The 115343-nt window shown below is 43.9% G+C and carries 84 protein-coding genes (1 of these 84 only partly in view); 30 read left to right on the top strand and 54 right to left on the bottom strand.

Features of this window, described 5'->3' with window-relative positions:
- Positions 1 to 668: the 5' end (the start) of a PVC-type heme-binding CxxCH protein gene (locus tag AC23P2_RS06450; RefSeq protein WP_487772427.1), read on the bottom strand. The gene continues 2242 nt to the left of window position 1, outside the view; 668 of the gene's 2910 nt are visible here — the first part of the coding sequence; it begins with the start codon at positions 666 to 668; its stop codon lies off the left edge, out of view.
- Between the two features lie 231 nt (positions 669 to 899).
- Between AC23P2_RS06450 and AC23P2_RS06455 the strand changes: the two genes are divergently transcribed.
- The 7 genes from AC23P2_RS06455 to AC23P2_RS06485 all read left to right on the top strand — a co-directional run bounded on the left by AC23P2_RS06455 (position 900) and on the right by AC23P2_RS06485 (position 6923).
- A complete protein-coding gene (locus tag AC23P2_RS06455) occupies positions 900 to 1397 on the top strand; it encodes a peptide deformylase (RefSeq protein WP_487772428.1) in 498 nt (165 codons plus the stop codon).
- Positions 1398 to 1496: 99 nt separating this feature from the next.
- The gene (gene parS, locus AC23P2_RS06460; protein WP_487772429.1) at positions 1497 to 1919 is read left to right on the top strand and encodes a type II RES/Xre toxin-antitoxin system antitoxin; all 423 of its coding nucleotides are present in this window, start codon (positions 1497 to 1499) and stop codon (positions 1917 to 1919) included.
- Between the two features lie 2 nt (positions 1920 to 1921).
- The gene (locus tag AC23P2_RS06465; protein WP_487772430.1) at positions 1922 to 2374 is read left to right on the top strand and encodes an RES family NAD+ phosphorylase; all 453 of its coding nucleotides are present in this window, start codon (positions 1922 to 1924) and stop codon (positions 2372 to 2374) included.
- 25 nt (positions 2375 to 2399) lie between these two features.
- Entirely contained in the window at positions 2400 to 3611 is a 1212-nt protein-coding gene (locus AC23P2_RS06470; protein WP_487772431.1) for a M20/M25/M40 family metallo-hydrolase, read from the top strand.
- Between the two features lie 156 nt (positions 3612 to 3767).
- The gene (locus tag AC23P2_RS06475) at positions 3768 to 6098 is read left to right on the top strand and encodes an efflux RND transporter permease subunit (RefSeq protein ID WP_487772432.1); all 2331 of its coding nucleotides are present in this window, start codon (positions 3768 to 3770) and stop codon (positions 6096 to 6098) included.
- A gap of 85 nt (positions 6099 to 6183) precedes the next feature.
- Entirely contained in the window at positions 6184 to 6600 is a 417-nt protein-coding gene (locus tag AC23P2_RS06480; RefSeq protein WP_487772433.1) for a XisH family protein, read from the top strand.
- On the top strand, positions 6585 to 6923 hold the full coding sequence (locus AC23P2_RS06485; RefSeq protein ID WP_487772434.1) for an element excision factor XisI family protein: 339 nt from the start codon (positions 6585 to 6587) through the stop codon (positions 6921 to 6923). The genes AC23P2_RS06480 and AC23P2_RS06485 overlap by 16 nt, the downstream gene beginning before the upstream one ends.
- A 51-nt stretch (positions 6924 to 6974) precedes the next feature.
- Here the strand turns inward: AC23P2_RS06485 and AC23P2_RS06490 are convergent, their stop codons facing one another.
- On the bottom strand, positions 6975 to 8333 hold the full coding sequence (locus AC23P2_RS06490) for a M24 family metallopeptidase (RefSeq protein WP_487772435.1): 1359 nt from the start codon (positions 8331 to 8333) through the stop codon (positions 6975 to 6977).
- Positions 8334 to 8441: 108 nt separating this feature from the next.
- On the opposite strand from AC23P2_RS06490, the gene AC23P2_RS06495 reads away from it, so the two are divergent.
- Entirely contained in the window at positions 8442 to 8996 is a 555-nt protein-coding gene (locus AC23P2_RS06495) for a GNAT family N-acetyltransferase (RefSeq protein WP_487772436.1), read from the top strand.
- Here AC23P2_RS06495 and AC23P2_RS06500 read toward each other — a convergent pair.
- Positions 8993 to 9910 (bottom strand): sugar phosphate isomerase/epimerase family protein, encoded by a 918-nt coding sequence (locus AC23P2_RS06500; protein ID WP_487772437.1) that lies wholly within the window; start codon positions 9908 to 9910, stop codon positions 8993 to 8995. The two genes, AC23P2_RS06495 and AC23P2_RS06500, sit on opposite strands and share 4 nt — an antisense overlap.
- A gap of 193 nt (positions 9911 to 10103) precedes the next feature.
- Between AC23P2_RS06500 and AC23P2_RS06505 the strand changes: the two genes are divergently transcribed.
- Positions 10104 to 12926: a TonB-dependent receptor gene (locus AC23P2_RS06505; protein ID WP_487772438.1), complete on the top strand. Its 2823-nt coding sequence runs from the start codon at positions 10104 to 10106 to the stop codon at positions 12924 to 12926.
- 85 nt (positions 12927 to 13011) lie between these two features.
- Complete coding sequence (locus AC23P2_RS06510) at positions 13012 to 13908, top strand: SDR family oxidoreductase (protein WP_487772439.1); 897 nt, start codon at positions 13012 to 13014, stop codon at positions 13906 to 13908.
- Between the two features lie 173 nt (positions 13909 to 14081).
- On the opposite strand, the gene AC23P2_RS06515 is transcribed toward AC23P2_RS06510, so the two are convergent.
- The 5 genes from AC23P2_RS06515 to AC23P2_RS06535 are packed head-to-tail and all read right to left on the bottom strand — an operon-like array spanning position 14082 to position 20587.
- The gene (locus AC23P2_RS06515) at positions 14082 to 15533 is read right to left on the bottom strand and encodes an MBOAT family O-acyltransferase (RefSeq protein ID WP_487772440.1); all 1452 of its coding nucleotides are present in this window, start codon (positions 15531 to 15533) and stop codon (positions 14082 to 14084) included.
- Between the two features lie 23 nt (positions 15534 to 15556).
- Positions 15557 to 16525, bottom strand: a complete 969-nt coding sequence (locus AC23P2_RS06520; protein ID WP_487772441.1) for a glycosyltransferase family 2 protein — start codon at positions 16523 to 16525, stop codon at positions 15557 to 15559.
- A complete protein-coding gene (locus AC23P2_RS06525) occupies positions 16507 to 18150 on the bottom strand; it encodes a hypothetical protein (protein ID WP_487772442.1) in 1644 nt (547 codons plus the stop codon). Before AC23P2_RS06525 ends, AC23P2_RS06520 begins: the two co-directional genes overlap by 19 nt.
- Positions 18150 to 19571, bottom strand: coding sequence for a DUF6056 family protein (locus AC23P2_RS06530; RefSeq protein WP_487772443.1), 1422 nt, complete (start codon positions 19569 to 19571; stop codon positions 18150 to 18152). Before AC23P2_RS06530 ends, AC23P2_RS06525 begins: the two co-directional genes overlap by 1 nt.
- A gap of 35 nt (positions 19572 to 19606) precedes the next feature.
- Positions 19607 to 20587 carry a glycosyltransferase family 2 protein gene (locus tag AC23P2_RS06535; protein ID WP_487772444.1) on the bottom strand — a complete coding sequence of 327 codons (981 nt, stop codon included), beginning with the start codon at positions 20585 to 20587 and terminating at the stop codon, positions 19607 to 19609.
- A 350-nt stretch (positions 20588 to 20937) separates the two neighbouring features.
- Here AC23P2_RS06535 and AC23P2_RS06540 point away from each other — a divergent pair, with 350 nt between their 5' ends.
- Entirely contained in the window at positions 20938 to 21882 is a 945-nt protein-coding gene (locus AC23P2_RS06540; protein ID WP_487772445.1) for a 3-oxoacyl-ACP synthase III family protein, read from the top strand.
- A gap of 126 nt (positions 21883 to 22008) precedes the next feature.
- Here AC23P2_RS06540 and AC23P2_RS06545 read toward each other — a convergent pair whose 3' ends face one another.
- From AC23P2_RS06545 to AC23P2_RS06570, 6 genes are all read right to left on the bottom strand, one after another.
- Positions 22009 to 22869 carry a 3-keto-disaccharide hydrolase gene (locus AC23P2_RS06545; RefSeq protein WP_487772446.1) on the bottom strand — a complete coding sequence of 287 codons (861 nt, stop codon included), beginning with the start codon at positions 22867 to 22869 and terminating at the stop codon, positions 22009 to 22011.
- A gap of 24 nt (positions 22870 to 22893) precedes the next feature.
- The gene (locus AC23P2_RS06550; protein ID WP_487772447.1) at positions 22894 to 25539 is read right to left on the bottom strand and encodes a DUF7133 domain-containing protein; all 2646 of its coding nucleotides are present in this window, start codon (positions 25537 to 25539) and stop codon (positions 22894 to 22896) included.
- Between the two features lie 163 nt (positions 25540 to 25702).
- Complete coding sequence (locus AC23P2_RS06555; protein WP_487772448.1) at positions 25703 to 28540, bottom strand: hypothetical protein; 2838 nt, start codon at positions 28538 to 28540, stop codon at positions 25703 to 25705.
- Between the two features lie 300 nt (positions 28541 to 28840).
- Complete coding sequence (locus AC23P2_RS06560) at positions 28841 to 29029, bottom strand: hypothetical protein (RefSeq protein WP_487772449.1); 189 nt, start codon at positions 29027 to 29029, stop codon at positions 28841 to 28843.
- Positions 29007 to 29912, bottom strand: coding sequence for an alpha/beta fold hydrolase (locus tag AC23P2_RS06565; protein ID WP_487772450.1), 906 nt, complete (start codon positions 29910 to 29912; stop codon positions 29007 to 29009). Before AC23P2_RS06565 ends, AC23P2_RS06560 begins: the two co-directional genes overlap by 23 nt.
- Before the next feature lie 21 nt (positions 29913 to 29933).
- The gene (locus AC23P2_RS06570; RefSeq protein ID WP_028523170.1) at positions 29934 to 30497 is read right to left on the bottom strand and encodes a DinB family protein; all 564 of its coding nucleotides are present in this window, start codon (positions 30495 to 30497) and stop codon (positions 29934 to 29936) included.
- 164 nt (positions 30498 to 30661) lie between these two features.
- Between AC23P2_RS06570 and mltG the strand changes: the two genes are divergently transcribed.
- Both mltG and AC23P2_RS06580 read left to right on the top strand, forming a co-directional pair.
- Entirely contained in the window at positions 30662 to 31705 is a 1044-nt protein-coding gene (gene mltG / locus AC23P2_RS06575; RefSeq protein WP_487772451.1) for an endolytic transglycosylase MltG, read from the top strand.
- A 9-nt stretch (positions 31706 to 31714) separates the two neighbouring features.
- Positions 31715 to 32131: an acyl-CoA thioesterase gene (locus tag AC23P2_RS06580; RefSeq protein WP_487772452.1), complete on the top strand. Its 417-nt coding sequence runs from the start codon at positions 31715 to 31717 to the stop codon at positions 32129 to 32131.
- A 54-nt stretch (positions 32132 to 32185) separates the two neighbouring features.
- On the opposite strand, the gene AC23P2_RS06585 is transcribed toward AC23P2_RS06580, so the two are convergent.
- Entirely contained in the window at positions 32186 to 33058 is an 873-nt protein-coding gene (locus tag AC23P2_RS06585; protein ID WP_487772453.1) for an aldose 1-epimerase family protein, read from the bottom strand.
- 204 nt (positions 33059 to 33262) lie between these two features.
- Between AC23P2_RS06585 and AC23P2_RS06590 the strand changes: the two genes are divergently transcribed.
- Positions 33263 to 34657, top strand: coding sequence for a glycosyltransferase (locus tag AC23P2_RS06590; protein ID WP_487772454.1), 1395 nt, complete (start codon positions 33263 to 33265; stop codon positions 34655 to 34657).
- Positions 34658 to 34777 (top strand): T9SS type A sorting domain-containing protein, encoded by a 120-nt coding sequence (locus AC23P2_RS06595; protein WP_487772690.1) that lies wholly within the window; start codon positions 34658 to 34660, stop codon positions 34775 to 34777.
- 90 nt (positions 34778 to 34867) lie between these two features.
- Here AC23P2_RS06595 and AC23P2_RS06600 read toward each other — a convergent pair whose 3' ends face one another.
- The 7 genes from AC23P2_RS06600 to AC23P2_RS06630 form a co-directional block, all read right to left on the bottom strand.
- Positions 34868 to 37465, bottom strand: a complete 2598-nt coding sequence (locus AC23P2_RS06600; RefSeq protein WP_487772455.1) for a transglycosylase domain-containing protein — start codon at positions 37463 to 37465, stop codon at positions 34868 to 34870.
- 79 nt (positions 37466 to 37544) lie between these two features.
- Positions 37545 to 38420: a transglutaminase family protein gene (locus AC23P2_RS06605; RefSeq protein WP_487772456.1), complete on the bottom strand. Its 876-nt coding sequence runs from the start codon at positions 38418 to 38420 to the stop codon at positions 37545 to 37547.
- Positions 38410 to 40977 carry a circularly permuted type 2 ATP-grasp protein gene (locus AC23P2_RS06610; protein WP_487772457.1) on the bottom strand — a complete coding sequence of 856 codons (2568 nt, stop codon included), beginning with the start codon at positions 40975 to 40977 and terminating at the stop codon, positions 38410 to 38412. The genes AC23P2_RS06605 and AC23P2_RS06610 overlap by 11 nt, the downstream gene beginning before the upstream one ends.
- 29 nt (positions 40978 to 41006) lie before the next feature.
- A complete protein-coding gene (locus tag AC23P2_RS06615; protein WP_487772458.1) occupies positions 41007 to 44408 on the bottom strand; it encodes a transglutaminase family protein in 3402 nt (1133 codons plus the stop codon).
- Between the two features lie 159 nt (positions 44409 to 44567).
- The gene (locus AC23P2_RS06620; protein WP_487772459.1) at positions 44568 to 45305 is read right to left on the bottom strand and encodes a LytR/AlgR family response regulator transcription factor; all 738 of its coding nucleotides are present in this window, start codon (positions 45303 to 45305) and stop codon (positions 44568 to 44570) included.
- 84 nt (positions 45306 to 45389) lie between these two features.
- Positions 45390 to 46418, bottom strand: coding sequence for a sensor histidine kinase (locus tag AC23P2_RS06625; protein ID WP_487772460.1), 1029 nt, complete (start codon positions 46416 to 46418; stop codon positions 45390 to 45392).
- A gap of 11 nt (positions 46419 to 46429) precedes the next feature.
- Positions 46430 to 46558 carry a hypothetical protein gene (locus AC23P2_RS06630; RefSeq protein ID WP_487772461.1) on the bottom strand — a complete coding sequence of 43 codons (129 nt, stop codon included), beginning with the start codon at positions 46556 to 46558 and terminating at the stop codon, positions 46430 to 46432.
- A 112-nt stretch (positions 46559 to 46670) separates the two neighbouring features.
- On the opposite strand from AC23P2_RS06630, the gene AC23P2_RS06635 reads away from it, so the two are divergent.
- From AC23P2_RS06635 to AC23P2_RS06645, 3 genes are all read left to right on the top strand, one after another.
- On the top strand, positions 46671 to 49115 hold the full coding sequence (locus AC23P2_RS06635) for a TonB-dependent receptor (protein WP_487772462.1): 2445 nt from the start codon (positions 46671 to 46673) through the stop codon (positions 49113 to 49115).
- Between the two features lie 101 nt (positions 49116 to 49216).
- Complete coding sequence (locus AC23P2_RS06640) at positions 49217 to 50494, top strand: nucleoside hydrolase-like domain-containing protein (RefSeq protein ID WP_487772463.1); 1278 nt, start codon at positions 49217 to 49219, stop codon at positions 50492 to 50494.
- Positions 50495 to 50561: 67 nt separating this feature from the next.
- Positions 50562 to 52058 (top strand): DUF1593 domain-containing protein, encoded by a 1497-nt coding sequence (locus tag AC23P2_RS06645; protein WP_487772464.1) that lies wholly within the window; start codon positions 50562 to 50564, stop codon positions 52056 to 52058.
- A 160-nt stretch (positions 52059 to 52218) separates the two neighbouring features.
- Here AC23P2_RS06645 and fahA read toward each other — a convergent pair whose 3' ends face one another.
- From fahA to AC23P2_RS06720, 15 genes are all read right to left on the bottom strand, one after another.
- A complete protein-coding gene (gene fahA / locus AC23P2_RS06650; RefSeq protein WP_487772465.1) occupies positions 52219 to 53412 on the bottom strand; it encodes a fumarylacetoacetase in 1194 nt (397 codons plus the stop codon).
- Between the two features lie 79 nt (positions 53413 to 53491).
- A complete protein-coding gene (locus AC23P2_RS06655) occupies positions 53492 to 54652 on the bottom strand; it encodes a homogentisate 1,2-dioxygenase (protein ID WP_487772466.1) in 1161 nt (386 codons plus the stop codon).
- A gap of 1 nt (position 54653) precedes the next feature.
- Complete coding sequence (locus tag AC23P2_RS06660) at positions 54654 to 55094, bottom strand: MarR family winged helix-turn-helix transcriptional regulator (RefSeq protein WP_487772467.1); 441 nt, start codon at positions 55092 to 55094, stop codon at positions 54654 to 54656.
- 114 nt (positions 55095 to 55208) lie between these two features.
- A complete protein-coding gene (locus AC23P2_RS06665; RefSeq protein WP_487772468.1) occupies positions 55209 to 56786 on the bottom strand; it encodes a hypothetical protein in 1578 nt (525 codons plus the stop codon).
- A gap of 45 nt (positions 56787 to 56831) precedes the next feature.
- Positions 56832 to 57296, bottom strand: coding sequence for an IS200/IS605 family transposase (gene tnpA, locus AC23P2_RS06670; protein WP_487772469.1), 465 nt, complete (start codon positions 57294 to 57296; stop codon positions 56832 to 56834).
- A gap of 464 nt (positions 57297 to 57760) precedes the next feature.
- Positions 57761 to 60151: a heparinase II/III domain-containing protein gene (locus AC23P2_RS06675; protein ID WP_487772470.1), complete on the bottom strand. Its 2391-nt coding sequence runs from the start codon at positions 60149 to 60151 to the stop codon at positions 57761 to 57763.
- Between the two features lie 12 nt (positions 60152 to 60163).
- Positions 60164 to 61237, bottom strand: a complete 1074-nt coding sequence (locus tag AC23P2_RS06680; protein WP_487772471.1) for a serine hydrolase domain-containing protein — start codon at positions 61235 to 61237, stop codon at positions 60164 to 60166.
- On the bottom strand, positions 61234 to 62124 hold the full coding sequence (locus AC23P2_RS06685) for an ROK family protein (protein WP_487772472.1): 891 nt from the start codon (positions 62122 to 62124) through the stop codon (positions 61234 to 61236). Before AC23P2_RS06685 ends, AC23P2_RS06680 begins: the two co-directional genes overlap by 4 nt.
- A 10-nt stretch (positions 62125 to 62134) precedes the next feature.
- Entirely contained in the window at positions 62135 to 64069 is a 1935-nt protein-coding gene (locus tag AC23P2_RS06690; RefSeq protein ID WP_487772473.1) for a glycoside hydrolase family 97 protein, read from the bottom strand.
- A 69-nt stretch (positions 64070 to 64138) separates the two neighbouring features.
- Positions 64139 to 65161: a LacI family DNA-binding transcriptional regulator gene (locus AC23P2_RS06695; protein WP_487772474.1), complete on the bottom strand. Its 1023-nt coding sequence runs from the start codon at positions 65159 to 65161 to the stop codon at positions 64139 to 64141.
- An 85-nt stretch (positions 65162 to 65246) separates the two neighbouring features.
- Positions 65247 to 66422, bottom strand: coding sequence for a glycoside hydrolase family 88 protein (locus AC23P2_RS06700; protein WP_487772475.1), 1176 nt, complete (start codon positions 66420 to 66422; stop codon positions 65247 to 65249).
- An 82-nt stretch (positions 66423 to 66504) separates the two neighbouring features.
- Complete coding sequence (locus AC23P2_RS06705; protein ID WP_487772476.1) at positions 66505 to 68226, bottom strand: RagB/SusD family nutrient uptake outer membrane protein; 1722 nt, start codon at positions 68224 to 68226, stop codon at positions 66505 to 66507.
- A 21-nt stretch (positions 68227 to 68247) separates the two neighbouring features.
- A complete protein-coding gene (locus tag AC23P2_RS06710; protein WP_487772477.1) occupies positions 68248 to 71805 on the bottom strand; it encodes a TonB-dependent receptor in 3558 nt (1185 codons plus the stop codon).
- A 276-nt stretch (positions 71806 to 72081) separates the two neighbouring features.
- Positions 72082 to 73188, bottom strand: coding sequence for a FecR family protein (locus AC23P2_RS06715; RefSeq protein WP_487772478.1), 1107 nt, complete (start codon positions 73186 to 73188; stop codon positions 72082 to 72084).
- A gap of 164 nt (positions 73189 to 73352) precedes the next feature.
- On the bottom strand, positions 73353 to 73961 hold the full coding sequence (locus AC23P2_RS06720) for an RNA polymerase sigma factor (protein ID WP_487772479.1): 609 nt from the start codon (positions 73959 to 73961) through the stop codon (positions 73353 to 73355).
- A 150-nt stretch (positions 73962 to 74111) separates the two neighbouring features.
- Between AC23P2_RS06720 and AC23P2_RS06725 the strand changes: the two genes are divergently transcribed.
- The 4 genes from AC23P2_RS06725 to AC23P2_RS06740 all read left to right on the top strand — a co-directional run bounded on the left by AC23P2_RS06725 (position 74112) and on the right by AC23P2_RS06740 (position 78724).
- Positions 74112 to 74846, top strand: a complete 735-nt coding sequence (locus AC23P2_RS06725; RefSeq protein ID WP_487772480.1) for a hypothetical protein — start codon at positions 74112 to 74114, stop codon at positions 74844 to 74846.
- Between the two features lie 66 nt (positions 74847 to 74912).
- On the top strand, positions 74913 to 75419 hold the full coding sequence (locus AC23P2_RS06730) for a DUF2911 domain-containing protein (RefSeq protein ID WP_487772481.1): 507 nt from the start codon (positions 74913 to 74915) through the stop codon (positions 75417 to 75419).
- 234 nt (positions 75420 to 75653) lie between these two features.
- Positions 75654 to 76589: a sugar phosphate isomerase/epimerase family protein gene (locus tag AC23P2_RS06735; RefSeq protein ID WP_487772482.1), complete on the top strand. Its 936-nt coding sequence runs from the start codon at positions 75654 to 75656 to the stop codon at positions 76587 to 76589.
- A 77-nt stretch (positions 76590 to 76666) separates the two neighbouring features.
- On the top strand, positions 76667 to 78724 hold the full coding sequence (locus AC23P2_RS06740; RefSeq protein WP_487772483.1) for a BatA domain-containing protein: 2058 nt from the start codon (positions 76667 to 76669) through the stop codon (positions 78722 to 78724).
- 386 nt (positions 78725 to 79110) lie between these two features.
- Here AC23P2_RS06740 and purL read toward each other — a convergent pair whose 3' ends face one another.
- Entirely contained in the window at positions 79111 to 81360 is a 2250-nt protein-coding gene (purL, locus tag AC23P2_RS06745) for a phosphoribosylformylglycinamidine synthase subunit PurL (RefSeq protein ID WP_487772484.1), read from the bottom strand.
- A gap of 522 nt (positions 81361 to 81882) precedes the next feature.
- Here purL and gltB point away from each other — a divergent pair.
- Together gltB and AC23P2_RS06755 are read left to right on the top strand one after the other, a co-directional pair.
- Positions 81883 to 86460, top strand: coding sequence for a glutamate synthase large subunit (gltB, locus tag AC23P2_RS06750; protein WP_487772485.1), 4578 nt, complete (start codon positions 81883 to 81885; stop codon positions 86458 to 86460).
- A 139-nt stretch (positions 86461 to 86599) separates the two neighbouring features.
- Positions 86600 to 88135, top strand: coding sequence for a glutamate synthase subunit beta (locus AC23P2_RS06755; protein ID WP_487772486.1), 1536 nt, complete (start codon positions 86600 to 86602; stop codon positions 88133 to 88135).
- 123 nt (positions 88136 to 88258) lie between these two features.
- Here AC23P2_RS06755 and AC23P2_RS06760 read toward each other — a convergent pair whose 3' ends face one another.
- The 3 genes from AC23P2_RS06760 to AC23P2_RS06770 are packed head-to-tail and all read right to left on the bottom strand — an operon-like array spanning position 88259 to position 93801.
- The gene (locus AC23P2_RS06760; RefSeq protein ID WP_487772487.1) at positions 88259 to 89041 is read right to left on the bottom strand and encodes a DUF4397 domain-containing protein; all 783 of its coding nucleotides are present in this window, start codon (positions 89039 to 89041) and stop codon (positions 88259 to 88261) included.
- A gap of 43 nt (positions 89042 to 89084) precedes the next feature.
- Positions 89085 to 90641, bottom strand: coding sequence for a SusD/RagB family nutrient-binding outer membrane lipoprotein (locus AC23P2_RS06765; RefSeq protein WP_487772488.1), 1557 nt, complete (start codon positions 90639 to 90641; stop codon positions 89085 to 89087).
- 34 nt (positions 90642 to 90675) lie between these two features.
- Positions 90676 to 93801 carry a SusC/RagA family TonB-linked outer membrane protein gene (locus tag AC23P2_RS06770; protein ID WP_487772489.1) on the bottom strand — a complete coding sequence of 1042 codons (3126 nt, stop codon included), beginning with the start codon at positions 93799 to 93801 and terminating at the stop codon, positions 90676 to 90678.
- Positions 93802 to 94037: 236 nt separating this feature from the next.
- Here AC23P2_RS06770 and aroB point away from each other — a divergent pair, with 236 nt between their 5' ends.
- A complete protein-coding gene (aroB, locus tag AC23P2_RS06775; protein WP_487772490.1) occupies positions 94038 to 95066 on the top strand; it encodes a 3-dehydroquinate synthase in 1029 nt (342 codons plus the stop codon).
- 101 nt (positions 95067 to 95167) lie between these two features.
- Positions 95168 to 95740 carry a DUF4136 domain-containing protein gene (locus tag AC23P2_RS06780; RefSeq protein ID WP_028522846.1) on the top strand — a complete coding sequence of 191 codons (573 nt, stop codon included), beginning with the start codon at positions 95168 to 95170 and terminating at the stop codon, positions 95738 to 95740.
- 72 nt (positions 95741 to 95812) lie between these two features.
- On the opposite strand, the gene AC23P2_RS06785 is transcribed toward AC23P2_RS06780, so the two are convergent.
- The 5 genes from AC23P2_RS06785 to eno all read right to left on the bottom strand — a co-directional run bounded on the left by AC23P2_RS06785 (position 95813) and on the right by eno (position 100255).
- Entirely contained in the window at positions 95813 to 96376 is a 564-nt protein-coding gene (locus tag AC23P2_RS06785) for a hypothetical protein (protein ID WP_487772491.1), read from the bottom strand.
- 37 nt (positions 96377 to 96413) lie between these two features.
- On the bottom strand, positions 96414 to 97952 hold the full coding sequence (gpmI, locus tag AC23P2_RS06790) for a 2,3-bisphosphoglycerate-independent phosphoglycerate mutase (RefSeq protein WP_487772492.1): 1539 nt from the start codon (positions 97950 to 97952) through the stop codon (positions 96414 to 96416).
- Positions 97953 to 97967: 15 nt separating this feature from the next.
- Positions 97968 to 98462, bottom strand: a complete 495-nt coding sequence (locus AC23P2_RS06795) for a low molecular weight protein-tyrosine-phosphatase (protein ID WP_487772493.1) — start codon at positions 98460 to 98462, stop codon at positions 97968 to 97970.
- A gap of 74 nt (positions 98463 to 98536) precedes the next feature.
- Positions 98537 to 98851 carry an FtsB family cell division protein gene (locus AC23P2_RS06800; protein WP_487772494.1) on the bottom strand — a complete coding sequence of 105 codons (315 nt, stop codon included), beginning with the start codon at positions 98849 to 98851 and terminating at the stop codon, positions 98537 to 98539.
- A 126-nt stretch (positions 98852 to 98977) separates the two neighbouring features.
- Positions 98978 to 100255: a phosphopyruvate hydratase gene (gene eno, locus AC23P2_RS06805; protein ID WP_028522851.1), complete on the bottom strand. Its 1278-nt coding sequence runs from the start codon at positions 100253 to 100255 to the stop codon at positions 98978 to 98980.
- Between the two features lie 311 nt (positions 100256 to 100566).
- Here eno and AC23P2_RS06810 point away from each other — a divergent pair, with 311 nt between their 5' ends.
- Positions 100567 to 101247 (top strand): hypothetical protein, encoded by a 681-nt coding sequence (locus AC23P2_RS06810; protein ID WP_487772495.1) that lies wholly within the window; start codon positions 100567 to 100569, stop codon positions 101245 to 101247.
- A gap of 47 nt (positions 101248 to 101294) precedes the next feature.
- On the opposite strand, the gene AC23P2_RS06815 is transcribed toward AC23P2_RS06810, so the two are convergent.
- The 6 genes from AC23P2_RS06815 to AC23P2_RS06840 all read right to left on the bottom strand — a co-directional run bounded on the left by AC23P2_RS06815 (position 101295) and on the right by AC23P2_RS06840 (position 107309).
- The gene (locus AC23P2_RS06815; RefSeq protein WP_487772496.1) at positions 101295 to 102452 is read right to left on the bottom strand and encodes a pyridoxal phosphate-dependent aminotransferase; all 1158 of its coding nucleotides are present in this window, start codon (positions 102450 to 102452) and stop codon (positions 101295 to 101297) included.
- A gap of 47 nt (positions 102453 to 102499) precedes the next feature.
- Entirely contained in the window at positions 102500 to 103654 is a 1155-nt protein-coding gene (locus tag AC23P2_RS06820) for a site-2 protease family protein (RefSeq protein ID WP_487772497.1), read from the bottom strand.
- Positions 103655 to 104281 carry an HAD family hydrolase gene (locus tag AC23P2_RS06825; protein ID WP_487772498.1) on the bottom strand — a complete coding sequence of 209 codons (627 nt, stop codon included), beginning with the start codon at positions 104279 to 104281 and terminating at the stop codon, positions 103655 to 103657.
- On the bottom strand, positions 104278 to 105231 hold the full coding sequence (locus AC23P2_RS06830; RefSeq protein WP_487772499.1) for an acetyl-CoA carboxylase carboxyltransferase subunit alpha: 954 nt from the start codon (positions 105229 to 105231) through the stop codon (positions 104278 to 104280). Before AC23P2_RS06830 ends, AC23P2_RS06825 begins: the two co-directional genes overlap by 4 nt.
- 12 nt (positions 105232 to 105243) lie before the next feature.
- Positions 105244 to 106686: an MBL fold metallo-hydrolase RNA specificity domain-containing protein gene (locus AC23P2_RS06835; protein ID WP_487772500.1), complete on the bottom strand. Its 1443-nt coding sequence runs from the start codon at positions 106684 to 106686 to the stop codon at positions 105244 to 105246.
- A gap of 146 nt (positions 106687 to 106832) precedes the next feature.
- Complete coding sequence (locus AC23P2_RS06840) at positions 106833 to 107309, bottom strand: Lrp/AsnC ligand binding domain-containing protein (RefSeq protein WP_028522858.1); 477 nt, start codon at positions 107307 to 107309, stop codon at positions 106833 to 106835.
- Between the two features lie 616 nt (positions 107310 to 107925).
- Here AC23P2_RS06840 and AC23P2_RS06845 point away from each other — a divergent pair.
- Complete coding sequence (locus AC23P2_RS06845) at positions 107926 to 109173, top strand: DUF819 family protein (RefSeq protein ID WP_487772501.1); 1248 nt, start codon at positions 107926 to 107928, stop codon at positions 109171 to 109173.
- Positions 109174 to 109194: 21 nt separating this feature from the next.
- Here AC23P2_RS06845 and AC23P2_RS06850 read toward each other — a convergent pair whose 3' ends face one another.
- Both AC23P2_RS06850 and AC23P2_RS06855 read right to left on the bottom strand, forming a co-directional pair.
- Positions 109195 to 111720, bottom strand: coding sequence for a DUF5686 and carboxypeptidase-like regulatory domain-containing protein (locus AC23P2_RS06850; RefSeq protein WP_487772502.1), 2526 nt, complete (start codon positions 111718 to 111720; stop codon positions 109195 to 109197).
- 216 nt (positions 111721 to 111936) lie between these two features.
- Positions 111937 to 112374 (bottom strand): DUF2452 domain-containing protein, encoded by a 438-nt coding sequence (locus tag AC23P2_RS06855; protein ID WP_472486609.1) that lies wholly within the window; start codon positions 112372 to 112374, stop codon positions 111937 to 111939.
- Positions 112375 to 112706: 332 nt separating this feature from the next.
- Here AC23P2_RS06855 and porW point away from each other — a divergent pair, with 332 nt between their 5' ends.
- Together porW and rpsO are read left to right on the top strand one after the other, a co-directional pair.
- Complete coding sequence (gene porW / locus AC23P2_RS06860; protein ID WP_487772503.1) at positions 112707 to 114935, top strand: type IX secretion system periplasmic lipoprotein PorW/SprE; 2229 nt, start codon at positions 112707 to 112709, stop codon at positions 114933 to 114935.
- 81 nt (positions 114936 to 115016) lie between these two features.
- Positions 115017 to 115286 carry a 30S ribosomal protein S15 gene (rpsO, locus tag AC23P2_RS06865; RefSeq protein WP_028522864.1) on the top strand — a complete coding sequence of 90 codons (270 nt, stop codon included), beginning with the start codon at positions 115017 to 115019 and terminating at the stop codon, positions 115284 to 115286.
- Positions 115287 to 115343: the final 57 nt, after the last annotated feature.

The following is a 115343-nucleotide window of genomic DNA, read 5'->3' on the forward strand; positions in this document are numbered from 1 at the left end:
TGATTTTCTTTGTTGTAGGGAGTGCCACCCGTATAAATACTGCCCGAACGCAGTGCCCAGCCACTTTTGTCTTTGACATTGTGTGGCCCTGCGTTACCTGTATTAAAATGCCATTTTCCGTCGGGCCCTGCCGTGAGTGAATGCAGCGAATGGTCGTGGTCGAGGCCACCAAAACCAGTCAAGAAAATCTCTTTTTTGTCGGGAACATCGTCTCCGTTTTCGTCGGTATAAATGATGATATTGGGGGCGCAGCTTACCACGATTTTGTTGCCAATGACCCCAATACCCAAGGGAGCAACCAAATCTTTGTCTTGGACAAACACCTTGGATTTATCAGCTTTGCCGTCTCCGTCGGTGTCCTCCAAAATCATCACTCGGTCGCCTTCGTTGAAGGTGAGCTTTTGGTCAGGTTTATTGTTAAAATTGCGGTAGTTGACGGCCTCGGTAATCCAAACCCTCCCTTTGGCGTCGATGTCCATGTTGGTGGGGTTGTAAAACATCGGCGCTTCGGCCCAAAGGGTAGCCTCAAGGTCGTCAGGAACATAGACACGGTTGGAATCGGCGGCACCTTCCGCTCGGTATTCGTTTTGGAGTGTATCCGTTCCTGTGAAGGAAAAAACCGAAACAAAACCCAGTAATAGTATGAGTTTTATTGCTGTATTTTGCATTTTGGCGAGGAGTTTGGCTTGAGTAAAAGGAATTCAAATCATATAAATCATAAAGCGAAAAGTGGCGTTAAGATACTTGTAACTTATTATAAAGAGTGGCACCGTGTTGTGCTGCCAGATTCTCAAATCTGGCAGAAGAGGTTTCTCAAAACCAACGGCACACATGTGAGAAACCGACTACACATAAAGGATTTAATTTACGTTTAACTGTGCTGAGATAAGAAGTAACAAATGAAAACATTAGCCGACTTAATCTTACTGGGAGACCCACGTTTGTATCAGGTGTGCGAGCCAGTCATAAAAGAAGACCAAGAACAGCTTTTGGGCTGGATTGCCGACCTCCATAATGTAATGCAAGAAGTGCGCACAAAGTACGGCTTTGGGAGGGCCATTGCTGCGCCGCAGTTGGGAATTATGAAACGGTTGATTTACATGAACATTGACCGCCCTGTGGTGTTTATTAATCCAGAACTGGTCAATTTGAGCGAAGAAACGTTTGAATTGTGGGACGACTGCATGAGCTTTCCCAACTTGTTGGTAAAAGTCGAGCGGCATAAGTCGTTGATTATTAAATATATGGATGAAAATTGGCAGCCGCAAGAATGGTCAATGGAAGATGCGCTTTCTGAACTTTTACAACACGAATACGACCACCTCGACGGTATTTTGTGTACCATGCGGGCCATTGATGCGCAGTCGTTTCGCTGGCGGCCTACGCCTTCAAAGTAGTTAATGGTTAAAAAAGTTGAGTGAAAAATAAATAAAAATTCTCTTTGGAGAACATTCGTGCGAAATTTGTCGTTAAATTTACGTCAAACGTCGTATGTTATGGTCGGGCTTAAATATTTTGGACAACATCAAATCACTGCGAAACCGTTGCAAACGGCAATGGACTTAATTTCGTTGAGTCGGCAAGGAATTTCAAAAAAAGCGTTGTTGGCTTTGGCGCAAAACCTTTCGTTTTCCCAACGAGAAATAGCTGATATTGTGCATCTTTCAGAGCGGACGTTACAGAGGTATCCCGATGAGAAACGCCTAGGGAAAGAAGCTACTGCTTATGCACTTCAGTTAGCTGCTTTGTACCAGTGGGGAGAGGAAGTATTTGGAGAGTTGGCTCGTTTTGTCGGCTGGATGAATTACCCCAATCCTGTTTTAAGTGGTAAAAAACCCACGGAATTACTGGATACACCTTTTGGCTTTCAATGGATTCACGACGAACTTACCCGTATTGCTCACGGCGTATTAGCTTAAAAATGGAGGTATTTCGATTGAGTAAAGCGCAGTATGCCAATGATTTGAGCGGAACGGGTGCGAAACTGGCAGGGGGACGGTGGAATAAAAAAGGTAGCGCAGTTGTATATACGAGTGGTAGCCGAGCCTTGGCAACTTTGGAGGTGTTGGTGCATATTCCTGCATTTTATGTGCCTTCAGAATATATCCTAAGTATCATTTGGATTCCTGATGGCGAAATAAAATCCCTCGACCAGAAACTCTTACCTGAGGATTGGTCGTCACTGACTCCGCCGATGGTTCTCCAAGAGTTGACCAACGAGTGGCTTCAAAGACAATCGTCGCTTGGGTTAAAAGTTCCATCGGCTATTGTTAAAGATGAATATAATTTTTTACTAAATCCACTCCATCCCAAGATGGAAAAAATAAAAGTGGTATCTCAAGAGCCTTACCGATTTGATCCTCGATTGCTTTAAACTATTTACTCATCACATTCTTCTAATGAAAAAAATACTATTAGTAGCTTGCTTGGCAGCGGGTTCATTGTACGCCCAAAAATCAGACATTTCTGCCAAAAACGTCCAAAAACATATTTCGTACTTGGCATCTGACGAACTGAAAGGCCGTGGAACGGGCACGAAAGAAGAAAAAATGTCGGCGGATTATATTGCGAAGTATTTCAAAGAAATTGGGCTTCAACCCAAAGGAACCAATGGATACGAACAGCCTTTTAAGGCGAATCTTGATACAGTACACGTATTAGACGCCCGCAATGTGGTTGGTTTTTTGGATAACGGCGCCGACCGTACCATTGTCATCGGTGCGCACTATGACCACCTTGGCGAAGGCTATCAGCGTGGCTCATTGATTCCCGACAGTAAAGGGAAAATCCACAATGGTGCCGACGACAACGCGTCGGGCGTGGCGGGGGTATTGGAATTAGCGCGCCACTTTGCCAAAAACAAAGTCAAAGAAAAACACAATTTTCTTTTTATTTGTTTCTCGGCAGAAGAACTGGGTTTATTAGGCTCAAAATACTACGCCAACAACCCTACCATCGACTTATCAACGGTCAATATGATGCTTAATTTTGACATGATTGGCCGTTTTGACGCCAACAAAGCAATTACTGTTGGTGGGTGGGGAACAAGCCCTACATGGGGACAAGTGATTCCACCCGTGTTGGAACGCGATAAAATGGCATTTAAAATTGATTCCGCAGGCGCGGGCGCTTCCGACCACACGTCATTTTATGTAAAGAAAATCCCCGTTTTATTCTTCTTTACGGGGGTTCATGGCGACTACCACAAGCCAAGCGATGACATTGAATTGATTAACTTTGAAGGAGAAGCCAAAATTCTCAATTCCGTAGTTGGGATTGTGAACGCCGTTGATAAACTTCCCAATCGCCTAGAATACCGCGAAACGGCCATGCCAATGGCCCGCAACATGAGTTTCAAAGTAACGATGGGGTTATTGCTTGATTATTCCTTCAATGGGCCAGGTATCAAGGTGGACGGAGTCTCTAAAAACCGTCCAGGAGAAGTGGCAGGTATCAAAGGAGGCGATTTGATTTTACGTTTAGATAAATATACCCTCAACACCATTTACGATTACATGGGAGCGTTGGGCAAATTTGAAAAAGGCCAAACCGTAGAAGCAGAAGTACAAAGAGGCGCGGACAAGTTGTTGCTGCCTGTTACTTTTAAGTAAAAAATAAGCTTGTAAATGCGAAATGCCTCGATGAAAATCGGGGCATTTTTATTTTCTACTTAGCTTCAATAAGGACAATAAACTTTACTTTTTTAGGCTGAATCACGGGAAGGCTGAGTATCTTTGCGACTTTCGTATAACAAAGCACCATTGCGTATGTGGAATAACATTGCTCAAAATATCATCAAATATCGGTTCATTTGGCTAGCTGTCATCCTGGTTTCAACGGTTTTTATGGGGTATGAAGGAAGTAAAATCGAGCTTTCGTACAAGTTTGCACGTATCCTTCCGTCCGACGACCCTACCGAAAAAGAATACCAGTATTTTCGGCAGCTTTTTGGGGAAGATGGTGCCATCATGGTCATTGGTTGGCAAGATGATAATCTGTTTGAGCTCAACAAATTCCGCGATTGGGAAGCGCTTGCGCAAAAAATTAAATCAACCGATGGTATAAAAAATGTACTCTCGCTGGGTAGTGTCTATAAGGTGGTTCGGAATGACAGCGCCAGCCGCTTTGACATCCTACCCGCCATGAAACAGCTTCCAACGACCCAAGCGGAGGCCGATACGCTAAAAAAACAAATTCAAAACCTGCCTTTTTATGACGGTTTGGTCTGGAATTCAAAAACCAATTCTACGCTTATTTTAGTCACCTTCAACGAAGCTTCGCTAAACTCAAAGCGCCGCTTGTCGATTGTGGAGGATGTCGCGAAGTTTTCAAACGAATTTGCCGTTAAGCACAATACCGAACTTCATTTTTCAGGAATGCCCTTCATCCGAACGACGATGATGAAGAAGATTTCGAGCGAGATGACGCTATTTATGATTTTGGCCGTGGTGGTGACAGCCTTTATTCTGTGGGTTTTCTTTCGTTCTTTCCGCCTTACCCTTCTTTCCATTGTAGTTGTGCTCATTGGGGTGGTATTTTCGATTGGCACTTTGCAGCTCTTTGAGTATAAAATTACCGCCCTCACGGGGTTGATTCCGCCGTTGTTGATTGTGATTGGTGTGCCGAACTGTATTTTCTTAATCAATAAATACCAACAAGAACTCAAGGCGCACGGCAATAAAGACGAGGCCATTGTTGAAATGGTGAAGCAAATAGGCTTGTCGATCTTGCTGGCCAATGTGACGACGGCGATTGGCTTTGGGGTATTTTATTTTACCAATAGTGCTTTGTTGGTGGAGTTTGGGGTGGTGGCGGCCATTTGTGTGATGGTCACGTATGTGCTTTGTTTGGTGTTGTTGCCCATCACATTGCACTACATGGATATTCCAAAAGCGCGTCATTTACGTCATTTGGATGGAAAATGGGCAGCTGGAATTCTCTCAAAAGTAGATTATTTGGTACACAACAAACGCCGCGCTATTTACCTTGTAATGGTGGCTATGATTTTGATTTCTGCCTATGGAATGACCAAAATCAAGGCGATTGGGTATGTGGTGGATGACTTACCCAAAAACGATAAAATCTACGTGGATTTGCGCTTTTTTGAGAAAAATTTCAACGGAGTTTTGCCTTTTGAAGTAATGATTGATACCAAACAACCCAACGGTGTCTTTGGAAATCAAGCCCGAACATTGTACAAAATTAAAGCACTCCAAAATGCGCTGGCTGATTACCCAGAGTTTTCAAAACCTGTTTCGGCTGTAGAAGCATCGCGCTTTTTGTACCAAGCCTACCGCGGAGGTGATGCCAAGTATTACGTACTTCCTGGGGCGATGGAGTTGTCGAAATTGTCAGATTTTGTGCAAGGACAAGGCCAAAATGGAGCAGGAGCGAAGCAGTTGAATACGTTTTTGAACAAAGACCGCAGCATTACGCGGGTGAGTTTTCAGATGGCCGATGTGGGTTCAGAACGCATCAAAGAGTTACTGAAAGAAATTCGTCCGAAAGTTGATTCTATTTTTAGCCCCAAAGACTACAACGTAAGCCTAACGGGTCATAGTTTGGTGTTTTTGAAAAGCAACGATTACTTGTTGGGCAATTTATACGAAAGCTTGCTTATTGCGATTGTCCTGATTGCTTTGGTTGGGATGATTCTCTTCCGTTCAGTGCCCATTATTTTGTTGTCAAAACTACCTTGTTTGATTCCCTTGGCTTTGACAGCGGGTATTATGGGCTTTTTTGACATTTACTTTAAGCCTACCACGATTCTGATTTTTAGTATCACCTTTGGGATTGCCTCCGACGGTACGGTGTATTTCTTGACGCGTTATCGCCAGGAAATTTACAAAAATGGTCATCCCCCAACGGTAGCAATTACCAAAGCGATTTTTGGAACGGGCTTGAGCATGATTTATACGGCGGCGATTTTGTTCTGTGGATTTGCCATTTTTGCTGCATCAAGTTTTGGCGGAACGGCAGCGATGGGGGTCATGGTTTCTATCACGCTTTTGGTAGCGATGTGTACCAACTTGATTCTGTTGCCAGCCTTGTTACTTTCGATAACCAATCGGATGAAGAAAGGGGAAAAACCTTCGTAATCGGCCAGAGGCCTGCGAATAGTCGCTCACTTCCTGAGAGTGGTGACTGTTCTGAAAAGCTGGCAAAATATAAAAATAGATTCAGATGAGAAAAGATGTTTTTCATTCTCATGTGCGATTCGCATTAGAAAAAGAAGGTTGGATTATTACTGCTGATCCTCTTGATTTAACAATTGGTGAAGTTGAGCTCTTTGCCGATTTAGGAGCTGAGAGGTTGATTGCTGCGACCCGAAATAATGAAAAAATTGCGGTTGAAATAAAATCGTTTATTGGACAGTCGCCTGTTACAGAATTTCACAAAGCGATAGGTCAATATGATAACTATATGTTTTCGTTGGAAGAAATTGACCCTGATAGAAAAATGTGGTTAGCTATTCCAGAAATTGCATGGAATGATTTTTTTCAGAGACCTTTTATTAAGAAAGTTATAGCAGCAAAGAAGCTGAATTGTCTTATATTTAACCATGAAACTCAAACGATTCAACAATGGATAAGACATTAACTTACCAAAAAATTATTCTTGACATACTGAAAGAATATGCTTCAGTAGAAAAAGTGTTAACTCCTGAGGTAAAATCACAAGTAGTAATTGATACAGTGAATCACCATTATCAATTACTTTCCGTAGGTTGGCATCGACAACAGTTTGTGTACGTTACTGCATTTCATTTTGATATTATTGATGGGAAAATATGGATTCAAAAAAATAATACGGACGTACTAATTGCCGACGAACTCATGGAACGAGGCGTACCTTCAACGGATATCGTACTCGGATTTATTGCTCCTACTGTTAGGCAATACTCGGGGTTTGCTGTGGCCTGAGCAAGTCAAATAAAAGCAAAGAGGCTGCCAGATCTGGCAGCCTCTTTGCTTTTATTTGACATTCGCTACTTTTCTGGGAATGGTAAACATTTCCTTTTGCCGACCGTCCAAATAACGAAACCCGTTGGCATCAAAATAGCCGTCTTCTTCCAACATAATCCGAATGGTCTTTTTCCATTCAGGAATTTCAACGGCCGCATTTAACTCAATGGAATAGGCGGTATTTTGGAACAATGGATAATCGCCCGTGCCAGGTACGCCCTGCTGCTGGTCCCACATCCCAATCGTAGGCCCTGCGGCGTGGCCGTGGACGCCAATTGGGTGAGAATAAATACTGCCTGTAATACCTTCTTTTTTAGCTTGTTCGAGCGATTCCAATAACATTTTGTTTCCCGTTGTTCCTACCTTAAAGCGGTCAGTGAGAATATCTTGCAGACGGTTACCTTGCGTAAAAGCCTTTTTCAAGAACTCAGGAATATCTGTTTCTCCTGGGCGTAGGACATACGCGTGTTGTTGTTGGTCGGTGTTTAAGCGTAAATACGTAATGCCAAAATCGCAGTGTAGCAAGTCGCCTGGCATGATGACCTGTTTGGAAGGGCGTTTTGAAAACGTGCGTAAATGGTCAAAGCTTTCAGGGTCAAGGCGTTGAATGTCCACCGTCGGATGGAACCACGTTTCAAGCCCCAAATCTGTTACTTTTTGACGCATCCACCAAACCACATCGTCGGTGGTGGTGATGCCAGGGTGAATAACTTTTTCCGAAAAAGCTTCTTCGATAATTTGGTGTGAAATACGGCAAATAATTGGATAAATGGCCGCTTCTTTTTCGCTACGCGTTTCGAGCCAAGCTACGGCGAGGCGGTCGGCTGAAACAATTTTTGCTTTTTGTTTTTCGGCCAAAGCTGCCATAAATTCCTTGTGTTCGGTGTAGGTTAGCCCATCAGAATGACCATAGTCTTTGGAGAAATTTAAGGCAATTTTCTTGGGATTTCGGTCATCAATTACCTTCGCAAGTGCCAGCCATTGGTTCGGCTGCACGTTGATATCCCACTCGCCTTTGAGCAAATTACCAACGTCGTAGCGGGCAATGGCCAGTTTTTCCAACGGTTTGTCCCCGCCTGCATCGTAAAAAACCATGATTGTACGGCGGCGCGCTGAAAGCCAAGTGCTCGGAAGCATCGTCTTCATGACGGGGTCTTCGTTGTACTCTCGCGAAATAATAATCCACATGTCAATTCCCTCACGCCGCATCAACTGTGGCAATAGGTTGTTGAAGCGGTCTTCTAAAATTTCATCCACAACGCGGGCTCGTTCGCGCTCGGGCAGGATGGGGGTTTGGGAAAAAGATAAAAAAGTAACTAAGCAGAATGCAATGGACAAAAAATGCCGAAGTAAAGGTTGTTTTAGCATAAGTGTTTAGGTTGGATGAATGTGTTGACAAAGATACGGGGAATGTTTGGGTTGCTGAAAGCCTGTTGTTACTTTTACGGCCATTCTACTTTTTAACCCGTTAGCGACATGTCGGTGATTTTTACTTCTGCCCAAAACGACGAAGATTTGCGTAAGGTGTTGGAGCTTCAACGCCAAAATTTATACAAAAACACCCCGTCAGAGTACCAACAAGACCAAGGTTTTACGACGGTCGAACATTCGTTTGAATCCATTAAAAAAATGAACGATGCCTTACCCCAAATCATCGCCAAAGACGGAGATTTGTTGGTAGGGTACGCGTTAGTAATGCCCCGTACCTTTGGGCAGTTGATTCCTGAACTTGTACCAATGTTTGATATTATTTCAGGCTTAGACTTTGAAGGAAAACCGTTGAGCGAACAACGTTATTACGTAATGGGTCAAATTTGCGTGGCGCAATCGCACCGTGGGCAGGGGATTTTTGATGGCTTATATGCGGAGCACAAGCGCCAGCTTTCGGGCGAGTTTGACTTATGTGTGACCGAAATTGCGGTACGAAATACGCGCTCGACGCGGGCGCACGAGCGCGTGGGTTTTCGTACCATTCATACCCACGAAGACCACATCGACTTGTGGAACATCGTCGCGTGGGATTGGCGTTAGCCTTTCATGGCTTCGCGAAGCATGGCCACGCTTTTGCGAACACCCGATTCGGCGGGTTCTTTGCCTTCAAACTCAAGGGCCACGTAGCCTTTGTAGTTGGCTTGGCGAAGGATATTAAAAATACGCTTGTAGTCTAAGTCGAGCGAGTACCACTCGCCGCCTCCGTAGTAGGTTTTGGCTTGTACAAAATTGGCGACGGGGGCTACTTTTTCGAGTTTGGTGTAAGGGTCTTCCAAAAAATTGCCTGTATCCATCAACACCCCCAACCAAGGTGAATCAATCGCTTTCCGAATGCGTAACAATCCTTCTGGAGTAGAGGTAAGTCCCCAGTGGTTTTCGAGTGCCAACATCACCCCGCATTCGGCGGCTTTGGCGAGGCATTTTTCGATGCTATCAATGCACCATTTGAAGCCGTCGTCTTCGGTGTAGCCTGGCAAAATGGGTTCTACGCCCCGCTTGGCCATGAGTTCATCAAACGATTTGATGGTATTCCAACGGCCCGAATTAAGGCGAATCGACGGAATACCCATTTTATAGGCCAATTCGATGCAGTGCAAGGTATGGTCGATGTTTTTCTGGCGCTCGGCGGCATCGGGCGACACAAAACTTTGGTGAATCGACAAACAAATCAAGTCCACGCCGTTGACGAAAGCATGGCGTTTGAGTTTTTGGAGATAGGCATTGTCCTCGCTGTCCATTTGGCGGTGCAAAATATCCACTCCTTCAATTTCGAGGCGAGCGGCTTCGTCAATCACCGTTTCGATGGGTACTTTGGGCGTTTTGAAATGCCAGTAGGAATAAGATGCAAGCCCTAGTTTGTAGGGAGCAACGGCCGCTGGGGCTGGCGTAGGAGTGGGGAGCGACAAGGCAGCCCCGCTCAGGGCAGTTTGTTGAAAAAAGTCGCGACGATTCATGAGAGGGAAAAGGGTGATGTTAAGATTTAGGTTACAAGTAAAGCCAATATTTCTTAAAGCCCAAAAACAGCAAAATCTTTATCGGTAAATAGTCGCCTTATCGTCGGTGTTCTTGGGCGTTTCATCGCTTTTCATACTTCTGTGACTAAACTTTCTGCTATTTCAACTATCCAATTGTGAAATAACATACACCATGACAAAAATACGTTACATTTTTGCCCTTATTTTTCTGTGTTCAGCTAGTTTGGCGGTAGCCCAAACGATTGAAGTAAAAGGCCGCCTGATCGATGCTAACGACAAATCTGCCCTCATTGGCGCCAATGTACTCTTGATCAATACCGCCGATTCAACCTCACGGTTTGGGGTTGTCGCCGATACTTCTGGGCGGTTTTCTATCAAAAATGTTCCCTCGGCGAGTTATCGCATGGTGGCTTCGTATATTGGTTATATCTCGTATGATCAGCGCCTTAATTTTCGTCGGACTAGCCCCGATTTGGGAGAAATTGCCCTTAAACCTGATGCTCAGTTGTTGAAAGACGTCATTGTGAAAGGGGTAGCCGAGCGCGTGGAGCAAAAAGGCGATACGACCGTTTACAACGCCAGCGCATTTAAAGTAAACAAAGACGCCAACGCGCAGGATTTGTTGGAAAAAATGCCCAACATCACCATTGAAAACGGGCAGGTAAAAGCCCAAGGCGAAAACGTACAAAAAGTAACCGTGGACGGGCGTGAGTTTTTTGGGGATGATGCGACGCTGGCCCTAAAAAACCTGCCTGCTGAGGTTATTGACAAAATTCAAGTCTTCGACCGCCTCAGTGACCAAGCGCAGTTTACGGGTTTTGACGACGGACAAACTACCAAAACCATCAACATCGTTACGCGCTCCGACCGTAATAATGGTCAATTTGGAAAAGCCTACGCAGGTTACGGTACCGACAACCGCTACATGATTGGCGGAAGTACCAACTATTTTAAGAAAGATACCCGCATTTCGCTCATCGGGATGTCTAATAATATCAACCAACAAAACTTTGGAACAGAAGACTTGTTGGGCGTATTAGGTGGCTCAGGTGGGGGAGGCCAAGGGGGCGGTGGAAACCGTGGCGGCGGCGGAAATCGTGGTGGCGGTGGTGGTGGAAATTTTGGCGGGGGAAATGCCTCAGATAATTTTTTGGCAGGACAGCAAAGCGGTATTACAACGACCAATGCAATTGGGTTGAACTATTCTGATAACTGGGGGAAAAAATGGAAAGTGACGGGCAGTTACTTTTTTAACAATGCTAAAAATACCAACACAACGGATTTGGCACGTACGTTTTTTACAACCCAAGGTGCAGGCCAACTGTATGATGAGAATTATTATTCGTCAAATAATAACTTTAACCACCGCGTAAATGCCCGTTTGGAATATACCATCAATAACAAAAACTCCGTCATCATTACGCCGCGTTTTAGTATTCAAGACAATACAGCTTTTAGTAGTTTATTGGGTGCAAATAGCCTAAATGGAAAGGCGCTAAACCAAACGCAAACCAATCGCCAAAACCAAAATGATGGGAATAACTGGGGAAATACGATTCTGTGGCGTCACCGTTTTGGCAAAATTGGCCGTACGATTTCAGTTGGATTAACCACTTCATCGAATGCCCGCGTGGGAGAGTCTTCATTGAAATCAACCAATCAATATTTTGGGCGTATGACGGCTGATTCCTTGCAAATTACCGACCAACAAACCGAAAGCAGAGGAAATGGCTACACGGTTTCGAGTAATATTTCTTTGACCGAAAATGTAGGTCGGGGTGGGCAATTACAACTCAATTACGTGCCATCGTACACCAAAAATTATTCAGAAAGAAATACTTATAATTTTAACCAAGCAACGAGCGAATACAGCTCGCCTGATTTGCGCCTTTCCAATGAGTTTGACAATACCTACATTACCAACCGCTTTGGCGGTAGTTATCGTTTGCGCATCAAAAAAACGATGGTAACGGCCGAATTGAACTACCAAAATGCCCAACTCGTTGGAAAACAGACGTATCCGACAGAATTTGAGGTAAACCGTTCGTTCAATAACTTCTTACCATCGGCCATGTTGATGTACCGTGGAAGCGATGGCCAAAGTTTGCGAATCAATTACCGTACTTCCACCAATGCGCCTTCTATTAGCCAATTACAAAATGTGGTGGATAACTCCAATCCATTGTTGCTCAAAACGGGGAATCCTGACTTGAAGCAAGAGTATAACCATAATATGTCGGTTAGGTACGGGATTACAAAGGCAAAAACCGCCCGCAGTTTCTTTATCAATTTTAACGGGTCGTTTACCCAAAACAACATTAGCAATACTACCTTCATCGCCACCAGAGATACGGTAGTGGCAGGCTTTACTTTACGGACTGGTTCTCAATTTACCCAGCCCGTCAACGTCAACGGAAACTGGAATGTTCGCTCATTTATTACGTACGGTATGCCACTTACGTCGCTGAAAAGTAATTTGAATTTCAACATCGGAACGGGTTATACCCGCACCATTGGCTTGATTAACCTAGCAGAAAATATTGCAAATACACAATCTATCACGGGTGGTTTGGTCTTGAGTAGTAATATCAGCGAGCAGCTTGATTTTACTTTTTCGGTGAATGGAAACTATAATACGGTAAAAAACTCCCTCCAGCCCGCACTTGACGGAACGTATTATTATCAAAATAGTAACTTCAAAATCAACTGGGCGACCAAAAGTGGTTTCTTCGTCAATACGAATATCAACAATACTTTCTATACGGGACTTGGGCAGGATTTTAACCTGAATTTTACCCTTTGGAACGCCGCCGTAGGTTATAAATTCTTGAAGAATAAGGCAGGAGAGTTGAAAGTAAGTTCGTTTGATGTCTTGCGCCAAAACAATAGTGTAAGCCGTAACATTACCTCTACTTACATTGAGGATGTTAGGACGCGGGTTTTGCAGCGTTATTACATGATGACATTCACCTATACCTTGAGAAATTTCAGGTAATTAACCATTGTTTTTTAACCTCATTTTAATGCCAAACCACAAACTTAATGTTTGTGGTTTGGCATGAGGTACTATCTTTGCGCGTATGAAAACAATTCTTGTGACAGGTTCTAACGGTTTGTTGGGACAAAAATTAGTAGAACTTCTTACTCAACAGTCTGATAAAAAGGTGATTGCTACGGCACGCGGCGAAAACCGTCTTCCTTTTAAAGAAGGATATGACTATTTTTCAATGGACATTACCAAGCCCGAAGAAGTCGCATCTGTCATCGAAAAAACGATGCCAGATGTAATTGTTCACGGAGCGGCGATGACCAATGTGGATCAGTGTGAATTTGAAAAGGAAACGTGTTGGGCACAAAACGTAAAAGCCGTTGAATACATGGTGGAAGCGTGCCGTAAGCACGATATATTTCTTTGTCACGTATCGACAGACTTCATTTTTGACGGTGCCGCAGGCCCATATACCGAAGAAGGCGAAGCAAATCCGTTGAGTTTTTACGGGTGGAGCAAATATGCTGCTGAAAAGGTGGTTCAGCATTCGGGCATTCGGTGGGCTATCGCTCGGACGGTGCTGGTCTATGGCATTGCGTTTGATATGTCTCGTTCCAATATCATTCTTTGGGTAAAAAAATCGTTGGAGGAAGGAAAGAATATCAAAGTAGTAACCGACCAATGGCGCACGCCTACTTTAGCCGAAGACTTGGCCATGGGTTGTTTTTTAATTGCCGATAAAGAAGCCGAAGGAGTATTTAATATTTCAGGTAAAGATTTACTAACTCCTTACGAAATGGCGATAATGACTGCCGATTATTTTGGGTTAGATAAAGGCTTGATTGCCGAAGCTGATTCTTCTAATTTTACCCAACCTGCCAAGCGACCAGCGCGTACGGGCTTTGTTTTGGATAAGTCAAATGAAATTTTGGGATATAATCCACATAGTTTTAAAGAAGGTATTGCAATTTTAGCATCTCAGTTGTAAATTGCCTTCGCTAACGTAGTTTCTTTGTTTCTTGGAGTTTATATATCCAGCCTGTGGGTTTCGACCCACAGGTTTTTTTGTGCCGTGCCTGCGGTTTCTCAACTGTGCCTTCGGTTTCTCAAAACCGAAGTTTTGCGATTCAGGTTTCTCAAAACCTGAACCACGGAAGTTTCCTAAAACTGAAAATAAATAAACTGATTGGAGTCGAAAACGCCAAAGAAGTAGGTTAAGACAGATACTGTCACAAAGACTGTCCAGAAAACAACGTTTTTGCGGGTCGGGATGTGTAAAACATAGTGTTCTTTAATGAGTAAAAGAAGAATAAGCCCTACCGAAAACCACATTTCAACGTTGTTGAGCGCTGCTTGAAGGGGCTCATGGAAAGAAAGTTGCGTCATTTTTTTCAGAATAATAAAAGAATGGCGAACCTCTTCTCCAACGGTGAGTTTGGGGTTGTCGCCCACGGCAAAAAATACCCAGGTCAGCATCACAAGTACAAATGTGATGGCGGTTTGGAGGTAAAGATACCAAGTTGCTTTGGGCAGTGTGATGTTCCAGCGTTTTAAGTATTTGTCGCGAATAGAGGCGGCAACCAAATAACTTCCGTGTAATCCTCCCCAAATGATAAAATTCCAACTAGCACCGTGCCAGAGCCCACTTGCTAGAAAAACGATGAATCGGTTGAGGTAAGCCCTGCCTTCACCCACTCGATTCCCGCCGAGAGGAATGTATAAGTAGTCTCGAAACCAAGTCGATAGCGAAATATGCCATCGTCCCCAAAACTCGGCAATGGACTTTGAAAAATAAGGAGTGCGGAAGTTTTCCATGAGGTTGAAACCCATGACCTGGGCCGCTCCCAAAGCAATGTCAGAGTAACCCGAAAAATCGCAATAGATTCGGAAGGTATAAAAGAACGTCGCGACCAACAACGTAAGGCCATTGTGGTGCTGTGGGTCTAGGTAAGCTGGGCCTGCCATCAAGGCGAGGCGGTCGGCAATAACGGCCTTTTTGAACAAACCAAAAGCCATTCGTGTCAGTCCTGCTTTGATGTTTTCCCAATCGTAAGCATGATTTTCGTGAAATTGATGCAAGACGTTTTGCGGGCGTTCGATGGGGCCAGCAACCAGTTGTGGGTAAAACATCACATACAGCGCGTAAATCCCAAAATGCCGTTCTGCTTGCTGATTTCCACGATATACTTCGATGGTATAGCTCATGGCCTGAAACGTATGAAACGACAAGCCAATGGGTAAAATAAGGTCGGGGTTTAGGTGTTTTAGGATGGGCAAACTCCATTCCAAGCCTACTTTCCACGAGACGGCGTTGAAACTTTCGGCAAAAAAATCGAAATATTTAAAAACGGCTAAAATTCCGACGTTGGTAAAAATACTGATGACCAAAAGCCACTTGCGTTTGGCCCCTTCGGCGGAGGCAATCCAAATTCCTGCAAAGTAGTCGATAACAATGGTAGCAAACAGAATTAAGATGTATATCGGTTTGAAAACCAAATAAAAATAACAACTCGCAAGCAGCAACAACAGCCAACGCAGGTTCCAGCGCAGGCTGTAATAAGCAAGCGTGATGACGATAAAAAAAAGCAGAAATTGGACCGAATTGAAAAGCATGGCTTGATTAAAACCGAAAAATGTTACACCGACTCTTTTAATTTTCCATCAACAATCGTTTCTTTCACAATAAAGAGCGGGCGACCTTTGGATTGGAAGAAAATACGCAGTACGTATTCGCCAATGATTCCTAAGGCCATGAGCTGAACGCCACTGAATAAAATGATGACAAACAAAAGAGCGGTAAAGCCTTCGATGACATCGGCATAGAAGAGTTTTTTAGCAAGCACAATGATAAAATAGACCAGTGCTATACCAATAGAAATACCCCCTGCCCGTGTCATAAACGATATAGGGAATTCGCTGAAGTTGAAAATACCATTATAAGCCAAACGGAAAAGTTGTTTAAAAGTATATTTCGATTCGCCTGCTACCCGTTCGCTTCGCTCGTATTCGTATCCAGTTTGTTTAAAACCAATCCAAGACCGCATTCCGCGTAGGAAACGACTTTCTTCGGGCATTTGGTTTAACACATCTGCCACGCGCCGACTTATCATGGCAAAATCGCCACTGTCGAGGGGAATATCCACGTACGAGATTGATTTCAACAAACGGTAAAACAAAAAATAACCAGTTCGTTTGATGATATTTTCTTTGCGCTTGCGACGAACGGCATACACCACGTCATATCCTTCCTGCATTTTTTGGTAAAAATCAGGTAAAAGTTCAGGTGGGTCTTGTAAGTCGCCATCGATAATAAACAGGGCTTCTGTCCCCCTGGCCGCCGCCAAACCTGCTGTAAGGGCAAGCTGGTGCCCGTGGTTTCGAGACAAAAACACACAATGAAAGCGACCGTCGGTCAATGCAAGTTGGCGCATTTGAAGCGCAGTATTGTCGCGACTGCCATCATCGACCAACACCACCTCAATCCGGAGCGTGAGGCTGTCCATGAGTTTGGTGAGGCGCTCTACCAAGTGAGGAAACGATTCCGACTCGTTGTAGAGCGGAGCTACGATGGATAATTGGGGTGTATTCATGCCTTTTTCTTCCATTCAAGGGGTTGATAGTGAGTTGATTGTGGCTTGTCGTCTCTGACAAGGACAAACTGCATTTGGTACGTTCCAGGCTCAACAGTCGCATAAGGAATGAGCAGAGTAGTACCTGTTGCGTAGCGTTTGAGCCAATTACGGCCTGTATAAAGTGTAGGTTCAAGTTTAAATAAATACTGCCGACGGTCGGATCGTAAAGAAACGTACAGCGCTCCGTCAATTTCAGGGGTAAAAGAGTAGGTTTCTTCCCGAATCAACAAGCCATCTGCTTGATATTCAAGCTGTGGCTTAATCGGGAAACTCGTCGGTGTTTGGAGTGATTGGATGACGGGGGCAAGGGTAGTAGGGTAGTGGTATATTCCCCGTTGAACGTTAAATTTCATCAATGAATCAATGTATTGAGCAGCAGGTGTATTAGGCATGAATCCTAAGCCAAAACCGTTGTGCTCTTGGTTGAATGCCCCAGCTAATAGCGTTTTACGGCGTTCGTTGATGGTAGGCCAATAATGCAGCAAACTTAACCCCCAAATGCCAATTCCTACCGCTAAAGCTATCTTGAAGTGAGTTTTCTTGGTTTGTTGGCGGTTCAAGACAAGGTAAAACCCGTAAATAACCATTAAAAACAGCGCAGGATAGATTTTGTAATTGCTGACAATCATTACAAAATACCCAAATCGAGGCCGTAGAAAAGCAATAATACTGGCATTGGCCAACAAATAGGTACTAACTCCCAACAAAAACAACAGTGCCTCTTGGTGGGCTAAAGTACGTTCTCTGTACAGTTTCCACACTTTTACTAATGTAACTGCGAGTACTGCTATCATGCCCATCCCGCCTATCGTTGGCAAGACAGACCGTTGAAGTGTACTGCGGTCGGGGAAGAAATCGAATAAACCTCCAATAAAAGTAAAAAAGCCAAAAAAAGTCTGGTGAGGGTGCTGTAGAAAATAGCCAAAACTTGACTCGTTGTTCAAGGTTTGCATTCCTCTAAAATACAAGAAAACGGCAGCCACGCCTGCTACTAACCACGTTAGGAGCAGTTTATAACGGCCTTGAAGAAACAAAATAACGACACCCGCTGGCCACACAAAAATCCCGTTGCTCATGGCAAAATTGGCACAAAACCCCGTCAATACTGCCCAACTAAACTGTTGTTTGCTCAATAGATAACAGGTGAGACTCACAAAGAAAATGACGGGCAAATGTTGGAGCGCTGTGATGGCCCACAGGCTAGTCATGTGGTATTGCAACTGAAACAAAAAGAAAAGTAGAGGAATAAGGTACTCCCAATCAATTTTTTGTTGTCGAAAAACTGTAATAAAAATAGTCAACGTTCCTAGCGTAAAACCAAATCCTAACCAGTGCAGAAAGATAAAGTTTAGTTGGCCAAAAAGCCAATAATAAATCAGCGCGCCTAGCTTCCCAAAAATCATTCGGTGCTCATTATTTGGCTGAAAAATGAGCTGTAGTTGAGTTGATATGTCGTTGCTATTTACCCAACTACGTAAAAAATCAGGAAATGGGTCGAAGTCGTCGAACCAAGGTACATTGACGGAAAACTGGGCCAGTGTAACCACAAATAAGCCAATGGGTAAGGCAGCAAGAAGACCAAAAAGAACTTTACGCATCAGGGAGTGGCTTTAAGTACAACTGCTTTTTTACCAAAATATCCTCCCATGCACTTGCTCCACCAGTGTTTGGGGTCGGGATTGGCGTCGTCCAAATAAATAGATTGGGGTTTGGATTGCAGGGGGGAAACATAAACAGTATCACCTGGCGTGCTTTCAATATAAGCGTAGCGTGCTTTTAATTCTTGATCATAAGCAGCAGCTCGTCCTCGTAGCCAGTCGCCATATACCATTCGTAAGTTGCTACTAAAGAGGGTGCTTACTAAAATAAGTAGTGCTAGCACTGCTTTGATGGACGGCGGTAGGTACCAATGTTGCGCGCCTAAAATTTGGTTGTTATAGAGCCAATACAATACAACTGAAAGAGAATAGAACCAGCCTAACAAAAAATAAAAATAAACAGAGTTGATGACGCGAGGGGCAGGTTCAATTCCAATACCGTAGTAAGAAGGAAAAATTTGTACAAACAAAATGCCCAAATAAGCAAGTAAGACAATCCAAATAGGCACCCTGAAATAGGGAATAGCAGTTGTATATTTGTCAAAAAGGCGAGGTAAAACCGCAATCCAAAGAATTGAAAACACCAAAAGAGGAGTTCTGAAAATCCAGTCGATGCTAAGTTGTGCCAATTTTTTTAACGATTGAAGTGACGAAAGGGTAAAGTTTCGTCCTTCAGGGTTGCCATTCATACGGAGGACGTTGCCAGGGGAGGTAAAGAAAATGTAGCACGAAAACACGGCGACGATGACCATAAAAAACGCCATATTGTCCCATTTACGACGAATAACAAGCTGATAACCAAACCAACCTGCCACTAGCAACACCATAATCGTAAGGTTGGTTTCGCTACAACCAATGACTGCGAACACCAAGAATCCAGCAAAAATGGCAGTGAGTTTTTGGCGCATTGCGTTGGGCTGTTGGTACATACGTATCATCACCGTCAGCCAATACAACGTAAGGATGTTAGGAACGGTATAAGTGACAAAAGCCGCCATCCAGTAAAAAGCCTCCACAATGCTCATAATTTTGAGGATAAAGAGCAGCATAATTCCGCCTGTCACACCCAAAATTCCCCAACGACTCCATTTCGAAAACAACTCTTTGCACAGCGCGTATAAACTACCCGTAAGCCCCAAAACGAGCAAAAAAGAAAGTAATTTAAAACCTCCTGCCCATTTGACCACCAACGGATTCGAGTGGTTGAGCAATATGCCAAAGTATCTGCCCGTCCAACCTGTGTAATAAAAGTTCATGGCTTCAAAATAACCATATTTAAAGACCGTATCTATGTAGCAATAATCATCGACGGGAGAGGGGTGATTATAAAAAGACAACGCCAATAAGGGGACGATTGCCAGAGCAAGTAGCCCAACATTGAAGAGGTCTTGAAAAAGAGGTTGTTGTAGTTTTTTTAGCATTGAATGCTGCTGTTTTATGACGATAGCGAACGAATTTACTGAGTCGCGTCAGTTGTTACTTTCTCAATGATGTATCTAGGTCTTCCTTTTACTTCTTCGTAAATTTTACCCACGTACTCCCCAATCAATCCAAGGGCAATCATGTTGGCTCCGCTAAAAAAAGTCATGGGAAGCACAATCGAAGTCCAACCCGCTACAGTACTTCCAAAAAGGTACGAGACGCCAATGTAAACCCCAATGCCCATGGCAATTAGGAAATTAAATACACCAAAATATAGTACCAATCGCATGGGAAAAGTGCTGAATGAGGTGACACCATTCCACGCAAAGAGGAGCATTTTTTTGAGCGGGTACTTGGTTTCACCTGCTTCTCGCTCAAAACGTTTGTAAAAAACCTTCTCGGAACGGAAGCCGATGAGTGGAATAATACCCCGTAAGAACAAGTTGACTTCCTTAAAGTGGGAAAATTCTTCTAAAATACGACGATCCATGAGGCGAAAATCGGCGTGGTTGAATACCACTGGCACGCCCATCCAACGCATCACTTTATAGAACCCTTCGGCGGTGGTACGCTTAAACCATGTATCAGAACTGCGGTCGTCGCGCACGCCATAAACCACCATAGCTCCATCGTGGTGCTGGTCGAGCATCTGACCAATGGCCTCTACATCATCTTGCAAGTCGGCATCAATCGTAACAAAGCAATCGAACTCCTGAATGTGGTGCATCAAACCAGCTAAAATAGCACTTTGATGGCCAAAATTTCGGGAAAGTTTAATCCCAATGGCGTGATTATCTGTCTTACAAATGTCGTCGATTAGTTGCCAAGTACGGTCACGACTTCCATCGTTGACATAGCAAATTTTACTTTCAGGGGCAATTTTACCTTCTTGAACCAACCGAGTACGGTACTGCTGAAGCGTACGATGTGTCTTAGCAAGAATTTCTTCTTCGTTATAGCAGGGTACTACGAGTAATAATTTGGTTTGAGGCATTTGAGATGAATCAACAGTCATTGGAATTTGGCAAAAATACGGCACTTTCCATAACCGAGCGTCATTTAGGGCAGAGATTTTATTTTTCGGGGGAAAAAAAGTTGTTTTTGGGCAGGTTGAAAGGCTTGTTATATGACAGCTCTTTGCCCCAGTTTTTCGGAATTATCAATGAACTATCGAACTTTTCTGTGGTTTTTGGGTTGAATGTATTGGCCGAAGTTTATTTAAAAGTAAGTAAGTATTGAATCTCCAAAAGAAAATTGTTAGGATTTATTAACGACTTTCTTGTAAGATTTTAATATTTTGTACCACGTTTTCTACGAAATGTTTAACTTTCGGCCATAAATAGTTAGGTATAAACCAACCCTTGTATGTTTCTTCACCAAGTGGCTCACTACTTGCCAGAACAAGTAGTTGATAACGAACATTTTACTAAACTCAATGGGCTGTCTGATGAGTGGATAGTGCAGCGTACGGGCATTCAGCTCCGACGCAAGGCAGCCTCGGCCGAAAACTCCCACAGCATGGGGGTGGAGGCTGTAAAGTCATTATTGGATAAAATTCAAATTGATATATCAGAAATTGATTTAATCGTCGGCGCTACATATACTGCTTATGATACCATTGTTACACTTGGCCATTCCGTGCAACATTTTATCGAAGTAGCGGATATTCCTGTCGTAACGATTTCCTCGGCTTGTTCTTCATTGTTGAATGCTGTGGAAGTTGTGGAGGGGTATTTTGCCATGAATAAGGCGTCAAAAGCGTTGGTAATTACTTCAGAACACAACACTGGCTACTATAACGAAACGGATACCGTATCGGGACACTTGTGGGGCGATGGCGCAGCGGCCATGCTTCTCACAAAAGAACGCATAAGCGAGGGGGATATGGAAGTACTGTCACTGGTAACGGGTGGGGCTGCCACAAGTGGCAAAGCTACCGAAGCCGTGGTGTTGCGCCCCAACGAACGTGGGGTGATTATGCCGTTTGGACGGGATGTATTTATTAATGCTTGTACGTACATGCCCAAGGCAAGCTTGACCGTACTAGAAAAATGCGGCTTGACCATCAATGACGTTTCGTATGTGCTACCTCACCAAGCCAATTTACGGATTAGTCTCAACGTAATGAATACGCTTGGCTTGCCTGAAGAAAAACTAATCTCGAACATTCAATACCTCGGAAATACGGGCTGCGCAGGTTGTGCCATTGGATTGTCGGAGCATTGGCCTCGTTTCCAGTCAGGCGATCACATCGTGGTGACGGTCTTTGGGGGTGGTTATTCGTACGGAGCTATGCTATTGCGGAAATAAAACCCTCTTTGAAGTGTCGAATGGAGAGTGCAGAATGCCGAATCCTTGTTGGATTGAGTTGTGAGCAACTCGATGTACGGCTAGGTTTATTTGACATTCTGCACTCGGTACTCGACACTTCAAAAATTATTTTTTCTTCTTACCATACTGGCAAGTCGAATTGTCTTCTTTGACGTAGTACGACTTGAAATTGAGCGCTTTAGGGTCCATGCAGCCTTTTAAGTTCAACAATTCAACTTTTCTAAATTCAACGGGGTGACTTTCACTTTGGAGCGAGATAGAGCCATGGTCGAGAAGTTTTCCGTTAACAAACAGATTAGGGTCGTGTCCGCTCACGCTGCCGCCTCCCCACTGAGGCTTATTGTATTCCAACACTTTTTCACCGTTGGCAAAATGCTGAATGAGCGAATCGCCGAGCACTAATACTTCAGCCCTCACCCATTGGTCACCGTTGTAGGTTTGTGACGTAGAATTGATGCAGTGTTGGGTAATTAATTTCCCGTTCATCACTACGTTGGTTCCAGGAGTACACAAGTTACAGGTAGTGCGTTTTTTTTCGTCACCGCCAAGCAATTGAACTTCGATAGACGCAGGGAAGTCTTGGTCTTTTCCCATGGATGAGGCCGTTTGGCCGTGTACCATGATGCCGCTGTTGCGCCACGCCCAGCCTTCACCTTTGGGGGCTTGCTCACCTACAAAACGATACTCAACCGCAATGCGGTAGTAAGAAAAATCGCCTTTGTAGAAAATATGACCGTATTTGCGTTTAAAATCATCGTATTGGTCATAGCGAACGACCATTTTCCCATCTTCAACCCGAAACGTTTGGCCAAAGTTGTCGTTGAGGTCGTTCCCACGGATTTTAATGTCCCAACCATCAAGATTTTTACCGTTGAAAAGTTGTTGCCATTCTTGTTTATCGGCCTTTTTTTGTCCAAAAACAGACGTAATACAAAGGCTTAAAAAGACAATTACTGCGTATCTCATATCAAAAATAGTTTGGAAGGTAAGTTACTTTTGTTGTGACAAAAAGGTTAACAATGAGGCAAATTCCTCGTAAGAGAGGGCATTGACCAAACCCGAAGGCATCATTGAGGTTTCCATTTCTTTGCGACTAACGATGTCAGCCGTTTTAATGGTATAAACTTGTCCAGCAATGTCTCTCAAAACGACACGAGCCGACGATTCTTCGGTGATAAAACCTGAGTAAATTTTGTTGCGTTTAGCTGTGATAGTCACCGATGCAAAACCTTGAGAAATTGAGGCATTTGGCTTTAAGATTGACTCTGCAATTTGCTCACGGTTCATAATCGAACCAATTTGCCCCATAAATGGCCCTTTCATAGGCTCGCTTTTTGATAAACTGTGGCAAGCGATACAACCTTGCTGCGTAAACAGCGTTTTGCCTAGAGCAGCATCTCCCTGTATTTTGGCCATGGCAAGCATCACGTCCTCAATCGAGGCTTCACCTACTTGCCCTTTTTTATTACGGATTTTGTCCAAATCAATCTTTACCTCTTCCTTAACTGCGGCGACTTCTTCTACCCCAAAATCTGGGATTTCCATGCGATGACGGCTGTTGAGATCCACAAAGAAGGGTTTGTCGTTTAGCTTTTTCGATTCTTCAATCAAGAAATCTTTGATATTTGTCGAGGCTTCCCACGTAATGCCTTTATAATAAGGGCCGTGCGTGTCGGGGCGGGTACTCCACCACCACGAACCGTCGTAATCGGCTTCTTTTTTGTACAAACGCGAAAGCGTAACAATGATTTGCTTTTTAAGGGCAGCGTCGTTTGATTTTTGGTAGGCATTGATTAGTCCAGAAACTGCTTTTGGGTCGTGCATGTAGCGAAGTGCCCAAAGTGCAAGGGTTGAGTTTTCTGTGCCAATGGCCTGCACACAAGCATCGACGGCGTTGAGAGCAATCAATGAACGTACTGCCACGTGTGGTAAAATAATCGCCGAATTAGGTGTTGCATGAGGCCCTTCGGTTCCCATTGCTGGCGGAGCAAAACTCGCTGGAACTGGTGTTTTGAGAAGTGCTTGTGCCGCATCAGCCTTTCCAAGACGACCAAGTCCGACAGTAGCTGCCAAACGCACGCGAGGAGAACTGTCACTTAATGCTTGGATAAATGTACCAGTTGAAACGTTGGAATTGTAAATTTTACGGTCGGCCAAAGCCCGAAGCGCATACTCACGCATGGCTGCATCTGAAGTCAATTTGACTAAATTTTCATTGGCATTTACACCAGCGGCTTGCGCATAAGTGTACATTGCTGCGATTCGTGCTACCAATGGAAGTTTGGCATTGGTCACAAGTGCCCACACAGGCTTAACAATTTTGTCGGCTGGGCGGGTGAGAAGCTCTTGCTGAGCAGCCAAGCGAGCGACACCGCTTCCTGATTTAAGTAAATCAACCAATTTTGAAATAGAAAGCTCTTGCGGGTTTTTGAACGATTTATACGTCCACTGTTTCGGAGTAGCTCTTACGACAAATCCTTTTTTGGGGTTGCCAGAATAACCCGCACCGTCCCAAGCTGAAAGGTAAGCACGGCCTGAAGCGTCCACGTCCACGTCAGTGATTTGGGCTAATTTTACAAAACCTTCTTCTTTTTGAGTAAAACTTGGTCCATCGGCTGTCACGCGGTGAATGTACAACTGGCTGCGTCCCCAATCGGCCATCATGGGTACTTGGTTGTATTGGGCAGGCCAAGTGTCGTCGTCCATAAACAAAGCACCCGTTCCAGAGCCTCCGCCTACGTCGATAAGTGCAGGGATGATTTCGTCGGTAAAGTGTTTGAATAAAACAGGGTAGCCATATTCGCCAGATTGGATTTGGTTGCTGAACCGAACGTTCCAGCCGCCGCCATCGTTGGTATTTCCACGGGCAAAAATATTCATGTAAGGGTCAATCGCCACATCGTAAATGTTACGAAGTCCGTGGGTATAAACTTCCATTTCGGTGCCGTCAGGACGAACGCGGACTATTCCGCCGCCGAGCATGGTCATTTTTTTGCCACTTCGGTCGGTGGCGTTGTGGAAACCAAAATCGCCCACGGCAATGTATATCCAACCATCTATCCCCATTCGAATACCGTTGGTGGCGTGGTCGGTACCACGGCTTTGCAAAAATTTAGGGGAACAGATGTTCTGAATCAACGGTTTTGATGGGCCATCGGCAACTCCATCGTTATTTTTGTCTTCAAAAACCACTAAATCCATGCCCGAGGCGATACCCGTCTCTTTGGAAAAGGTAGTATAAAGGACATATACTTTATCCCCCATCGAAATGATACCACGGGGGTTGTCAACTACGGCGTAAACGGTATGGGAATCTACTTTGCCGTCGTTGTTGGAGTCAACCAATCGAACGATGCGACCGTTGCCAGGTTTTTTACCCAATGAACCAATCATGTCCACGCCTACATAGACTTCGCCCGTAGGTGCCACGGCCAAACAAGCTGGGCTAGGGGTGAGATCGGCTCCTGCAAAGTGACTAATGGCTAGTTCGGCAGGCCAACTACTGGCATTGGGAAGCGAATCAGCAGGATTGACGGTAATGTTTGTTAAACTTTTGGAGTTTGTGTTCCAAAAAGAGGAGATGTTAAAAAGGAAAAGTAGAAAGACGGATAACGTCGCGAAGTAAATCTTGGACATTGTGGGTGTAAATTGAGTAGATTGGAAATGGATAAAATACAAAAAGGCGCAATTTACGCCTTTTTTACTTTAACTGTGCCTGAGGTTTTGAGAAAGCTCAGGCACAGTGTGGGGTAGTTTCTAAAAACCACCCGCGTCGGGAAATATTTGGTATTCAAACAAATTACAAGCCCGTTGAAACGAATATACCAAAATGGAAAGATTGGTTCGGGTTGATGGGGTCTTTGTCTAGTAAAAACGAATTTCTAAGCCCAATGCTGAGGGGTAAAATATTCAAAAAAGTATTGTCAAAAATAAGTTCAGCTCCTGCCGAACGATAGGTCGTTTTGGTTTTTGCTGTAAGTCGTTCGGTCATGGCGTAATCGTAAAAAATATTGGCCCTTACTCGCTTAAAATACGTAATCCCAAACAAACCCGCGTCGGGGTAAAAAAGTGGTAAGCCATAATTGGCCGAAAGACTCGTAACTTGGTCATTGGCAGGGGCATTGTACCCGCGTGGATAGACAAAGGTATCGGAGAATTGGTAAGAATTGCTCAAGAGTTCTTTCTGGAAAGCGCCTCTGACTTGAATGGCGTGATTTTTTCCAATGCCAGGAAGATATACGGTACTTGCCGCAACTGTTTTGGCATTGTCATCTCCGTTTAAGGTTGAAATACTGGCCAATTGGAGGGCAAAACCTAGCCTTGGCCCGACGTTTTGATAAGCCCTCCGACGAACGGTGCTGAAGTTTAGCCCTAAATTACTACTCAAAAACGAGTTGTCGGGTTTGCTAACTACGTTGTCAATGGTGAAATTGGTCAGATTTCGTTGTGTAACAATAACATAGGGCATCAGCGACGTAGAGAAATTGCCCTTGAGCCAACGCAGAGGAATGGCCACTTGGGCTGAAAGATCAAACTCATTAAACTGCTGATTGACTACTTGATTGTTTTGCAAAACGGCAGTGCTGCGTTGTCCATAAGTTGTCATCAGCGTAAGGTCTGGGTAGAAACGCGCAATCTTTAGCAGGGCGTTAAACGAGCTACTTCCTTCTTCGTTTAGGTTAACACTTCCCTCCAAATTCAATGAAACATCGTTGAGAAAATTGTTCATTTGCAGACCTATCGACGGAGTGCTTGGCGATGGAACGATGTTCCAACTGTGTAATTTTAAGCCTTTGAATAAACCTCGGTAAGATTTTACGGCGTACTCTTGGGTAGGTAAATTTTCAAAAATCGAACCTCCTTCTTCTGGGAAATTAGAGGCTTTAAAAATGGGCAATTCAAAAGGTTCTTTCACCAAAAAATCAGCGGAGTTGTTGGCCTCAAGTGGTTGTTTTGAAATGACATAGCCCATGTTGGAAAACTCCGTAAAATAGAGCGTTTTTCCATCTTTGCTCACTTCTGGCTCGAAAGCGGCGACGGGAACGGAGGTTACTTTTGAGATTTTTTTGCTCCCTGCTAAATCAGTACAATAGATGTTGTCGATGGTTGAAAAAGACGCATTGAAATAGACTTTATCGTTGGAAATTACTGGCGATTCAATCGTATGGTGCGTCCAAGGTGTTAACATTGTAATACCTTTTTCGGTGACGTTAATTTTGGAAAGTGCCAGTTGGCTTTGGTGTTTGGCAATGCTAACCAGTGCGTCCCCATTTTCGGCCCATGCCAGCCGAGAAAAGAAGTAATTGTCGGGGCTAGTAATGATTTCTAGCACGTTTCCAGAAACAGCATCTAACACGTGAATTTCGTTTTTCAGCATTGGAGAGACGTACACCGCCGCGATTTTACGGCCATCGGGCGAGGCGATAGGAGAGAAGTAACGGGTTTTGTGCGTGAGTTGTCTTTTTTGTTGGGTCTGTAAATCAAATAAATAGATGTTTGTAAAGTCCTGATAGCCACGGCGAGGGTTACGAGATAGTTCAGCCCATGCGACGATGTTGCCGTTCAGGCTTATGAACTCGTCGTTGCTGTAACCAATAGTAGTAAGTACTTTTTCTTTGCCGTTTTCGAGCTGGACAAGTTGGTCGGTTTGTTTGTAACTGCTTTTGCGAGCAATGAGAATGTCATTTTTCCAAGCCCTCGGATAACGGTAGTCAGTCACTGTTCGCTTGGTTTTTTGGGTAACGGCTTGCGTCGGAATCAACGTGGTAGCATCAAGACGTTCTTGCCACGCTTGTTTATTTTCTTTCCAAGACAGTTTGTACAAATTGGTAGAATTATAGCCAAGGTTACGTTTGAGCGCTCTCGAAAATGGATACACAATTCCTTTGTAGCGAGCCGCTTCGGCTTGGATTTTGGCTGTGATGTCGTTTCCTTTCAATTGACGAGCTTGGGTAAGCATCAGATAGCCAAGTCGATAGTGGTCAGGCACGAGGCTGCGATAAGAGCCATTTCGATTTTTTTGGTACGAATAATTGACCCCGACGTTTGCCAAGGCACGTTGTTCTAAAGTAAAAAAACTGGCTCTTCCTCGTCCACCTTTACTGAGGGCAGTCTCAGCAATAACGGCATCTCCTTCGCTATACCAATTAGGAATACTTAGGTTGCTCAGGAGAGCCCACAGCCCTTGGCCTTGCAAAATCGAACCAAGTTTGGTGATTCCACGCCTCGAATTGAGCGTTTGAAGTACGTGACGGTATTCGTGGACTGACAAGCCATCCAGCCAATTTTGGCTACCTAAAAGAAGATTGGATGCGGGAGGGGTGCAAAAAAACTCAGACCGAAAGGGCGCTAGGGCTACATATCCGTTGGGATTGACAGTTTGGGTTTGTAAAACGATGTTTATCCTTCCTTTTTTATCACCGATGGAACGACGGTTGTTGAGGTCAATAAAATTCACTACGTTGGCTACTCGCTGAGCTTGCGGTTCGATGCCTTTGGGAAAAATAATGTTGGCCGAGGGCGACGAAATGACTTGCCACTGCTGACCTGGGATGTGCCCGCCAAATTGGTCTTGGGCCTGAATATAAAACCCTACGGCAGACAACAGAAGTGTAAAATAGAATTGTTTACAATTCATAAAGATAAAATTTGACATTAAAAGAGCATAAAACTTATTTTAATCCTTGACGATTTGCAGTTTGGTAAGTCACAGACTGGTATAATAGTATATTGAAGCTAGTAATTTAGATCATTGGGCGGATAAAATCACCTATTTACGAATCCTAGAAAGGTGCTAGGTCTTTATTTGGGCGTTTCCTATTGGTAAGACATATACCAATAGAAAATCATGGCTAAGAATTAGGGAATGAAAGGAAAGTAAAAGCTGTAATGAAATGGCGGATTCTTTTATCGTAATTATAGCTTTGAAGACTAGCTATTAGTCATCTTTTTCAAGTTCTTTGAGCTGAATCGTGTATAAAACGGTACTTGCCCCAAAGCAAATCACCATCAAGATACGCGGAAAGTTCCATTCGATAAAAAAGCCTGCCAGAATGCTGACAAGAGTGGCAAAACCCATACCAATGGCTGCGATTTTAGACCATCTACGGCGTTTGTCTAATTCCATTTTTTAAGAAGTGAAGAAGTGTTGAAGTAAAAATGGTAGATTTCTCAAGGTTGGATAAATGCCCTGAATTTTTAATGACAAAGGTAGAAGAATTTGGAATACGCTCGGCCATCACTTTCGCCATCCGATGAAAGGTTTCCTCCTCTTTACTTCCTGTCAAAATAAGGGTTTGCGCTTGAATAATTGGAAGTAATTCAAGGGTATGAGGGGGGCCAAAGTAAGGGTTGATTCGGGGATTGATGAGGTGATCTCCGTGGTAGTCGGCGGTCATTTCACTCAGTCGAATGACCGCGCGGTCTTCGGCCGCGTACAAACGTGTGAAAGGTGAGCGAAGCCAAAATTCTTGCTGCTCGTCGTGCCAACCTTGCTGCGAAATAATGCCAACGGCTTTGTGAAGCGACGCCGATAATTCGGGCGTATATTCCTCAAAACCATCAAGCTCGGTGTTGGCAGCAACGATTTTAAGGGCACGTTGAGGATAACGAGCCGCAAAATGAAGCGCAATGTTAGCGCCCATTCCCGCCCCAACAAGGTGCGTTTGTGTTATACCCAATGAGTCTAGTAATGCCTTGAGGTCGTCGGTGGGGTCGTGGGGGTCGCGTGCGCGGGCTGATTGTCCAAACCCACGCACGTCGTATCGAATAACTCGGTATCGTTTATTTAATTTTGACCATTGGCTATCCCATTGTCGGTTGTCGAGGGCAAATCCATGAATCAAGACCACTGTTTCGCCTTTACCCGCCGCTTCGTAATACAGCCGAGTGTCATTGACTACCAATCTACCCGAGATGGTTTTAGATTGGGCAAAGGCAATGACGCTGCTACCCAGCAGCCAACACAGCAAAGCCAACAAAGAATGTCGTGAATGATGGGTTGGATACATAATCGGCTAAAGCATATCGACTTAGTACATGTCATTGAAGTCTGTAATACCACCTGAGCGGTAATAATCGTCTTCGTCGTTACGGCTTTGTTTGCCCAAACCTTTGTAAGTAAGTGCTTTTTTGAGAATCGAGATTTGGCCTGCGTGGTACAAATCATGCTGTAAAATTCCGTGAAGCATGGTATAATAATCGTACTCCCGTCCTGGTACGATTTCCTCTAAAAATTCGTCGTCTTCCCGCTTTTCAAGCTCCGCAATAAGCTCTTCTTGGCTCAAACTAAGTTCCATTTGGAGTGCTTCCCATTCAAATTCATCAAACATCGGGAACGTCTTCCAGTCGCGTGATTTTGTTACTTCATACTCACCGTCACCTTGTAACCGTTTGATGACAAAGATGCGCCAGGTGGTCATGTGGTAAAGAAGTTCGGCGATACAATGGGTATTCGGCATGATTTTTTCGGCAGCCATTTCCCACGATACATCGCTCAATACTTCTACTACCGATGGCCCATGCCATGCTCCTTCACTTTCGTAGATTAGATTAAATTGGTCAATAATGCGTAATAACTCTTCTTTTGCGTCCATTGTGATGTTATAAGACAATCTTTGTTAAACTCCAAAGGTACTCAATTCTTGTTTTGTTCGGTAAACTTGCGACTGTTTTCGTAGAAAAACCAAAGTGAACGTGTACTTTTGCACCGTAGATTCTATTGGCAGCCTCGTTCATTTGTTCAAATTGACTTATTATCATGTCTCGTAATTTTCAAATTGGCTTGTTTGTTACCGTTACGGTAATCATCACATCATTCTCCTTTTATTTTTGGCAATTGGCCAAAACTCCTAACTTTCAACAAGGGAAAGACAAAGATTTTGCCCTGTTGATACCTGCGGGGGCTACTTACGAAACGGTGCTTGACTCGCTCAAAAAAAACGACGTAGTTAATGACCAGATGTCGTTTCGTTTTTTGGCTAAATTGCTCAAATTACCCGAAAAAGTAAAACCAGGACGGTACGTTCTAACCCGTAAAATGGGAAACCTAGAAGCCATCCAAAAACTTCGCAATGGCAGCCAAGATGCTGTTCGTTTGACTTTCAATAATATTCGACTCAAAGACGACTTAGTGAAGCGAATTGGGGCAAAATTTGCCTTTGGTGCAGATACTTTAGGCCGATTGTTGAACGACCCTCAGGTATGCCAAAAGTACGGTTTTGATACCACAAACATTGTAAGTATGTTTTTGCCTAATACTTATGAAATATTTTGGACAACCAAAGTGGATAAGTTTTTGGGACGTATGCACGATGAGTATAACAAGTTTTGGACGCCCGAACGAATCGCCAAAGCCAAGGCGTTGGGGTATTCCAAAGCAGAGGTATCGGTAATGGCTTCGATTGTGGACGCCGAAACCAACCGAACTGACGAAATGCCGCGCATTGCGGGGGTGTATCTCAATCGTATCAAACAAAGTATGCCATTACAAGCCGACCCAACGGTGATTTTTGCATGGCGTGATTTTAGCATTAAGCGTGTAACGAGTAAATATTCGGCACTCAATTCCCCCTACAATACGTACCGTGTTTTGGGGTTGCCTCCAGGGCCAATCAACATCCCAAGTACGGACGCTATCAACGCCGTTTTGAACGCCGAACAGCACGACTATTTGTATTTCTGCGTAAAAATTGACCCAGAAGGAAAATTGCTAGGCTATCACGACTTTGCGGTTACGTACGAAGATCACCTCAAAAATGCAAAAATATACCAAGAGGCGCTTAATAAATTAAACATTAAATAACCGCTGCCCATGTTTGTCTATGAGTACAAAGGTGTCCGTGTTCGCTACGCCGATACCGACCAAATGGGATACGTGTATTACGGTAACTATGGCCGTTTTTATGAGATTGGGCGGGTAGAAGCCTTACGTAGTTTGGGTATGTCATACCGCGATATGGAGGACAGTGGCATAATGATGCCTGTTTATGACAATTACGCTCGTTATCTTCAACCTGCGCGGTACGATGACGAACTTAGCATCAAAGTGACCATTCCAGAGTTACCGATGGCACGGATTGTCTTTGAGTACGAAATTCGGAACCAAAAAGGCACATTGTTGAACACGGGAAAAACGACACTTTTGTTTTTAAACCGAACAACCAACCGCCCAACGCGCGCTCCCAAAGAAATGATTGAGCGACTGCAAGGGTTTTACGAACCTAAATAGCATTACAAAAAGCGCAAGCCTCCGAATTGTTTCAACTCGGAGGCTTGCGCTTTTCTAGTCTTTTTCAGCAATGGAAACCGACCAAGTACGTTCAAACGTCTGGTTGCTTTCTAGGCAAATGATTCCTTCTTTTTGCGTTAATTCTTGCGTAGAATCGACACTGTCAGCAATTCCGCACCAAGGCTCAATGCAGACAAAGTCGGCGTCTTTGGCTGCCCAAATGCCCACGTAAGGAAAACCACTGAAGCCAAACGTAAGTGAATTTTTACCTTTTACTGAGCTTAAAGTAACAGCAGTAGCGTTGAGGTGTTTAAATACCAGTGCATCTTCGTAGAAAAGCGATTTGGTTAAAGCCAAGCTATTTGTTGTCGAAACCAACGTAGGTTGAGTTTCAATAAGTCCGTCAGGGGACAAAGGCCAACGCCATAACTCTTCTTCAGTATTAAAATTTAACGTATAGTCATTGTACGTTTTTTCGTTGCCAAAAGGTACACAAAAAGCAGGGTGGCCTCCCACTGAAAACCACAATTGATTTACGGCAGGATTATGGACTTGATACGTAACGTTTAATTGATTTTGCACAATTTCATAGATAAGCCTCAATTCAAATTCAAACGGATAATTGGCCAAAGTACTTTCATCTTGAGTAAGTAAAAAAGTAGCTTTCGTATCAGTTTGTTCTTCGACTAAAAAGACTTTGTCTCTGGCAAATCCATGTCTAGGTAGTTGATAGTCAATTTTCTGGTAACGGTAGGTGTTGTCCTTTAAGCTTCCAACAATAGGGAATAAAACAGGCGAATGCTTGGCCCAAATTGCTTGTGCATTCCAGAGATAGTTTGATTGAGAGGGTAAATGAAACAGTTGTTGAAGTTCTGCCCCTTTTGGGTGAATCTGAACCTGGAGGTGGGTATTTCTAAGTTGTATCATTGCGTAGTTGAAGGTTTGTACAGATAAAATAATGAGGCTTAAAGTGAGTGAATTGTGAACCAGTTTGCAAAAATTGACAATAAGGCATAGAAAAACTGGGTTTGCTAGAAATAAAACTCAAAAAAGTTGGCAAAGAACAGTAAAATACTTAATTTCAATCCCTTACTCATGCTATAAGAACTCTATTTTAACTCTAGCCTTTTGATGGATCCACGTGCGCAATTTCATTTGTCGTTACTAGGTGATAAAACCGCCTTCCTAAAAATAGGCAAAAGTACACGCATTCTTCTATTGTCGTTGGTAGTTGTTGTTATCGTAACGGGCGTAATCTTCTCGCAAACACTGGGAATGTTTTTTTTTGGTTTAGGTTTTCTCAATTACATCTTGCTGTTAAGTTTTAGGGTTAGTAACAACTTTTATCGCCGAACAAAAAAAAGGATAACAGCCTCGATGGGAGTGGAAGAATGGCCGAAGTTTTCGATTCTAGTACCCTTGAAAAATGAAGACGAAGTAATCCATGCGACCCTGCAAGCCATTGAAAATTTAGATTATCCCAGCGATCGAAAAGAGGTATTGATTGTTGTGGAAGATACCGATGTGGTTACTCAACGTAGCCTAGCTCAAATTGATTTGCCATTTTCGTTTCGGATTATTCACATACCTGAGCTTCCTCCTTTTACCAAAGGGCGGGCGTTGTTGTACGCACTTAGGGAGGCTACGGGTACGTACCTGACGGTGTATGACGCTGAAAGTAGGCCCGAGCCCAGTCAATTGAAAGTGGCTGCAACCGCTCTTTTACAGGCAAAGAAAGAAACATGTTTTCAGTCGAAGATTAGTATTTCAAACGCAGGAACAAACTGGCTCACCCGAAACTTTGCGGGGGAATATTATGAGTGGTACGAACGGCACTTGAGCGAATTATCGGCGCAAGGTTTACCCTTTGGACTCGGAGGGAACTCGTTTTTTGTCTCCAAAAAAGCCCTTGAGGAGGCAGGTGCATGGGATCCTTTCAATGTGACCGAAGATGCCGACCTGAGTGTGCGACTATCAGAGAACGGAGTTAGACTACAAATCCTCGATTCTGTTACAACCGAAACCTGTCCAGATACTCCCAAAGGTTGGATTAACCAGCGTACGCGTTGGAACAAAGGGCTGTTTATTACGCAATTGGTTCATTTGGGGCGTACGTTTATGAGTGATAGTTGGCGGGGAGAGGCGTGGGTGAGCTTTTGGCTACCCATGATTTCGGCAGCGCTGGTTCCTTTCTTTAATCTATATATTCCTATTTATATGACTTGGGGAAATCTTTCCCTTTGGAATGTCTATATCATGAGTGTGGCGCTTTGGGGGCTGTTTTCGCTCAATCTGGTTTTTACCTGTGCCATCAATTACCTGACTTACCGCCGCATGGGCATCGTGGTTTCGCCGCTGCGTATTTTAAAGGATTGGTTTTTGTACTTAATTCTTCATATAGCATCGGGAGTGAAGGCGTACGCTGAGTACTTTATTTCCCCCTTGTATTGGCACAAAACCGAACACCTCGAAGATGAAAATGCGCTTACCTCACTTCCAGCAAAAGAATCATTGCCTACGTATTGAATTTACTCTCAACACCAAGAGGAGTTTGACGTGAGTCAAATGGTCAATGGAATGTATTTCCTACGAATCAATGCTGGGTCTAAGCAAACAACCTTGAAGGTGCTGAAAATGAGCAAATAACATTGGTCGCTCCGCTATAATAAAACCCCGTTTAACCTACTAAAGTTAAACGGGGTTTTTGTGTTATTGGATGTTATTTGAGGCCAAGCATCAACGAGAATTTGTCGTGTCCACGGGCACTTGAGGGTCGTGATCACTCTCATCAAATGTTGGTAGCATGTCCAACGTATCATTGACCACGCTAGTCGAGTCAGCAATGGTTTCAATCGGTGAGGATGGTGCACAGTCACGGTAACTTTTCAGGATAGCAATGGTTGGTTTGGGGAATGGTCCACGAACATAGCCAATATTAGGGTCGTCATAGACCTTTTCCAAGAACCGTCCCACCAACGGAAGGGCTGTTTTGGCTCCTTCGCCTAGGTTTGTACTGCGGAAGTGGATACTTCGGTCGTCGCCGCCTACCCATGCACCTACCACAAGGTCTTTGGTGACACCCATAAACCAGCCATCAGAGTTGTTGGAAGTAGTACCTGTTTTACCACCGATTTCAAATCCTTTTTTGAACAAACTACCGAAAGTCCACATATTTTGCGAAGTTCCTCCTGGTTCTTCAATACCGCCTTTGAGCATGTGAACCATCAAAAACGCCGATTCTTCGCTAATGACTTGTTTGCTTTTCGGGGCAAAACTTGCAATCTCACTGCCATTAGAATCTAAAATACGACTTACAACGATAGGGTCAGTGTGTTTACCGTGATTAGGAAAAACGCTATAGGCAGTTACCATGTCAAAAAGTGAGACGTCAAAAGGGCCAAGTCCAATGGAAGCCACGGGCTTTAGTGCGGTGGTTATTCCTAGTTTTTGGGCATATTTAACAACAGCCTGTGCTCCAATCCGATTGGTCAAATGCGCCGTGACGGAGTTAATGGAGCGAGCCAATGCCCTACGAAGTGTTAGTTCTTGGTAAGTAAAACCACCCGTAGAGTTTTTGGGCCGCCAAATGCGGGTCGTGTCTTTGCCTCTGACTTTTTCACGAACTTCAATCTCAAACGGTTCGTCTTTCATTTTATCACAAGGTGAAAGATTAAAGGCCGAACTGTCGATGGCTGCGCAGTAAACAAATGGTTTAAAGGTTGAGCCTGGTTGGCGTTTTCCTTGCTGAACGGCATCGTACTTGAAAAACTTGTAATTTAAACCGCCCACCCAAGCCTTTACTTGACCTGTGTAAGGATCCATGGCCATCATGCCCGCCCGTAAAATACGTTTGTAGTAATTGAGCGAATCTATCGAGCTCATCACGACCTTTTTATCCCGCCCCGTTTTCCAATCATAAATCGTCATGGTATCTTTTTTATTCATATAATACCAGATGGAATCCTGGCGGACGGTCGAGTCTAATTTGGCAAAGCGCTTGGAAAGGGCTTTGTAACGGTCGGTACGTTTGGCTACATCCGTGAGGAAGTTGGGGATTTCTACGCCCTTTTCATCACGCCAAGGATTTTGGTTTATCCAGTGATTTTCAAACGTTTGTTGGAGCATTTTCATCCGTTCAAACGTAGCTTCTACGGCGTATTTCTGCATCCGTGAGTCAATCGTTGTGTAGATTTTAAGGCCATCTTTGTAGGGGTCATAATCGTTTTCTTCCCCCCATTTTTCCATAAACTCTTCCACACTTCCGTTGAAATACTGATAAATCGCGTATTCGTTATTTTCGTCGTTAAAGCGTTCGGGAGTAAGTTTAAGGTCAATCGGCGATTTAGATAGCGAATCGACGGTAGTCTGTTTTAGGTACCCGTATTTCACCATCTGATTCATCACAGTATTCCGACGAATCAGCGAGCGGTCATAATTTTTAACGGGGTTGTAGAGGGTAGTTCCCTTTTGAAGCCCTACCAACACAGCTGCCTCTTGAATAGTCAGATTGTATGGCCCTTTATCGAAATAAAAACGAGCGGCTGTTTTGATTCCGTAGGTATTGTTTCCGTAGTCAACAGTGTTAAAATACATCGTCAAAATTTCCTCTTTGGAGAAATTTCGTTCGAGCCGTATGGCCGTCAACCACTCTTTGGTTTTGTACAATACCGTTCTAATCAAAGGAATATTGCCAAGTAACCCCCGTGCTGACTTACGGCGTGTGCGGAAAAGCTTTTTGGCCAACTGCTGGGTAATGGTACTTCCCCCTCCACGTTCTCCGCCTTTTAAAATCCCGACGGCAACCCCAAAAAGTGCGCGCGAGTCAATGCCCGAGTGCTCATAAAAACGAGCATCTTCCGTCGCAATGAGTGCTTTAACAAGGTAGGGGGACAAACTATCGAAATCGACGGGCGTGCGATTTTCGGTATATAATTTCCCGATAAGCTTTCCGTCTGCCGAATAAATCTCCGAAGCCTGTGCTACTTTCGGGTTTTGTAGTTCTTCGACACTCGGCATACTTCCGCAGAGCCACAAGAAGTTTGTTTCTACACAAAAAATGTAAAATACAAAACCGCCTAGTCCGTAAAGAAATGTTTTCCAGGCGGTTACGACGGGTTTGTAGTAAGGTGAATTAACATCAACGCGTGCGTAGTAGTAATCCCAGAGTCGTTTTGTAAGCTGTTGGTATTGGTTAGTCCATTCGTTGAGACGATCGAGTCCCACGATTTTGGCGAGCAGTTGGTACAACAAAGCTCCGAGCCATTTCCCGAATTTTCGAAAAGGCGTGGTGATTTTGTGCCAAAGTGCTCCTATTTTCTCCAAAAAATCCTGCATATCTGATATTCTGAATGAGTTTTGGGGTCAAAGATAGGGTTATTGGGATAAATCAAAAAATGATGTTTGACCCAATTATTTATCGACCTTTTGGAATGACGTCAACGGCTACGGATAATGTGTGCCGTCCCGAACTAAAAATAATACCTTTTAGGGGAGCAATGTCGCTGTAATCGCGACCATAGGCTGTCACAATGTGGCGTTCTTGCGGAATCATGTCGTTGGTCGGGTCAAATTCGCACCAACCAAGAGGCGGAATATATACCGATACCCAAGCATGGGAAGCATCCGAACCTTGGAGTTTCTTTTTGCCAGGAGGAGGCAGGGTTTCAAGATAACCACTCACATAACGTGCTGGAATACCCATGCTTCGTAAACTGGCAATGGCCAAATGAGAGAAATCCTGACAAACGCCTCTTTTTTCTTTGAGTACCGTTTGCAGGGGCGTTTGAACGGTCGTAAAATTAGAATCAAACTTAAATTCTGTAAAAATGGCGTGACAAAGGTCTTTGACGCAGGTATAAAGCAGTTTATTGGACAAAAAAAAGCGTTGTGCAAAGGCGGTAATTTCGTCGTCCCAAGCAATGAAATTACTAGGAAGTAGGTATTGAAGCAAGTCCACCTTCAAGGCGCGCGTACCCCAAATATGCTCTTTGGCTGCTTGGCAGGTCATTGAAAGCTGCTCGTTGACAGGTTCTTTGGCAAAACTTTCAACATCGCTTTCGGCAATCACAATCAATTCTTTGTGAGCAACGTCAATTGAAAAATAATGGAGCGTATTGCCAAAAAAGTCGGTTCGGGTGACTATCTCGGCTGGAGCAGGTGAAATCCGTAATTCAAAGTGGCGACAAATTTGCGCCTCAAGTTGGCGTGGTTGCAGGCATACCAAACTATGATAGGTAGAAACAGACCCAAAATAGTTGTACTTGGTTCGGTGAGTAAGTTTATACCTCATTAGTAGCGTCGTTTACAGATTTTTCTACCAAGACAGACTGAATAAAGGTATGGGTAAAATAGGTGTCGGTGAGACTCACCGTGACGGAGGAAATGAGGTTGGCCACGCGCGACAAAAGCTGGTCAAAATCTTTTCGGAAAGGCTTGTTGGGCGAACCCAAAACAAGCCGCGAAACGTCCGCTAATTTCATTTGTGTTGATGCTTCTAGTACGGCTTTTTCCGCTTTGTTTAAACGGGAAGTTGGCGAAACGTTGGGTAGTTGTGCTAAACATTTTGCCAACAAATCGAGCTGGTAGGCAATCGAATACGGAATTTTGTCGTCCATCAATACCATATCAAGCATGGTTTCGAGGTTAAAACTACTTTTGTACAGCTGACGGTAATGTACCAATAAGTAATGATTTGTCAATACTGCTTCAATCAGTTCGTTTTCGGTATTAACGTCATTTTTGAAACTAAAACATGAACGTAATACACTGATTTTGGCCAGAAGTCGCTCTACCAATTTGCCTGCTTCAAAGAGGTGATAGGCATGGTCGCGGGGCATTGATTCAGATAAGGTTCCGTAAAAGGTAAATACCCTTCCGTGGAGCTTGTCCAACAAATTTTGGACGGAATTGTGGTTATGAATATCCAAGCCCTTGGTTTTCTTCAAGCTATTTTCCAACAGCGTTATCACCCGACGTGTATCATGATTCCAGCGGTCACTTACGGCCAATGCACTATTTAAAAATGACTGGACGTTGGAGGCGACAGTTCCTGCTTTTTGACTGTTTTTTACCAACTCACCCAGTTCTTGGTAAGGATTTTCGCGAATTTGTTCATTTTTTTCGTCCGTAAACCCTGGGTAGGAGAGGGTAAGGTGCGTGGTCGATTTGAGCAAGATGTCGATGTATTCCAACTTAAACGACCCGCGAAAATCGACGTTCTCGTTGATGGCACTGATGACAATCCTAAGAAACTTCGTCAGCGACATGGTTCGCTCGGCATAACGCCCTGCCCAAAATAAATTTTCGGCACTTCGGCTGGGTAAAGTACTGTGTGGCGCAGCCGTATTTTTGACCGTGTTGGTCATTCGACTTGGCGTCTCTGCCACCGTATCTGAAACAATCCACGTATCTTTTGAAATTCCGCCGTACTGATTAGAAATAACGTAGCGGTCTTTTTCGGCCGAACTCCGCGTCAGGCCACCCTGCAACATGCAATAATCGGAGCCGTTGGATACCATATAAGCCCGCAAAGAGGCCAAGCGGGGTTCTATTTTTCCATTGACCAACGATGGCGTAGTGGACAAGCTTACCTCCTCCTGTGCAACGTATTCGTGGGGTGTTTTAAGGATTTCGAGCCGTAGCTGTGCTAATGCTTCTTTGGACAATGTTTTGCCATAAACCGACCGAAATTTTTGTTTTCGATTGGCTTTTTTGATGATAAGTCGGTGCAAATTGTCCAACACATACCCTAATTCCTTTTGCTGCCCACACCACCAAGTGGCAATGGAGGGCATAAGAAGGTCTTGTTGTAAGAAAAACTTAGAACAGGACTGCATAAAGGCCAATAAAGCGCTGTTTTCAAGCGCACTGACGCCAGGAGGGTTGATAACAGCCACTTTCCCTGAGCGAATCGAGTGCAGCAAACCTGGCACACCAAGTCGAGAATCTTCACGGAGTTCGAGGGGGTCAGACCAATCATCATCAACACGCCGAATGATAACATCCACTTTCTCTAGCCCTTCCAAAGATTTTAACCATACGTAGCCATCCCTCACCACCAAGTCATCACCTTGCGCCAGAGTGTAGCCAAGGTAAGCGGCCAAATAGGCATGTTCAAAGTACGTTTCATTGTTTGGTCCAGGGGTAAGATACACCACATTGGGGTTCTCTTTGGCGTGAGGAGCGAGCCTGAGAATCGTTTGGTGAATGGTATTAAAAAATGGGAACAAGCGCCCAACGTACATCCCTTCCGTGAGTTCGGGAAGGAGCTTGCTCATGATTCGGCGGTTTTCGAGGGCATATCCAGCCCCAGAAGGTGCTTGGGTACGGTTGTCAACCAACCACATACGTCGGTCGGGACCCCGTGCGACATCGGCTGCGTAGAGTAAAAGCTGGTTTTCAGAAGGGAGTTTGACGTCAAAACAAGGGCGGAAAAAGCCTGTGTTGTCAAAAATAAGCTCGGGCGGAAGAATGCCTTCATGGACAAGGCGTTGCGGGCCATATATGTCCCGCAGCACCAAGTCCAAGACCTGCGCCCGTTGTTTCAAACCCACCGTTATTTGCTCCCATTCTTTTTGTTCAATTAAAAAGGGGATGGGGTCAAGTTGCCAGGGGTGATTGAGTCCATCGGCACTTTCATAGACATTGTACGTAACGCCATTTTCTCGTAACCTGTTGATTATTTCTTGGTTACGATACTCAAGTTCTTTTAACCCTATTTTTTCTAAAGATGCAAAAAGTTTGTTCCAATGTGGCTTCACCAGCCCATCGGCCCCAATGACTTCATCATACGTATTTATTTCGCGTCGATACGATTGGAGGAGGCTAGTTTGGGTATCAGTCAGCATCAAATAGGGAATTTAGAAAAACGTTTTTACTAACGCGCTCGCCAAAAACGGCGTAAGTCGAGCGTCGTTGGGTATTCAGGATTGATAAGTTCAATAGGGGTGTCAATTTTGAGGTCTTTTTTATGCTCTGCCACAAAACGCGAAACCGAAGAACCTTGGTTTGTAATGACTTCGATGACGTCTTGCTTGGCCGAAGGCGTATGTCCAAAATCCCAGAAACGACTAATTCGCCGCGATTCGGCCTCATAACTATTGACAGGGTAGGTGTCGAAGCTACGGCCGCCAGGGTGAGTGACAAAATACGTACATCCTCCCAGCACGCGGTTATTCCAAGTATCCACAATATCGAAGACCAAAGGCGCATCTACACCAACTGTAGGATGTAGCGCCGACGGAGGGTTCCAGGCTTTGTAGCGAATACCCGAGACGTATTCTCCCTTCACGCCTGTGCTGCGCAACGGCACACGGCAGCCATTACAAATCAAGATGTGACGTTCTTCAACAAAACCACTTACTTTGACTTGAAGGCGTTCGAGCGACGAATCGACAAAACGAGCCGTGCCAGCGCTGGAAAGTTCTTCACCCAAGACGTGCCAAGGCTCAATGCCCAATCGCAAATCGAGCTGAATATTGCCTATAGAAATATGGCCATAATGCGGGAAGCGGAACTCAAAGAAGGCATCGAACCACGAAATGTCGAAGTGATAGCCTGCGTCTTTTAAGTCATTTACGACATCCACCATGTCGAGGTAAGCAAAGTGAGGTAACAAGAAGCGGTCGTGTAGCTCCGTGCCCCAGCGAATGAGTTTTTTCTTGTAAGGTTGTTTCCAAAATTTGGCAATCAACGCCCGCACCAAGAGGTTTTGCACCAAGTTCATGTGCTTGTGGGGGGGCATATCAAATGCCCTAAATTCGAGAATCCCCAAGCGCCCCGTAGAAGAGTCGGGCGAGTAAAGTTTATCAATACAAAATTCGGTACGGTGGGTGTTGCCTGTGATGTCCACCAGTAGGTTCCTAAATATCCTGTCCACCATCCAAAACGGAACATCTTCGTTTTCAGGGATTTGGTCGAATGCAATTTCAACTTCGTACAAACGCTCATCGCGGCCTTCGTCGAAACGTGGTGCTTGGCTGGTGGGGCCAATAAATGGCCCCGCAAACAAATAACTCAACGCGGGGTGATGCTGCCAGTAAGTAAGCAAACTACGCAGCAAATCTGGCCGACGAAGTACGGGGCTATCGGCAGGTTTGGCGCCGCCAATGGTCACGTGGTTGCCACCGCCCGTGCCTGTATGACGGCCGTCCACCATAAATTTGTCAGTGCCAAGGCGTGCTAAAAAGGCTTCTTCGTAGAGGGCCGTCGTGTTGTCAACAAGTTCTTGCCAAGTTTTAGAGGGATGAATATTGACTTCAATTACCCCTGGGTCAGGCGTAACCATCAATTTTTGGATACGGTAGTCCGAAGGTGGTGTATAGCCTTCAATTCGCACGGGCATTTGTAATTTCTCGGCCGTTACTTCTACCGAAGCTACCAAATCGAGGTAGTGCTCCAAATAATCGGTTGGGGGTAAAAAAACGTAAATGATTCCATCTCTTTCTTCCACTGACAAGGCAGTTGTAAAAGTATTTAACTCAAAAAGAATGGATTTATCTTCTTCATCTTTCGATTCGTTTTTGGAAGAGGTAGGTAGTTGATAATCAGGAGCAATGGTTCCGTATCTTTTTTCGGCAGCGGCATGGTGTGTTCCTAGGTCATCCAACTCTTCAAATGGACTCCGTTCTACGATTGGTTCTTTTTTATCTTTTGCAACCTTAGGCAAAGATTCTAAAGGCAAACGCAAACCAGCGGGAGAATTTCCAGGAATTAAAAAGACATGTTTTCTTCTAAATTCCCACAAACAGCTCGTCCAAGTGTTGGTTTCATACAGCCATTTGAGGGGCAATACGTAGCCAGTGGGGTTGTTTAAGCCTTTTTCAAAAATTTTAGCCATTGTTTGCCGTTGAATCGAATCTTTGAGATTCACTTCAAGTGGGTCAAGATTCACGGGCAGTTTGCCTTCCTCCAGCGCCCAATAAATTGGGTCTTCGTAGGTAGGTTTTAGGTTTTGAGGATTGATTCCCAAGTACTTTGTCAGCTCTTGGGCAAAAATATGGGCATCTTCAAACGTATAATTTGTTTCATTTTCTTTGGCTACCAGCGCATCATTTTTCCAGATTGGCAAGCCGTCTTTTCGCCAATAAAGTGCATATTGCCAGCGCGGAAATAATTCGCCTGGGTACCACTTTCCTTGTCCAAAATGTAACAAACCTCCGTGGGCAAAGCGATTTTTTAAGCGCAAGGCCAAGTCGTACGCCAATTTGCGCTTGAGCGGTCCATCAGCGGCGGAATTCCATTCGGGCGACTCGTAATCGTCAATCGAAACAAAGGTAGGTTCTCCGCCCATTGTAAGTCTTACGTCGCCGTCTTGTAAATCTTTTTCGACAACATTTCCGACTTGCATAATGGCTTCCCATTGCGCCTCACTGTAGGGTTTAGTAACCCGTGGGTCTTCGTGAATGCGAAACACTTGGTTGTCAAATTCAAACGAAACCTCACAAACGTCAGTCGCACCTGTCACGGGAGCGGCGCTTGCAAAGTCTGGCGTACAGCAAAGCGGAATGTGTCCTTCACTGGCAAATAGCCCCGAAGTAGGGTCTAGCCCAATCCAGCCTGCTCCAGGAATATAGGCTTCTACCCAAGCGTGCAAATCGGTAAAATCTTTTTCAGGCCCCGAAGGCCCATCCAGCGATTTGACATCGGCGGTCAGCTGTACCAAATAGCCAGATACAAACCTCGCTGCAATTCCTAAATGACGAAGCACTTGCACGAACAACCAAGCCGAATCGCGGCAAGAACCGCTGCGTTTGATGAGGGTTTCTTCGCAAGTTTGCACCCCAGGCTCCATGCGTACATTGTAAAACAAGTCGCTAAAAATCCGCTGATTGAGGTGTACCAAATAGTCAACGGTGTTTATATCGGTCGTGATTTTGTTTTGCTCAATCCAATCGACCAGCAATGGCCCTGACTCGCGCGCTTCTAAATAAGGCAGTAGTTCTTTGCTCAAAAGGTCGTCGTACTTAAACGGGAATTTTGTGGCATACTCTTCCACAAAAAAATCGAATGGGTTGATGACCTGCATTCGGGCAATGACCTCAACTTCGACGCTTAACTCAGTGGTTTTTTCGGGAAAAACAACCCGAGCTTGGTAGTTACCAAAAGGGTCTTGTTGCCAATTGATAAAGTGGTTCTTTGGCGAAATTTTGAAAGAATACCCTTCGATGGGCGTCCGTGAGTGGGGCGCTGGCCGTAACCGAAATACGTGAGGAGAAAGGCTGACGCTACGGTCGAAGATGTACTTGGTTTTGTGGGAAATAGCAACTTTTATTGACATAGCCAGCAACGAAAAGTTAAGAAGTTAACAGTGGGTTGACAAGAAACCGTCGAAAGACGTTCTATGTAAAAAAAGCAAAAAATGTTGGATAAAATAAGCCCAGACCTAAAAAATTATACTTTTCCTTTGAGGAGTAATAAGAGATCGGAGGCCATTCATTCAAAGTCCCAGACTTTTTAGAAATCCTTCGCGGTAACTACTCCCAATGGGCACCTCATGGGACTGGATAAAAACGCGATTTCCTTCGATGTGGGTGATTTTAGCTTTGTTAATCAAAAACGAACGATGCACCCTTAAAAAATGTGTTGACGGAAGTAATTCCTCAAAACTCGAAAAAGTCATACTTGGCAGCAGCGTATGTTGCGTGGTGACAACCTTTGTGTAATTCCCCTGCGCTTCTGCAAATAGCAAGTCGTCGTGCATGATTTTGAAAATTTTGCCATCTGCTTTGAGAAATAAATAATCCTCTTGCCTGTCGTAAGAAAGGGTTCCCCCATTGGGGCGGGTGGTGCGCCACTGCGACGCCGCGCGGGGTAGGGGGCTTAGGGGGATTTTTTCCAATGCCTTATCTACTGCCACAATAAAGCGTTCGAGTGAAAAAGGTTTCAGCAAATAATCGGAGGCAGCCAAATCGAACGCATCAACGGCATATTCTTTGTAGGCCGTCGTAAAAATGACTTGTGGTGGATTTTTTAAGGTTTTTAAAAATGAAATGCCATTTAAAACGGGCATATTGATGTCTAAAAACAGGAGGTCGATTTGTTGAGTTTGTAACATCGTCTTTGCTTCCAAAGCATTGCCACAAGCTGCCACAACCGTCAAAAAGGGTAAGTGGCTGCAATACGCTTTGATGATTTCTCGCGCAATGGGTTCATCATCAACAATTAGGCAGTTCATTTGGGGCATAGTTGAATTAGGAAGTAAAAATTAGGAGGTAAGAAATCGAAAATTACTCATATCTCCTAACTCATCGTTCATCATTTACTTCATCTTCAGTCGTAACATGACCTGATAAAAACCCTCTTCCTCTTCAATTCTTAACTCATGTTCATTTGGATAAAGCAATTCTAGCCGTTTTCTAATACTTGCCAGACCAAACCCGCTGTGTTTTTCAATCACATTTTCGCCTTCTTGCGGCAGTCTAAACGAATTCTTTACTGAGAACAGAATTGAATCTGTCCAGGTTTTGAGGGTGATTTCTACAAAAATATGTTCTTCAGCGGTGTTTTTGGAATGTTTAAAGGCATTTTCGATAAATACAATCAGCAACATGGGGGCGATTTTGATGTCGGGTCGAGGAAGTGATTCGAAAGTGCTGGTAAGCATTAGCCGTTCGCCAATGCGTATTTTCTCAAAATCAATGTAATTATTGATGTAGGTCAGTTCGTCTTTCAACGGGACAAATACTTCTTTGGTGTCATAGACCGAATACCGCAGCAAATCGGCCAATTTGAGCAGAAGTGGCGGGATTTTTTCGTGCTGGGTAATTGACAACCCGTACAAATTGTTGAGCGTGTTGAACAAAAAATGGGGACTTAGCTGGGATTGTAGTAACTGCAACTCACTCTTACTGTGGGCGGCCGACGTTTGGGCTTCGCGCAATTTAAATTGCATATTGTGTCTAACTATTTTAATCAAACCACCCAAAAGCAACGGGATAAATACGAGGGGAATCCAAAATAAAAATTTGATGAGTCTATTTCCCTGAAAAGGAAGGATAAATACCGCGACAATACACCCAATAATCAACAGAATCATTGCAATAACATACTCATTATCAATGGGTTTTTTGAAAGAAATCCAGAGTTGAGAAAGATGCCTTCCCGCAAATACGCCTATAATAAATAAAAAAGTAATGGCTGAGGCCGTGGCTTCATCTTCGTGAACTCCCACGTTTCTGACGTAGATTTCAATCATCAAAAATGAAGGAACGCTGAAAAGAAGCGATAGGTAAATATAGAGCTGTTTCCCGAAAAAAGAGGTTAGCCAGTGATTTTGTGGAGTACTCATGGGCGTACTGTTTACGTGTGTTGATTTGAACTGGCAGCAAAGTTGAATAATTCGGGAAATGAAAGGCTATTTTCAGGACGAACACTTCCAAAATGCTGACGGAAACCTTGTGGAAGACCACCAACCAGTTCGACACTCAAAATCAGTATTCTGTCAGACTTTTGGCAAGATACGACAGGTTTTTTTTAGGGCGCAAAACTGCCAACGCAAATTTGCTTTGTCAAAATTGACCAACGCTTAAAAAACACCTACATGAAATCAGCAGCCATTTTGTTATTGACCTTTTTGTCATTTACGCTCTTCGCCCAAACGGCTTCCAGAAACATCAGTGGAACGGTAAAAGATACCCAGAATGAAACCATTCCTGGGGCTACCGTAAAACTTTTAAAAGCATCGGATTCGACCATGATTCTGGGAGAAATTACCAATTTATACGGTAAGTTTCAGTTCAATAAACTACCCAATGGTGCTTACCTATTGGCCATTACGGCCATGGGGCAAAAGCCTTTTATGAGTACGATATTGACGCTGGACGATGCTCGAACTGCCCTAGTATTGCCTATTATCGTGCTTTTACCCGCCAAAAACATCGAATTGAAAGAAGTAGTCGTCAAGGCTAAACGACCGTTGATTGAACAAGATATTGATAAAACGATTGTCAACGTCGAATCCATGATTAGCAGTGCTACGAGTAACACGTTGGAAGTGCTGGAAAAAACACCAGGGGTGACCATCGGGATGAACGGCGAGATTAGCCTCAACGGAAAAAGCGGCATTTTGGTGCTGATTGACGGTCGGGCTACGTATATGTCGGGGCAAGATTTGGCGGCGTACCTGAAGTCACTGCCAGGGGGCTTGTTGGATAAAATTGAACTGATGGACAATCCGTCGTCAAAATATGACGCAGCGGGCAATGTCATCATTAATATTCGTTTGAAAAAGCACCGAGTAGGTGGGTTTATGGGGAGTATTTCAATAGCTTCTAGTCAAGGAGTTTATGGAAGAAACAATGGCGCAATGAACCTGAACTACAATCATAAAAAGTTAAATGTGTTTGCCAATTTGGGAGCCAACCGTGAAAAAAACTATAATTTGGATGTATTTGACCGACGCTTTTACTCGGAAGCGGGGCAGCAACTTTCTAATGTTGAATTGCTTAACAAGGCGGTTACGAATGCCAAAAGCCTGAATGCTATTTTTGGGGTGGATTATGCCGCAAGTTCAAAAAATACTTACGGGTTTTTGTTGAACGTAAATGGCGGAAGTCGTAGTTCAGTAACTGATTATCAAAGCAATAACTACAATGCTTTCCGTTTGCTTGATGCAGTGGGGGATGGGGTAACTGGAATTAACGATAAAAGAAAAAACGTGGGTGCTAACCTTAATTTTCTGCATAAATTTAACACCAAAGGCCGAGAATTGATGGCGGACTTGAACTACCTTAATTACCTTTCTAATGGCAATCAGCGGGTTCGGAATTTTAGTTATTGGCCCGAAGGTGCGTTGAACGATAGCGAAGAGTTTCTGTACCTCGTACCCAGTAAAATCAAAATCTATACCGCGAAAATGGATTATATCCATCCTCTCAAAAACAAAGGTAGTTGGGAAGCGGGTGTCAAATCGAGTGTGATTGATAACGACAATCGCTCGGATTATTTTGACGTCATTGCCCTAACCCAACGCATCGACAACACGAAATCGAATCATTTTAAGTACCGCGAAAACATTCACGCAGCTTACCTAAATACCCGAAAAGAGTGGAAAAGGGTAGGAGTGCAGCTTGGACTACGCGCCGAAACAACCCAAGCGTGGGGCAATCAACTGGGCAATGAAACGGTGAAAGGAAGTACGTTTACCAAAAATTACACAAAGCTGTTTCCTGCGGTTTTTATCAACTATAAATTGGATAGTGCGAACAGAAATTCGTTGAATTTGAGTTTTACGCGTCGAATAAATCGCCCTGATTACCAGTCGTTTAATCCGTTTGTGTTTTTTAGAGACCAATATTCTTATACCGCTGGTAATCCGTTGCTGTTGCCCCAGTACCAAAACCGCGTTGAGTTGAAATTTCAACACAGACATTGGCTACAAATGGGGTTGAGTTACAATCATTTTACCAATCTTATTCTTCAAACAACAGAGGCGGTGGACACGATTTTTATAACTCGTCCCAACAACGTTGCCAAGGGCTCTATGCTGTTGCTGAACACCACCGTGTCTGCTTCGCCAGTTAAATGGTGGAATTTGATTTACACGTTGCGATTATCGAAACTGGGCCTCAATGGGATGAGTTATACCGAAAAATTGAATCTAACGGCTTACATTGCGCGGTTTGAGGTTTATAACCAATTTCGATTCGATAAAGGATGGAGCGCTGATTTGTCTGGATATTATGCAAGTTCCGACCTCAACGGGCAGGCATATACCGCTGGCATGTACCGAGTATGGGTGGCAGTTCAGAAGAAAATTTGGAAAGATAAAGCCAGTCTTCGACTTACCGTCGATGATGTATTTCACTCTTGGATACGTCACAACCGCTCGGTCGGTATCAAGCAAGCTCAATTTTTTCAGACCAATGAATCAGACACGCAGCGAATAGGAGTTGCTTTTTCGTATCGCTTTGGAAAGGAAACCTTTGCCCGTAAACGTCGGCACAACGACAATGCAGCCGATGATGAAAAGGGAAGGGTGCAATGAGGTGAAAAATTATCGAAAATTTATTATTATTTTCGATAATTTTCTTTTTTGTGTGTATAATTGTGTATTATTTCAAAAAAATACTGTTAAAAGATAATTTGATGCGCACTTTTACACTGCTTTTGTTTCTTTTTGGAACAAGCCTTTTTGGGCTTGCCTGGGCACAGCCCAAAGAAAAGCCACGCATTATTGTCAGCACCGACATTGGCGGAACCGATCCCGACGACAATCAGTCGATGATTCACTTGATGATGTATTCTGATTTATTCCAAATTGAAGGGCTAATTTCATCGCCATTTGGGAAAGGAAGAAAGAAAGACTTGTTGGATATGATTGACCTGTACGAAAAGGATTTTTCTCAATTGGTGGTTCACAATAAAAACTTAGCAACGCCCGACCAACTGCGTCAAGTTTGTAAGCAAGGAACCATTCCAGAAGCAACATACAAAGGCTATTCGAGTTCAACGGAAGGGTCGGAGTGGATTGTGAAATGTGCCAAAAAGAAGAGCAAACAACCGCTTTGTGTGCTGGTATGGGGTGGTTTAGAAGATCTTGCGCAAGCTTTGCACGACGCGCCCGAAATTGAACAGAAAATAAAGGTGTATTGGATTGGCGGTCCTAATAAAAAATGGAGTATAAATGCTTATTCCTACATCGTAGAACACCACCCCAACCTGTGGATGATTGAGGCCAATGCTACTTATCGTGGTTGGTTTATGGAAGATGAAAATGCGCCTAAAAATATGAGTGAAGGTGCTTATTATGAGAACTTTGTAAAAGGTCATGGGGCAATGGGTGCTGATTTTGTTAATCATTATAAAGGCCACGTTAAAATGGGAGATACACCTTCTTTGGCCTACTTAATGTTTGGAAACCCACTAAACCCTGAGGGTGAAAGTTGGGGAGGTCGATTTGTTCCCATTCGCCGAAGTTCAAGAGCTATTTTTGAACGAAATACCACTACTGCCGACACCATTCCAGCCTACGGAATGATAGAATGGCGCTTTAAAGGACCTGTGTTGCCTATTTCCAAAGACTCAACTTGTTTTACTTTGGAGGTGCAGAATCAACAATGGCCTGGGTATTATTTGGGGAATGGCGTGTATGCAGTACGTTATTCGTCGAAAAAACCTGAAGTTGGAAATTACATACTACACAGCTTAATCAAGGAGTTAGACGGACAAAAGGGGGCGTACGTCAGTACAGCACCTTGGCCTGGCAAACCCAATAAACAGGATTATCCACTGGGTAAAAATTGGTACAGTGATTTACCAAACCCTGCCTTGTTTTTAGGAGAACAACAAGGGGCACGAACCATTTCCAAATACCGTGAAGCTTACTTATCGGATTGGGCAAAACGCTGGACGTGGATAAAGTAAGTGGAGAAAATGAGCGAAATAATTCTTTAAGTAAAAGAAAGAAAAAGCAACAAAAACAAAAAATTCGATGAGAAAAAACATTTTGCTCTTGTGTGTTATTTATATTGGGGTGGCTAATCTAGGCTTTACCCAAACTTCCAAACCGCGTACCATCGTCACAACCGATGGAGAACTAGATGATGTGGATTCATTCATCCGAATGTTGCTTTATTCCAATGAGTACAACGTTGAAGGTTTGATTGTGAGTAGTTCACAATGGCATTACAAAGGAGATGGCAAAGGAACGAAGTTTACGTCCGAAATGGAAATGACCCAAAAGATGTACGGCGAACGTACCGAACTCCGTTGGCCAGGCGAGCAATGGATTTATGATTTGGTGGACGCCTACGGTAAAGTGTATCCAAATCTTGTAAAACATTCAAAGGGCTTTCCTACCCACAAGTATTTGAGAGACAGAATACGCATTGGGAATATTGATTTTGAAGGGGAAATGGCCAAAGACACTCCAGGTTCAGACTTTATTAAAGGGAAGTTGTTGGACGATGACTTGTCGCCGCTTTACCTTCAAGTATGGGGAGGGACAAACACCATTGCTCGCGCCTTAAAAAGTATTGAAGATACCTACAAAAATACCCCACAGTGGGACAAGATTTATAGGAAAGTTTGCCAAAAGGCCATACTTTACGCGATTCTTGACCAAGATGCCACGTACAAAAAATACATCGAACCAAATTGGAAGGACATCAAGGTGTATTATAATTCAAACCAATTTTGGAGTTTTGCCTACTTTTGGAAAAGAGCTGTGCCTGAGCAGCTTCACCCATATTTAGAGGGTAAGTTTATGGGCGACATTATCAATAACCACGGGCCATTGTTGAAAAAATACTATAGCTACGGCGACGGTAATCCTCCATTAGGTGAAATTGAAGATATTTACAGCAGCATGGAAAAAGCCAAAAAGAACCAATGGGGAAGTTTTGGTCAGTATGATTTTATTTCGGAAGGGGATTCTCCCGCGTTTTTACACTTGGTAGATGTGGGTTTGAATAACCTCGAAAATCCACAAGATGGTGGTTGGGGTGGGCGTTTGGTGCAATCTACGGTTACGCCGAGCCGTTGGGAAGATGGAGATGCTGCCTCTGATTTTAACCCATTCACTCAAAAAATGGATAAGGCATTTGCCCAAACTCGTTGGATTCCAGCCATTCAGAATGATTTTGCTGCTCGTGCCGACTGGTGTGTGAAAGACTTTAAAAATGCCAATCATGCTCCGAAGGTGTCAGTTGCCAGGAAACAGTTGTCAGTTACTCGTGGGCAGAAAATTGTGCTAAAACCAACTACCTCTGATCCCGATGGAAACAACGTTTCGTTGAAATTTTGGCAGTACAAAGAAGTAGGCACTTGCAAAGAGGAAGCTGTCATTACCCAAAATGGAAATAATGCTGAAATTACGATGCCAGCCGCTGCTAAAAAAGGTGAAACCATCCACATCATTGTAGAAGCAGCAGACAATGGCTCACCAGCGCTTACGCGTTATCAACGGGTAGTTTTGACAGTCAAATAATACTGTAAGTTGATTGAGTTGTTCCCAAACTATTATTTGGAGCCAATAAGATTTCGCGTCTGGAGTTGGCCCCAAACTATGATTTGGGGCCAACAGGGTTTTGCGTCTCTGACGCCTACTCAGAAGACCTTCCAAATTTTAAAGACTTGGAAGGTCTGGTTTAAACAGCAGGCAGCACCGTATTTCTAACTTCTCCAAAATCCACCCGAACCCCGTCTTTTTCGGCAAAACCACGAATAATGATGGTGTCAAAGTCCTCTAAAAAGCGTCGTTCACTACCATCTGGTAAAAGAATGGGCTTTTTACCACCCCAGGTCAGTTCCAACAATGAACCAAAACTTTCGGGTTCTTTGCCCGAAATCGTCCCCGAAGCGAGTAGGTCGCCGACGTTAAGATTACATCCATTGACCGTATGATGAGCAATCTGCTGAGACACGCTCCAATAGAGGTTTTTAAAGTTGGAATGACAAATTTTTACCTCCGTTCCAGCGGCGGTTTGAAGATATACTTCTAATTCTACATCAAATAAATGCCGATTTTCTTCTTGCAAATAGGGCAACACGGTAGGGATTTGGGGTTCTGCTGGAACTTTAAAAGGAGCCAGTGCTTCGATCGGAACTACCCACGGAGAAATGGATGAAAAAAAGTTTTTGGCCAAAAAAGGGCCTAAAGGAACGTATTCCCATTTCTGAATATCACGAGCCGACCAATCGTTAAATAGTTGAAATCCAAATATATACTCTTCGGCTACGTTTACATTGACAGGTTCGCCCAATGGATTTGATTTACCGATAACGGTTGCCATCTCCAGTTCAATGTCAAGTCGTTTAGTCGGCGAGAAAAAAGGAGGTTGGCTTTCGTCGGGACACAGCTGTCCTTTGGGGCGATGAAAATTGGTACCCGAAACGGTGATGGAACTAGCTCGGCCATGGTACGCAACGGGTATGTGTTTCCAGTTGGGAAGCAGGGCATTTGCAGGGTCACGAAACATCATTCCAACGTTGGTGGCATGTTGTTCGGACGAATAAAAATCAGTGTAATCTCCAATTTTGACGGGTAAGTAAAGTTGTACTTCTGCTTCGTTGTAGAAAACGGCAGCAGGGAGTTGTTGAGGTTGCGTTAACACTTCCTGAAGTCGAGTTCGTACGGCATTGGTTTTGTTTTTACCCAAGGCGATAAAATCATTGAGGTATTCTTTGGTAAAAACAGATTTAGGGATTTTAAGGTCTTGAAAATATCCCAAATTTGCTAATGCTGCTACATCAGCTACCTGAGAACCAATGATTGTTGCTACTCGTTTACGGCGATTTTTAACCGAGAAAATGCCAAAAGGAATGGTATCAAGCGTAAACATGTTTTTTTATTTTTTTGGTCACAGCGTTGTTCTCAGTGTTACTCCGTGTCAAACTCTGAGAACCTCTGTGACCAATCATTTAAGCATCTAACCAACTCTGATAATACTTCCCATCATCCAGCTTTAACGCCTCATCTGTGAGGGCCAACGGACGGAAAGTGTCAATCATTACGGCCAATTCTTCCGTGGAGGTTTTACCAATACTTCGCTCGTAGGCACCAGGCGCTGGCCCGTGTGGAATACCCCCAGGGTGAAGCGTCAAATGTCCTTTTTCGATGTTATTCCTACTCATAAAATCCCCGTCCACATAATATAAAAGTTCGTCGGAGTCGATATTGGAGTGGTTGTAGGGGGCAGGAATGCCTTCAGGATGATAGTCGTACAACCGTGGGCAGAACGAACAAACCACAAATGCCTTGGTTTCAAACGTTTGATGCACTGGCGGGGGCTGGTGGATGCGTCCCGTAATGGGTTCAAAATTATGAATCGAAAACCCATAAGGGAAATTATACCCATCCCAACCGACCACGTCAAAAGGGTGGGTAGGGTAGAGGAGCTCGTACAAAACGCCCTGCTTTTTTATTTTAATGATAAAATCCCCCTTTTCATCGTGCGTTTCGAGGTCTTGGGGGAGTTTATAATCTCGTTCGCAGAAAGGTGAATGTTCGAGTAGCTGCCCAAACCAATTTCGGTACCGCTTGGGCGTATAAATGGGGTGAAATGACTCCGCAAAAAGCAGCCGATTGTTTTCTCCGTCGAAATCAATTTGATAAATCATTCCCCGAGGAATTACCAAATAATCTCCGTATTCAAATGGAATATTTCCGAGCTGTGTGCGGAGCGTGCCAGTGCCTTGATGGACAAAAATGAGTTCGTCAGCATCGGCGTTTTTGTAAAAATAGGAACGCAGCGACTGACGAGGGGCTGCCAACCCAATATGAATATCGCTATTGGCTAATATTACTTTTCGGCTCGCCAAAAAATCGTCTTCCGCAGGGAGGTCAAACCCCTTCAATAAACGAGGTTTAATACTTTTAGCGACGCTAATGTTGGGGCTAATATCTGTTTCGGAAAGTACTTCACGAATCATCGTTGGGCGATGAACGTGGTACATCAAAGACGACATTCCATCAAAACCGATGGTACCAAAGAGCTGTTCGTAATGCAACCCGCCCTCGTCCTTACGAAACTGCGTATGGCGTTTGGGTGGGATTTTTCCGAGTTTGTGGTAAATAGGCATGTTACGATGAAGTTGGAATACAATTCTGTAAAATAATCGAGAGTAATTCTTGCGTTGCCGCTACAGATGCAGGGGCGATGCCTTCAAGGGCTTTTTGGCGAATTTTGGGCACTAAATCGGTGAGTTGCTCAATCGTATTTACCCCCTTTTCAGTAATTGTCAGTTGAAACATTCGCCGATTGGTAGGGTGGATGGCTCGTTCCAAGAAGCCGTTTTGTACCAATAATTCAATGATTCGGGTGACGGATGCTTTATCTTTAAATACTTTTTCCGCTATATCGTTTTGGGTGATGTCAGGAAACTCCGCTACGGTATGAAGGATTAGCCATTGGTCAAGCGTAATGTCAAACCCGTTGATTTTGAATTGGTTTTGAAAAAACTGCCGATATATTTTGACGGTTTTTTCTAAATTATAAAAGAAAGAAGTGGTTAGCTTTTCCATTTTTAAAAATTGATGTAGCAAATATAGTAAAATCAATAGTTGATATATCAATTATTGATAAAAAATTTTAACAAAAAACACGCTATCTTCTACTTGGAAAAACAAAACACGGTTTTACCTTTTCTCCAACCAAAACGTTTTTTCCATAGGCTGGGCTGATTGGATTTTCCCAGAAATGCCGTACTGCCAGGCCACTACGGTGATTTTTAGGGGATAGCTGGTTTTAGGAGGAAGTTTCGTAAAAAACAATTGATGCCCCGATACGTACGCAGGGCCTTCCTTTACGTAGAAGTGAACGGGTAAGTTCGACGAACTTTTGGCCCGTAAATCAATGGATTTGATTTTGGTAGTTTGATTTGAGATTTGTTCAAAATCAATGTGTTGGCTGATTCCTTCGGTATTTTTAATAGGAAATTTGAGTTCAATCTGTTGAATAGCCGATTTGAAGCGTTCGTCTCCTTCATTGTGGGCCAGAAGCCAAATGGCATTACTCCGTTTAGGGTTCAAAAACCCCATTCGGTAGAAACGTAGCTGAAAAGTAGTGTCGTTTATTTTTTGTACAGGTCCACAGATTCGGTCGATTACTAAAGATGATGCCGCATGTTGTAAAGCGGGTTTTATTTTTGACGTATCAGAAAAAAAAGGTTTTAAGTAAAAGGTGATTCCGTCGCTTGCTGGTTTAAACGTTAAGCTGTATTGACCATGTGATTTTGAGGGTTTTAGGGTATCAGCGTTTTGGATAAACCCTAAGTATTGATTTTTCTTTCCCCGTGGATGGGCATAATAAGCTTCGGTGATTTGCGCCATTTCTCTATCAAAACACCACGAAGCCACGCTTTTATCGCCAGAGAATTTAGAATACGGGGCAGGGTTTGTAGTTGGAGGGGTATTAGGTCGCCAGCGGTCGATAAGCCACCCTTGCTGCGGGTCAATAAAACGAAGCCCATTGTTGGAAAGGCGATAGCAGGCCGCTTTTTTGATGAACAATGCGATATAGTCAACCATCCGTTGGTTATAGTCGAAGTGACCGTGACCTGCATCTGTAAAAAAAGTAATGGGGGTTTTGGGGTGTTTTTTTACGTAGTTGAAACCAGGCTGAATACGGTCTTCCCACCATTCGACTTCGCTCATGATAAATAAACCTGGGATTCCTTCCACCGTACGAGTACCCCAATCAGGGTTTGGCTTGCCGCTTCCTGTGAGGTGTGTCAGGGGGGAATCACCTTTAATAGATACAATAGCCAAGGTTCGGGTGGGGTTCCAAGCACCAAAATTCCAAGGGAAGGAAGCGTGGGCGGAATGTCCTATCGGCACAACGGGTGCAGATGCTATTTCTTGATAACCAGATACTTCAGCCAGTTGCCTCATCATGTTTTCAAAACTTTCGCCTGCCCCTTTATTGAAATCAAAAACCATGTCTAAACCTGGCGTTACCCAAATCGTAGCAAAGCCAATATCGCTCATCGTCTGACGGAATTTCGCGTTTTCTAAAATTCCTTCTTCTATCATATTGTGCATCCCCCAGACTACCCCCTTCACTTTTTTGCAATTTTCAGGAATCCAGAGAAAAGCCGTGGGGCTATCGTTGATTTCTGGGTGTTTAAACCCCTCAACCCGTACCGACCACTGCCACACTTGGGCGTAAATGGGGGAAGAAAATAAGAGTAACAGAAGAAAGGGTTTGTATTTCATAGTGATTTTGTTCGAGAAGTGGGTTGCCCCATTGGTAGAAGCATATTAATTAATGGGGTCTTGAAAGATGTATTTTTCGTCGAAATTGACCTGAAAATCTTTCAACATTTTGAGGTATTCGTCTCGAAATGTTTTTTTCTTATGGTGTTCTTTTTGGTTAAGAATGTACTTGACAACCGAATCAATTTGGGAGCGACTGTTGCTAAAAACTCCGTACCCTTCTTGCCACTGAAATTTTTGGCTGGTAAAGCCTTTTTTATTGATGAGTTCAGAACTATCACCTTTCACCAATTGCATTAGCTCAGAAATTGATTGTTTGGGATTGAGGCCAATGAAAAGATGTATGTGGTCATAGGCAGAATTGATTGCTAATAGCTTATGACCATTTTGTTGTACAATACCTGTAATGTACTTGTGTAATATATCCTCCCAGTCGGGATGAATAACTGCTGCTCGGTATTTTACGGCGAAAACGCAATGGATGTAAAGTTGGGAATATGTGTTGGCCATGGCTTAAAACAATAAAGATAAGTTGATTCATTTTCCATTGTTTAAGACATGATTTAAAGAAAAAGGATACTTCTCGTCCAGCAATTTGAATGGGTAGCCCCGATGGGGCACATTCCCGATTTGTCACAAATCATTTTTTTTATCTACAAATAGGTAGCCCCGATGGGGCAGTTTTACGGCGTTTTTAACAAACGTTTCGTTTGTCTTGCCCCGTAGGGGCTACCTGTTTGTAGTAGCATTTTTGATAGACGTTTCGTTTGTCCCTGCCCCGTAGGGGCTACCTGTTTGTATCGTTTTTAACAGATTTTTCGTTTGTCTTGCCCCGTAGGGGCTACCTGTTTGTAGCATTTTTGATAGACGTTTCGTTTGTCTTGCCCCGTAGGGGCTACCTGTTTGTAGCATTTTTGATAGATGTTTCGTTTATCCTTGCCCCGTAGGGGCTACCTATTTGTAAACGTATCACATCATTTGTTTTCCACGTCAATTGTTACCTTACCATCTTTCCATGCAGGTGCAATTGTTTTGTCGTTGATAATCATTGCGTTTGGTTTTTCGGTAGTCCGCAAGGAAATACGCATTAACGGCTGACCATCTACCTGTACTTTCAATTTCTTGTTGGAATAATCAGCATTCAAAAACACTTTTGAAAGGGAATGTAAAAACGTTTTTCCATCTTTTCTTAGGTAACTTCCGTTGCTCACAAAAAAGGAGGTCAAGTTATCTGGATGAGTACGGTCGGCTTTTTCGGGGAAAGTCACGACGGTTAGGTAAGCGTCCGTTTCCCAGCCATTTATAATTGCATTGGAATTACGGTGCATAAGTCGGCCGTCGGCAAGAAGATTAAGGTAAACTTCGGTTACATTCCCGTTTTGAGAAATACGAAGTCCTTGCCAATTTTCGCCACTTATTTTTTCAATTACAGGTAAATTGGTGCGCCCTGCGGCCCCGTTTGCCCCCGAAGAACCCACAAACGTTTCAACGGCTTTATTGGAGTTGTCTAACAATAAAATGGCATTCCAAAACTTGGTTTGCCGTGAGTTTTCGGCGGGTGAAATGGCATAGTAAGGAATTTTTGTTTTGGCATCACGGTCTTTGATTCCCCATCGTTCTTCTAATTTCATTTTTTCGGGGAAATCGTGCGGATAACCTAATGGCAATGTTTCAGGATAAAGCGGCCGAAACAAAATAGACGCTTCCCCTTGGTTGATTTCGAGGTCGGGGCCTTTCTTTTTAGCTTCATTTTGGTAGTGTAACAAAAATTCAAACTTGCCCGCTTCGTACGTTTTTACATCATCCAAGACCAAAATCACTTTATCAAGCCAAAGAAAATGGCGGTAATTGCGCAGAAAATACCGAGACGTAGGCCCCGTAGCATCGGCCATTATATATTTCAGGGATGGGCTATTTATTAGGTTATGAAGACTTCCAGGTGTCTTGACGGCATGGTACTGGTCTTGCGGGTCTTGGGCTTTTTCGTTGAAAATCATTACGTTATGAGCTTCACTCCGAACAAAATAACTGCTGTACTCAGGTAAACCGTAGCCCACATCCCCACCGTCGATGAGTAAGTATTGGCCGTTGTGATACAACACAAATGAACCTGCATCGGCGTGGGCGTGATTCCACGTATAACCCGATTTTACCCCCAATAACGTCGCATCTTTTTCCCAAGACGAACGAAGCATTCCCCAGCCCATGTCTTTGTAAATGGCAGCGGTAGGAAGAGGGTTAGGGAGTGTCGAGTTTAGAATGGAGAGTGTCGAATTGGGATTGCTTTTTCGTAATTCGCCATTCATAATTCGTGCTTCCGCAGAGTGGTATAATAGCCCCAACGGTGTAGCAAGATTCATATCCTCTCGTCCTTCGCTGTTACCGATTTGTTGTAAATACCAATGATAATGAGCATCTCCCAGCCCCAATGCCAACATCAATTTGGCAGGTCGTTCTCCGTTGGCATGGTCGTTTGAATCCCCAAAATTGAGTGACATTAATCGGTGTTTTGACGTGGGATAGGAGGCATGAATAAACCAATCGACGGTCTTTTTGAGGGTTTCATCATAAGGCATTGATACCTTCCCAAAAAGGTTGGTCCAAGCCAAACGAAACGTTAGGTATTCTGAAACCCCAAAGTTGGCATAACTCACACTTTCGTAAAAGCCTCCGTTGGCATCGAAATTGGACGGTTTATTTTCCAAGACACTGCCTTGAAACGCAAACCATTCGTTGGAAGCTCGCATTATTTCTTCGGCCCAGGTTTTGGCTTGGGGTTCTTCGTTGAGTACTGCCATGGACGCAATCCCTGCTTGGTACACCACCGCCGACCACCAATTGTGCCCCATCGAATTGAGGGTATGAATGCGGCTGTTTTCAGATACCCAGTCGTTGAAGGCAGGCTCAATTCCCAGTTTGACAATTTTTCGGGCAATATCAGTTCGTTCCGTAGGGGTGAGGAATTGGTAAAGTCCGTCGAAAGCAATGGCGGTTTGAAAACAGCCACGGGCAGTACCCAAGCCTGAGTTCCACCGTGGAGTGCGGTCGTCCATACCGTCCCACTGAGCACGATTTACCCAGTCGAGCAACAAAAGTTTGGCCCGTTCGGCGTATTTCGTGTCACCTGTCATGCAGTAGGCCAACGTCAGGTTCTCCAAATTTCCTCCTTTTCCTTCGAGAGACTTGTCGGTGCGTTGCAACATACTGCGCCATGCGTTGGCCAGTGAAGTATCGGTTTGGAGACGTTCTTTGGTGATTTTGACCCGCTCAGGAGTGTAAAAAAGATAGGGATGAACCTTTTTTGATTGGCCAAAAGCTGCAAAATATAATAGGTTGAAAAGCCAAAAAATGAATTGTTTTTTCATGTAAATGGGGGATTATTTCTTGATTTCTTTGCGAACAATCAGGGGTAAAGCAGGGCTGCTCCAAAAGGAACTAAAGCCATTTCGCCCCATTTGACCGTCTTCGACGTGCGTTAATAAAAAGCCGTAGAGGCCATTTTGGTAGTCAATCCAAGGGTAAGCTCCTGCCCAACTTGGGCTGCTGATGAGGGTCGGATTGCCCAGGGCGTCGGTTTCTTCTCGCCAAATTCCTAATCCGTAAATGTCTTTGCGCAAAGACCCTCGTGTGCGTTTGACATAGTCGCCTAATCCTGTATCGGTGACGGCGGCGCTTTTGATTTGGTCAGCTTGGATTTCGGCAATTGCTTTTTCGGAAAGGATTCGTTGGCCGTTGAAAACGCCTTTGTTCAAAAACATTTGCAAAAAACGGGCATAGTCTTCGACTGACGAAACGGCTCCTCCGCCCAACATGGGACTGTGCCCACCACCAATAGAGTCAACGGGGGTAAAATGAGTGCGAGTCATTCCCAACGGTCGGGTAATTTTTTCTTGAAAAAGCGTTTCCCAATCCTTACTGGTAGCTACTTCGGCCATTCGTCCAGCTACTTGCATCGACAAACCACCGTAGAAAAAAGGCCGATGGGGATTCGCTAAAGGCAAGGCTTGAATGTGTTTGACGGATTCCTTCAGCGTTTGGTAATCGTCTCGATGATTGCCTCTCGGCTGATAATCAGGATAACCTGCGGTATGGGAAAACAACTGACGAAGAGTCGCCTGACCTTTGGCATCGGTAAATTCGGGTAACCACTTGATTACTTCATCCTCCCAACTCAGTTTTCCTTCGTCCACCACTGCGGCGAGGGTTGCGGCGGCCAGCCACTTTCCCGCCGATGCTATGTAGGCCGTTGTTTCGACGGAGTAGGAGCCGAAAGATTGTTGAAAAATGACTTTTTGGCGATTGCCAATCACAAGATTCGCTCCTTTGTAGTACCCACTGTCAACCCACGATTGTACTTTTTGGGAAACTTCCTGAAACGAAGGCTTGGGCTGGGCTTTACTGGTAAAACCAATTCCAAAGAAACAAAGACAAATGACGAAGTGCGATTTCATGGCGTCTCAACGTTCTGGAAGTGAGTTGTTTGTAAAACCCCATGGCTGACCGAGCCCATCAAAGCCGCGTATTCGTTTAGTGCAGACTGACGCAGGCTTACTTGACCCATTAGGCGCGCATCAATAACAGGAAAAAATAGCTCAGAGGACTGGGCAATATTTCCTCCAAAAACAATCACGTCAGGTTGGTATAGTGCAACAAACTGTTCCATAACCACACTCAGGTTTTGGGCAAACTCATCAAATGTTTGCCGAGCCGCTGGATTTGCCTTATAGGCACCTGCCAGCTCTTTCACACCTGCAATAGTATCTTGGGTGAGTTGGGTATAACGTTTTATAAACCAGCGAGTTGAAATGTAGTCCTCGGCTACGCCATCGTGCAGCGGATGGTTGATGCCAAGGGCTAAATCGTAGGCGTTTCCTTTCTCAAATAATGACGTACCTAAACCCGTTCCAAGGGTAATGCCCAGTCCTTTGGAAAAACCTCTCCCTGCTCCAAACACCATTTCGCCCGCCAAAAACGCTTCCGCATCGTTTCTAAAACTGATTTGAGAAGGCGAAATGTCGAGGCGTTTTGCCAATTCTTGACGAATGTCAAGGCCGTAGAGATGGTCGTATTTGTTGACGTTTTTCATCCAACAAATACCGTTTTCGTAGTCAAATGGTCCTGGCATGGCGATACCAATTTGACAATTGGAAAGGTTTTCCAAGGGAACTACTTTGTAAATGGTGGTAGCCCAAAGTTCTAAAATTTCATTGGCAGAGGCGTGAGGCTCAACCTGTATTCGTTGGAGCGACGCTTGTTCTATTGTTCCCGAAAAAAGGTTAACAATTGCCGCCGTCATGTGCGACCCACCTATATCTACTCCTATGTATTGATGTTTCATAGAAATGAGGTTACTCCCCTTTTGGGGGCTGGGGGGCTAACCAAATGGCTTGTCCTCCCGAAGCTTTCAAATTCATTTTCAATATACTTTTAGCATCTACTTCCTGTGTTTTAATGCCAACCTTGGTTTTGGTCGGAACGCTGTCATCGTCGGAGTAAATGCGGGCTTGGTATTTTTTACCTTTAGGCAAAAAATCGAATTTTACCTCCAAACTACGGGCGTCATTGTTGGTCATAGTGCCAATAAACCAGTCGTTACCACTTCGACGAGCGGTGGTGATGTACTGCCCAATTTCTCCTTGAAGCACGCGTGTCTCATCCCAAGACGTGGGAATTTGCTTCCAAAATTCCAACTCTGGTTCGCCTTCGTACAAAGCAGGTTTATCGTACCAAAACAAGGTTTGAAGCGGGCTGTAATAAACCGCTGCCATGGCCAACTGATGCGCGTGAGTGGTTTTGATGCGTTTATCAAAGTAGCAGACGGTATAATCGGCCGCTCCACCGATATAGCGCGTAAATGGTAACGTAACGTTGTGGGTAGCATCGGGCATTTCTTCATTCCCACGGATGCCTTCTGCCGTCATAAGATTAGGGTAGGTGCGCATTTCACCCGTCGGTCGCCAATCGTCGTGAACGTTGACCATGAGTTGATTTTCGGCACATTTTTTAATCATTTCTTCCACCCACACCGTCCAACGATGGCTTCCCACTTGGACAAAACCGTATTTTACGCCTTTGATACCCCATTTCTGAAACAGCGGAAAAATTTCGTCGGCTTGTTTGACCAACGCTTGTTTGTTGACGTACAGCCAAATTCCCACCCCCCGTTCTTTTCCGTACTTAACGACCGCTGGCATGTCGATTGGAGCTTTTACTTGGGTAGCGTCCGAATCCCACGTAAGGGCAGGGCCGTACCATTTCCAATCAAACAAAATGTATTGTAAACCACGTTGTTGGGCAAAATCAATGGCGGTTTTAGCTCCTTCGGTGGTCAAGGTCATTTCCCGAATAATTTTGCCAGGTTTTACCCATGACCAATCTCCCCAGCCTTTACTTTTATCGTTGGAAGCGGGGGGATTAAGATTTAGTAAAATGTCGTTGTTCTCAATCAATTTTCCTGGCGTTTCGGCCACCATTATCACTCGCCACGGCGTGCCAAAATAGGTAATGGCGTCCACCTTATCGTCGAGGGAAACTAAAATAGAATTGGGTTTGGAAGGATGCAATTTGAATTTCCCACGTGCATAATCGGTCATGGCAGCCTCGGCCAGACTAACATACAGACCTTCGGGAAGTTTTAGGGTCAAAGGGCGTTCACAATCATCCACCCAATCTTTCAACGGAAGTGAGCTGTATTTTCCTTGTGCCCATTGAGTATAGTAGGCGATACTGCCAGAAGGAAGGGCAAACTCTGTATTCTCCGCTTTGATTTGGTAGTAGCTACCCTTAGGGTTTTCAGGAAAAAAATACCGCAATGCAATCCCTTCATCGTAGGCCCTTACTTGAATTTGCATTTTGTAATCGGCATTACTGGCCTTTTGAAACGACAGGGTTGCCGCTTCAAAATTATCCCTAATGATGGAGCGTTCGCCGTAAAGTGGTTTCCAAGTGGTATCCTTTTTTGAGGTTTCTGTTTTGATAAACGTAAGGTCTTCGCACCAATACTGGGTTTTGTCCACCTTCAACGCCATCGCTAATTCTGAAAGGTGGTTGTCGAGCTGTATGTCTAAGGCAGATTCGAATATCACAGGAGTGTTTTTGTAGGACACTGTATAAAAAATACTCCTTCTACCGTCTGCGTTTTGCTTTTGGTACACCTGACAGGTTATTTTTTTGTCAGGTGACTGAATGGTCGTGCGGGTGTTTTCTAACACTCCCGTTTGTCCCCACACCAACTGGTTGAGCAAAAGGGTTAAGCAAAGGAAAAGCGTTGATGTTTGAGTCATGTTTCTTGAAATTTTGGTAGGTTTTTGTTCTTAACCCTGCCAAGGTTTAAAACCTTGGCAGGGTTGTTATTAGAGTTGTTTTTGAGAGGATAATCGTTTGATGAGCGTCGCAGGCAAGACGTGTTTTTGGGGTAAATACGCTTCGGTACGACGGTTCATGTGTTCGAGTAGGGTCAGAATGAGTTGCTGGGCCATCTCATGAACGGGCTGGGCAATGGCCGAAATGGTGGGTTGGTGAATGCGGAACAAATCGTTGTCATCAAATACCACAATACCAAACTCACTACCGATGTTGATTTTTAAACGGCTCAATACTTCAATGCCGCTGATAGCAAGGTAGTTAGTGGCAAAAAAGAGCGCATCGAGTTGGGGGTGCTGTTTTAGAAACTGTTCTATGTCGTCGGTAATATCCGTTGTTTTGGCGGTTAGATAATCAAACTTAATCAGGTGAGTATCCCTGCGGTGTTCGTAAACGGCGCGTTGGTAGCCCAGCAATCGGTCTATCATCTGTGCTTGGGTGGAGTCTAAGGTGACCAAACCTATGTTTTTGTAGCCCTGAGAAAACAAAAAATCAACGGCTTTGTAGGCACTTTCAAAGTTGTTCATCCCGACGTAACTAGCGTCAACATCTTTGCACTGACGGTCAAAAAGAACAACGGGTAAGTTGCTTTGCATTAAGTCGCGAATGTCGTCTTCGATGTTCTCGGTGGGTGTAATAATATACCCATCGACGTTTCTTTCTCGAAACGTTGCAATCAACTCTTTGGCTTTTTTTGCGTTATTTTTGGTACTGCTGTAGATAATTTTGTAGCCATTTTCGTAGGCAATGTTCTCAATACTTCCCGCAATACTTGAAAAAAAAGTATCCGCAATGTCTTCAACCATAAGCCCAATCACGTTGGTTTTGCCCGTTCGCAGGCTTTTGGCCAGATGATTGGGCTTAAAATTGGTTTTCTCCACAAAAGCCAGCACCTTTTGCGTCAACTCCTCGCTGATTCGTTTTTCTTTGGCTTTGCCATTGAGAATGTACGAAACCGTGGCAGTAGAAATCTGAAGTGTTTCGGCTATGGCTTTGATCGAGAGCTTTTTCATTCAGAATGGTACAAATAGTTCAATAAACAGGTAGCCACTACGTGGCATTAGTTGCCGCAGAGCGGCTACCTACTTGTAGAACGCATTAATTTCCTTTTGATTTTTTCAATTTCATTAGCGCTTCTACGTAATAATAATCGGCATAATTGATAGAAGCATCTATTTCGGTGCCATTGGGGTGATGCCCCGTTGAATGTAAAAGAATGGCGCTATTGGTATCGCCGCTTTGGTACCTTGGCGTTGACAATTCCGCTAACATTGCTTTAGCTTTGTCGAAATACAATTTTTTCTTCGCTGGGTCTTTGACAAACGTCGATAAATCAAGTAACGCCGAGGCCGTCACTGCCGCTGCGGAGGCGTCGCGCGGGGCATTCGGAATATTGGGGGCATTAAAATCCCAGTAAGGAATTAAATCGGCGGGCAAGTTTTTCAAATAGACATCGGTTACTTTTTGCGCAAAATCAAGAAATTCTGGCTTTTTTGTTTCTTTAAAACACATCGTAAACCCGTAGATAGCCCACGATTGGCCGCGCGCCCACATACTGTTGTCGGCGTAGCCTTGGTGTGTTACGCCCGAACGTTTTTTGCCCGTCAGTGTATCATAGACCACCACGTGATAAGAGGTAAAATCGGGACGAAAGTGGTTGTGCATGGTGGTTTCGGCGTGTTTAACGGCGATGTCGTACAACTTTTTATTCCCTCCGTTTTTGGACGCCCAAAAGAGCAATTCCAAATTAATCATGTTATCAATAATGGTGTTGTGTCCACCAAACTTCTTCACTTCACGCGGCCAAGATAAAATCGTTCCTACTTTAGGGTTATACAAGGTCGCCAGTACGTCTGCTGTTTTTAGAATTATTTTTTTGTATTCTGGATTTTTCGTGATTCGGTAGCCATTACCGAAACTGCAAAAAATTTGAAACCCCAAATCGTGGTCAAAGGCGGGTTCGTTGGAAAGCGGAGTCAGTAATCGCGAGAAACGGTCGGCTTCGGTTTTGAGTTTTGGGTCATGGTTATATTCGTACAAATACCATAAAGTGCCTGGCCAAAAGCCGCTTGTCCAGTCGCGAAAATTCACAAATCGCCACTTAGTTGCGCCATGATTGATATTTCGGGGGATATCTTTGGTATTGTCAGGAATGAGTGCGAGGGTTTTTTCGACTTGTTTGGCAGAATAGTCTAGGCTTTTGCCAACAAAAGTTTGAGCCCATATTTTGCTCGACAAAGCCGTTATAAGCAAGATACTAAGCAGAAATTTCATAGTGTTTATGGTTGGAAGGTAGTGGCGACAGTCGCCGCCACTACGATTACTCACTTAATTAACCTTGATGAAAAAAAACTAATTACCAATCAGGATTCTGAGTAAGGTTGGGATTAAGCTGAATTTGCTGTGAGGGGAGAGGAAGTAGGTAGTTTTTCTCTGCCCATTTGCGGTTGCTTTCGAGGCGGTAAACCCCATTGGTGACCTGCGCCTTTATCCCAGCCCAGCGAGTTTCAAAGGCTGTGCCCGTCCAAGTAATCCCTTCGATAGGGGTAGGAAGTTCTGTCTCAGCCGTTTTCCAACGCTTAAGGTCATCCACTCTGAAGCCTTCAAAATACAATTCAATCGTACGCTCGCGGCGTATTTCGGTGCGCATATCCAGCCCATTGCTACTCACCAATCCATTGCTCAATTTAGGCATGGACTTATTTACTCGATTTCTAACGAGGTTGAGTGATTTGTCTAAATCAGCGTCAGAAATTGTTCCGTTTCGCTCATACACTGCTTCGGCGTAGTTGAGCAACACCTCTGCTAGGCGAATAACAGGAAAATCATACCCTTCCTCGTTATCGTTGAGGCGTCGTTCAGTTGCCCACTTTTGGTTTCCATAACCGCTACCCGTGGCTGCGTTGTGTCGTCCTCGGGAGCTTGCTATATCAGCAGCATCACCTCTCCAAGTAGTACGAGCCCCAGGATTTTCGTTGTCCCAGTGATATCTTCCATCGAGCATCAAATTAAAACGCATTCGATTATCGCGGTTGATAAACTCTGAAGTGGTCGTCTTATATCCTTGAAATAGCGTTGACTTATTGATAGGAAGTCCATCTTGGCAGAGGTACATATCGGCCATTTTTTTTGTTACCCAAAAAACGTTGTTCAACGTAGAGTGGGTAATGTTCATTCGAATTTGACGCGAAGCAAAATCGTAGCGATTGGCCAAAATGTATTCTCTGTTAGCTGCTTTTGTCAAGTTGGCTGGGTTTGACTGCTGATTTTCAAGAATAAACATGTATTTCTGGGCCGAATCGCCCAAAACTGTTGGAGCAAACAACTGATATTCATTGCTCGACATCACTGCGTTACTAGCAGCAATCGACTTGTCCAAAAGGGCATTGGCTCGGGTTGAATTTCCTCTAAACTTTTGCCATGTACCTTCAAATAAAGTGACTCGGCCCAAAAATGCTTGAGCAGCACCTTTACTGATTCGTCCTTTATCACCAGCTCCAATGGCACTTTCGAGGGGCAAATCTGTAATAGCAGCTTCAATATCTGAAATGATAAAATCTACTACTTGTTCACGGGTATTACGCGGAGCCTGTAATTCGGGCGATTCGGTCGTGAGGAGTTTATCAACGATTGGAACGCCGCCGTACAATTGCAACAAATCGAAATATAGATAAGCACGGAAAAACTTTGCCTCTGCTACAAAAAGCTTTATATCGGCAGGTTTTGGATAAGAAGTTGCCTTATCCAATAAGTAATTTACGGCACGAATACGCCCATAATTCCAGTTACCGTCGGTCAATGGTATCGTATTGGCACCATTGCTAAAGGCATTTCCTCCGCTGACAAACAGCAAATCACCACGGCGGTCAGCGTGAGGGTTATCGTCCAAAATCGCATTGAACGTCCGCAGATAGGTATAAAATTCATTGGCGGCGAGTTTAAATTGGTCGGGTGATTGCCAAAAGCCCGCATCCGAAATTTCATTGATGGGTTTCATGTCGATCAATGAATTACAGCTAACACTTACAAACGCCAGCGACGCGGCTAAAATTCGAGAGAAAAATGTATTTCTTTTCATAAAAGTGTGCATTTGAAGGAGTTAGAAGGTTACGTTTAAGCCAAACGTGGTATAGCGATAGAATGGATAACGCTGGCTAAACGTCACGACATTGTTGTTTTCGCCGTCGCCATTGTTTGAAACCGTACGAGTCGCTTCAGGGTCCCAGCCATCACGGATTTTGGTGATTTCCCACAGGTCATTTCCTGAGAAATAGACCCTAACTCGTTCCAACTTCGCTTTTTTGGTTAGCTGACTAGGCAAGCTGTAACCTATTACCAAATTTTTCAGGCGTAAATAAGCCCCATTTTCCGCTACCCAATCCGATGGATAATAGTTGTAATTGTTGACCGTCCCTGTCGTTGAAATACGTGGAAGTGACGCCTCTGTCCGTGAGGGAGTCCACCATTGATCTACGAAAGCTGCATTTTGTGCTTGGAAAATGACCGCAGCGGGAATACGCCAGTTACCGTCACGAATAATAGTACGCTGTCCAACTCCTTGGAAGATAAAGTTTAAGTCAAAGCCTTTAAACTCTGCGCCGCCGTTGAACGAATACGTTAACCGTGGGTTGTCAGTACCTAGGAATTTAGCATCTTCGGGGAAGGTGATTTTTCCGTCACCGTTTAAGTCTTTGAACATATTGTCTCCCAATGCCAAACGTGAATTGGCTTGTGCGGCGGCGGCACCGCTAGGCATTCCAATGTTATTGCCAGTGATGTATTTGCGGTAGGTTTCTAGTTGTTCGGCGGTTTGGATGCGACCTGCGTACTCAAGTCCAAAATAAGAACCAATTGGATACCCCTCGACGGCAGTATTGTATCCGCGAGTTCCTAAACCAATGATGTTTTGTCCGCCAAAACTGAGTAGTTTGTTCTGGTTATCTGAGATATTGCCGCCAATTCGGTACGTAAGTCCACCGATTTTCCCGCGCCAATTAAGCGACAAATCCCAACCCCATGTTCTTAAATGACCATTGTTACCTTGCGGTGCACTTGCCCCTAAAACAGCAGGGTAAGTACGGTTGAGGAGCATGTTTCGGTTGTTTTTGACAAAATAATCAAAACTACCCGTCAAGCGATTTTTTAGTATGCCAAAATCTAACCCAATGTTTTGATTTTCAACTTTTTCCCACGTACGGTCAAACGCAACGAGTGTTCCGCTAGGCGCTATACGTACGGCTGGAGCGGTACCTAAGATAGGAAATCCAGAGCTTTGTTGGTTGGTAGAGAAAGATAAGTTTAAGAACTGGATGTAATCGTACGACCCAATCCCGCTTTGGTTACCCAACCCTCCGTAGGAAGCACGCAGTTTCAACATGTCGAAGAATCCCGCGTTTTTAATAAAGTTTTCTTCTGATAGCACCCATCCCAGCGAAACTCCGTAGAACATTTTCCAGCGATCTTCGGGACGAAATTTTGATGAACCGTCGTAACGTAGGTTGGCTTCGACCAAGTAGCGGTCTTTGAATGCGTAGTTGAAACGGCCAAAGTAACCAGCAATCGCGGTGTGGTATTGGGACTCACCTACCGATTTTGAGGTAGGATCACCCGTACTTAGGTTCAACGAAGGAGGAACACCCATCACCACATCAAACGTTTTGGCTAAAATACGATTGTATTCAAAACGCTCGTATTGAGCTCCCGCCACCGCTCTGATTGAATGCGCATCGGCCACGTTTTTGTTGAATTCCAAATAGCCACTTGCCGTTACGTTTGACTCAGTTTTGGTACCACGTTGGTACGACGTTCGTGCTGGTAAGTCTGAAATTTTTGACGTACCTGCATAATCATACCAAGAGATAATATTTTCCATCGTACGATAATCGGTATTTAACAAATAGTACCCCGATGAGGCGACAGCTTTCAAACTAGGCAGTAGGTCGTACGTTAGTTTAAAATTGCCATTGAGGCGTGTATTTGATTCGGTGTTATCCCCGCCGTAAGCAGCAATTGAGTTGACAGAAGCATTTCCGAGCCCCGATCCCCAAACGTAAGGCAATCCTGTTAAGCCGAGCCCAGAGAGTGGTTTTCCTGGTTGGTTTCCGTTGTTTAAAACGTCGCCTAGGCGGGTAGGCTGAACAATGGTATTCCGCTCAATCGAAAGGTTGCTTTCGAGGTTTAATTTCTTAGAGAATTGATAATCGTGGGCCAAACGAAGGTTGTAACGCTTGTTAGAGTTATTACCTGGTTGTAGCAAACTACCGTCGTTCAAAAAGCCTAAGGAAATACGGTAACCAGATTTATCAGAACGCCCCGAGATACTGAGCTGATGCTCTTGAGAGTGTGCTTTTCCCCATAACACATCTTGTTCGGTACCGTTGAAAAAGGTAAAGTCTTTCACATCCGAAAACAAAGTGGCTCCCTGTACGCTCATTGCATCGTATTGGGCTTTCGTCATCCAGTCGATGCCGTTTTGTTTGGCCGCAATGGCTACGTTGGCAAAGTTGAACCAGATATCGGTGGCTGGAAAACCGTCGGTTTCGCGGGCTTCTTTGACCAATGGACCCCAGCCGTTCATGTCAACAAGTTTGGGTAAAAGACCCGTATTTTTTTGCGATAAAGCCACGTTGTATTCTATGCGTGGTTTGCCGTTTTTGGCGCGCTTGGTCGTAATTAAAACAACCCCACCTGCGGCGCGTGAGCCATAAATAGAGGCGGCGGCGTCTTTTAAGAAGGAAATATTTTCAATGTCGTTTGGATTAAATGAATTCAAAGCACTCACCCCTGGTACAGGCAATCCATCGACAATGACGAGCGGTTCTGTGCTATTGATTGAAGCAGCTCCTCGAATTTGAAAATTCCAACCTTCGCGGCCAGGTTGTGAGGAACTACGGGTGACGGTTACACCTGCTACTTGACCTTGTAAAGCGGCTAATGGGCTTGCTACTGGGCCACGGTCTTGGAATGTTTTTGCGTCAACGGTGGCTACAGAGCCCGTCAACGTAGCTTTATTTTGGGTACCATAGCCTACAACGACTACTTCTTGGAGGCTTTTAGGGTCGGGGCGAAGCTGAACTGTGAGTGTTTTGCGCGAGCCTACCGCCACTTCCTGTTTTTCGTACCCCAAAAATGAAAACACCAAAACAGCTGATTCGTCAGGAATGGAAAGAATAAAGCGCCCGTTTGGGTCGGTGGTTGTACCCCGAGTCGTGTTTTTTATGGCCACACTTACCCCTGGCATAGGTTCATTTTTCTCGTCAGTGACAGTTCCACTCACCGAAATATCGACAGACTGAGGTTCGGCGAGGGTACTTTGCTGGGGCGTAACGGCAGCAGAATATTCTTGACGGAGCAAAATCTGAGCACCGTTTACTTCATACGAAATATTTAACGGCTTAAACAGTGTCTCAAGAATAGTTGCAAGTGGCTGATTTTGTGCGTTTAAATTAATTTTTCGCTCGGCCTTAATTTGTTGCGGGCTATAAACAAACCGCACGGAAGCTACCTTGCTGATTTTGCGAATAGCAAAGTCAAGGTTTTGGTTTTCAATTGAAACCGATAAACGTCGGTTAAGTAATTCTTGGGCATTACCGTTGGTGGCCAATACCCAAGTACAGGTCCATACCGACAGTAAAAATTGATACAATGAAAGACGCATGATTTTTAGGCAAATCTTTAGCGTTTTAGAACCATTTTTCATACATTTGAAACGTTTTCAATGTTAATTTTTGAGACAAAAAGTCCCCTGTCCGACGTCCTGTCGGAGAGCTGCAAGCCTGAGAAACTTTGCGGGGACTGACCTGAAATCGGGGACGTTGGCGCGTTTCCGATTTCTTTTTTTTATAGGGGAGATGTTAGGATGTGTTTATATCATGCAGTACAAATGAGGTTTTTAGGTTGGGTTTGAATCATTACGTAGTTGATTTGGGCATGTCTAATTGGGGGTGCAACCTTTTCCTTGGATGATAATTTGGGCATTGACGATCTGATATGTGGCATCAATAGCTTTACAGATTAAATCCAATTGTTGATAAAAGCTCTCGTTGACAAACTCCGCACTGATTTCACAATTTTTAACAACGTCTTTATCGTACAAAATTTCGATTCCGTACGCCTGACTAAGTGTCTCAAAAGCTTGGCTAACTGGCGCACTGTTGAAAGTAAGACCCGAAGACTTTTGAGGCGCAACTTCAACAATGGGGGCGGGAGTACTTACTAAGGTCTTCTCAATATTTTCATCTTTTCGGTCAAAAATAACTTGCTGATTGGGCGTAAGAATCGTTCCTGTCAATAGAGTACTTGAGGCTTTATCTTCCTGTTCTTCGGCCGAATAGACCGACACTTTACCCGTTTTGACAATCACTTCTACTTTTTCAGCTTTGTCAAAGGCACGTACCCAAAAACTCGTGCCGAGTACCTTGGTAACCAATTCGTTGGCATATACCAAAAAAGGTTTTTGTGGGTTTTTGGTTACTTCAAAAAAACCTTCTCCACTCAAGTAAACTTCACGAGTAGCGGAAGCAAAGACTCTGGGATAACTTAATCGACTAAGCGGCGATAGCCGAACTTTACTGCCGTCGGGGAGTGATACCCATTTTTCGGTTTTATCGTCGTTGATTACCTCCACAAGTTGTGTCCCCAACTGGTTTTTTCGTACTTCATAGGCAACAGGCGGGTTGAAATTGGTTTGATAAATCGTATATATTGCTCCAACTAACCCCAAAACTACCACAGCTGCTACGGCCTGTTTCCACCAGCTTATTCGATTAAGCAATGGTTTAACAAAAACATTTTCACGATTTCGTGCTTCCGAAAGTTGATTGAGCGCTTCTTTTAACTCATCATCGCTCAAAAGCTCGTGAGAACGGTGCATTTTGAGCACAAATTCCCTCGCTTTTGAGATATTTTCGTGCTGATGAGGATGGTCGAGTAGCCATTTTTCCCAAAAAGAACGTTCGGAGGGAGAGTTTTTAAGAACCCACCTCCTAAACGAATCATCTAAGACAAATTCGGAAACCGTATATTCGTTATAATCTTTCATAGATTTAATTATCAAATTTGAAGGTGTGTTGTAATGAAATAGTACTTACCAAAGAAGGAATACCCTTTTTTGGAGAAAAATTTTCAACTTTTTTTCAAAAAGGAAAAATTGACTTGCTAATGCGTTGATCGTGAGAGTCTAGTGTTTTGCCTTTGGTTAAACGTTTAGGCAAGTTTTTTGACATAGCGCATTAAAAAAGGAAGCAAGAGAAGCAGCGTTGGAAGGATATTTTTGAGTTGGGTCAATGCTCGGTACAAAAAATTCGCGACGGTTTGCCGCTCCACATCCATGATTTGGGCGATTTCTTCGTTGCTGAGTCCCTCGTAAAATTTAAAGAAAATTACCTCTTGTTGGCGCGTTGGAAGTTGCTCGATGGCCTTGCGAATCGTTTGTTCTTGTTCTGAAAGTACCTCCGCATGAATTAAATCGCCTTCAATGTTTGACGTTTCAATGAGCGTATTCTCTTCCACCTCTTGGTAATCAAACCAGCCCTTATCAAGTTTAAGCTGCCGCACTAAATTGTTTCGCAGGGCTTTTATTAAATAAATAGTGACATAGGGTGTCTCAACCAGGCGTTCGCGCCGTTCCCATAATTCTAAAAATAAATCTTGAATGCAGTCTTTGATGTAATCGCGGTCTTTGGTGAATCGGGTAGCGTAATTGAAAAGCATTCGGTAGCGCAATTCGACCAACTGGTCAAAAGCATTTTCATCCCCTGTTTTAAAGCGGCTCCACAATTCGGCTAACAAAGGCTCATCGACGGGTACTGGCATATACAAAAAGGAAGTGGTAGCACAATATTACGAGGTCAGTTGAAATATAGCTAATTCCTTTCATTATTTTCTGGGTAAAAAAATAAAGACATTCTTTGAATGAATTGTGTTATTTTTAGGTTCATTAGCAAACAATTTAGCCATAAGACGATGAAAAAGATGTCTATCAGCCTGCTTTTCATTGGGTATTGTTTACAGGCTTTAGCCCAAGATAAAAAAGCGTACAGCTACTTTTTGCCTGAAACCAAAATGACCGATCAAGATGCACGTATTGAAGTGAATCAAAAAGGTGATACCATTTTGGTGGCTTTCTATCGAGCATTAGAGGCAGTTAATAAGACCAATAATACCTTTACAAAGGTATATAAAGGAACACCTTTCTTTAAAAACGGGTGGTTCAAGGGAAGAACGGTTGAGAAAAATGGGCACGAGGCCGAGTATTTGATGGCTTATAACCAACAAAAAGGCGTGCTTCACGTCATGGCTAATCCACTTTTGGAGGCAGTTACGATGAAGCCAACTGAGTTTGTTCTTCAAAACCACCGTTTTGTCCTACTCAAAAATCAATACTATGAGCCTATTTACGAGGGGAAAATGATGATTTTGAAAGAACATCAATGTTTGCTGCATTCAAAAAGTAGTGTCCAAAACACGGGTTATGAGGCGTCGGGGAGTGAGAGTGAATATGAAGGCGAATTTATCAAAACGACGAAATACTACTGGTATGAAGATGGTAAACTTTCGGGCATTCCAACAGGAAAACGCTTTTTTAAACTGTTTGGAAATCAGGCGAAACAAATGGAAATGTTTGCCAAAGAACGCCAGCTTACGCCGACTAACGAAAAAGGTATGATTGAAATCGTTAAAAATTTTAACTCACTTTGACAACTTTCTCAAAGGAGTTTCGTTTATTAGTAGTTCAACCTAATCATTTATTCTTACAAACAACAAATGAAAAATTTATTCGCAACTCTGTTTTGTATGCTTGTTGCATTGACATTTGCCTACAGCCAAAATCCACCAGCGAGCCCTCGCGTAACCGCTGAAAATGGTAACATCAAAATCGTTTATGGACAACCTTCTAAAAAAGGTCGGGTGATTTTTGGGGCTGAAGGAAGCCAAAGCTTAGAAAAGTACGGTAAAGTATGGCGTACAGGTGCCAACGAAGCGACCGTAATTACGTTCAAAAAAGACGGAAAGCTAGGTGGCAAAGACGTAAAAGCAGGAGACTATGCTTTCTTTACAATTCCTGGTGAGAAAGAATGGGTAGTAATTTTGAACAGCGAAGTAAAACAGTGGGGTGCGTATAACTACAAGCAAGACAAAGACGTACTTCGTGTCACAGTACCTGCAACTACATCATCGAGCCCAGTTGAAAAACTTACCATCGAAGCCAAAGACAACGCAATTGTATTGGGATGGGACACCGCAGGTTTCTCGGTACCTGTGAAATTCTAATAACACCAATTATAGTATAGATTTAGAAGTCCAGCCGAATGGCTGGGCTTTTTTTGTGTAAACTCCTCCCAGCCTCGGAGAGGCTAAACGTTTGTAGCAAAAGTTTGTTGGCATCTTTTCTGTATAAATTCCTCCCAGCCTCGGAGAGGCTAAACGTTTGTAGCAAAATAATTTGAACCAAAAACGATAAATTTTGTCGTTAATTGGCTTTTAAGCAGATAAACCCATGTTTTTATGCAAATTACCCGTCGTCAGACTTTGTCTTTACTCACCGCTACCACAGGAATGAGTATGTTGCCAGAAACTTCGCAAGCCGTTGAGCCTGCCAAATCAGCCTCTTTTGTGCCTTGTTTGAACATGAGCACTATTCGAGGACAAAAATTAGGATACATCAAAGAACTAGAAACGGCTTCTAAAGCAGGCTTTCGTTCGGTTGAAATTTGGATGGATACCCTCCAAGAATTTATAAAAAATGGGAATACTCCTGCTCAAGCCCGAAAAGTGGCGGCGGATTTTGGTATAAAGCTCGAAAATGCCATTGGTTTTGCGGCTTGGATTGTTGACGATGAAACAGCACGAGCCAAAGGCGTGGACCAACTCAAACGGGAAATGGAGCTGTTGGCAGAAGTTGGCTGTATGCGCGTAGCGACCCCGCCAGTTGGAGCACAAGCCCCTCAAGCCCCACGCATAGACCTTCAAAAAGCGGCCGAACGTTACCGTACCATTCTTGAAATAAGCGACCAAACCAAAGTAATTCCGCAATTGGAACTGTGGGGTTTTTCCAAAAACCTCAACAAGCTAAGTGAGGTCATGTACGTAGCGATAGAAAGTGGACACCCGTCAGCGCGGTTGTTGTTGGATGTATATCATTTGTTCAAAGGCGGTTCAAGCTTAGATACCCTCAAGTTGGTGGGCAAACCTGGCGTTGAAATATTCCACATCAATGATTATCCTGCAAATTTCCCGAAAGAAACCATCGTAGATGCCGATCGCGTGTATCCAGGTGATGGAATTGCACCTATTGGCCAAATTTTGAAGACCATCAAAAACCCAGAGCGGCCCATTGTGCTTTCGTTGGAAGTATTCAATAAGACCTATTATGCCCAAGATGCTCTTGAAGTTGCCAAAATGGGCTTGGCAAAAATCAATAAAGTCATCGCGGGGATTTGATTTTCGTGTAGAATCTAAACGCTTTGCACGATATTTGCGTTTAGAGTTCTAACGACTACCGATAACACCAAACCTGAATGCAATTTCTTTTTCCGACCTTTTTGTGGAGTTTACTGGCAGTGGGGATTCCAATTGCCATTCACTTGTTCAATTTTCGCCGCACCCGCCGTATTTACTTTTCTAACGTCTCGTTGTTGAAAAACGTTGAGATGGAAACAAGTTCGTTTCGGCGTTTGAAACAGTACTTGATATTGGCAACCCGGGTACTTGCCATTGCGGCCTTGGCATTGGCGTTTGCTCAGCCTTATCTTCCAAGCGAAAATAAATCTGGAACCAATGCCCAAAGCGTGACGAGTGTTTATTTGGACAATTCGTTCTCAATGCAGAACGAAGATAATAACCAACGTTTTTTTGACATTGCCACAGGAAAGCTCGATCAATTGTTGACGCTGTTCAGGAATGCCACCCGTTTGCAGCTGATTACCAATGATTTTGACGCTCAAGAGCAACAACTCACAACCACCGACCGCATCAAAGACCGCTTGACAACCCTCAAGCTTTCACACACGCCACGTTCGCTGCCAAGTATTTACAAACGTCAGGTGAATTTGATGTCGAGGTACGCAGGGAGTGGAAAAAATCATTTTTTTTGGTTTTCGGACTTTCAAAAAAGTACTGTTGGCGACGTAGCAAGCCTTAAAGTTGACTCTACCAATCGGTTGTTTATTGTGCCTGTGCAAGCCGTTGCGAATCAAAATGTGTATGTCGATTCGGTGTGGTTGAATACGCCTTTTGTGAGGGAGTTTCAAAACAATATTTTGTACGTTCGGGTGAGTAATTCGGGCAATGATGACGTTCAGAACTTGGTTGTCAAATTGTTTTTAGACGATGTTCAAGTTTCGACCGCGCCCGTCAATCTTGCTCCAAAAGGCTCGGCGACGGCTTCGTTCAATTTTAATGTTCGCGGGAAAGGTTTCAAGCGTGGCCGAATTGTATTTGACGATTTGCCCATTACGTTTGACAACGAATACTTTTTTGTGCTAAACGCTTCGCCCGTCATCCGCGTCTTGCATTTGTACGGACAAGCAAACCCTAATCGTTCGATTGAAAATGTTTTTGCTAACGACAGTCTGTTTGCCATGCGTAGCTTCAACGCTAATAATGCCGACATTGGCTTATTAAAGCAGATCGATTTGGTCGTTATAGAAAGTGTGGAGCGGGTAGAAGGAGCGATGCGCACCGAATTAGAAAATTTCGTCCGTAAAGGAGGAAGTATTTTGGTTGTTCCCCCGTCGAACCCCGATATAGCTTCTTACGGAGGGTTTTTAAGCGTCCTTGGTATAAATTCATTGAGTGAACGTACTTCTAATGAGCCCATTCCATTGACCAATCCTGAGCGGAAAAGTCCGTTTTTTAGTGATGTTTTTGAGCAATCCATTCGTCAAGAGAACCTTGAATTACCAGTCTCAAAGCCCGTTTGGCAATGGCAAGCAGGGGGGGCAAAGTTGTTGAGTTTGCGGAGTGGAGACGTCTTCTTGAGTCAGTCGGCTGTTCAGCGGGGCAAAGTTTACGTCTTGGCCAATCCGCTTACGGAAGCCTTTGGAAGCTTTGCTCAAAATGCACTTTTTGTACCAGTGATGTACAAAATCGCCGCGCAAAGCGTACGTGAGCAGCGGACAGCCTATTCGTTTGATGAAAACAATATCGCACTGACTGTGCCAGATTTGCCACAAAATACGATTTTTAAACTCAAAAAAGGTAAAATAGAGTTGATTCCAGTTCAACGCTTGAATGGAAATCAATTGACGCTCGAATTGCCGAAAAGCAACCAATTGACCACCGAACAAGACATGGAGTCGGGCTATTATGAGTTGCAAAAAGACGGACAAGCCGTTCAATTGTTGGCGCTGAATCACGACAACCAAGAATCGCAATTAGATTATTACACGCCTGATGAACTTCGGAAACTATTTGCCAATCAGCCCAACGTACAAGTGTTTGATCACGTGGCGGACGGTGATTTTGTGAAAGAGTTTCAAAAACAAAACATTGGTGTCAGCCTTTGGAAATATTTCTTGTGGGCGGCGTTGGCGTTTTTGCTTTTAGAAATATTAGTCATTCGTTTGATAAAATAAAGGGGGGGGCGTACCGCTGGTTTTGAGAAACCAGCGCAAACGCAGAGTGTGCAAAAGGTTTCTCAAAACCTTGCCCAAGAATGAAACGCAAGTTTTTTTTGCCCCAATTTGAGGAAAAGTTTTCCCGTTTTGTAAAATATACGTTTGGTTCAAATTTTTGATAACTTGCAACAAACGACTCTAAACTTTATAGACATGAATGACTTAATACGGGGATTATTAGCAGGCTACGGCGCAAAAAAATTAGGAGGAGGCTGTGTAAGCACAGTCGTTATATTTTTAGTCCTTTGGTATGTTTTAGGACAATGTAGTTAAAACGACCAACTACAAAAAAACGCCGTCAATTTTCACTGACGGCGTTTTTTATTGGTATAAATTCTACCAGACTAACTCATGATTTTACCCAATGAGTTGTCGTATAAATCTTTAGCCTCGGCTCCTGAAATAACCATTTGCTTATCCACCACAAAACCTTCTTTCGTTACTTTACCAAGCAACGCGTGCGTGATTTTTAGGTCGGCACCAAGCACCTTTTGGAAGTCAGCTTGTTTATCAGGGCTTACACTTACCAACACGCGGCTTTGGGCTTCGCCAAACAAGAACGCATCAGCGCGGTACGGGCTTTGGGTTGCAACTTCAAAACCAAACCCGCGAGGTAAAGCCGACTCAGCCAAAGCGATCATGAGACCACCATCAGAAACGTCGTGAACTGACTCAACCAGCTGATTAGAAATTAATTGTGCTACTGCTTGTTGCAATTCATATTCCTCATCGAGGTCAAACGCGGGAGCAGGAGAGGCTTTTACACCACGGTATGAGTATAAGTATTCCGACGAAGCGATGTCGTTTTTCGGCTGACCTACCAAGAAAATCAAGTCACCTTCGTTTTTGAAATCAAGGGTCATTTGGCTTTCAGGTTTTTCCATCAAGCCAATCATGCCAATCGTTGGGGTTGGGAACACTGGGCCGTCGTCCGATGATTGGTTGTAGAAACTCACGTTACCACCCGTCACAGGTGTACTAAATTTGCGACAAGCTTCGCCCATTCCCTTAACGGCATGAACAAATTGCCAATACACTTCAGGAACGTACGGGTTTCCAAAGTTGAGGTTGTTGGTAATCGCCAACGGCTCGGCACCTGTACAAACAAGGTTACGTGCCGCTTCCGAAACCGCAATTTGTGCACCAATAAACGGATCAGCATTAACGTAACGAGCGTTACAGTCAACCGTCATGGCAATGCCTTTTTGGTAGTTCGGGCGTTCTACGTCGCGAATACGAACCACTGCCGAGTCCGAAGGACGGTTGGTCGAACGGTTGGCCGTGCCTACCATCGAGTCGTATTGCTCATAGACCCACTTCTTAGAAGCGATGTTTGGATGCGAGAGAAGGTGACGCGTTACGGACGCAATTTCAGCGGCTGAATTTACGTCAGCTACCGAATTAATATCAAATTTTTTGAACTCTTGGTAATAAGCAGGCTCGCGGTATTCGCGGTGGTTTTGAGGAGCACCGCCACCTAGCACAAGGTCGTGAGCAGGCACATCGGCAATCAATTCGCCGTGTTGGAAGAAATGCAAACGTCCGCCTTCAACCACTTCACCGATTTGAGCGCAATGCAAATCCCATTTATCAAAAATACCTTTGATGACATCTTCTTTGCCTTTTTCAACCACCACCAACATACGTTCTTGTGATTCAGAAAGCAAAATTTCCCAACCTTTCATGTTGGCTTGGCGCGTTGGTACTTTATCGAGGTCGATAATCATTCCGTGTTCGCCTTTGGCACTCATTTCAGAGGTTGAGCAAATAATACCCGCAGCGCCCATATCTTGAATACCAACTACGTATCCCGTGCGAATGATTTCAAGAGAAGCTTCCAACAGAAGTTTCTCCATGAACGGGTCACCTACTTGAACGGCTGGCAACTTTTCTGTTGACTTTTCAGAGATATCTTCTGAAGCAAAACTTGCCCCCCCGATACCGTCTTTGCCCGTTGCCGAACCTACAATAAATACGGGATTGCCTACACCATAGCTAATGGCGCGAGCTACTTCTCCCGCTTTTACAATCCCTGCCGAAAAGGCATTAACAAGCGGGTTGGTGTTATAACAATCATCAAAGAAAACTTCACCACCTACCGTCGGGATACCAAACGCATTACCATAGTCGCCGATTCCTTTTACTACCCCTTTCACTAGCCATTTTGTTTTGGCTAATTCGGGGTTTCCGAAGCGGAGAGAGTTTAATTGAGCGATGGGACGCGCACCCATCGTAAAAATATCACGGTTGATACCGCCTACACCCGTTGCCGCGCCTTGATAAGGCTCAAGAGCTGAAGGGTGATTGTGAGATTCAATTTTAAAACTACACGCAAGGCCGTCGCCAATGTCAACCAGACCAGCGTTTTCTTCACCTGCTTTGGCAAGCATACGGTCAGAGTCGCGGGGGAGGGTTTTAAGCCAAACGATTGAGTTTTTGTACGAGCAGTGCTCCGACCACATCACCGAGAATATGCTCAACTCAGTGAAGTTGGGCGTGCGGCCTAGTATTTGTTTGATTTGTTCAAATTCTTCGGGAAGAATACCTAGTTTTTTGGCGGTTTCGACGGTTGGTAGTTGTTCTACGTGTTCCACGAGCGGAGGAGTTGGGGGATTGGTGATTTGTACTAAAGGCGCAAAGTTAACTTTGACGGCACCTATTTTCTAACATTATTTTATATTTTCTTCCTTGCGTGCCTATTTGAACGTCTTTTTTCAGGAAATACTCACTTCTTTTTACAAAGAATACTCATCTAAACTGGTCGAAAAAGTCGAAAAACTGGGCTTGATTGCAAAAATGTAAAAACAGAGTCCTGATAGATAACTCTAATTGATGAATTGTTAATGAAAACGAGGTTTTTTTGAAAAATATCTTACGAAACTAGATATTATTGCGAAAATATGAAATATTAATCTTTGGTGTTATGAAATTGTAAAATTCCAAGATAATTTGATATATTCTCAATATTTTAAAAATACAGATACAATATTTGGTAAAAAGGTTGTTGTACCAAATAAATTTTTGTGTAACTTGCGTGAGATTAAAGTTCCGTAGAAGTACTTAGGCAACAAAGTGACGAATCGGAAGTCAACCAACCCCCAATATACAACAAAACCATGTTAGAATCTGCCCAACAGGGGTTATATCGCCCCGAGTTTGAACATGACGCATGCGGTATTGGTTTCCGCGCCAATATGAAGGGTCGCAAGTCTCACCAGATGGTCGCTGATGCGATTACGATGCTCGAACGTATGGATCACCGCGGTGCTTGCGGTTGCGATCCTAACACGGGTGACGGTGCTGGAATTCTTATTCAAATCCCTCATGAATTTTTTGTGGAAGAGTGTACCAAATTAGCCATTACCCTCCCAGCTGCGGGTGAGTACGGTGTTGGTATGATTTTCTTCCCTAAAGATGAAAAACTTCGCAGTGAATGCCGCGATATACTCAACCGAAAAATCAAAAAGTTGGGTATGGAACTGCTAGGCTACCGCCGCGTTCCAACACGCAATGATGTTTTGGGGGAAGGCTCCTTGTCGGTAGAACCACAAGTAGAACAACTATTCATCAAACGCCCTGATTCGGTGACGGATGAGTTGGGTTTTGAACGTAAATTGTTTGTACTTCGTCAATACGCCACTCGTATAATCAACGATACTGTAGTGGGTGCCAAAGCGCATTTTTATTTCTCGTCGCTTTCGTGCCGTACTATCTCCTATAAAGGTCAGTTGACAACAGGTCAGCTGAACTATTACTTCCCTGATTTGCACAGTGAATCAGTCGTTTCGGCCTTTGCTATTATTCACTCACGCTTTTCGACCAATACTTTTCCTTCTTGGAAACTAGCACAGCCCTTCCGTTATGTGGCCCACAACGGTGAAATTAACACCGTACGTGGTAACGTCAACTGGATTCGCGCTGGTGAGAAGTCGTTCTGGACAGAGCACTTCACCAAAGAAGAAATGGACATGTTGTTGCCAATCTGTGATTTAACTAACTCAGATACGGCCAACTTGGACAACGCCATCGAACTTCTGTATTTGTCCGGACGCTCATTGCCGCACGTAATGATGATGGTCGTACCTGAAGCTTGGGATGGCAACGAGGCCATGGATCCAGAACGGAAGGCTTTCTACGAATACCACGCAGCGATTCAAGAACCTTGGGACGGCCCTGCGTCGATTTCATTTACGGATGGTAAAATCATCGGTGCTACCCTCGACCGTAACGGTTTGCGTCCTTCGCGTTATTGGGTGTTGGACGACGATACCATTATTATGGCTTCAGAAGCAGGGGTGCTCGATATTGACCCTGCCCGTGTTGTATCAAAAGGGCGCTTGCAGTCGGGTAAAATGTTTGTGGTGGATATGGAACAAGGCCGTATCATCCCCGACGAAGAGCTCAAAGCCGATATTTGTTCACGTCAGCCGTATCAAAAATGGTTGGATGAAAATAAAATCAAAATTTCTGACCTCGAACCTTCACAACGCCCGTTTGCTCCGTATGACGATAAACTTTTACTAAAACGTCAAATCGCGTTTGGCTTTACTTCAGAAGACCTACGGATGGTGATTGGGCCGATGGCCGAGACTGGCTATGAGGCGATTGGTTCGATGGGAGTCGATGTGCCATTGGCGGTATTGTCGGATCAAAGTCAGCACCTATCCAATTACTTTAAGCAGCTTTTTGCGCAAGTAACCAACCCGCCGATTGACTCTATTCGGGAGCGTTCGATCATGTCTTTGATTTCGTTTGTGGGTTCTACCGAAAACCTATTGACCGAATCGCCGCTGCATTGTCGTCAGATTGAATTAGAACAACCTGTATTGACCATCGAAGAATTTGATAAACTTCGTTGGGTGGATAAAGACCATTTTCAAGCCAAGACAATCAATACCTATTTCCGTGCCGATCAAGGTGGAAAAGGACTAGCGCGTGCGTTGGAACGTATTTGTACCTACGCCGAAGACGCGATTGAAGACGGTTTTGAAATCATTATTTTGTCTGACCGTGCCATTGACTCTGACCACGCACCGATTCCGTCGTTGCTGGCCATGTCCACGGTTCACCATCATCTGATTCGTAAGGGGTTGCGTGGTAAAGTAGGTATCCTTGTAGAGGCAGGTGATGTGTTTGAAACACACCACGTTGCAACACTCATTGGTTATGGCGCTGCGGGGGTATGTCCTTACATGGCATTCCAAACCATCGCTTACATGAACCGCCAAAAGATGATTAACGGAGAGTTTGAAAATTCAAAACTGAACGCTAATTATATTAAGGCGATTAATAAAGAATTGCTCAAAATATTCTCAAAAATGGGTATATCGACGCTTCAGTCATACCAAGGAGCGCAGATTTTTGAGTGTTTGGGTATCAACAAAGACGTGATTGACAAGTACTTTACTGGAACCATTTCACGTATTGGCGGGATGGGTATCGAAGAAATCGCCCGTGAAGTATTGGTTCGTCATAAAGTAGCCTATCCAGAAACGCCAATGGTAAATCCGCACCTAGAAGTGGGTGGTTTCTACCAGTGGAAACAGCGTGGAGAAGCACACATTTTTAACCCGCAAACAATTCACCTTTTGCAACAATCGACCCGCAAAGGTGGAGAAGAAGGATATCAAATTTTTAAGAAATTCTCAAAACTCATTGATGATCAGACCCAAAAAGCCCTTACGCTTCGCGGTTTGATGCGCTTCAAGAAAGGAAAAGCAATTTCAATCGACGAAGTAGAGCCTGTTGAAAGTATCTTCAAACGTTTTGCCACAGGAGCGATGTCGTTTGGTTCAATTTCGTGGGAAGCACACACAACGCTTGCCATTGCCATGAACCGCATCGGGGGTAAATCAAACTCAGGTGAAGGGGGCGAAGATGAGATTCGCTATCAACCGCTTCCCAACGGCGACTTTATGTCGTCAGCCATTAAGCAGGTAGCATCAGGACGTTTTGGGGTAACGAGCCATTACTTATCAAATGCCCAAGAACTTCAGATTAAGATGGCCCAAGGGGCAAAACCTGGAGAAGGAGGGCAGTTGCCAGGCCATAAAGTCGATGATTGGATTGGACGTACGCGCCACTCTACACCAGGTGTAGGCTTGATTTCGCCGCCACCTCACCACGATATTTACTCAATTGAGGACTTAGCTCAGTTGATTTATGACCTTAAAAACGCCAACCGTGCCGCACGTATCAGCGTGAAATTGGTATCAGAAGCGGGCGTAGGAACGGTTGCCACAGGGGTTGCCAAAGCGCACGCTGACCATATTCTTATTGCAGGCCACGATGGAGGAACAGGGGCGTCTCCGTTGAGTTCAATTCGCCACGCAGGTCTTCCTTGGGAGCTTGGGTTGGCCGAAACGCACCAAACATTGGTGAAAAATAAACTTCGCGGACGAGTGACTGTGCAGGCCGATGGCCAAATGCGTACAGGTCGTGACTTGGCGATTGCGGCCTTGTTAGGTGCCGAAGAGTTTGGCGTAGCCACCGCCGCACTCGTTGCGACGGGCTGTATCATGATGCGTAAGTGTCACTTGAATACTTGTCCAGTGGGAGTTGCAACGCAACGCAAAGAATTGCGGGCACTTTTCACAGGAAAACCAGAACACGTAGTGAACATGTTTACGTACATGGCACAGGAGTTGCGCGAAATTATGGCGCAGTTGGGCTTCCGTACTATCAACGAAATGGTGGGACAAGCACAACACCTCGAAATGCGTGATGATATTAAACACTGGAAATACAAAGCATTGAATTTCAACGCAATGTTATTCAAAGAGCCAGTAAGCCTTGATGTTGCGCAATTTAAACAAGAGGAACAAGACCATGGAATTGCTGAGGTAATTGACTGGCAATTGATGGAAGCCGCCAAACCAGCCCTCGAAAAAGGAGAAGAGGTTTACGGAGAATATCCTATCAATAACCTCAATCGCTCGGTAGGAAATATGCTTTCCAACGAAATATCAAAAGTATATGGCGGCGCTGGGTTACCAAACGGAACCATTCACTTTAAATTCAGAGGAACGGCAGGACAAAGTTTTGGTGCTTTTAATACCTCAGGAGTACGTCTTGAGCTAGAAGGCGATGCCAACGATTATTTTGGAAAAGGACTTTGTGGGGCTGAACTCGTGGTTTATCCAGACCGTGAAGCCTCGTTTGTACCAGAAGAAAATATCATTATCGGTAACGTAGCCTTTTACGGAGCAACTTCGGGAGAGGCGTATATTCGTGGAACTGCTGGAGAGCGTTTCTGTGTGCGTAACTCTGGAGCAAAAGTAGTCGTAGAAGGGGTAGGAGATCACGGTCTTGAGTACATGACAGGTGGTGTTGCGATTATTCTCGGAGAAGTTGGACGAAACTTCGCGGCGGGTATGTCGGGTGGAGTTGCCTATGTTTGGGATAAAAACGCCGACTTTACACCAAAAGTAAATCCTGAAATGGTAAGCGTAGATGCCTTGACCGACGAAGATAAAACGATTGTGAAAGGTTTTGTAGAGAAACATTTCCAATATACCACCAGTAATGTTGCATTTATGATGACCCAAGACTGGGATACGTACTTGAGTCAGTTTGTGAAGGTATTGCCAAACGACTTCAAGAAAGCTTTGGCAAGCCGTGGAATCAGCCTATCGCAACAGATTGCTGATAAAAACGTCGTCTATCAAGACATCGTTGTTGATGTAGCCCAATAATTAGCCCATCCCTTAATATTCGGCCTTGCAGGCAGGTTTTCCTGCCTGTAGGGTTTTGAAAAACAAAGCAAATAAGCTAAGAAAAGCACATCTGGATTCATTTCTCAATCGCTCATTTAATCTTTTATTCAGTACTAAAATGGGAAAACCCACTGGATTCATTGAATTTGGCCGTGAGTTGCCAAGTAAGCGTAGTGTAGAAGAACGCCGCTTAGATTATAAAGAAATTGAATTGCTAGGGACAACGGATGATGCCAAAAAACAAGCAGCTCGCTGCATGGATTGCGGTATTCCCTTTTGCCATAATGGCTGTCCACTAGGAAATATTATCCCAGAATTTAACGACGCTGTTTACGAAGAAAACTGGGAATATGCTTACCAATTATTGACCAGTACCAACAACTTTCCAGAGTTTACGGGGCGTATCTGTCCTGCACCCTGCGAGGCATCGTGTGTGTTGGGTATCAACAAGCCACCCGTTGCGATTGAGTACGTGGAGAAATCTATCATCGAAACGGCCTTTGCTAAGGGTTACGTTAAGCCACGCATTCCTGCAAAACGCACAGGCAAAACAGTAGCAGTCATTGGTTCAGGGCCAGCAGGTTTGGCAGCAGCAGCACAGCTAAACTACGCAGGACACTTGGTAACGCTTTTTGAGCGTGCCGATGAGGTAGGAGGGTTGCTTCGTTATGGTATTCCTGATTTTAAATTGGAGAAAACGGTCGTGGCACGCCGCGCAGCTGTGATGGCCGAAGAAGGCGTTGAGTTCAAGACGGGCGTAAACATTGGCGTGGATATTCAGGCGGAAGAGATTTTGCGGGAGTTCGATGCGGTGGTACTCGCCATTGGTTCAACTGAGCCTCGTGATATTCGCATTCCTGGTTGGGACAAATACATCGGAAAAGGTATCCATCCTGCGATGGAGTTTTTGAGCCAGCAAAACAAACGGGTGTCTGATATTGCGCGCGTGGTTGACCACCGTGGCGATAAATATGTGAATGGTGAAATTTTGGCAACTGATAAACATGTAGTGGTAATCGGTGGGGGAGATACAGGTTCTGACTGCGTTGGAACGTCAAACCGCCATAAAGCAGCGACTATTACGCAAGTGGAAGTAATGCCAGCGCCAAAGTACGACGATAAGTTACAACCGTTTTATAAAGTTCGTGACGAAAAAACGCCTTGGCCTCAGTGGCCTTTGACTAAACGGACGTCAACTTCGCATGAAGAAGGTTGTGACCGTTTTTGGGCGATTGCCGTGCAAGAATTTGTGGGTGATGGCGAAAAATTGACAGGTTTGCGTATTGCTGACATCACGGGTGAGCGCACGTTGGAAGATGGCCGCAAAGCACCGATTACTGAAAATGAACGCGTTGTAAACTGTGATTTGGCACTCATTGCTGCGGGTTTTGTGCATCCTCAACAGTATTTAATTGAACAGTTCGGTATCGAAACTGACATGCGTAAAAACATCAAAGCTTCGGAAGGCAATTATGGTACTTCGATAGACAAAGTCTTTGCTGCAGGTGACTGTCGTCGTGGACAATCGTTGGTTGTTTGGGCGATTTCAGAGGGTCGCGAAGCGGCCCGCAAAGTAGATGAGTTCTTGATGGGCGAATCGATGCTGGAAGCTAAAGAAGTGGGAATGTTTAATCCTATTTTCTCGCACGCTTAGTTTGTAATAAAAAAGCCCGTAATCGGGCTTAAAAATAGACTCCTTCTTGATGCTTCAAGAAGGAGTTTTTTATTGGGTACTAACTAAAGTTGTTGAAGTGATATGCGACTTTTTGCTGCAAAATTATCGGTTGGCGATTGCTCCTATGGTCAATGCTTGCGTACCCGTACCGCCTACTCGACCACGTAAAATGATGGTGTAAAAACGCCCTTTGATCGGAGCAAGGGTAAACGTGGTAGGAGCAAGGTTGGTGGTGGTACCATTCACCCGAACTTGAACGGGTAAGGCGGCACCGCCTGTTGGAATAGGATTGATGGCCACAAAATCAGAGGCTTTTTTGTAGCCAATGTTGGTCATTGCAGGCGCATAAGTGCCATTGTAACCTACGTCGTAGCCCGTCGTTGCATTAACAATCGTATTGACAACCCGAAAATACGCTTTAGAAGTATCTGCTGGCGTAAGCTTGTCTTCTACCACCAATGGCTCTAACGAAGCGGTAGCCGCAGAACCCACCGCAAAAACCGAGTAATATTTGTTGGCTTCTAGTGGAACAGTCCCAGTCAGAAGTGAAACTTGTTGGTTACTTCCACTAGCGGGAACTACTACCTCAACTTTGGCACTGCCTGCATCAATTGTTGCATAATCAATGGCTGGGTAGATATTCCCGTAGGTGATAACGCCTGGCGAGGCAGGCGCTACAGTAAGTACACCCGAAAATTGACGGTCATTTACTAAAATACTCACTCCAGGGCCGTCCGAAACCATGTGGTGAAATTTTACGCGAGCGCCAGAGGCTGGGTTGACAATTGTTAATTGGTCGCTTGATTCTCCTATACACGCAAAAAGCCCAGCGGAAAGTACGCCTGCAAGCAAAATGCTTTTTGTTATGGATTGAAATTTCTTCATTGTTTGTTTCTTTTGGATTCGTAATCGGTTGATTAACCTACGATTAAGGTTGCATAAACCAAATTTCTTTGGTGTGATAATCAGCGTTTAATGCGCCAATTTTGTCCAATGCCGCGCGGTTCCAAACGTATTCGGAGTTATAGCGTGGACGCAGACGATACGCCAATTTTCCGTTATTATCAGGGAACAATATAGCGCCTGTTGGTGCCGAAAATCCTTTGAAAATATCAGGGCTGTACTTATAACGACGCATATCAACCCAGCTTTCCATGTGGCCATGAACAAACATTGAAATGTATTTTTGGGTCATGATGTCGCTAAGAGTCAATGCTGCCGAAGTTTGGGCAACGGCACTACTTTTGAGGTAAGCAGCCCGTTCTGTATTAAAATTAGCACGGCCTGCCGCATCCGTTGAAGACATAAGTGAAAACACCCAATCCAAGTGCGCATTGATACCTTTGTTGTACGCATCGAAGGCCATTGCTTTGTCTCCTTTGATAAAAGCTGCTTCCGCTTTCACAAACTGCATTTCCCAATACGTAATAAGCGGATGGGCGGTGCCATTGTCAAAAATAGATTTACCTGTAGCAGGAGTAGTGGCCGTAGGCTGCGATTGCCCCCAGAAGTTGGCGACCCGGTTGGTTCGTCCTGCGACGTTATTGGCATCCCCAAGACCTACATTTACGCCTCGAAACACTTTGTCATCACTGGCGGTAAGCATTGCGGCCATGCGTGGGTCAATGGCATTCGGAAACAGCGTGCCGTTGAACAAGCTAACTAGGTAGTTGCTTTGGCGAAACCCATTCATGTTGTTACGAAGTGGCCCCCAGAAGTTAGCGTCGGCAGTGTTGGTGCCACCGTGTGGGATATAAAAGTTGTCGGCATTGCTACTAAAAGAAGCATCGACAAACTTAATAACAGCGTCAGGATTGTACGTTTTTTTGTTGCTGATGTGGTTGGCGTTGCGTGCCAAAATCGCATTCACAAATTTAATCCATTTGGTACGGTCTCCTTTGTAAACCAAGTCGCCACGGCCAAGGGAAGCCACAGATACACCACCATCGGTACGGGAAAGGTCCGCAAGGGCTTCTGTTCCAAGTCGAACTACCTCTTTGTAAACGTCTTCTTGCGAATCGTACTCAAATACGTAACGGTTTGGCTCCCAGGCTTGCTTTAAAATCATCTCACCGTTGGCGTCGGTGGTACTTTGCCAGCCCCAAGCACGAAGGGCTTTGGCCACACCTACGTAGTCCCATTGTTGTTTGGCGGTAGCATCCTCGATGACCAAGTCCACGTTTTTCCCAATTGACCAATAGTGCGAACGCCACATTTCGCCGCCGTTATCACTTCCTGCAACGTAGCCATGGCGATCCCAAGCATTTCCAGAGGCCGTTGCGAGCCAGTATTGGCAATATTGTCCCGTAAAACGCCCGTCGAAGGTTTCGGCACGGGCCATTTGGCCAAGCATAGGAGGAAGTAATGCAAAGCCTTCGGATACCTGAGGAAAACTAGGGTCAAAATTTACATCTAAGTATTTTTCACAGCTTGTCAGTCCTATCCCTAGTAAGGTAACAAGCGATATAAGTTTTATCTTTTTCATCTTAATGTCTTTTAAAAAATCTCAATCAATCTTACTAGAAAGAAAAGTTCAAACCTGCGGTAATGGTGCGTGGCAAGGCCAACGTTCCATAGTCAAAACCGCGTGCTCCGATACCCAACGTTCCAGCACTTGTACCGTTTACATCGGGGTCAGCACCTGTATAATTGGTCAAGAGGAAAAGTTCATTTCCAGAAACAAAGACGCTCCCTGAACGGAAGATTTTCTGCTTGTCTAAGATAGACTGAGGGAAACTATAGCGGAGCGTTACATCCCGCAAACGAACCCAGTTAATGTCTTTTTCAACAAAACTTTCTTCTGTGAACGCCGCATAGAAATCGGAACGGAATTGAGGCGTCACTTGAATTGTATTTGGCGTAGGTGCGTCGCTGTCTTCGCGGCCATCGCGCAGTACGCCTTTGAAAACGTAAGGATTGCTTCGGTCAAGAACGCGCGTTGAAAGACCATTACGGAACATGTACATTTCGTTCCCGTTGAAAACATCACCGCCTTTACGGATGTCTAACAATACAGAAAGTGACCAGTCTTTGTAACGAACCGTATTTTGGAAACCTAGCATAAAGTCGGGGTTACGGTCACCGATGGGTAAGAAAACAGGGTTTGAAATAGGCAAACCTGTACTTGGGCTTACAAGAATATCCCCGCGTTTGTTACGCAAGTAGCTATAACCTGCCAGTGCCGTAGTTTTGCCCTCGCCACGGGTGTTTACGTACGACAAATTAGGGTAGAAAGAGCTTTGGTTGGGTGCCATGGCACTTGCCCGAACGTTTCCGTACAACCATGTGTCGGAGTTGTAATATTCGGCAACTTGCCCAGGAAGGCTTACGACTTCATTCAAAAGACGCGTAAAGTTGAGGTTCATGTCCCACTGAACGTTCTTAGCTTTGATGGGCGTAATGTTCAATTGGGCTTCAAGTCCGCTGTTGCGAATTTCACCACCGTTCAACAAACCGAAAATAAATCCAGTACCGTAGCTCAAACGCTGGGTGGTGATTTGGTCAAAATTGCTTTTGTTGAAGTACGTCACATCCAAACCTACGCGATTTTTAAAGAAACGAAGCTCTAAACCTGTTTCAAAACTCCGACCACGTTCTGGGCGCAAGTTTTCGTTACCTCCGTAGAAATCATACAAAAAGCCTCCACCCGTTGTGGTTTGTGGCACGAGGCGAGGACGCGTACGGTAAGGAGTAGCGTCGTTACCAACTTCAGCGTAGGCAAAGCGAACTTTTCCATAGCTCAAAATTTGCTGCTGCTCAAACGCAGGAAGTTCGGTGAAAACAAACCCTAAACTAACCGATGGATAGAAGAAGGAGTTGTTCTGAACAGGCAAGGTGGATGACCAGTCATTACGCCCCGTTACGGTTAAGTACAACATGTCGGCGTAACTCAAGTTGAGTGAACCTAGTACGCTGACCAGACGACGTTGGAGGAGCGTGGCCTTGCTACGCTGGGTGCTATTCAAGGTGTTGTTGATACTGTTAAAGTCGGGCAAATAAAGTTGCTCCCCATAAATAGCGGTTGTTTCATAACGGCGATCATCAATAGTGGTACCCACCATGAGCGAAGTTTTTAGCTTACCAAAGTCTTTTTTGGCCGTAGCACGGAAGTTACCGTTGAGCAATTGACTATTCTCTGTGGCATTTTCCACAAATCCTTTGGCCGTAATACCAGCATTGGATTCTGGATGTTGGAAGCGGTTGTAACGCGTCGAGAAAATATCTGCCCCTAAGATTCCCGCTAAGGTAAGCCAAGGTGTTACGTTATAGTCCAACTGAATGTTACCAACAGTACGGTTAATACGGTTGCTGTTGATGTTTTTATACACGTTGAAAAACGGGTTGTCCAAGTCGTTGGCATCTTCTCCAAAAGTACGGAAACGGCGGCCGTCTGGTGTCAGGTATTGCCGTGCATCTAAATAAAATGGGAAGGCCAACATTCCGATGAGAAACCCTTGGGCACTACGAAGTGGCTGGAAGTTATTTGTTCCAATGTAATTGAACGATGTCGTAGCCCGCAAATTCTTGGTGATTTGTCCTACCCCAGTCAAACGGATGTTGATTTGATCCATTTTATTGGTAGGCACCACCCCTTTGTCTGAAATGTACGAAGTTGATAAACGATAGGTCGCTTTTTCGCTTCCACCTTCCACGGTGATGTTATGAGATTGGCGAAGACCTTGCTGGAAAAAATTATCAACGTTGTCATAGACTTTGCCGCCACCTTCACCTATTTGAGAAACCTCACCTCCAAAATACGAAAAGTTGTTTGGGTTAAAGACACCATTGAAACCCCGTCCGTAGGTAGTTTGGCTTTCAGGGAAACGATACACATCCCGAACACTCAACGAACCATTGTAGGTGATTTTTCCGCGACCTGTACCTCCTTTTTTGGTCGTGATAACAATCGCACCGTTGGCGGCTTCGATACCGTACAAGGCAGCGGCTTCTGGGCCTTTTAGGATGGTGACGGTCTCAATGTCGTTGGGGTTAATATCCGCTGCACGGTTTTGGTAATCCATATCGCGGTTGGGGCGGTCAGAAACCAATGCCCCTTGGGCAAAGGTGTTGTTTGAGATAGGCAAACCATCAACGACATAAAGCGGTTGGTTGCTATTTCCGATAGAACCTGCACCGCGCAACTGAATAACGGCCGATCCACCCGCAGTACCACTGGTTGGGGTCATTTGGAGACCCGCTACCCGTCCTTGAAGCCCCATCATGAAGTTGTCCCGCTGAGAGTCCAACAAATCTTGGCCTTTTACTTCCTGCACGGCATAACCCAGCGCACGTTTCTCTTGTTTTACCCCAAGGGCAGTTACCACGACTTCATTTAAGATGTTTTCGTCGTTTTCTAGCGAAACATTGATGGTATTGCTACTGCCAACTTTAACCTCTTGGCGGATATACCCAATATAGCTAAAAATAAGGGTGGCATTAGAAGGTGTACTTACCTTAAATTCTCCGTTGGCATCCGTGGTTGTGCCTTTGGAGGTTCCTTTGACAACGATGCTTACACCTGGAAGCACGCTGTTGTCGGATGAACTGGTGACTTTTCCTGTGATGAGTCGGTCTTGTGCCCATGTCGTAAGACATACGCCAAAAACAACTAGAAAAGCCATACTTCGATGAAGAAGTTTTTTCATAGTTAGTGAATTTGGTTGTTAGAAATGATAAGTTGAGGTGAACTAAATTCGGATTTACTTCAAAAAAAATCAAAAACGTTCGGATTTGCAATGTTTTTCCGAATAAAATTGCATGAGTATGCGGTTTAAGGGCGTAAATGATGCGGATTTGTGCGGATTTTTGCACGGATGAAAGTAGGGGTGTAAATTCGCGGTAAATGTATATCCTTTTTGGTTTTTAAAATTCCGAACTTACTATGTCTGTAACCATTGCCCCGATTCAGGAGAGCCTCCCCGCGTATCTTTCAGCGCATCAGTACTCCAAAGTTGTCGTTATTGCCGATACAAATACAAAAAAACATTGCTACGCAAAGGTAAAGCCTCTTTTGCCCAAACATGACCTTATCGTCGTACCAGCGGGAGAACAGCACAAGACCCTTGCAACCTGTGAAAAGATTTGGGGCGAAATGACCAAAGCTCAGCTCGATCGTCATGCGGTTGTTTTTAACTTGGGTGGGGGAGTGATTGGAGACATGGGCGGGTTTTGTGCCGCGACCTACAAAAGAGGCGTTGATTTTGTTCAAATTCCGACGACGCTGCTTTCTCAAGTGGATGCCAGCGTGGGTGGAAAATTAGGAATCGACTTCCAAGGTTTTAAAAATCATTTGGGCGTTTTTACCCAACCAAAAAATGTTTTGATTGACGCATCCTTTTTGTCAACCCTTCCGTATATAGAATTGCGCTCTGGATTTGCCGAAATTGTGAAGCATTGTTTGATTGCGGATGCGGCTAAGTGGGAAGAAATTCGTAAAAAAGACTTTGAACAACAAAATTGGACAGACTTGATTACACACTCAGTTGAAATCAAGAAAAAAGTTGTGGCCACTGATCCAACAGAAAAAGGGCTTCGCAAAATCTTGAATTTTGGACATACTATTGGCCATGCGATAGAAACCTATTTTTTAAGCAAACCACCCAAAGAACGGTTGTTGCACGGGGAAGCGATTGCGGCGGGTATGATTATGGAAACCTATTTGGCTTACCGCAAAAAAATGGTGGATTTGCAAACACTTGAGCAGGTTGAGGAGTTTATATTTTCAGTGTTTGGTAAAGCCGATGTCCAGCTTTCGGATGAGCCAACGGTGATTGCACTGGCACAGCAAGACAAAAAGAACCGAGGAGGAGAGTTGCGTTTTTCACTGCTAGATGGCATCGGAACTTGTGCGTATGATGTGAAAGTGACACCAGCTGAAATCCAACAAGCTATCGCTTATTACGTAGGTTAATTTGGGTGATAGTAAGTTTTGCAGTAAAAAATTTGCTTTTGTAGAAAATTTCGTATTTTTAATCAAATATTCTCTCAAACACCCCAAACCACGAACTATCTATGAAGCTTGTCAAACTTTTACTGCTTGGATGTGCTGTTGTTATTGTGGCAGCAAGTTGCAACACGAGTCAGAAAATTTTTGTTGAACACGATTACAGTTACGAAACCAATTTCAAAGCCTACAGCACGTACGCTTTCTTGGAATGTGAACGTGATACGGGTAATGTGTGTACAGAAGTCTATAATGCCATCCACCGACAGATGCAGGCGCGTGGATACCGACTTACTACCAACAAACCGTCGTTGTTGGTAAACTACGGTATTTTCTACGATAACTTGCGCTACCAAGGGTATATGCAGCCCGTCATTAAAAACTGGGTAGATACTGAAGATGATTCGTTTAAATATGAACCCATTCGTTATTCGCTCGACAAAGGTACAATCATTGTATCGCTCATTGATGCAGATACGGATCAGGTTGTTTGGCGCGGATATGCGGCGGGTATTTTTAAGAATCCCAATGCTGCCAATAATTATTATCGAAACGTAGTACGTACAATTTTTGATCAATATCCGCTGTTTGCTTCAGGTTATGATCCACGAGGCGGCGGTGGCCAATCCAATGGTCGCTAGTTGCTGAGATACACAAAAGAAAGGACGCCCAACAGCGTCCTTTCTTTATGCTAAAGCTTTCTCGCAGGCTGACTAATAGATAGTCCCAATAATAGAAAACGATTTTTTATCGGTTAAAGACAGGTGCTGAAAACCAGAAATTTCGTACGTTTTTATTAACCAAACTCCTTCTGGTCGCATTCCACAAGTGAGGCGAAGCTGTTTCTCAGAATCATACAGTTTATTTTCTTCCTTTAACGAGACCTCGATGATTGAAGGCATCTGTGTTTTATCATCGAAGGTTACCTTCAAAGACTGAACGGGCTGATTTTCGCCTTTTTTGAGGGTATAAAGGTTGGTTTTGGGCATTGGCTGCGTAATCTCGTAGCTCGATTGATACGCCTGTTTGTTAATATCTGCTTGGATAAACAGGTCTAATTCTTTGGCCCAATTAATTTCATTTGTTTGCTTTGATTCGCTTTCCCCGTCAAGCGACATTTTTTTGTCAACCGTCGGTTTGCGTTTTTCTAATTCACGAAGCTGTGATTCAATGAAGCCTTTTAAATCAAAATACGACTTAACTTGGTTGGTTTCGGTTTGGGGCTGGCAGGCAGCGAGGAAAACGAGCGCGACGAAAATACAAAAAAGTGGTTTCATGGCTCAATAACCCTCGCCGCCTGCAAAAAGTTCGGTATTACAACAAGCTTACCCCCGTCATTTCGGCTGGTTGAGCAACGCCCAAAAGCGCTAAAATGGTGGGTGCGATGTCAGCTAATTTTCCATCTTTAGGTTGCCCTTTGTATTCGTTGCCTACAAAAATGCAAGGAACTAAGTTGGTACTGTGGGCGGTGTTTGGTGTTCCATCGTCGTTACGCATGTAATCGGAGTTGCCGTGGTCAGCAATAATGATAGAAGTATAACCGTGTGCCAGACCCGCAGTTGCAACGGCTTCGGTGCATTGATCAACGGTTTCGCAGGCTTTGACAACGGCCTCAAAAACACCCGTGTGGCCTACCATGTCAGGGTTGGCAAAGTTGAGGCAAATAAAATCAGCGGTTTCTGCTTCGATTTCGGGAAGAATGGCATTGCGAATATCGAAAGCAGCCATTTCTGGCTTCAAATCATACGTTTTTACATCCTTGGGCGAAGGGCACAAAAGCCGTTTTTCGCCTTCAAATGGCACTTCACGGCCTCCTGAGAAGAAGAAAGTTACGTGCGGGTACTTTTCAGTTTCCGCAATGCGAATTTGGGTTTTACCCGCTCCTTCAATTACTTCACCAAGGGTATTCTTGAGATTGTCTTTGTCATAAATTACTTTCACCCCAACAAACGCATCGTCGTAGTTGGTCATGGTAAGGTAATACAAATTCAATTTAGTTGTTCCTTGTTCGGGGAAATCTTGTTGGGTAAGCATTTCGGTGATTTCACGTCCACGGTCAGTGCGGAAATTGAAACACAACACGACATCTCCTTCTTCGATTTTGGCAACAGGAGCACCTGCTTCGTCCACAACCACGATGGGTTCAATAAATTCGTCGGTAACACCTGCTGCGTAAGAAGCTTCAACTGCCGATACAATTTGGCTATCGGTAACAGTTTCGTTGCCTACGCCGTTGACCATCACATTATAGGCTTTTGCCACGCGTTCCCAACGTTTGTCGCGATCCATGGCATAAAAACGCCCCGTTACGCTGGCAATTTTGCCCGTTGTGGTTGCCAATGAAGCCTGCAAATCGGTCAAAAAGCCTGCGCCGCTTTTAGGGTCACAGTCACGGCCATCGGTAAAAGCATGAACATATACGTCATTAAGTCCTGCTTCTTGGGCGGCTTTACAAAGCCCTTTGACGTGGTTGATGTGAGAGTGAACCCCGCCATCTGACACCAAACCAATGAAGTGAACTTTCTTTTGATTGTCTTTTGCGTACTCAAAAGCTTCAACAAGCGTTGGTTCTTGGGCGATAGAGCCAGATTCGACCGCCAAGTTAATTTTGACAAGGTCTTGATATACAATCCTTCCCGCGCCAAGGTTGGTATGCCCTACCTCCGAATTTCCCATTTGTCCATCGGGAAGTCCAACGGCTAATCCGCTGGCTTCGAGTTTGCTATGGGGGTATTGTTGGAGGATACGGTCGTAAAAAGGCGTGTTGGCAGCGATGATGGCAGAGCGGTTTTCTTCGCCATTTTTAGCGATACCCCAACCATCCATGATGATAAGAATTACTTTTTGACTCATTGTGGGTTTTATTTTTTACACTAAATTATGTTCCTTTATTAAGTATTCCAAGAAATGTTCTCCACACCGACTGACGATTTGAAAGACATCTTCAAAGGCTGACATGTCATCGTAGTAAGGGTCGGGGACATTGGGCGAATCGGCCTGTTCGTCAAAATCACGGTAAAGAAGCACGCGTCCTTCTTCGGGATAAAAACCAGTGGAGCGATAGCTTTGGGTTTGGATGTTCTCCAGGTTGGATTCATCCATGGCGACGATGTAGTCAAAGTTGGCAAAATCGTCGCTAGAAAGTTTTCGGGCGTGATGGGTGAGGGTAATGCCATAATCAGCCGCAACGCGGCGAGAGCGACGGTCGGGAAGGGCGCCAATGTGGTAACCATGCGTACCCGCAGAGTCGCAAGAAATAGTGTCTGATAGCCCTTTTTGAGCAACAAGCTCACGAAAAGTGCCTTCTGCAAGGGGAGAACGGCAGATATTGCCGAGGCATACGAAGAGTACTTGAAGTTTCACGAATGTTGAAAATGGGCCAATTTGAAAATGAAAATTAGCACACCTCGTCATTTTCAACTGACCAAATGAACGGATTATTTTTCAAATGGTTCCCCATTTTTGTCCACCAATACAAACACTTCCTCACTGTCTTTTTTCATGAAATACTTTTCACGGGCATATTTCTCCAGAAGTTTGTCGGTACCAAGGGTGGATGCTTGTTCTTTTTTGAGCAAGACGATTTGTTCTTCGTAGTATTCTTTTTGAGATTTTAATTCACGAAGTTCCCACCAATTCCCAATTTGGTCAGGAATACTATTCAGTTCAAAAAAAGTCAGCCAAATTAGCAAACCTAGCGCACTTGCTTTGTAGAAATCTTTTAAAAAACGGAAGCGATGGAGAAACTGCATATAGATATTGAGGGTTAGATGCAGAAAAATGTCGAGTGTCAAATGCAGCAAAAATGTCGAATGTCAAATGCAGAGTGTCGAATGAATATGTTTATTCGACATTCTGCATTCGACACTCGACACTAATTAAAATTTCTTTCCAGGGAAGTAAGCTGTTTCGCCCAATTCTTCCTCAATACGGAGCAATTGGTTGTATTTGGCCATACGGTCTGAACGTGAAGCCGAACCAGTTTTGATTTGGCCAGTGTTCAACGCCACTGCCAAGTCAGCGATGGTCGAGTCTTCGGTTTCACCTGAGCGGTGGCTCATGATGTTTTTGTAGCTATTGCGTTTTGCCAAACTAACGGTGTCGATGGTTTCAGTTAATGAACCGATTTGGTTTACTTTGATCAAAACAGCATTACCAACTCCTTGCTCAATACCCATTTCAAGGCGTTTTACGTTGGTTACGAAAAGGTCATCACCTACGAGTTGGCATTTAGAACCAATCGCGTCGGTGTGCAATTTCCAACCAGCCCAATCGTCTTCGGCCATACCGTCTTCGATTGAAATGATAGGATATTTATTCACCCATTCTGTCCAGAAATCAGCCATTTGAGCAGAAGTTAACTCTTCTTTGCTTGATTTCTTGAAGATATAGCGTTGTTTTTCTTCGTTCCAAAGTTCAGAAACGGCAGCATCCATAGCGATTGAAATATCTTCACCTGGGCGGTACCCTGCTTTCTCGATAGCAATAAGGATGGTTTCGAGGGCTTCAACGTTTGACTGGATGTTAGGAGCAAAACCACCTTCATCACCTACGTTTGTTGAATAACCTTTTGATTTTAAAACACCTTTCAACGCGTGGAAAACTTCAGTACCCATGCGAAGTGCTTGAGAGAACGAAGTAGCGTTGGTAGGCATTACCATAAATTCTTGGAAATCAATCGCGTTGTCGGCGTGTGCGCCACCGTTCATGATGTTCATCATTGGCACAGGAAGAGTATTAGCATTTACTCCACCTACGTAACGGAACAGTGAAAGACCTGCTTCTTGGGCTGCGGCTTTAGCAATGGCCAAAGAAACCCCCAAAATAGCATTTGCGCCCAACTTGCCTTTGTTGGCAGTACCGTCGAGCTCAATCATGATTTTGTCAATCAGATTTTGATCATATACAGAAAGTCCCAAAAGTTCAGGATAGATGATTTCGTTTACGTTCTGAACGGCTTTCAATACACCTTTTCCGAGATATACGCTCTTGTCATCATCACGTAGTTCGACTGCTTCGTGAATACCTGTAGAGGCGCCAGATGGCACGGCTGCACGGCCGAGGAAGCCGTTTTCGGTGCGAACATCTACTTCTACTGTTGGATTACCGCGAGAGTCAAGGATTTGACGGGCGTGTACCGATTGGATTGTACTCATCTTTGTTAGGTAGGTTTTGTTAATAATAAAACGTTGCCTGTTAAATAGTTTAGCATACAAAGTAACGCAAAAAAAGCGTGAGGGAAAAAGAATCACTACTATAAATGAATTTTGAGGGTGATTTTATTGGCGAAAATAGATTCATACCCAACGATTTAACATGATAATTGTATTTTGCCAAGAGCTTGTTGTTTTAAGCAAATAAAATTTTAAAAAAATAGAATATAGGTATTGATTGTATTGCCAAAGTTGTTATATTTGATATAATAGTTGGTCGATTACACACAACACACACGCACATTATTAGTTACATGAAGAAAATTTTACTAAGCCTTGGCTTGGCATGGATGGTATTGCTTTCCGTGGAAGCCCGACCAAAGGAAAATTGGTCAATAGGAGAAATCAAGCTCGCTACAGGCGAACGAATGAAAGGAGAGCTGCTGTATGCTCCAGAAGTGGAGGTAGTATCAATAAAACTTGACGATGGCCGTCACCGTGCCTACGGAAGTCGGCAAGTTGAGTCGTTTTCGTTTTGGGATGCAAAAAAACAACAAACCCGTCATTTTGTTAAGAGCCACCTGCCCCACGGAGGGCGAGAGGTTGTTTTTGAAAACATTGCGGATGGTGCCCTGAAAATACAACGTTTCCTGAAGCCCTATTCGCGTAAAAGGCTTCTTCCTTTTACTTCAGTTATTACGGATGAAATTCCCGAAACAGCCCAGGAACATGGCCGTTATCAGTATTATGTGCAAGAAGGGGGGCATTTGATGACCATTGAGCACTTCTTACGGAGAAGGTTTTCGACATCAACCAAAAGATGGCAAAAAGAATTGGAAGAATACCGTTACTACAACGATTTAGACAACGGCATTGCGAGTTGGCTCAAGGTACTGTTTTATTATAATGTGTTGGAGGCGGAGCATAATCCCAAAACATATGAAGGTCGCCCAAATGTTGATGCGTCTTTTATTTTGATGGGGAATTTGAACTAGGCAACACCTTTGTGGGGAAGGTTGCTCACAACCTTCCCTCATTTTATTTATGCTTTCAAACGCTCAATGGCTTGCCAAATTCGTTCGGCGGGCATACAAAGAGAAACCCGAATGTAACGTTGGCCTTTAGGACCAAAAATAAATCCAGGGGCAATGAAAATATGTTTTTGGTATAATAAGTCATCAACCAATTGCTCCGCAGAGGCAACGTCTTCGGGGAGTTTTGCCCACAGAAACATACCTTCCTGGGTCGAATCGAAGGTGCAGTTTAGGGTTTTTAAGAAGGTTTTGGCGGCATCCAATCGACTGTGATATACGGCATTTTGGGCAGCGTGCCATTCTTCCGAATTTTGAAGGGCAGCTACAGCGGCTTGTTGAATGCCTAAAAACATGCCAGAATCCACGTTGCTTTTTATGGTAAGTACTGCATCCACGTATTCTTTAGCCCCTGATAACCAGCCAATTCGCCAGCCCGCCATGTTGTGTGACTTGGACATGGAGTTTAGCTCAATGGCCACCTCTTTTGCACCTTCAATTGAAAGCAAGCTAATGGGAGGTTTCTGGTTGAGTATTAGGCTATAAGGGTTGTCGTGGCATAATAAAATGCCATGCTCTTTGGCAAAGCGAACGGCATTTTCAAAAAGCTCACGCGTGGCGGGTGCGCCCGTAGGCATGTGTGGATAGTTGAGCCACAAAATTTTTGTTCTGGAGCTTACTATACCTTTCATAGCTTCCCAGTCGGGTTGCCATTGGTTATTTTCTTGAAGCGGATATTCAATGACTGTGGCTCCTACCATTTCGCTTACAGCGCGATAGGCAGGATAGCCAAGCTCGGGAACCAATACTTCATCCCCTTCGTCTAAAAAAGTCAGACTGATGTGCGTAATGCCTTCTTTTGAACCAATTAAGGGTAAGATTTCATGCTCTGGGTCAAGCTGTACGCCATACACACGCTCATACCATTTTGATATACCTTGACGAAGAGCAGGAATGCCTTTATACGATTGATAACCGTGGGTATTGGTGAGTGAAGCTGTATTTTTTAATGCTTCAATGGTTGCTTCTGAAGGGGCTTGGTCAGGATTTCCAATGCCCATATTGATGACATCATGTCCTGCAGCAAGTAGCTTTCGAACTTCGGCGAGCTTCACCGAGAAGTAATATTCCTGCGCTTGAGTGGCGCGTTTTGCAAGAGAAATAACCATGGATGGGTGCAACGTTGCGTCGAAATGTTTCTACAACGTCGTTTATTTTACAATACAACGAAAGGTTTTGGACTAAAACAGAGTACAAAGATAATCAAAGCTAACCAACCCACGACTTTTCGGGAGTTACTTAGCGGGGCAATGTCGTCCGTTGAGGGATGATACACACCTAAAACACGACCAATCAAGAATCCGAACGCTAAAAATCCTGAGTAACCTTCTACAGTTGGGAATAGGAGAGAAAGTCCGAGTTGGATCGTGACCGTTAAAAGCGCTAACATCCACTTAGTGAGCGCATTATTTTCGTCGATACGACTATAACATAGTTGAAGGAAAATAATGTAAATCCCTAGTGAGGCGAGTTGTTCCCAAAATAAATTTTCATTGGCAATGGCGAACTCATCCGCACGATACGTGCCAAGCCCTGCGTAAGTAATGAAGACAAAAAACAAAATGGGAGAAACAATACGGTAGTTTTTGTTGCCAATAAGTCCATACAGCACATGCCCACCGTCAAGTTGCCCAATGGGAATAAGGTTGAGTGAGGTGAAAAACAACGCCAAATAGCCCGCTAAAAGCAGCGGATAGTGCATGATTTCTTGGGGAGGAGGAAGGCGAGTTGGATCGGCGACGTAGGTTTTAAAAAAGGTAAAAAGCAGATTATCGCCCAATAAGATATTTCCAGCTTGGTTTTTGGTATAAACCACGCGTGCAAAGCCCATCCCATATTTTTGGTATTCGGGATGAATTTTGAAGATGTAATCAAGGGTAGGAAGGGTAGCAAAACCATACCAAAGAACGCCGACGGCAACCACGAATCCCGCAAGTGGCCCTGCTATTCCAATATCAAAGTATTTTTCACGCGAGCGGATAAATTCTTTAATACGAATGAATGCTCCAAGCGTACCGATGGTTTGCCCAATTCCGAGCCAAAGCGGAATGTAGTAGGGCAACGTAACTTTGACTTTATGGTACTTGGCAGCAAAATAATGCCCAAACTCGTGAACGGTCAAGATTCCTAGAAAAGGAATCGAAAATTTAAAACCTTGCCAAAAGTGTTCCCAGCCCAATGGGTTTTCAATCTGGTAAAATGGCAAATCAAAGGGCCGTCCAAACATCCATTCGGCGCCTGCTAAGGACGTACTTATGATGGTGAGTACAAACAGGAGGAGCTGGAGGAGTAGGGTGCGGGTTGAGTTCACTTAAAAATCTTTTAGGTATTCGACAATCGAGGTTGGTTTTTGAACGTGGATGGTTTGAATACCAACTTCGCTTGCGGCTCGGATGTTATCGGCATTGTCGTCCAAAAACAAAGACTCATGCGGTAAAATTCCAGCGTCTGCTAATACACCGTGGTAAATGTCGTGGTGAGGTTTCATCACGCCCATTTCGTACGAAAGAAAAAGCTTTTCAAACAACGCATCTAGTTTTGGAATGCCAGTCGTACGGTGGAGAATGCGATTTACTTCCTCAACGTGAATAGAGCTAGTATTGCTCAATAGAAAAAGCCGATAGCCTTTTTGGGCTAAAGCGACGATTGTTTCAACCCGTTGGGGGGGGATATCGAGTAGGAGTGAATTCCAAGCTTCGTCAATTTGGGTGTCTGTCCACTCAGGATGAGCAAGGAGTTCACGAATGTAGTTTCTAAAATCAGGGGCAGATAACTGCCCCGTCTCAAACTTTTTAAAAACCTCATTGTGCTGAATAAGCCGTTGAACATCTTCCAGTGGAAGTTGACTTAGCTCCGCAAAAGATTGCGCTGCCCGTGGAACGTCAATGTTGATAATGACGTCTCCTAGGTCAAAAATGATGTTTTTTATTGCTTTCATTCCGTAAAGACACCCATCGAACAGAACTTGTCAATCCGTTGATTGATTCTTTCTTCGGGTGTTAGCTTTTGGAGTTCGTTGATACTGCCTAAAATGACATTTTTCAGGATGTTAGCCATGGCTTGATGGTCTAAGTGAGCACCACCGAGTGGTTCTTCTACAATACCATCAATCAATTTTGCCATTGTCATATCCGAAGCCGTTAAGCGGAGAGCTTCGGCTGCTTGTTCTTTGAAATTCCAGCTTCGCCACAGAATAGATGAACAAGATTCTGGCGAAATTACTGAGTACCATGTGTTTTCGAGCATGAGAACACGGTCCCCGATGGCAATTCCCAACGCTCCCCCTGATGCACCTTCACCGATAATAATACAGATGACGGGTACTTTAAGCATAAACATTTCCTTAAGATTCCGCGCAATGGCTTCACCTTGACCACGTTCTTCGGCTTCTAGGCCAGGAAATGCACCTGGGGTGTCAATAAGTGCAACGATAGGTTTGTTGAACTTTTCGGCTAATTTCATCATGCGTAGCGCTTTGCGGTAGCCTTCGGGGTTAGCCATCCCGAAGTTGCGGTGTTGGCGTTGCTTGGTATTGCGGCCTTTTTGTTGACCAATGATGAGCATACTTTGGCCATCAATGTTACAAAATCCGCCGACCATGGCAGGGTCGTCGCGTACGGTACGATCACCATGAAGTTCAATAAACTCCTCACACATTAGTTCGATGTAATCGAGGGTATAAGGGCGATCGGGGTGCCGAGAAAGCTGCACCCGTTGCCATCTAGTGAGGTTTTGAGCGGTATCTTTCCGTAATTGTATAATGCTGTCTTCGAGTCTTGTAACAGCTTCCGAAACGTCAACTTGTGTCGTGTCGGCGAGTTTTTTTAACTCGGCAAGCTTGGATTCGAGCTCTGCCACAGGTTTTTCAAAATCTAAATAAGTTGGCATAAAGTTGGTTGCTTACAATTCAAAAGTTTGTCCCTTTATGGGGATCTCGATATTTTCGTAACCGACTGATTGTAAAGTGTTTTTAAAGTGGTCCATACTTGGCTTTTCCCCGTGGACAAGGAAGATTTTTTTTAACGTGGCAGGTGCCTGTTGCTGAACAAACGTCAGAAGGTCTTCTTTGTCTCCGTGGCCGCTAAATACGTCAATTTTTTCGATATTGGCCAATACTTGCTCGTCTTTCCCTCGAATGCGTAAGGTTGTTTGGCCATTGAGAAGTCTCCATCCGAGCGTTCCTTCGGCACAATACCCGATGAGCAATATGGTGCAGTAAGGGTTGCTAATGTTCTGAGCCACATGGTATTCGACACGTCCACCCTGTACCATTCCAGAGGAAGAAATGATGATACAAGGCTCTACATGGTTTGAAATAGCACGGCTGGCGTCTGTACTTTCGAGGTAGATTAAATTTTCAAAGTCAAACAAGGATTCATTCTCTTCGTTAAACTCACGGGCCTCGCGGTTTAGCATCCGAACGTTCCGCTGATAGACCCGCGAGCTTTCAAAAGCAAGCGGACTGTCGGCAAAAACTTTGATGGGAGGAAGCTGATGGTTATTATATAATTTATTTAAGGTATATAATAAAGCCTGGGTTCTTCCCACACTAAAAGACGGAATGATAAGCCGCCCTGGAATGTCAACGCAGGTACGTTTGATAACATCTGCCAAAGCCAAATCAGGCGAAACGCCTTTTTCATGCAAGCGATTGCCGTAGGTTGTTTCACATACCAAGAAATCAACTTGGGGCAAAGTGGCGGGATCAATAAGTAGTGGATAGCCTTTTCGACCCACATCACCCGAAAACCCAATGGTTTTTTTCTGTCCGTTTTCCCAAACTTCAACTACGATATGTGCTGCACCCAATAAATGCCCTGCGGGAATAAAAGTGATAACGACGTTGTCTGATACCCTAAAACGGCGATTAAAGGCAAGTGGGACAAAGTTTTCGAGTGCTTGGCGTACTTGTTTTTCGAGGTATAAATCTTTAGGAAGCTCTTTTTTTCTGCCTTTTTTTCGTTTACGCTGCGAATCTGCATTATTCAATTCATTGATTCGCTTCTGATTCAGCATTGCCGCATCTTTTAGCAATATACTGGTTAAAGCAAAAGTAGAATCAGTACACAGGACTTGCCCTTCATATCCGTCTCGATATAAGTTTGGGATATTTCCAGAGTGATCAATATGGGCGTGAGTCAGTAATACTACGTTAATTGACGGAGCTTCAAAAGGGAAAAGTGCGTTTGGAAATGGGGGTGGGGTATCGTTGAGCGCGCGTCTTCGGTCGCCGCTTTCAAAGTCAGAACCACAGTCAATCAAAATACGGTAATCGTCTTCCAATTCTAGGAGGTACATGCTACCAGTAACCTGTTGTGAAGCCCCCCAAAAAGTTAATTTCATATGAAGTCAGTTATTCCTCTTATGTACTCAATACGGAACACGAGGAGAGTTCGTTACGTTTCCTTACAAAGGTCTAAACAAGATAATGTGAATAAACGTTTGAAGAAGGGTTTCTGCAAAAGTATCAAAAACAGCTTAAAAAAACATTATTCTGCTAACGGAATAGGACGGGCGATTCGTTCCTCTAATGAGATAAATGTTTCGGTTCGTTGAATACCACCTACTTTTTGAATTTTATCGTGAAGAACTTGCCGCAGATGTTCTGTATCACGACAAACGATTTTAGCAAAAATGCTGTAAATACCTGTAGTGTAATGAATATTAACTACTTCTGGAATGCGTTCGAGCTCAATGGCGACTTCTTCGTAGAGTGAGCTTTTATCTAAATATATACCTAAAAAAGCGCTAATATCCCAGCCTAATTTAGTTTGATCAACCAATAATTGTGCCCCTTTAACAATTCCAAGCTGCTCAAGTTTTTTCATTCGCACATGCACTGTGCCTCCTGAAACATGAACCCGTTTGCCAATTTCGGTGTAAGCTAAGTGTGCATCTTCTAAAAGAAGCGCTAAAATTTTTAAGTCAGTTGCGTCAATTTTATCAATTTCTAAATTTCGTTCCATGATGAAGTGGTAAAATTAGATTTCATTCAACAAAAGTGCTGTTTTGTTGAATGAAATCAAAATTTTTAAAAATATTTATGGAAAATTTGCAACAAAAAATAATATCCATTAGTTTTGCATTGTCAATTAATCAAAAAGGCACTAGACCACAAGTAAATTAGTTGACTTTAGTTCTTTATACTGTAGGATGATGAAACTTGGCAGCCATGCCCTCCTGTCTCGGGGGTGGTGAGTTCAGGATAAACACGATATAATGCCGGCACTCTAGTCGACTGGGGTAGACCACCAAACTTTGTATCGCGGCTAACTGCACCGTGGGCGGTTCGAATCCCCCTCCTACAGCATTAATGTGAATGGTAAAACAATTACCCCTCACAACCCTAAGGATAGCTTGTTTAAATGATTCATTTCAACAAGTTATCCTTTTAAAATATAAAATGAAGTGTCCAATTGACACTTGTTTAAAAGAAAAACTATTTGGTTTTTAGTTTGTTGATGAAGTGTAATTGCGACACGCAGGCTCAGCTTTGAGGCCTGTGTGTTTTTTTTGTGCCTATGCCTAGGTATTATCAAAAGAATGGTTTAATTGCCAACTTTTCGATTTTTAACTTGACATATGTTGCTTCTCGCTGTTTTTACTTCTGATGCCGTCGTTCTTGGCTTACTTTTTATCATTTTGGCAGGTGTTTTTTATACGGCTAATTTAAAACACCCACTTTGGACAAAGTTTTACGCAATTTTTCCCCCCTTATTACTTTGTTATTTTATCCCAGGAGTTTTAAATTCATTCAAAATCATTTCAGGAGAGGAGTCAAAACTGTATTCAGTGATTTCCCAATATTTTTTACCAGCGTGTCTGGTTTATTTTACGCTTGGAATGGACTTTAAAGCAGTAATACGATTAGGCCCCAAAGCACTTCTTGTGTTTTTGGCAGGAACGTTGGGAGTGATGCTTGGGGGGCCAATAGCAGTAGCGATTGTTAAAACTTTTGCTCCTGAGGTAGTTGGCGGCTCAGGCTCTGATGCTGTTTGGAGGGGGCTATCTACCATTGCGGGAAGTTGGATTGGGGGAGGGGCAAATCAAACAGCATTGAAAGAAGTTTTTCAACCAAGTGATCGTCTTTTTTCGCAAGTGATTGCAGTCGATGTCATTGTGGCGGAAATTTGGATGGCGGTACTAATTTATGGTGCAGGAAAAGCTGCTAAAATTGATTATTATTTTAAAGCAGATGCTACTGCTATTGATGAATTAAAAACAAAGCTTGAACTAGAACACAAAACATCTCAGCGAATTCCAACTTTGAATGATTTGATGATGATTGCCGCGGTTGGTTTTGGGGCTACGGCTTTTGCTCATTTTGTGGCAGACTTGGTTGCACCTTGGCTCAAACTTAATTATCCTTCTCTTGAAAGATTTAGCTTAACTTCATCGTTTTTCTGGGTTGTTTCGGTCGTTACATTTTTGGGTATTTTGCTTTCTTTTACCCGATTGCGCCAACTTGAATTTGCGGGAGCCTCAAAAATTGGAAGTTTGTTCCTCTATGTACTTGTGGCAACCATTGGCATGAAAATGGATATTTTTGCCGTTGCCGAAAACCCTGGGTTATTTGTAGTAGGAATTCTATGGATGACCATACACGTAATGGTTACCTTATTGGTTGCCAAATGGTTAAGAGCGCCTTTCTTTTTTACAGCAGTGGGTTCACAAGCTAATGTAGGAGGTGCTGCTTCGGCACCAGTTGTTGCCGCTGCTTTCCACCCTTCGCTGGCATCAGTAGGTGTGTTACTGGCAATATTGGGGTATGCACTAGGAACGTATGGAGGGTATTTGACTGGACTGATGATGCAGTGGGTTGCAGAATAAATTAGCGTTATAAGTCATCCACTAAATATTAAACCAAAATGAAAACTTCACCGCAAATGGCGTGACATTAGGATTTTGGCGATAGGTGCGGCGATGAACAGCGTCAACTCTTAGTACCTTAAAAATATTGTCAATGGCATATCCAACCTCTACGTAAGGCGTGTTTCCTAAGCTATTAAACCCAGGTACTGCCTGGCCTTGTGCGTTGGTGGGAGCTAGCAGATTCATGTTGGAAGGATGAATACTACCGTACAAAACCTTGGCATTGGCTAAGAACCGCCATTTGAGCCGTTTGATAGCGGGGAGGCGATTGAAAAGAAGTCCCTCAAAATTGTGCTCGTACCGTAACTGAAGGTAACGGTCGCTCACAAATTCAAAGTAATTCATTAGGTTAAAGGCATTGTCAACGTAGAAAACTGACTCGTTTCCAAGTGGGGTATATAGTAAAGGATAGGGGAGAGTGGATGGAATATATCCCATCGTTATGTTATAATTAGAACGTCCCCAAATACCCACCCTAAAGCTTTGTTTTATGTTGAGAGACAAGCGATGGTAGCTAAAATCACTGTTGAGAAACCTGCGCAAACCAAGTTGATAACGAAGTACTACCAAAGGCCACTTTTGAGTACCTAAAGTTAGACGTTCATTTTCGTTATAAATGAAAATCTCATCTTTTCCCCAACGGGTTTCAAAAAATAATTCAGCTGTTTCGTAATTACTTTGAATAGGTGACCGATCACCGAGTGAAGGGGCTGTTTTGAACGCGAAAGGGTAAATAGGCTGAAAAGTTCGGTGACGTAATCCAACTGTTTGGGTTAGCCCTCTCAATAGTTCTCGTTTGAGGTAAGCAGAGGTAATCCCCTCAAAATAGCCTCGTCTGACATTTCCCCACTTGGTTAGTGCGCCAAACAAAACGTTATTTCCAATCGCTTCGGAGGACAAACCTACGCGTTCGAGGTCATAACTATGGCTAATACCTCCAATGGTCCAAGGTTTGCGACTGAAAATATAATCAACATTAAAATTGTATTTCCACTCTTTATCGAGGGTGCCATAGGCAGCCGAACCGCTCAAAACCCATTTTCGACTGAAATCTGGGTTGGTTTTGGCACCTATGCGAAAACGGTGCCCTTCAATGGCATTGTTTGAGTATAGATACAGAAATGGACCAACGTCAATGTTTACCTTCGGAATACGTTTATAGCCATTGACAAACATGTTAAATACTTCGATGTACGTACGCATGATTGGCACTTGCTTCACGGAGTCAATGAGCCTATACGCCGTTTGTTCGCCAGCCGTTAGGGGTTCGTGGCGTGCTTTGTCCCAATAATCAGCGGGGTATTCTTTGTAGCTTTCTGATAATTCTATGGGATAATCATAAAACTTTGGAGGGTGTGGTTTATTGGGAATAATGTTCCGATTTGAGGTATAAAATTTAACCAACATTCCTGCGGTGGAGTCGGTCAGTTCGGCTACATCAATAAGTACCCGCGATTTCACGGGCATCCACGTACTATCGCCAATTTGCTCGTATTCTTGTTGAAGTTTTATTTTTTCTACAAAGTTAATGTTCGCACTTTTTCCCACCGACGCATCTATTTGTACCAACGCGTGGCTTAGGGTATCAACCCAAAAAGAACCACTAAAGGCTAAATCTTGCGGTCGTTTGGGTTCATAATCAATGTGATAACACCAGTACCCTGCCACAAATGTGGTATCTATTAAATAATAGTTGTAGGTGTTTTTCCAACCGTCAGCAATGGGAGAATGAAAGTCTTTATCAAGAACACTGAGCCAGTTTTGGTAAAAATTATATTGTTGAAAAGAAGAACCAATCATCTGTGAAATCAAGCTTCCATCAGTAACAGCAATGCCAGATATCTTGGTTTTGAGAATATGTTCTTTCTTTTTTCGAGGGTCTTCGCGGAAATAATAGTTGGAAATGGATTCTGACAAATATATAGGAATTACAGGGCGCCCATCTTCTCCTGCTATTTTATCAAACTGCTCAACAGCACCTGTGATTTGCTTCATTGCTCTCCGTTTCTTAAAACGTTCTGAGAGATTGTCAACATCAACTTCTATTTTACTGTAACTTTCGTATTCGTAAGCTTGGAGTCGATTGGGATTGTGCAATGGTTTTTGCTTAACAACTTTCCTTAGAATATTATAAGCAGGGTTTTCTCCTGCGTAAACTTTTACTTCTTGAAGTTTAAATTCCGAGGCCTCAAGTTGGAAATCAATGGTTTGCGAGAGTTGATTGGGTACAATAGCTTTCGCCCGTTTTCGATACGACATGGACGAAACCACCAAAGAATCACCAATTTGGGTTGTTTTGAGGGTATAAAAACCCTCAAAGTTGGTCGTCACTCCTACGGTTTTTCCTTTGATAGCGACCGCAGCAAAAGGTACTGCTTCACCCGTTTGAGCGTCTGTGATTCTGCCCGAAATGGTGTAGGTCGTTTGACCAAAACCTTCATTCCAACATAGTAAAATGAAGATGAGGAAGGGAATAGCTTTGTTGATGAATAGATGTTTAATCACTGGTGGGTATGGTTGTTCATGGTCTGGTTTTCTTACAAGGACTCGTTAAAAATAAAAAAGTTTTAACGAATTGGCAATTTTTTAATAGCTCTACCTCTTTTTACGACAAATTGAGGGGGGAGCGTTGCAATTTTCAAAGTTGAATAACGAAAAATCCCTTCGCCGTATTGAGAAGCGAAGGGATTTTTCGTAACCTAAGTAAAGCTACACCAAGCCCTAATCTTGGGTTTCGTTGTATTCCACGTGCCATGTATGGTCGGCAAGCATGGTTACTTTGGCAATAAAACGGCTAAATTTGTAGGCACGCCCCCATTCATGTGGTGCAACCATCGACAAGACATCTTTTCCATCTTCCTTTTCATACACATAGTAAGTTTCGTTCAAGACGGGTTCAAAATTCATTTGGGCACCGTAGATTCTTTCTGAGACATCAACGCGCTGACGAAGTTCTTTGGCTTGCTGTGCCAATGTCGCCATTTGTTGATAAATTTGGTTAAGTTGGCGCTCGGTTTGTTGACGCATGGCCAACACGGCTTTCCCTTTTGCTTTGCCCATGTCAACGGGCTTAATGACTGCCCCACCAACAGAGTGAGCGTAGGCCATAAGCCCAGGGTTTTCGGCTACTTTATCAGGATTTATTGGATTTTGCTCCATTGGAAAAGAAATTATATTGACTTGTTCTTTAACGTAACAAAATTACATATTGTTTAAAATTGCCAGAGAATTAATGGCCTTTGTTCTGAAAAATAAATAACAAAAGTCTTATAAATAAATGTATTTAAGATATTTTATTTATATTTTATTCTTTACAAAGATAAAATATGTTACTTGTAAATACATAAATGATGCGTATATCATTGGACTAATTTCTCTTGTTTAAAACTATATTGGCATCACGATTGCATACTTTTAGTCCGTAGAAAACGTTACATTTACGGTTGAAAATCTAACAGTTTAAGAGCAAGCTCTTGAAAGTGAGTTATTTGATGAAAATTAGAAATCGCCTCTTTCCTTCTCAGTATTACCTTCCCCTTGTTATTTTTGGGGTTTCTGCACTATTTTTTGGCTGTTCTCAGTACAGCACAAGCGGTTTGAGCGTAGGGTATCACAACCTTACAGCCAAATACAATGCCTATGTCATCGCCCGTGATAAGATGAAAGAGGCGGACATTGCTTTGAAAAAAAATAGAAAAGAAAATTATAATCAGCTCCTTCCTATTTTGTACCCGTTGGACTCGATGGAGGCAAAAAGTGTGGATGCTCTTTTGCAAGATGTCATTAAAAAGGGATCATTGATTCCCGACCGTCACCAAAACAGTCGTTGGGTGGACAATGCCCTTGTTTTGATTGGCCGCGCGCGGTTATACAAAGGACAGTTTACCGATGGGATTGAAACATTGCGTTATGTCAATGCCAAAGGGAAAGATGATGATGATAAACACGAAGGACTGATTTGGCTGATGCGTGCGTACGTTGAAACCAAAGACTACAATAGCGCCCTAAGTGTAGCCGAACACCTCAGAAGCTTGCCTTTGAACGAAAATAATACCCGTGATTTTTATTTAGTAAAAGCCTATTTGCACCAACAAAAGCAAGAGATTCCGCTGGCACTAGGGATTTTGGAGGAAACGTTTCCGTTGCTTTCTAAAAACGAAGAAACAGCCCGTATTCATTATGCTGCAGCCCAAATGTACGACCTTATTGAGAAGCCTTTGGCCGCCAATATTCACTACAAAGCTGTTTCCAGAAATAGACCTTCGTACGATTTGGAGTTTTTTGCCAAAATGAACTCTCTCCAAAATGAAGCCCTGACCAACTCCGCGATTTCTACCGAAGATGGCTTCAAGAAACTCCTGAACGACCGTAAAAACAACGACTTGATTGACCGCTTGTATTATTCGATGGGGGTGATTGAGACCCGCAAAAAAAACTATAAAAAAGGACTTGAGTTCTTTGGCAAGTCGGTTCGTGAAACCACTACCAATACCACGCAAGTTCCTTTTACCTATTTGGAAATGGCGAAAGTGTATTATGATAAGCTTCAAAACTATGAGTTAGCGAAAGCTTATTTTGATAGTGCACTTGTATTGTTGCCTGTTGCGTCGCCACAGCGCCAAAAAGTTGCCGAACGTAAAGAGGTTTTGGACGAGTTTGTAAAGCAAATTACCACGATTCGGACGGAAGATAGCCTACAACGACTTTCGCAGATGAATCCAGCAACGTTGGATAAATACTTAGACAAGGTAATTGAAGACGAAATTGCAGAATACAAACGAAAAGTAAAAGAAGCCGAAATGCTGGTTTCACAAGCGCAAAGTTTGAGTGCCAATGCGTCTAATTTTGAGGGGAATCCTGCCGAACGTTTTCCTTTGTATGATTTGACGTTGGTCAATACGGGAAAAGTTGAGTTTAGGCAGCGTTGGGGAAATCGAACGCTGGAAGATGATTGGCGCCGAAGTGCCAAAATAGCTACCTTAATGACCCCTGCTGATAACAACATTACGGCAGTACCAACAACCCCAGGCCAAGGGGCTACTATTCAGATTGCGGGAGATGATTTGGTGAAATTGACCAAAGACTCGCCCGAATGGAAGGCGAAAAAAGACGCGCTCTATCGTAATATTCCCCTGAAAAAGCAGGAATTAGATGCCTCAAATCAGCGATTAGAAGATGCACATTACAAATTAGGGAAGATTTATAAGTTTAACCTAGAAGAACCTGACAATGCAGTAAAAACGTTTGAAACTACTTTGTCCCGTTTTCCAAACACAAATTATAAACCCGAAATTTATTACCTGCTTTTCCTAACATCGGCCAAAAATAGCCAATCATGGAAAGATAAATTGCTGGCCGAATTTCCAAATTCTTCTTTTACTCGCCTTCTGACCAAAAATGGCGGTGCTGTCGCAGCTTCAGGAAATATTGAGCTAGAAGCAATGAAGGACTACGAAAAAATCTTGACACTGTATCAGTCTAATAATTTCTCAGAAGCCTATGCCCAGCTCGAAATGGCAATGGTTACCTATTCGGGTAGTAAAATTGAGGACAAGTACGCGTTGCTTCGGATTTATCTACTAGGAAAATTACAAGGAAAAGAGGCGTATTTGAAGGCCCTGAACAGTTTTGTGAAAGATTATCCTTCGAGTGCGCTCTTACCGCGCGTTCGGGAAGTGCTAGAGTCACAGCAATCGACATCAAGTAAGAAAAATGGTTGATTTTTAAAACAAAATCGGCTATCTTTGCAGGCGTTTTTGTTTTTTATATTTTTCACGTTTAAACAATCTGAGGTTACAATCATGTATTTAACATCGGAAGTAAAAAAAGACTTGTTCAAAAAATTTGGCAAGTCTGAAAGCGACACAGGTTCTTCAGAATCGCAGATCGCACTTTTCACTCACCGTATCAACTATTTGACGGAGCACTTGAAGCAGCACAAGCATGACAATGCTACGCGCCTTGGCCTTTTAAAGTTGGTAGGTAAGCGCAGACGCTTGTTGAACTATCTTCTCAAGAATGACATCAGCCGTTATCGTGCTGTCATCGCTGAACTGAATATCAGAAAGTAATGCGATACTTCAAACAGGGAATGTCAGGTAACTGGCTTCCCTGTTTGTTATTTATCT

The sequence above is a fragment of the Runella sp. R0.1_18 genome (genome assembly GCF_057652155.1).

Excerpts from the sequence above, each read along its gene's own strand:
- AC23P2_RS06455 (WP_487772428.1), top strand. The coding sequence starts at position 900 with ATGAAAACATTAGCCGACTTAATCTTACTGGGAGACCCACGTTTGTAT.
- parS (WP_487772429.1), top strand. The coding sequence starts at position 1,497 with ATGGTCGGGCTTAAATATTTTGGACAACATCAAATCACTGCGAAACCG.
- AC23P2_RS06465 (WP_487772430.1), top strand. The coding sequence starts at position 1,922 with ATGGAGGTATTTCGATTGAGTAAAGCGCAGTATGCCAATGATTTGAGC.
- AC23P2_RS06470 (WP_487772431.1), top strand. The coding sequence starts at position 2,400 with ATGAAAAAAATACTATTAGTAGCTTGCTTGGCAGCGGGTTCATTGTAC.
- AC23P2_RS06475 (WP_487772432.1), top strand. The coding sequence starts at position 3,768 with ATGTGGAATAACATTGCTCAAAATATCATCAAATATCGGTTCATTTGG.
- AC23P2_RS06480 (WP_487772433.1), top strand. The coding sequence starts at position 6,184 with ATGAGAAAAGATGTTTTTCATTCTCATGTGCGATTCGCATTAGAAAAA.
- AC23P2_RS06485 (WP_487772434.1), top strand. The coding sequence starts at position 6,585 with ATGGATAAGACATTAACTTACCAAAAAATTATTCTTGACATACTGAAA.
- AC23P2_RS06490 (WP_487772435.1), bottom strand. The coding sequence starts at position 8,333 with ATGCTAAAACAACCTTTACTTCGGCATTTTTTGTCCATTGCATTCTGC.
- AC23P2_RS06495 (WP_487772436.1), top strand. The coding sequence starts at position 8,442 with ATGTCGGTGATTTTTACTTCTGCCCAAAACGACGAAGATTTGCGTAAG.
- AC23P2_RS06500 (WP_487772437.1), bottom strand. The coding sequence starts at position 9,910 with ATGAATCGTCGCGACTTTTTTCAACAAACTGCCCTGAGCGGGGCTGCC.
- AC23P2_RS06505 (WP_487772438.1), top strand. The coding sequence starts at position 10,104 with ATGACAAAAATACGTTACATTTTTGCCCTTATTTTTCTGTGTTCAGCT.
- AC23P2_RS06510 (WP_487772439.1), top strand. The coding sequence starts at position 13,012 with ATGAAAACAATTCTTGTGACAGGTTCTAACGGTTTGTTGGGACAAAAA.
- AC23P2_RS06515 (WP_487772440.1), bottom strand. The coding sequence starts at position 15,533 with ATGCTTTTCAATTCGGTCCAATTTCTGCTTTTTTTTATCGTCATCACG.
- AC23P2_RS06520 (WP_487772441.1), bottom strand. The coding sequence starts at position 16,525 with ATGGAAGAAAAAGGCATGAATACACCCCAATTATCCATCGTAGCTCCG.
- AC23P2_RS06525 (WP_487772442.1), bottom strand. The coding sequence starts at position 18,150 with ATGCGTAAAGTTCTTTTTGGTCTTCTTGCTGCCTTACCCATTGGCTTA.
- AC23P2_RS06530 (WP_487772443.1), bottom strand. The coding sequence starts at position 19,571 with ATGCTAAAAAAACTACAACAACCTCTTTTTCAAGACCTCTTCAATGTT.
- AC23P2_RS06535 (WP_487772444.1), bottom strand. The coding sequence starts at position 20,587 with ATGACTGTTGATTCATCTCAAATGCCTCAAACCAAATTATTACTCGTA.
- AC23P2_RS06540 (WP_487772445.1), top strand. The coding sequence starts at position 20,938 with ATGTTTCTTCACCAAGTGGCTCACTACTTGCCAGAACAAGTAGTTGAT.
- AC23P2_RS06545 (WP_487772446.1), bottom strand. The coding sequence starts at position 22,869 with ATGAGATACGCAGTAATTGTCTTTTTAAGCCTTTGTATTACGTCTGTT.
- AC23P2_RS06550 (WP_487772447.1), bottom strand. The coding sequence starts at position 25,539 with ATGTCCAAGATTTACTTCGCGACGTTATCCGTCTTTCTACTTTTCCTT.
- AC23P2_RS06555 (WP_487772448.1), bottom strand. The coding sequence starts at position 28,540 with ATGAATTGTAAACAATTCTATTTTACACTTCTGTTGTCTGCCGTAGGG.
- AC23P2_RS06560 (WP_487772449.1), bottom strand. The coding sequence starts at position 29,029 with ATGGAATTAGACAAACGCCGTAGATGGTCTAAAATCGCAGCCATTGGT.
- AC23P2_RS06565 (WP_487772450.1), bottom strand. The coding sequence starts at position 29,912 with ATGTATCCAACCCATCATTCACGACATTCTTTGTTGGCTTTGCTGTGT.
- AC23P2_RS06570 (WP_028523170.1), bottom strand. The coding sequence starts at position 30,497 with ATGGACGCAAAAGAAGAGTTATTACGCATTATTGACCAATTTAATCTA.
- mltG (WP_487772451.1), top strand. The coding sequence starts at position 30,662 with ATGTCTCGTAATTTTCAAATTGGCTTGTTTGTTACCGTTACGGTAATC.
- AC23P2_RS06580 (WP_487772452.1), top strand. The coding sequence starts at position 31,715 with ATGTTTGTCTATGAGTACAAAGGTGTCCGTGTTCGCTACGCCGATACC.
- AC23P2_RS06585 (WP_487772453.1), bottom strand. The coding sequence starts at position 33,058 with ATGATACAACTTAGAAATACCCACCTCCAGGTTCAGATTCACCCAAAA.
- AC23P2_RS06590 (WP_487772454.1), top strand. The coding sequence starts at position 33,263 with ATGGATCCACGTGCGCAATTTCATTTGTCGTTACTAGGTGATAAAACC.
- AC23P2_RS06600 (WP_487772455.1), bottom strand. The coding sequence starts at position 37,465 with ATGCAGGATTTTTTGGAGAAAATAGGAGCACTTTGGCACAAAATCACC.
- AC23P2_RS06605 (WP_487772456.1), bottom strand. The coding sequence starts at position 38,420 with ATGAGGTATAAACTTACTCACCGAACCAAGTACAACTATTTTGGGTCT.
- AC23P2_RS06610 (WP_487772457.1), bottom strand. The coding sequence starts at position 40,977 with ATGCTGACTGATACCCAAACTAGCCTCCTCCAATCGTATCGACGCGAA.
- AC23P2_RS06615 (WP_487772458.1), bottom strand. The coding sequence starts at position 44,408 with ATGTCAATAAAAGTTGCTATTTCCCACAAAACCAAGTACATCTTCGAC.
- AC23P2_RS06620 (WP_487772459.1), bottom strand. The coding sequence starts at position 45,305 with ATGAACTGCCTAATTGTTGATGATGAACCCATTGCGCGAGAAATCATC.
- AC23P2_RS06625 (WP_487772460.1), bottom strand. The coding sequence starts at position 46,418 with ATGAGTACTCCACAAAATCACTGGCTAACCTCTTTTTTCGGGAAACAG.
- AC23P2_RS06635 (WP_487772462.1), top strand. The coding sequence starts at position 46,671 with ATGAAATCAGCAGCCATTTTGTTATTGACCTTTTTGTCATTTACGCTC.
- AC23P2_RS06640 (WP_487772463.1), top strand. The coding sequence starts at position 49,217 with ATGCGCACTTTTACACTGCTTTTGTTTCTTTTTGGAACAAGCCTTTTT.
- AC23P2_RS06645 (WP_487772464.1), top strand. The coding sequence starts at position 50,562 with ATGAGAAAAAACATTTTGCTCTTGTGTGTTATTTATATTGGGGTGGCT.
- fahA (WP_487772465.1), bottom strand. The coding sequence starts at position 53,412 with ATGTTTACGCTTGATACCATTCCTTTTGGCATTTTCTCGGTTAAAAAT.
- AC23P2_RS06655 (WP_487772466.1), bottom strand. The coding sequence starts at position 54,652 with ATGCCTATTTACCACAAACTCGGAAAAATCCCACCCAAACGCCATACG.
- AC23P2_RS06660 (WP_487772467.1), bottom strand. The coding sequence starts at position 55,094 with ATGGAAAAGCTAACCACTTCTTTCTTTTATAATTTAGAAAAAACCGTC.
- AC23P2_RS06665 (WP_487772468.1), bottom strand. The coding sequence starts at position 56,786 with ATGAAATACAAACCCTTTCTTCTGTTACTCTTATTTTCTTCCCCCATT.
- tnpA (WP_487772469.1), bottom strand. The coding sequence starts at position 57,296 with ATGGCCAACACATATTCCCAACTTTACATCCATTGCGTTTTCGCCGTA.
- AC23P2_RS06675 (WP_487772470.1), bottom strand. The coding sequence starts at position 60,151 with ATGAAAAAACAATTCATTTTTTGGCTTTTCAACCTATTATATTTTGCA.
- AC23P2_RS06680 (WP_487772471.1), bottom strand. The coding sequence starts at position 61,237 with ATGAAATCGCACTTCGTCATTTGTCTTTGTTTCTTTGGAATTGGTTTT.
- AC23P2_RS06685 (WP_487772472.1), bottom strand. The coding sequence starts at position 62,124 with ATGAAACATCAATACATAGGAGTAGATATAGGTGGGTCGCACATGACG.
- AC23P2_RS06690 (WP_487772473.1), bottom strand. The coding sequence starts at position 64,069 with ATGACTCAAACATCAACGCTTTTCCTTTGCTTAACCCTTTTGCTCAAC.
- AC23P2_RS06695 (WP_487772474.1), bottom strand. The coding sequence starts at position 65,161 with ATGAAAAAGCTCTCGATCAAAGCCATAGCCGAAACACTTCAGATTTCT.
- AC23P2_RS06700 (WP_487772475.1), bottom strand. The coding sequence starts at position 66,422 with ATGAAATTTCTGCTTAGTATCTTGCTTATAACGGCTTTGTCGAGCAAA.
- AC23P2_RS06705 (WP_487772476.1), bottom strand. The coding sequence starts at position 68,226 with ATGAAAAGAAATACATTTTTCTCTCGAATTTTAGCCGCGTCGCTGGCG.
- AC23P2_RS06710 (WP_487772477.1), bottom strand. The coding sequence starts at position 71,805 with ATGCGTCTTTCATTGTATCAATTTTTACTGTCGGTATGGACCTGTACT.
- AC23P2_RS06715 (WP_487772478.1), bottom strand. The coding sequence starts at position 73,188 with ATGAAAGATTATAACGAATATACGGTTTCCGAATTTGTCTTAGATGAT.
- AC23P2_RS06720 (WP_487772479.1), bottom strand. The coding sequence starts at position 73,961 with ATGCCAGTACCCGTCGATGAGCCTTTGTTAGCCGAATTGTGGAGCCGC.
- AC23P2_RS06725 (WP_487772480.1), top strand. The coding sequence starts at position 74,112 with ATGAAAAAGATGTCTATCAGCCTGCTTTTCATTGGGTATTGTTTACAG.
- AC23P2_RS06730 (WP_487772481.1), top strand. The coding sequence starts at position 74,913 with ATGAAAAATTTATTCGCAACTCTGTTTTGTATGCTTGTTGCATTGACA.
- AC23P2_RS06735 (WP_487772482.1), top strand. The coding sequence starts at position 75,654 with ATGCAAATTACCCGTCGTCAGACTTTGTCTTTACTCACCGCTACCACA.
- AC23P2_RS06740 (WP_487772483.1), top strand. The coding sequence starts at position 76,667 with ATGCAATTTCTTTTTCCGACCTTTTTGTGGAGTTTACTGGCAGTGGGG.
- gltB (WP_487772485.1), top strand. The coding sequence starts at position 81,883 with ATGTTAGAATCTGCCCAACAGGGGTTATATCGCCCCGAGTTTGAACAT.
- AC23P2_RS06755 (WP_487772486.1), top strand. The coding sequence starts at position 86,600 with ATGGGAAAACCCACTGGATTCATTGAATTTGGCCGTGAGTTGCCAAGT.
- AC23P2_RS06760 (WP_487772487.1), bottom strand. The coding sequence starts at position 89,041 with ATGAAGAAATTTCAATCCATAACAAAAAGCATTTTGCTTGCAGGCGTA.
- AC23P2_RS06765 (WP_487772488.1), bottom strand. The coding sequence starts at position 90,641 with ATGAAAAAGATAAAACTTATATCGCTTGTTACCTTACTAGGGATAGGA.
- AC23P2_RS06770 (WP_487772489.1), bottom strand. The coding sequence starts at position 93,801 with ATGAAAAAACTTCTTCATCGAAGTATGGCTTTTCTAGTTGTTTTTGGC.
- aroB (WP_487772490.1), top strand. The coding sequence starts at position 94,038 with ATGTCTGTAACCATTGCCCCGATTCAGGAGAGCCTCCCCGCGTATCTT.
- AC23P2_RS06780 (WP_028522846.1), top strand. The coding sequence starts at position 95,168 with ATGAAGCTTGTCAAACTTTTACTGCTTGGATGTGCTGTTGTTATTGTG.
- AC23P2_RS06785 (WP_487772491.1), bottom strand. The coding sequence starts at position 96,376 with ATGAAACCACTTTTTTGTATTTTCGTCGCGCTCGTTTTCCTCGCTGCC.
- gpmI (WP_487772492.1), bottom strand. The coding sequence starts at position 97,952 with ATGAGTCAAAAAGTAATTCTTATCATCATGGATGGTTGGGGTATCGCT.
- AC23P2_RS06800 (WP_487772494.1), bottom strand. The coding sequence starts at position 98,851 with ATGCAGTTTCTCCATCGCTTCCGTTTTTTAAAAGATTTCTACAAAGCA.
- eno (WP_028522851.1), bottom strand. The coding sequence starts at position 100,255 with ATGAGTACAATCCAATCGGTACACGCCCGTCAAATCCTTGACTCTCGC.
- AC23P2_RS06810 (WP_487772495.1), top strand. The coding sequence starts at position 100,567 with ATGAAGAAAATTTTACTAAGCCTTGGCTTGGCATGGATGGTATTGCTT.
- AC23P2_RS06815 (WP_487772496.1), bottom strand. The coding sequence starts at position 102,452 with ATGGTTATTTCTCTTGCAAAACGCGCCACTCAAGCGCAGGAATATTAC.
- AC23P2_RS06825 (WP_487772498.1), bottom strand. The coding sequence starts at position 104,281 with ATGAAAGCAATAAAAAACATCATTTTTGACCTAGGAGACGTCATTATC.
- AC23P2_RS06830 (WP_487772499.1), bottom strand. The coding sequence starts at position 105,231 with ATGCCAACTTATTTAGATTTTGAAAAACCTGTGGCAGAGCTCGAATCC.
- AC23P2_RS06835 (WP_487772500.1), bottom strand. The coding sequence starts at position 106,686 with ATGAAATTAACTTTTTGGGGGGCTTCACAACAGGTTACTGGTAGCATG.
- AC23P2_RS06840 (WP_028522858.1), bottom strand. The coding sequence starts at position 107,309 with ATGGAACGAAATTTAGAAATTGATAAAATTGACGCAACTGACTTAAAA.
- AC23P2_RS06845 (WP_487772501.1), top strand. The coding sequence starts at position 107,926 with ATGTTGCTTCTCGCTGTTTTTACTTCTGATGCCGTCGTTCTTGGCTTA.
- AC23P2_RS06855 (WP_472486609.1), bottom strand. The coding sequence starts at position 112,374 with ATGGAGCAAAATCCAATAAATCCTGATAAAGTAGCCGAAAACCCTGGG.
- porW (WP_487772503.1), top strand. The coding sequence starts at position 112,707 with ATGAAAATTAGAAATCGCCTCTTTCCTTCTCAGTATTACCTTCCCCTT.
- rpsO (WP_028522864.1), top strand. The coding sequence starts at position 115,017 with ATGTATTTAACATCGGAAGTAAAAAAAGACTTGTTCAAAAAATTTGGC.